The organism is Spongiibacter thalassae, assembly GCF_012272835.1.
GTDB lineage: Bacteria > Pseudomonadota > Gammaproteobacteria > Pseudomonadales > Spongiibacteraceae > Spongiibacter > Spongiibacter thalassae.
Genome location: NZ_JAAWWK010000004.1, coordinates 284,593 through 399,935, shown reverse-complemented (window position 1 = coordinate 399,935; position 115,343 = coordinate 284,593). Strand labels below are relative to the sequence as shown.

General features: G+C 55.6%; 102 protein-coding genes and 1 riboswitch (2 of these 103 only partly in view). Of the genes, 63 read left to right on the top strand and 39 right to left on the bottom strand.

The annotated features are described in order from the left end of the window. Window positions 1-25 carry the end of a DUF2909 domain-containing protein gene (locus tag HCU74_RS13075; RefSeq protein ID WP_168450857.1) on the top strand. 218 nt of this gene lie to the left of the window's left edge, so 25 of the gene's 243 nt are visible here — the last part of the coding sequence; the start codon falls outside the window, past its left edge; its stop codon occupies window positions 23-25. A gap of 103 nt (window positions 26-128) precedes the next feature. On the opposite strand, the gene HCU74_RS13070 is transcribed toward HCU74_RS13075, so the two are convergent. The 4 genes from HCU74_RS13070 to coxB are packed head-to-tail and all read right to left on the bottom strand — an operon-like array spanning window position 129 to window position 4,460. Next, complete coding sequence (locus HCU74_RS13070) at window positions 129-1,109, bottom strand: cytochrome c oxidase subunit 3 (RefSeq protein WP_168450856.1); 981 nt, start codon at window positions 1,107-1,109, stop codon at window positions 129-131. Window positions 1,110-1,149: 40 nt separating this feature from the next. After that, window positions 1,150-1,713 carry a cytochrome c oxidase assembly protein gene (locus HCU74_RS13065; protein ID WP_168450855.1) on the bottom strand — a complete coding sequence of 188 codons (564 nt, stop codon included), beginning with the start codon at window positions 1,711-1,713 and terminating at the stop codon, window positions 1,150-1,152. Between the two features lie 15 nt (window positions 1,714-1,728). Then, window positions 1,729-3,285 carry a cytochrome c oxidase subunit I gene (gene ctaD, locus HCU74_RS13060; RefSeq protein WP_168450854.1) on the bottom strand — a complete coding sequence of 519 codons (1,557 nt, stop codon included), beginning with the start codon at window positions 3,283-3,285 and terminating at the stop codon, window positions 1,729-1,731. An 11-nt stretch (window positions 3,286-3,296) separates the two neighbouring features. After that, complete coding sequence (gene coxB, locus HCU74_RS13055) at window positions 3,297-4,460, bottom strand: cytochrome c oxidase subunit II (RefSeq protein WP_168450853.1); 1,164 nt, start codon at window positions 4,458-4,460, stop codon at window positions 3,297-3,299. 457 nt (window positions 4,461-4,917) lie between these two features. Here coxB and HCU74_RS13050 point away from each other — a divergent pair, with 457 nt between their 5' ends. After that, the gene (locus HCU74_RS13050; protein ID WP_246864620.1) at window positions 4,918-6,249 is read left to right on the top strand and encodes an MATE family efflux transporter; all 1,332 of its coding nucleotides are present in this window, start codon (window positions 4,918-4,920) and stop codon (window positions 6,247-6,249) included. A gap of 235 nt (window positions 6,250-6,484) precedes the next feature. Then, window positions 6,485-6,805, top strand: coding sequence for a hypothetical protein (locus HCU74_RS13045; protein ID WP_168450852.1), 321 nt, complete (start codon window positions 6,485-6,487; stop codon window positions 6,803-6,805). A 75-nt stretch (window positions 6,806-6,880) separates the two neighbouring features. Here HCU74_RS13045 and HCU74_RS13040 read toward each other — a convergent pair whose 3' ends face one another. Then, window positions 6,881-7,792, bottom strand: a complete 912-nt coding sequence (locus HCU74_RS13040; RefSeq protein ID WP_168450851.1) for a LysR family transcriptional regulator — start codon at window positions 7,790-7,792, stop codon at window positions 6,881-6,883. 133 nt (window positions 7,793-7,925) lie between these two features. On the opposite strand from HCU74_RS13040, the gene HCU74_RS13035 reads away from it, so the two are divergent. From HCU74_RS13035 to HCU74_RS13010, 6 genes are all read left to right on the top strand, one after another. Next, window positions 7,926-8,513 carry an FMN-dependent NADH-azoreductase gene (locus tag HCU74_RS13035; protein WP_168450850.1) on the top strand — a complete coding sequence of 196 codons (588 nt, stop codon included), beginning with the start codon at window positions 7,926-7,928 and terminating at the stop codon, window positions 8,511-8,513. A 23-nt stretch (window positions 8,514-8,536) separates the two neighbouring features. Next, window positions 8,537-9,424 (top strand): pirin family protein, encoded by an 888-nt coding sequence (locus tag HCU74_RS13030; protein ID WP_168450849.1) that lies wholly within the window; start codon window positions 8,537-8,539, stop codon window positions 9,422-9,424. Window positions 9,425-9,515: 91 nt separating this feature from the next. Beyond that, window positions 9,516-9,941, top strand: coding sequence for a CBS domain-containing protein (locus HCU74_RS13025; protein ID WP_168450848.1), 426 nt, complete (start codon window positions 9,516-9,518; stop codon window positions 9,939-9,941). Between the two features lie 28 nt (window positions 9,942-9,969). After that, window positions 9,970-10,134 (top strand): hypothetical protein, encoded by a 165-nt coding sequence (locus tag HCU74_RS13020; protein ID WP_168450847.1) that lies wholly within the window; start codon window positions 9,970-9,972, stop codon window positions 10,132-10,134. A gap of 36 nt (window positions 10,135-10,170) precedes the next feature. Continuing rightward, entirely contained in the window at window positions 10,171-11,394 is a 1,224-nt protein-coding gene (locus HCU74_RS13015) for a saccharopine dehydrogenase NADP-binding domain-containing protein (RefSeq protein ID WP_168450846.1), read from the top strand. Window positions 11,395-11,397: 3 nt separating this feature from the next. After that, window positions 11,398-11,835: a CBS domain-containing protein gene (locus tag HCU74_RS13010; protein ID WP_168450845.1), complete on the top strand. Its 438-nt coding sequence runs from the start codon at window positions 11,398-11,400 to the stop codon at window positions 11,833-11,835. Here HCU74_RS13010 and HCU74_RS13005 read toward each other — a convergent pair. From HCU74_RS13005 to HCU74_RS12990, 4 genes are all read right to left on the bottom strand, one after another. Next, a complete protein-coding gene (locus tag HCU74_RS13005) occupies window positions 11,816-12,613 on the bottom strand; it encodes a TIGR01458 family HAD-type hydrolase (RefSeq protein WP_168450844.1) in 798 nt (265 codons plus the stop codon). The genes HCU74_RS13010 and HCU74_RS13005 overlap by 20 nt on opposite strands. Before the next feature lie 43 nt (window positions 12,614-12,656). Next, a complete protein-coding gene (locus tag HCU74_RS13000) occupies window positions 12,657-13,040 on the bottom strand; it encodes a SpoIIAA family protein (RefSeq protein WP_168450843.1) in 384 nt (127 codons plus the stop codon). A gap of 79 nt (window positions 13,041-13,119) precedes the next feature. Then, complete coding sequence (locus tag HCU74_RS12995) at window positions 13,120-13,407, bottom strand: YheV family putative zinc ribbon protein (protein ID WP_168450842.1); 288 nt, start codon at window positions 13,405-13,407, stop codon at window positions 13,120-13,122. 1 nt (window position 13,408) lies between these two features. Continuing rightward, window positions 13,409-15,436 (bottom strand): M3 family metallopeptidase, encoded by a 2,028-nt coding sequence (locus HCU74_RS12990; RefSeq protein ID WP_168450841.1) that lies wholly within the window; start codon window positions 15,434-15,436, stop codon window positions 13,409-13,411. 129 nt (window positions 15,437-15,565) lie between these two features. Between HCU74_RS12990 and HCU74_RS12985 the strand changes: the two genes are divergently transcribed. Further along, on the top strand, window positions 15,566-16,126 hold the full coding sequence (locus HCU74_RS12985) for a gamma carbonic anhydrase family protein (protein ID WP_168450840.1): 561 nt from the start codon (window positions 15,566-15,568) through the stop codon (window positions 16,124-16,126). Window positions 16,127-16,163: 37 nt separating this feature from the next. Here HCU74_RS12985 and HCU74_RS12980 read toward each other — a convergent pair whose 3' ends face one another. The 6 genes from HCU74_RS12980 to HCU74_RS12955 all read right to left on the bottom strand — a co-directional run bounded on the left by HCU74_RS12980 (window position 16,164) and on the right by HCU74_RS12955 (window position 21,779). Beyond that, a complete protein-coding gene (locus tag HCU74_RS12980) occupies window positions 16,164-17,132 on the bottom strand; it encodes a calcium/sodium antiporter (protein WP_168450839.1) in 969 nt (322 codons plus the stop codon). A gap of 37 nt (window positions 17,133-17,169) precedes the next feature. Further along, window positions 17,170-18,003 (bottom strand): shikimate dehydrogenase, encoded by an 834-nt coding sequence (aroE, locus tag HCU74_RS12975; protein WP_168450838.1) that lies wholly within the window; start codon window positions 18,001-18,003, stop codon window positions 17,170-17,172. 4 nt (window positions 18,004-18,007) lie between these two features. Further along, on the bottom strand, window positions 18,008-18,904 hold the full coding sequence (gene hemF / locus HCU74_RS12970; RefSeq protein WP_168450837.1) for an oxygen-dependent coproporphyrinogen oxidase: 897 nt from the start codon (window positions 18,902-18,904) through the stop codon (window positions 18,008-18,010). A 4-nt stretch (window positions 18,905-18,908) separates the two neighbouring features. Then, window positions 18,909-19,472 carry an L-threonylcarbamoyladenylate synthase type 1 TsaC gene (gene tsaC / locus HCU74_RS12965; protein WP_168450836.1) on the bottom strand — a complete coding sequence of 188 codons (564 nt, stop codon included), beginning with the start codon at window positions 19,470-19,472 and terminating at the stop codon, window positions 18,909-18,911. Window positions 19,473-19,605: 133 nt separating this feature from the next. After that, entirely contained in the window at window positions 19,606-20,691 is a 1,086-nt protein-coding gene (dprA, locus tag HCU74_RS12960) for a DNA-processing protein DprA (protein ID WP_168450835.1), read from the bottom strand. A 62-nt stretch (window positions 20,692-20,753) separates the two neighbouring features. Further along, window positions 20,754-21,779: a LysM peptidoglycan-binding domain-containing protein gene (locus HCU74_RS12955; RefSeq protein WP_168450834.1), complete on the bottom strand. Its 1,026-nt coding sequence runs from the start codon at window positions 21,777-21,779 to the stop codon at window positions 20,754-20,756. 237 nt (window positions 21,780-22,016) lie between these two features. Between HCU74_RS12955 and def the strand changes: the two genes are divergently transcribed. The 7 genes from def (at window position 22,017) to HCU74_RS12920 (ending at window position 30,274) form a co-directional block, all read left to right on the top strand. Beyond that, complete coding sequence (gene def, locus HCU74_RS12950; RefSeq protein WP_168450833.1) at window positions 22,017-22,523, top strand: peptide deformylase; 507 nt, start codon at window positions 22,017-22,019, stop codon at window positions 22,521-22,523. Between the two features lie 9 nt (window positions 22,524-22,532). Continuing rightward, complete coding sequence (fmt, locus tag HCU74_RS12945; protein WP_168450832.1) at window positions 22,533-23,495, top strand: methionyl-tRNA formyltransferase; 963 nt, start codon at window positions 22,533-22,535, stop codon at window positions 23,493-23,495. Further along, on the top strand, window positions 23,492-24,787 hold the full coding sequence (gene rsmB / locus HCU74_RS12940) for a 16S rRNA (cytosine(967)-C(5))-methyltransferase RsmB (protein ID WP_168450831.1): 1,296 nt from the start codon (window positions 23,492-23,494) through the stop codon (window positions 24,785-24,787). The genes fmt and rsmB overlap by 4 nt, the downstream gene beginning before the upstream one ends. Before the next feature lie 82 nt (window positions 24,788-24,869). Then, window positions 24,870-26,243 (top strand): Trk system potassium transporter TrkA, encoded by a 1,374-nt coding sequence (gene trkA / locus HCU74_RS12935; protein WP_168450830.1) that lies wholly within the window; start codon window positions 24,870-24,872, stop codon window positions 26,241-26,243. A gap of 12 nt (window positions 26,244-26,255) precedes the next feature. After that, window positions 26,256-27,704 carry a TrkH family potassium uptake protein gene (locus HCU74_RS12930; protein ID WP_168450829.1) on the top strand — a complete coding sequence of 483 codons (1,449 nt, stop codon included), beginning with the start codon at window positions 26,256-26,258 and terminating at the stop codon, window positions 27,702-27,704. Beyond that, complete coding sequence (locus HCU74_RS12925; RefSeq protein WP_168450828.1) at window positions 27,705-28,304, top strand: methyltransferase domain-containing protein; 600 nt, start codon at window positions 27,705-27,707, stop codon at window positions 28,302-28,304. Window positions 28,305-28,396: 92 nt separating this feature from the next. Continuing rightward, window positions 28,397-30,274, top strand: coding sequence for a sensor domain-containing protein (locus HCU74_RS12920; protein WP_168450827.1), 1,878 nt, complete (start codon window positions 28,397-28,399; stop codon window positions 30,272-30,274). 20 nt (window positions 30,275-30,294) lie between these two features. Here HCU74_RS12920 and HCU74_RS12915 read toward each other — a convergent pair whose 3' ends face one another. Both HCU74_RS12915 and djlA read right to left on the bottom strand, forming a co-directional pair. Next, window positions 30,295-33,066, bottom strand: a complete 2,772-nt coding sequence (locus tag HCU74_RS12915; RefSeq protein WP_168450826.1) for a PKD domain-containing protein — start codon at window positions 33,064-33,066, stop codon at window positions 30,295-30,297. Between the two features lie 85 nt (window positions 33,067-33,151). Continuing rightward, window positions 33,152-33,955, bottom strand: coding sequence for a co-chaperone DjlA (gene djlA, locus HCU74_RS12910; protein ID WP_168450825.1), 804 nt, complete (start codon window positions 33,953-33,955; stop codon window positions 33,152-33,154). Window positions 33,956-34,166: 211 nt separating this feature from the next. Between djlA and glyQ the strand changes: the two genes are divergently transcribed. The 4 genes from glyQ (at window position 34,167) to HCU74_RS12890 (ending at window position 38,785) form a co-directional block, all read left to right on the top strand. Then, window positions 34,167-35,117, top strand: coding sequence for a glycine--tRNA ligase subunit alpha (glyQ, locus tag HCU74_RS12905; RefSeq protein WP_428480344.1), 951 nt, complete (start codon window positions 34,167-34,169; stop codon window positions 35,115-35,117). Beyond that, complete coding sequence (glyS, locus tag HCU74_RS12900) at window positions 35,117-37,204, top strand: glycine--tRNA ligase subunit beta (RefSeq protein ID WP_168450823.1); 2,088 nt, start codon at window positions 35,117-35,119, stop codon at window positions 37,202-37,204. Before glyQ ends, glyS begins: the two co-directional genes overlap by 1 nt. Window positions 37,205-37,230: 26 nt before the next feature. Beyond that, window positions 37,231-37,968, top strand: coding sequence for a lysophospholipid acyltransferase family protein (locus tag HCU74_RS12895; protein WP_168450822.1), 738 nt, complete (start codon window positions 37,231-37,233; stop codon window positions 37,966-37,968). A 67-nt stretch (window positions 37,969-38,035) separates the two neighbouring features. Continuing rightward, window positions 38,036-38,785: a CAP domain-containing protein gene (locus HCU74_RS12890; protein WP_168450821.1), complete on the top strand. Its 750-nt coding sequence runs from the start codon at window positions 38,036-38,038 to the stop codon at window positions 38,783-38,785. A gap of 45 nt (window positions 38,786-38,830) precedes the next feature. On the opposite strand, the gene gyrB is transcribed toward HCU74_RS12890, so the two are convergent. The 4 genes from gyrB to dnaA all read right to left on the bottom strand — a co-directional run bounded on the left by gyrB (window position 38,831) and on the right by dnaA (window position 45,308). Further along, window positions 38,831-41,251 carry a DNA topoisomerase (ATP-hydrolyzing) subunit B gene (gene gyrB / locus HCU74_RS12885; protein ID WP_168450820.1) on the bottom strand — a complete coding sequence of 807 codons (2,421 nt, stop codon included), beginning with the start codon at window positions 41,249-41,251 and terminating at the stop codon, window positions 38,831-38,833. 82 nt (window positions 41,252-41,333) lie between these two features. Next, complete coding sequence (gene recF, locus HCU74_RS12880; protein ID WP_168450819.1) at window positions 41,334-42,596, bottom strand: DNA replication/repair protein RecF; 1,263 nt, start codon at window positions 42,594-42,596, stop codon at window positions 41,334-41,336. Continuing rightward, a complete protein-coding gene (gene dnaN / locus HCU74_RS12875) occupies window positions 42,563-43,672 on the bottom strand; it encodes a DNA polymerase III subunit beta (RefSeq protein WP_168450818.1) in 1,110 nt (369 codons plus the stop codon). Before dnaN ends, recF begins: the two co-directional genes overlap by 34 nt. Before the next feature lie 112 nt (window positions 43,673-43,784). Continuing rightward, window positions 43,785-45,308 carry a chromosomal replication initiator protein DnaA gene (gene dnaA, locus HCU74_RS12870; protein WP_168450817.1) on the bottom strand — a complete coding sequence of 508 codons (1,524 nt, stop codon included), beginning with the start codon at window positions 45,306-45,308 and terminating at the stop codon, window positions 43,785-43,787. 528 nt (window positions 45,309-45,836) lie between these two features. On the opposite strand from dnaA, the gene rpmH reads away from it, so the two are divergent. The 21 genes from rpmH to HCU74_RS12765 all read left to right on the top strand — a co-directional run bounded on the left by rpmH (window position 45,837) and on the right by HCU74_RS12765 (window position 66,742). Next, entirely contained in the window at window positions 45,837-45,971 is a 135-nt protein-coding gene (rpmH, locus tag HCU74_RS12865) for a 50S ribosomal protein L34 (protein WP_168450816.1), read from the top strand. Window positions 45,972-45,999: 28 nt separating this feature from the next. After that, complete coding sequence (gene rnpA, locus HCU74_RS12860; protein ID WP_168450815.1) at window positions 46,000-46,377, top strand: ribonuclease P protein component; 378 nt, start codon at window positions 46,000-46,002, stop codon at window positions 46,375-46,377. 3 nt (window positions 46,378-46,380) lie between these two features. Then, window positions 46,381-46,641, top strand: a complete 261-nt coding sequence (gene yidD / locus HCU74_RS12855; RefSeq protein WP_168450814.1) for a membrane protein insertion efficiency factor YidD — start codon at window positions 46,381-46,383, stop codon at window positions 46,639-46,641. Further along, window positions 46,638-48,308 carry a membrane protein insertase YidC gene (gene yidC, locus HCU74_RS12850; protein WP_210425266.1) on the top strand — a complete coding sequence of 557 codons (1,671 nt, stop codon included), beginning with the start codon at window positions 46,638-46,640 and terminating at the stop codon, window positions 48,306-48,308. Before yidD ends, yidC begins: the two co-directional genes overlap by 4 nt. Before the next feature lie 9 nt (window positions 48,309-48,317). Next, complete coding sequence (gene mnmE / locus HCU74_RS12845) at window positions 48,318-49,679, top strand: tRNA uridine-5-carboxymethylaminomethyl(34) synthesis GTPase MnmE (RefSeq protein ID WP_168450813.1); 1,362 nt, start codon at window positions 48,318-48,320, stop codon at window positions 49,677-49,679. A gap of 115 nt (window positions 49,680-49,794) precedes the next feature. Beyond that, a complete protein-coding gene (locus HCU74_RS12840) occupies window positions 49,795-51,789 on the top strand; it encodes a TonB-dependent receptor plug domain-containing protein (RefSeq protein WP_168450812.1) in 1,995 nt (664 codons plus the stop codon). Window positions 51,790-52,043: 254 nt separating this feature from the next. Next, window positions 52,044-52,712: a type 1 periplasmic-binding domain-containing protein gene (locus HCU74_RS12835; RefSeq protein WP_168450811.1), complete on the top strand. Its 669-nt coding sequence runs from the start codon at window positions 52,044-52,046 to the stop codon at window positions 52,710-52,712. Window positions 52,713-52,767: 55 nt separating this feature from the next. Next, window positions 52,768-54,588, top strand: coding sequence for a response regulator (locus HCU74_RS12830; protein ID WP_168450810.1), 1,821 nt, complete (start codon window positions 52,768-52,770; stop codon window positions 54,586-54,588). Window positions 54,589-55,033: 445 nt separating this feature from the next. Next, on the top strand, window positions 55,034-56,923 hold the full coding sequence (mnmG, locus tag HCU74_RS12825; protein WP_168450809.1) for a tRNA uridine-5-carboxymethylaminomethyl(34) synthesis enzyme MnmG: 1,890 nt from the start codon (window positions 55,034-55,036) through the stop codon (window positions 56,921-56,923). After that, the gene (rsmG, locus tag HCU74_RS12820; protein ID WP_168450808.1) at window positions 56,924-57,580 is read left to right on the top strand and encodes a 16S rRNA (guanine(527)-N(7))-methyltransferase RsmG; all 657 of its coding nucleotides are present in this window, start codon (window positions 56,924-56,926) and stop codon (window positions 57,578-57,580) included. 10 nt (window positions 57,581-57,590) lie between these two features. Further along, complete coding sequence (locus HCU74_RS12815) at window positions 57,591-58,415, top strand: AAA family ATPase (RefSeq protein WP_168450807.1); 825 nt, start codon at window positions 57,591-57,593, stop codon at window positions 58,413-58,415. Then, window positions 58,408-59,328, top strand: coding sequence for a ParB/RepB/Spo0J family partition protein (locus HCU74_RS12810; RefSeq protein WP_168450806.1), 921 nt, complete (start codon window positions 58,408-58,410; stop codon window positions 59,326-59,328). Before HCU74_RS12815 ends, HCU74_RS12810 begins: the two co-directional genes overlap by 8 nt. Window positions 59,329-59,558: 230 nt before the next feature. After that, a complete protein-coding gene (locus HCU74_RS12805; RefSeq protein WP_210425265.1) occupies window positions 59,559-59,981 on the top strand; it encodes an ATP synthase subunit I in 423 nt (140 codons plus the stop codon). Window positions 59,982-60,012: 31 nt separating this feature from the next. Beyond that, window positions 60,013-60,951, top strand: coding sequence for a F0F1 ATP synthase subunit A (gene atpB / locus HCU74_RS12800; protein WP_168450805.1), 939 nt, complete (start codon window positions 60,013-60,015; stop codon window positions 60,949-60,951). A 58-nt stretch (window positions 60,952-61,009) separates the two neighbouring features. Next, entirely contained in the window at window positions 61,010-61,249 is a 240-nt protein-coding gene (gene atpE, locus HCU74_RS12795) for a F0F1 ATP synthase subunit C (RefSeq protein ID WP_022958922.1), read from the top strand. Between the two features lie 56 nt (window positions 61,250-61,305). After that, window positions 61,306-61,776 carry a F0F1 ATP synthase subunit B gene (locus HCU74_RS12790; protein WP_168450804.1) on the top strand — a complete coding sequence of 157 codons (471 nt, stop codon included), beginning with the start codon at window positions 61,306-61,308 and terminating at the stop codon, window positions 61,774-61,776. 11 nt (window positions 61,777-61,787) lie between these two features. Further along, complete coding sequence (locus tag HCU74_RS12785; protein WP_168450803.1) at window positions 61,788-62,324, top strand: F0F1 ATP synthase subunit delta; 537 nt, start codon at window positions 61,788-61,790, stop codon at window positions 62,322-62,324. A gap of 31 nt (window positions 62,325-62,355) precedes the next feature. Continuing rightward, window positions 62,356-63,900 (top strand): F0F1 ATP synthase subunit alpha, encoded by a 1,545-nt coding sequence (gene atpA / locus HCU74_RS12780; protein WP_168450802.1) that lies wholly within the window; start codon window positions 62,356-62,358, stop codon window positions 63,898-63,900. 60 nt (window positions 63,901-63,960) lie between these two features. Beyond that, window positions 63,961-64,827 (top strand): F0F1 ATP synthase subunit gamma, encoded by an 867-nt coding sequence (gene atpG, locus HCU74_RS12775; protein ID WP_168450801.1) that lies wholly within the window; start codon window positions 63,961-63,963, stop codon window positions 64,825-64,827. Between the two features lie 51 nt (window positions 64,828-64,878). Then, complete coding sequence (atpD, locus tag HCU74_RS12770) at window positions 64,879-66,276, top strand: F0F1 ATP synthase subunit beta (protein WP_168450800.1); 1,398 nt, start codon at window positions 64,879-64,881, stop codon at window positions 66,274-66,276. Window positions 66,277-66,316: 40 nt separating this feature from the next. Beyond that, window positions 66,317-66,742, top strand: coding sequence for a F0F1 ATP synthase subunit epsilon (locus HCU74_RS12765; protein WP_168450799.1), 426 nt, complete (start codon window positions 66,317-66,319; stop codon window positions 66,740-66,742). An 83-nt stretch (window positions 66,743-66,825) separates the two neighbouring features. Here the strand turns inward: HCU74_RS12765 and HCU74_RS12760 are convergent, their stop codons facing one another. The 4 genes from HCU74_RS12760 to HCU74_RS12745 form a co-directional block, all read right to left on the bottom strand. Further along, on the bottom strand, window positions 66,826-67,587 hold the full coding sequence (locus HCU74_RS12760; protein ID WP_168450798.1) for an SDR family oxidoreductase: 762 nt from the start codon (window positions 67,585-67,587) through the stop codon (window positions 66,826-66,828). 16 nt (window positions 67,588-67,603) lie between these two features. Then, the gene (locus HCU74_RS12755; RefSeq protein ID WP_168450797.1) at window positions 67,604-68,626 is read right to left on the bottom strand and encodes an alpha/beta fold hydrolase; all 1,023 of its coding nucleotides are present in this window, start codon (window positions 68,624-68,626) and stop codon (window positions 67,604-67,606) included. 9 nt (window positions 68,627-68,635) lie between these two features. Continuing rightward, window positions 68,636-69,514 (bottom strand): alpha/beta fold hydrolase, encoded by an 879-nt coding sequence (locus tag HCU74_RS12750; protein ID WP_168450796.1) that lies wholly within the window; start codon window positions 69,512-69,514, stop codon window positions 68,636-68,638. Between the two features lie 106 nt (window positions 69,515-69,620). Beyond that, complete coding sequence (locus HCU74_RS12745; RefSeq protein WP_168450795.1) at window positions 69,621-70,301, bottom strand: TetR/AcrR family transcriptional regulator; 681 nt, start codon at window positions 70,299-70,301, stop codon at window positions 69,621-69,623. A 192-nt stretch (window positions 70,302-70,493) separates the two neighbouring features. Here HCU74_RS12745 and HCU74_RS12740 point away from each other — a divergent pair, with 192 nt between their 5' ends. The 7 genes from HCU74_RS12740 to HCU74_RS12710 all read left to right on the top strand — a co-directional run bounded on the left by HCU74_RS12740 (window position 70,494) and on the right by HCU74_RS12710 (window position 82,208). After that, window positions 70,494-72,881, top strand: a complete 2,388-nt coding sequence (locus tag HCU74_RS12740; RefSeq protein WP_168450794.1) for a TonB-dependent receptor — start codon at window positions 70,494-70,496, stop codon at window positions 72,879-72,881. Between the two features lie 2 nt (window positions 72,882-72,883). After that, window positions 72,884-74,485 (top strand): class I adenylate-forming enzyme family protein, encoded by a 1,602-nt coding sequence (locus HCU74_RS12735; RefSeq protein ID WP_168450793.1) that lies wholly within the window; start codon window positions 72,884-72,886, stop codon window positions 74,483-74,485. Between the two features lie 246 nt (window positions 74,486-74,731). Continuing rightward, entirely contained in the window at window positions 74,732-76,099 is a 1,368-nt protein-coding gene (glmU, locus tag HCU74_RS12730) for a bifunctional UDP-N-acetylglucosamine diphosphorylase/glucosamine-1-phosphate N-acetyltransferase GlmU (RefSeq protein ID WP_210425264.1), read from the top strand. A gap of 38 nt (window positions 76,100-76,137) precedes the next feature. Continuing rightward, the gene (gene glmS / locus HCU74_RS12725) at window positions 76,138-77,967 is read left to right on the top strand and encodes a glutamine--fructose-6-phosphate transaminase (isomerizing) (protein ID WP_168450792.1); all 1,830 of its coding nucleotides are present in this window, start codon (window positions 76,138-76,140) and stop codon (window positions 77,965-77,967) included. 145 nt (window positions 77,968-78,112) lie between these two features. Then, a complete protein-coding gene (locus HCU74_RS12720) occupies window positions 78,113-79,600 on the top strand; it encodes a WS/DGAT/MGAT family O-acyltransferase (RefSeq protein WP_168450791.1) in 1,488 nt (495 codons plus the stop codon). A gap of 79 nt (window positions 79,601-79,679) precedes the next feature. Then, entirely contained in the window at window positions 79,680-80,762 is a 1,083-nt protein-coding gene (locus HCU74_RS12715) for an HDOD domain-containing protein (RefSeq protein ID WP_168450790.1), read from the top strand. A gap of 147 nt (window positions 80,763-80,909) precedes the next feature. Then, window positions 80,910-82,208, top strand: a complete 1,299-nt coding sequence (locus tag HCU74_RS12710) for a mechanosensitive ion channel family protein (RefSeq protein WP_210425263.1) — start codon at window positions 80,910-80,912, stop codon at window positions 82,206-82,208. Window positions 82,209-82,250: 42 nt separating this feature from the next. On the opposite strand, the gene HCU74_RS12705 is transcribed toward HCU74_RS12710, so the two are convergent. Further along, window positions 82,251-83,051, bottom strand: a complete 801-nt coding sequence (locus tag HCU74_RS12705) for a cyclic nucleotide-binding domain-containing protein (RefSeq protein WP_168450788.1) — start codon at window positions 83,049-83,051, stop codon at window positions 82,251-82,253. A gap of 121 nt (window positions 83,052-83,172) precedes the next feature. Between HCU74_RS12705 and HCU74_RS12700 the strand changes: the two genes are divergently transcribed. The 5 genes from HCU74_RS12700 to HCU74_RS12680 all read left to right on the top strand — a co-directional run bounded on the left by HCU74_RS12700 (window position 83,173) and on the right by HCU74_RS12680 (window position 90,720). Then, window positions 83,173-84,618, top strand: coding sequence for a serine hydrolase domain-containing protein (locus HCU74_RS12700; protein ID WP_168450787.1), 1,446 nt, complete (start codon window positions 83,173-83,175; stop codon window positions 84,616-84,618). 43 nt (window positions 84,619-84,661) lie between these two features. Beyond that, on the top strand, window positions 84,662-85,945 hold the full coding sequence (locus HCU74_RS12695; RefSeq protein WP_168450786.1) for a spinster family MFS transporter: 1,284 nt from the start codon (window positions 84,662-84,664) through the stop codon (window positions 85,943-85,945). 26 nt (window positions 85,946-85,971) lie between these two features. After that, complete coding sequence (locus HCU74_RS12690) at window positions 85,972-87,561, top strand: carboxylesterase/lipase family protein (protein ID WP_168450785.1); 1,590 nt, start codon at window positions 85,972-85,974, stop codon at window positions 87,559-87,561. A gap of 126 nt (window positions 87,562-87,687) precedes the next feature. Then, window positions 87,688-89,940 (top strand): TonB-dependent receptor, encoded by a 2,253-nt coding sequence (locus HCU74_RS12685; RefSeq protein ID WP_168450784.1) that lies wholly within the window; start codon window positions 87,688-87,690, stop codon window positions 89,938-89,940. An 84-nt stretch (window positions 89,941-90,024) separates the two neighbouring features. Next, the gene (locus tag HCU74_RS12680) at window positions 90,025-90,720 is read left to right on the top strand and encodes a pseudouridine synthase (protein ID WP_168450783.1); all 696 of its coding nucleotides are present in this window, start codon (window positions 90,025-90,027) and stop codon (window positions 90,718-90,720) included. 41 nt (window positions 90,721-90,761) lie between these two features. Here HCU74_RS12680 and HCU74_RS12675 read toward each other — a convergent pair whose 3' ends face one another. After that, window positions 90,762-91,052 carry a hypothetical protein gene (locus HCU74_RS12675; RefSeq protein ID WP_168450782.1) on the bottom strand — a complete coding sequence of 97 codons (291 nt, stop codon included), beginning with the start codon at window positions 91,050-91,052 and terminating at the stop codon, window positions 90,762-90,764. Between the two features lie 116 nt (window positions 91,053-91,168). On the opposite strand from HCU74_RS12675, the gene HCU74_RS12670 reads away from it, so the two are divergent. Beyond that, window positions 91,169-92,053: a LysR family transcriptional regulator gene (locus HCU74_RS12670; protein WP_168450781.1), complete on the top strand. Its 885-nt coding sequence runs from the start codon at window positions 91,169-91,171 to the stop codon at window positions 92,051-92,053. Between the two features lie 11 nt (window positions 92,054-92,064). Here the strand turns inward: HCU74_RS12670 and HCU74_RS12665 are convergent, their stop codons facing one another. Beyond that, entirely contained in the window at window positions 92,065-93,774 is a 1,710-nt protein-coding gene (locus HCU74_RS12665) for an EAL domain-containing protein (protein WP_168450780.1), read from the bottom strand. A 268-nt stretch (window positions 93,775-94,042) separates the two neighbouring features. Here HCU74_RS12665 and HCU74_RS12660 point away from each other — a divergent pair, with 268 nt between their 5' ends. After that, on the top strand, window positions 94,043-94,645 hold the full coding sequence (locus HCU74_RS12660) for an outer membrane beta-barrel protein (protein ID WP_168450779.1): 603 nt from the start codon (window positions 94,043-94,045) through the stop codon (window positions 94,643-94,645). A 6-nt stretch (window positions 94,646-94,651) separates the two neighbouring features. Here the strand turns inward: HCU74_RS12660 and HCU74_RS12655 are convergent, their stop codons facing one another. Both HCU74_RS12655 and HCU74_RS12650 read right to left on the bottom strand, forming a co-directional pair. Continuing rightward, window positions 94,652-96,814, bottom strand: a complete 2,163-nt coding sequence (locus HCU74_RS12655; RefSeq protein WP_168450778.1) for an acetyl-CoA hydrolase/transferase C-terminal domain-containing protein — start codon at window positions 96,812-96,814, stop codon at window positions 94,652-94,654. Between the two features lie 102 nt (window positions 96,815-96,916). Further along, the gene (locus tag HCU74_RS12650) at window positions 96,917-97,723 is read right to left on the bottom strand and encodes an ATP-grasp domain-containing protein (protein ID WP_168450777.1); all 807 of its coding nucleotides are present in this window, start codon (window positions 97,721-97,723) and stop codon (window positions 96,917-96,919) included. 178 nt (window positions 97,724-97,901) lie between these two features. On the opposite strand from HCU74_RS12650, the gene HCU74_RS12645 reads away from it, so the two are divergent. The 5 genes from HCU74_RS12645 to HCU74_RS12625 all read left to right on the top strand — a co-directional run bounded on the left by HCU74_RS12645 (window position 97,902) and on the right by HCU74_RS12625 (window position 102,206). After that, window positions 97,902-98,534, top strand: coding sequence for a DUF2959 domain-containing protein (locus tag HCU74_RS12645; RefSeq protein ID WP_168450776.1), 633 nt, complete (start codon window positions 97,902-97,904; stop codon window positions 98,532-98,534). Window positions 98,535-98,569: 35 nt separating this feature from the next. Beyond that, window positions 98,570-100,009, top strand: coding sequence for an SLC13 family permease (locus HCU74_RS12640; RefSeq protein WP_168450775.1), 1,440 nt, complete (start codon window positions 98,570-98,572; stop codon window positions 100,007-100,009). Between the two features lie 25 nt (window positions 100,010-100,034). After that, window positions 100,035-100,427 (top strand): MAPEG family protein, encoded by a 393-nt coding sequence (locus HCU74_RS12635; protein WP_168450774.1) that lies wholly within the window; start codon window positions 100,035-100,037, stop codon window positions 100,425-100,427. A gap of 165 nt (window positions 100,428-100,592) precedes the next feature. Then, entirely contained in the window at window positions 100,593-101,438 is an 846-nt protein-coding gene (locus HCU74_RS12630; RefSeq protein ID WP_168450773.1) for a hypothetical protein, read from the top strand. 66 nt (window positions 101,439-101,504) lie between these two features. After that, on the top strand, window positions 101,505-102,206 hold the full coding sequence (locus HCU74_RS12625; protein WP_168450772.1) for a hypothetical protein: 702 nt from the start codon (window positions 101,505-101,507) through the stop codon (window positions 102,204-102,206). Window positions 102,207-102,224: 18 nt separating this feature from the next. On the opposite strand, the gene HCU74_RS12620 is transcribed toward HCU74_RS12625, so the two are convergent. From HCU74_RS12620 to HCU74_RS12585, 8 genes are all read right to left on the bottom strand, one after another. Further along, a complete protein-coding gene (locus tag HCU74_RS12620) occupies window positions 102,225-103,976 on the bottom strand; it encodes a SulP family inorganic anion transporter (protein WP_168450771.1) in 1,752 nt (583 codons plus the stop codon). A gap of 4 nt (window positions 103,977-103,980) precedes the next feature. Then, complete coding sequence (locus tag HCU74_RS12615; protein WP_168450770.1) at window positions 103,981-104,403, bottom strand: protein tyrosine phosphatase family protein; 423 nt, start codon at window positions 104,401-104,403, stop codon at window positions 103,981-103,983. 77 nt (window positions 104,404-104,480) lie between these two features. Further along, window positions 104,481-105,377, bottom strand: a complete 897-nt coding sequence (locus tag HCU74_RS12610) for an MBL fold metallo-hydrolase (RefSeq protein WP_168450769.1) — start codon at window positions 105,375-105,377, stop codon at window positions 104,481-104,483. A gap of 42 nt (window positions 105,378-105,419) precedes the next feature. Further along, window positions 105,420-106,412, bottom strand: coding sequence for a cytochrome d ubiquinol oxidase subunit II (locus tag HCU74_RS12605; RefSeq protein ID WP_168450768.1), 993 nt, complete (start codon window positions 106,410-106,412; stop codon window positions 105,420-105,422). Window positions 106,413-106,415: 3 nt separating this feature from the next. Then, entirely contained in the window at window positions 106,416-107,780 is a 1,365-nt protein-coding gene (locus HCU74_RS12600; protein WP_168450767.1) for a cytochrome ubiquinol oxidase subunit I, read from the bottom strand. Between the two features lie 254 nt (window positions 107,781-108,034). After that, window positions 108,035-109,090, bottom strand: a complete 1,056-nt coding sequence (locus HCU74_RS12595) for a CNNM domain-containing protein (RefSeq protein ID WP_168450766.1) — start codon at window positions 109,088-109,090, stop codon at window positions 108,035-108,037. A 129-nt stretch (window positions 109,091-109,219) separates the two neighbouring features. After that, a complete protein-coding gene (locus HCU74_RS12590; protein ID WP_168450765.1) occupies window positions 109,220-111,235 on the bottom strand; it encodes a TonB-dependent receptor in 2,016 nt (671 codons plus the stop codon). A 169-nt stretch (window positions 111,236-111,404) separates the two neighbouring features. After that, window positions 111,405-111,645, bottom strand: a riboswitch (cobalamin riboswitch). 88 nt (window positions 111,646-111,733) lie between these two features. Then, window positions 111,734-112,147 (bottom strand): GFA family protein, encoded by a 414-nt coding sequence (locus HCU74_RS12585; RefSeq protein WP_168450764.1) that lies wholly within the window; start codon window positions 112,145-112,147, stop codon window positions 111,734-111,736. 215 nt (window positions 112,148-112,362) lie between these two features. Between HCU74_RS12585 and HCU74_RS12580 the strand changes: the two genes are divergently transcribed. Next, window positions 112,363-112,848: an NlpC/P60 family protein gene (locus HCU74_RS12580; RefSeq protein WP_168450763.1), complete on the top strand. Its 486-nt coding sequence runs from the start codon at window positions 112,363-112,365 to the stop codon at window positions 112,846-112,848. Window positions 112,849-112,880: 32 nt separating this feature from the next. Here the strand turns inward: HCU74_RS12580 and HCU74_RS12575 are convergent, their stop codons facing one another. After that, window positions 112,881-113,432, bottom strand: coding sequence for an LOG family protein (locus HCU74_RS12575; RefSeq protein ID WP_168450762.1), 552 nt, complete (start codon window positions 113,430-113,432; stop codon window positions 112,881-112,883). Window positions 113,433-113,916: 484 nt separating this feature from the next. On the opposite strand from HCU74_RS12575, the gene HCU74_RS12570 reads away from it, so the two are divergent. Further along, a protein-coding gene (locus HCU74_RS12570) for a phytase (protein ID WP_168450761.1) crosses the window boundary here: on the top strand, window positions 113,917-115,343 show its 5' portion. Its footprint extends 154 nt past the window's final position; 1,427 of the gene's 1,581 nt are visible here — the first part of the coding sequence; its start codon is at window positions 113,917-113,919; its stop codon lies off the right edge, out of view.

Sequence of the window (115,343 nt, the reverse complement as noted above, 5' to 3'; positions counted from 1 at the left end):
TGAGGCCCTGCAAAACGATCAATAACGTTTTGTTGAACCCTCAAACAGACAGATACAAAATCGGCCGGAACCGCTAATTTGCAAGCAAATCAACGGGCCGGCCGTTTTCGGCACACTCTAAGCCGGGCTTAGAGGATGTAGACAAACAGGAACAGGAATACCCATACCACGTCAACAAAGTGCCAGTACCATGAAGACGCTTCAAAGCCGAACTGGTCGCTGGCGCTGAAGTGTCCCTTCGCTTTGGAGCGTACCAGCTGCACCAACAGCATAAAGGTACCCATTGCCACGTGGAAACCGTGGAAGCCGGTCAGCATGAAGAAGGTGGTACCGTAGACACCACTGTTCAGCTTGATGCCGTACTCAAACAGAGCTTCGTGGTATTCCATGTACTGCAGGTACAGGAAGATCACACCCAGAGCAACGGTGATCGCCAACCACAGGTTAAACTTCTTGCGGTTGTTTTCCTTGATGCCAATGTGAGCAATGTGACAGGTGAAGCTCGAGGTCAGCAGGATGATTGTGTTGTACAAGGGCAACCAGTGGCTCATATTGGCAAAGCCAGGGAAGGACAGGTGTTTGCCCGGGCCGGTAAATTCACCGTTGTTGGCTAAATGACCCGCTGCTGCCTGCGCCTGCACACCACCAATGGCGTCCTGGGGCGTATCCATCAGCGGCCAGCTGTATTCAAAGCCAGGCCACAACAGGCTGTTCATCGCACCAGCGCCTTCACCAGCAAGCCAAGGGCCTGACAGGTTGCGGATATAGAACAACGCGCCAAAGAAGGCGGCAAAGAACATCACCTCAGAGAAAATGAACCACTGCATGCCAATCACATAGGAGTGCTTGAGCTGAGCGCTGTTCATGCCCTGACGGTTTTCGCGGATCGCGGTTCCGAACCACACCCACAGGGTCGCAGCCATGTAAGCCAGACCAGCAAAAAGGATAAAACTTGAGTTGGTTTCCTCGCCGGGGCGGTAGGTGGCATCATTGATGACACTGGACGCACCGTAAACTATGGTAATCAAACCAATAGTTGCATTGATAGCAAGGCTACTCTTCTCTGGCACGTAGTAGGTTTCGTGCCCGGCACTGCTTTGACCTGCCATGTTTAAGTCTCCGTTTTCTCGCTTGAGAAAAATCTCTTTCCTAGTTCGATGCGGCCAGCGATTCCTGCTTGGCCGCCATCTCAGTTACATCAAAAATAGTATAGGACAGGGTGATGACGTGGATGTCCTTGGGCAAATCCCGGTCGACAATGAAGCGCAGCGGCATATCGGCCTCGGCGCCAGCCTCCAATGGCTGGTTGTTAAAGCAGAAACACTCCGTTTTGTGGAAGTATTCCGCCGCCCGGCTTGGCACGAGGCTCGGTATCGACTGCGACACCATAAACCGGCTCTGGGTGTTTTTTGCGTAAAACGTCACCTGAGCTGGCTCACCGGGGTGCACTTCTACCTGACTGGTATTGGGTGCAAATTCCCAGGGCATCATTTCATTGTTTTGCGCCACAAACTGGACCTTGACCGTGCGAGTGGTATCCACCGCACTTTCAACCACTTCGTAGCGCCCGCTGGTCTTACCGTTAATCCCCAGCACCTCGCACAACGCGTTGTACAGGGGCGGCATCACCCACATGGCAAAGGCGAACATCGCCACAGAAAGCACCAGAAGCTTGCCAGTGGTTTTTGCTACGTTTTTATTCGCCGTTGCCATTGCCTGCTACTCCTCTTACTTCACTTCCGGCGGAGTGCTGAAAGTGTGATAAGGGGCAGGGCTGGGTACTGTCCACTCAAGAGTGGTTGCACCGTCCCAAACCTTGTCGCTGTTAACCGGCTTGCCGTGGGTGATAGTCCGCACGATGTTGAACAGGAACAGCAGTTGGCTGGTACCGTAGATAAACGCACCGATGGACGACATCATGTTGAAGTCAGCGAACATCAGGTTGTAATCCGGGATACGACGCGGCATACCCGCCAGACCCACAAAGTGCTGCGGGAAGAAGGTCAGGTTGAAGCCGAGGAACGAAATCCAGAAATGCGCTTTACCCATAGTCTCGTTGTACATCTTGCCAGTCCACTTGGGCAGCCAGTAGTACACGGCTGAGGACAGGGCGAAGATCGCACCGGCAACCATGGTGTAATGGAAGTGGGCAACAACGAAGTAACTGTCGTGGTACTGGAAGTCAGCGGGCGCAATCGCCAGCATCAGACCAGAGAAACCACCTACGGTGAACAGGAATACCTTCGCGATGGCAAACAGCATCGGCGTTTCAAGGGTAATGGAGCCCTTGAACATGGTCGTGATCCAGTTAAACACCTTGGCAGCTGTCGGCACGGCAATCAGCATGGTGGCGTACATAAAGAACAGCTCACCGGCAATCGGCAGACCTACCGTGTACATATGGTGAGCCCATACGATGAACGACAGGAAGGCGATAGAAGCCGTTGCGTAAACCATTGAGTCGTAACCGAACAGCGGCTTGCGCGAGAAGGTCGGAATAACCTCAGACACCACACCAAAGGCGGGCAGAATGATGATGTATACCTCGGGGTGACCGAAGAACCAGAACACGTGCTGGAACAGAACGGGATCACCGCCACCGGCTGCATTAAAGAAGCTGGTGCCGAAGTGAATATCCATCAACATCATGGTGACCGCACCGGCCAGTACTGGCATTACCGCAACCAGCAGGAAGGCAGTAATCAACCAGGTCCAGACGAACATCGGCATCTTCATGTAAGTCATGCCGGGAGCGCGCATGTTTACAATGGTAGCGATGATGTTGATCGAACCCATGATGGACGAGATACCCATGGCGTGAACCGCAAATATAAAGAAGGTCACACTTGGCGGGGCATAGGTCGTCGACAGCGGCGCGTAGAACGTCCAACCGAAGTTAGGACCACCACCTTCCATGAACAGGGTAGACGCCAGCAACAGGAAAGTCGGCGGCAGAATCCAGAACGACCAGTTGTTCATCCGGGGCAGAGCCATATCCGGAGCACCGATCATCAGTGGAATCATCCAGTTCGCCAAGCCAACAAAGGCCGGCATGATGGCACCGAAAACCATGACCAGACCGTGCATGGTGGTCATCTGATTGAAAAACTCGGGCTGCACAATTTGCAGGCCGGGCTGGAACAGCTCCGCACGAATAATCATCGCGAAAGAACCGCCAAGCAAGAACATGGCGAAGCTGAACCACAAGTACATCGAACCGATGTCTTTGTGGTTGGTGGTCGTTAGCCACCGGGTCAAACCTTTAGCAGGTCCGTGAGCACCCATGGTGAATCCTCCTACTGACCTTTCTTGAATTTGTAAATATCGATTGGCTGCAGCATGTCACCCATGTTGTTGCCAAACCCATTGCGCTGGTAGGTAACAACGGCCGCAAGATCGACTTCGTTCAACTGACCACCAAAGGCCTGCATCGCACTGCCGGGAACACCGTTGACGACCACATCAAGATGGCCTTTTGTCGGGCCGGTGGCAATGGCGCTACCTGCAATGGCTGGGCCAACGCCGCCTTCACCCGCGGGGCCGTGACACGCCGCACAGGAACGGTTGTAGACCGTCTTGCCGCGAGCAACCAGCTCATCCATGGTGAATTCTTTTGACATCAGCGCTTTCAGCTCAGCGGCTTCCGCTTGCTTGCCAGCCATCCATTCCTGGTATTCGGCTTCTTCAACCACGTTAACCACGATGGGCATAAAGCCGTGGTCGCGACCACACAGTTCCGCACATTGACCGCGGTATACACCGGTTTCAGTGGCTTTGGTCCACGCTTCGTTGATAAATCCGGGAACCGCGTCGCGCTTGACCGCCAGGGCGGGAACCCACCAGGCGTGCAGTACGTCGTTAGCGGTAACCAGGAAACGAACCTTTTTATCGACGGGCAGTACCAGTGGCTCATCTACCTCGATCAGGTAGTTGGAGCCCTTGGCTTCGCTGTTAGCGATTTCCGCTTTATCGGTCAGCAGGTTGGAGAAAAAGCTGACGTTGTCGCCATTCGGGTTGATGTATTCGTATTTCCACTTCCACTGATAACCGGTCACCAACACATCGAGATCGGCATCATCGGTGTCGTAGATTTCGATCAAGGTTTTGGTAGCAGGTACTGCCATAACCAGCAGCAGCAGGAAAGGCACGATAGTCCACGCGATTTCAACGCGAGTATTTTCGTGGAAGGTGGCAGGCTCCTGATGACGCTCTTTGCGGTAGGCGAATACCGAGTAGAACATCACACCAAAGACGAGAATCCCGACAACAACACACACCCAGAATACAAACATGTGCAGGTCGTAGATTTTGGCACCGACTTCGGTAACGCCAGGCGTCATATTTAATTGCCAACGCTGTGGGGCTCCCTCGGTCGCCCAAGCGCCAGTACTAAGCAGGCTAAGCAGCATCAGCACAGGACAAAGCGCCAGCTTGGAAAGCCGTTTCGCTTGTTGATACATCTCCCGTGTCTCCGTATAAGTTTAAAGAACCCCTCGGCTTATCAGCGGCGAGGCAAAACACAATAGTTTCCCGTCGGAAAACGCGTTAGCGAAGTGGACTTTGAAACTGGACAGGAGGACTGCCGGGGGCCTCAAACCGAAGCTCACCGAACGCCTCTCCATTTATATTGTGCAGTGCCCGCACGCGTAGAATGAGCTTTGGGTGCGACAAAACGCCGCAATTATAAACCTTATAATTGGAGCAAGGCTACTACGCATTCAGTCCACAAACACATGCAGTGTGGGCATCAGGCGGGTTTATTCACATAAACTACACAAGCTAAGGGGTTTGAAGCTCACAACAACCACTAGATATAGAAAGGTGCTTGTGAAAATGAACTAAAAAAAAGTACTGTAGTCGGCACCAATTGCGTGCAACCAGCTCGAATTTGCCCCGCCCAACCACAGGGACAGTCCGTTGACCGGAAATCTGAATCCACCCCCACCGCTGCCCCAACGCTTTTGGGGACTGGCCTGGCCGATGATCCTCGCCAATCTCTCAATCCCGATGCTCGGACTGGTGGACACCGCGATTCTCGGCCACTTGCCCGACAGTCGCTATCTCAGCGCTGTCGCCCTGGGCAGCAGCCTGCTGGCCTTTACCTACTGGGCCTTTGGCTTCCTGCGCATGGGAACGACCGGGGCCAGCGCGCAAAGCGAGGGCGAGGAGGCCAGCGCCCTGCTGGTGAAGGCGCTTTGCCTGGGCCTTGTCATTGGAGTGATGGTAGCAGGCAGTGCGCCCGCGCTGCGCAGCTGGGGCCTGACCTTAATGAACGCCCCCGCCAACCTGCACGGGCTGGCCGCGGAGTACCTGTCTGTTCGTTTGCTCTCGGCCCCGGCGGTAATGGCAACCTACGCCGCTGTCGGCTGGCTGACCGGCCAACAGAATACCCGCGCCGCGCTGTATATCGCCGTGACCACCAATAGCCTGAATATTGTTCTGGACCTGGTGTTTATCGTCGCCCTGAACATGAACAGCCGGGGCGCCGCCATCGCCAGTGCCGTCAGTGAAGTCGGCGGCCTACTACTCGCCGGCTACTTTCTTCGCCATTCACTTCGCGTCGGTCTGGCGCTGGGGCTCCGTCGCTGCCTGACCCTCGGCATATCACTGCACCGGTTTCTTGGCAGCAATTTTCATCTGTTCATACGCACCACGGCACTGCTGTTCAGCTTTTCATTCTTTACCGCCCAGGGTGCCGCCCTTGGCGAAACCATACTCGCCGCCAACGCCCTGCTATTGCAACTGGTACTCGCCTCAGCCTACGGCATGGACGGCTTCGCCCATGCCGCAGAGGCTTTGGTCGGGCGCGCCCACGCCAACCGCGATCTCAGGGAATTCAAACAAGCCAGTCAGCTGTGCTGGCGCTGGTCGCTGTACTGCGCGGTCGGCGCAAGCGCCTTACTGTTGTTCGCCAAACCGCTAATCCTTTCCGCCATGACCAGCCTGCCCGAGGTCTACGGCCTGGCGAGCCTCTATTATCCCTGGCTGGTGGTTTTGCCCGTTCTCAGCGCCAGCTGCTATACCCTGGACGGCATCTTTATTGGAGCCATGCGCACTCGCGCCATGCAAGTGAGCATGCTGCTCTGCGTTTTTGGCGTTTACCTGCCCCTGTGGGCACTTACCCAAAACTGGGGCAACCACGGCCTATGGTTCGCGTTCGCCTGCTTCAATACCTGCCGCGGACTCACCCTCGCCTGGGCATTTCGTCGACTGTTACGGGAAGCCCGATGGGAAGCCGCTTGCAAGTAACACCCAAACACACCTAAGTAACACTCTGACGACACCGTGCAAAGTATAAAACCCAAATCACCAAAATTTTACTAACTCTTTGTTTTATATACTAATACCAATATAAAACACCAACCAAACCCGCGCGAGAACACAAAATTTATTGCATCACAACAAAAAACTTCTAGCATTAGGTGTGTATTTTGGTATCATCCTCAACACAAAGCGCAAAACTGTCAGTTATGGAGTATGACAAATGCCACACGCCGCCAAATTACTGCTCGCCGCAGCAAGCCTTTTGCTTTCATTCAATGTCAGCGCCGCATGCTCTATGGCCGCCATTATGAACGCGCCGAAAATGCCCGCCGCCAGTGAAGCCAGCTTCGAAGAGGTCGCCGAGCTGCATACCCAGGTAGACCGTTATCTCGAAAAGGCCAGCAGCCGCCTGGAAAGATGTGCAGACATCTCCGACCCGTTTCTGTACAACGTCGCCGTGGATTACCTGAACCGCGTTGCCGCCAACTACAACTCCCTGGCACAGGCTCACAACACGCAGATCACACTGTCAGCACGATAGATTTTTTAAACAAACCACCCAGGTTTTTTGGGCGCAGCGACGAAAGTCCTGCGCCCTTTTTTATGTCTGAGTTTTTTATGCCCCCACTCCACTGGCGCTGAGCGAAGCCGCCGCGGCGATAAGCAACTCTTCGGCCCGCAGCGCCGCCGGGCCGGCGCAATCCCGATCCGGCAGAATCAAAAACAATTCGGCATACCGCTCTCCTCCAACCTTCAGCGGCAAGGGCAGCAATTCACCTTTCAGCAATTCCTCCCGCACAAATACCTCGGGCAGCCAGGCAAAGCCCAGGCCCCGGGCGACAGCTCGGACCGACATATCCATGCGGCTGACCGTCAATCGTTGCGCCGCCTCCAGCCAACCCGAGTCCCGCCGCTTACGCTGACCGGAGTCGCGCACGACCACCTGGCGAAAGGGGCGCAAATCCTGAAACTCCAACTCTCGACCGAGCCGGTGCAAGGCGTGCTGGCAATGAGCAACAGCAATAAATTTCACCCTCAACAAGGGGCGCCCCAAAAACCCCGGTGGAACAACTCCGGTGATGGCGATATCACAGCGCTGCTCCAGCAGGGCCTCTTCGGCGCCACTTAACACGGTTTCCACACACTCGATGCGGGTGTCCGGGCAATCCCGGCTCAACACCTCCAGGCAGTCCAGCATGGCATGGGCCGGAAACAGGGCGTCGCTGACAATCCTCAATTGAGGCTCCCAACCCGCCGCGATCGACTGGGCAGAACTCTCCAGGCGCATTGCCTCATCGAGCAATGTACGCCCCCGCCGATACATTACCTGTCCCGCCTCAGTCAGCTCTGCCTTGCGCCCGCGAATCTCAAAAATTGACACCCCGAGCTGCTCCTCCAGCTTCTGGATCGCATAGGTCACCGCCGACTGGCTTTTGTGCAAAGCCTCAGCCGCCCTGGCATAACTTCCTTCATCTACGACAGCGAGAAAACAATGCCATTGATCGAGACTGGTGCGAGGTCCACGCATACCCCAACTCCCTATACATCTAATTTTTAGATATTTTAAAGCGACAAATTGCGCTTTTTAAACAACTTAATCAATAGTTAACTAACTCCACGGCAACAGGGGCCCAAATCCGCCCACTACCAAGGAGCACAAGATGACTAAATTACTGTTAATCACCAGCAGCCTTAACGGCGAGTCCAGCCATTCCAGCCAGATGGCCAACGAGTATCTGGCAACCCGGCGCGCTCGCGGCGACCAACTGGAAGTCACTCACCGGGACCTTCACGCCAACCCCATTCCCCACCTGAGCGGCGAACGGTTCACCGCCTTTACCACCGAGCCCGAGCAACGCAGCCGCGCCCAACAGCAGGTGGTTGACGAATCCGATGCGCTTATTAATGAATTGCGCAGCGCTGATGAGGTCGTGATCGGCCTGCCGATGTACAACCTCGGCGTACCCTCAACCTTTAAAGCCTGGATCGACCACGTTGCGCGGGCTGGCGAAACCTTTCGCTATACTGAAAAAGGACCTGTGGGGTTACTTGAGGATCGCCCGGTGACCGTATTGGCCGCCCGTGGAGGACAGTACCAGGGTACCGAAATGGATACCCAAACCCCCTATGTCCGCCATATTTTTGGACTGTTTGGCATAAGCAATCTCCACTTTATCTATGCCGAAGGACTGAATATGGGCGAGGCAGAAAATGCCAGACAGTCGGCCCGCCTGGCCATGGCCAGCTGAAACCGGAGCCAGGGAGACACCCGATGACACACCGAGCGATCCAACAGATTATTGCGGCCATCCCGGTGTCAGACGGCGCCGGGGTTCGCCTTAAACGCAGCCTGGGGCAGTCGAGCGCCACCCGGCTGGACCCTTTTTTGATGCTGGATGAATTTGTCAGCGATCAAGCTGACGATTATATCGCGGGCTTTCCCGCTCACCCCCATCGGGGCTTTGAAACAGTGACTTATATGCTCGCCGGGCACATGCTGCACGAAGACCACATGGGCAACAAAGGTCACCTGCGCGACGGCGATGTACAGTGGATGACCGCAGGGCGGGGGATTATTCATTCAGAAACCCCGCAGCAGGAAGCGGGATTGATGCATGGCTTCCAGCTGTGGATCAATTTACCCGCCGCCGAGAAAGGGCGCGACGCGGCATACCGCGATATCGCTGCTGCGCAGATTCCGCGCCACACGCTCGACGACGGTATCGAACTGCGGCACATTGCCGGGACAGTCACCCTGGTAGAGGAGGGCACACCCCTAAGCGGATTTATCAATGGCCAGGACGGCCAGCAGTTGACCACCGATCCGGTCTACCTCGACCTGCGCTTTTCCCGCGCCGCGTCGCTGCAACTGGCGCTTCCTCCCGAACATAATGCCTTTGTCTATGTCTATGGAGGAGATGTGCACGTGGGCGACAGACAAATCACAGCGGGGCAGCTGGGGGTTCTCAGCACGGGGGACTTGCTCAACCTCGAGGCCAAAGAGCGCGCCAGCCTCCTGGTACTGGCAGGCAAGCCCATCGGCGAACCGGTTGTGCAATACGGGCCCTTTGTAATGAACACGTCGGCTGAAATCGAACAGGCCTTGCGGGACTACCGCGACGGACGCCTTTGTGAGGGCTGCGCACCACCTTCGCCATAGATAGCGTCTATTATGATTATAGTCTGTAGCCACTCACAGTTTCACAATGGGCCGAGTATAGTAAAAGCGGAACGAACAAGGAGTAGCAGCTATGAGTACCAGTATTCGCGTTCGAGACATCATGACCAGCCCAGCACCCTTTGTGCTGGCATCCACGCCATTGGGCGAAGCGGTGGAAACCCTGCTCAAGCATCAACTGATGGGCCTGCCGGTCGTCGATGACAATCGCACAGTCATCGGATTTGTGTCGGAACAGGACTGTATTCATGCAATGCTGGTGAGTAGCTATCACTGTGAGGGCGCACCGAATGTCCACGACGTGATGCGCCATGAAATTTTAGCGGTTGACCCCGAGCGCAATATCGTCGATCTGGCCCAGGAAATGGGGCATAACAAACCCAAGTCCTACCCCGTACTCGACGACGGCAAGCTGGTGGGCTTGATTACCCGCAGCGCGATTCTCGCCGCCCTGTGGGAAAATCGCGCAACCTGCGACGCCCCGGCCCGCCAGGCCTGAGCACACGACACTAACGGGACACGCTGCCATGAAAACTCTGCTTTCAGTGGTCTTTCTGTGCGTCACACTGAGCGCCTGCAGTAGCGGCGCCTACGACGACGAACGCGAATGGCGCCTGAGTCAGTGCGAGAATATTCTCGACGACGATGACCGCGCCAAATGCATCCGCAACACCCCCTACTACACACAATAATTTCGCGCCCTGAAGGGCCTTTTACCGGGAGTCACTGTGAAGCCATCTCAGTATGAAATCGTCATCTACGGCGCAACCAGCTTTGTCGGGCAAATTATCTGCCAGTACCTCAGCGAATACCGGGAAGAACCCGCCATCCGCTGGGCGATAGCCGGGCGCTCTGAGTCCAAACTCAAGGCACTGCGCGACACCTTGCCCGGCACCCAGCCGGATATTCTGGTCGCCGATGCCGAAGACGAAGCTGCTCTGCGCAAGCTCTGCGAATCGACCTCGGTCATCGCCAGCACCGTGGGGCCCTACGCACTATATGGCGAAACCCTGCTGCGGGTGTGTGCCGAAAGCGGCTGCGATTACTGCGACCTTACCGGCGAAGTGCAATGGATACGCCGCATGGTCGATCGCTATCAGGCCACCGCCGAGGCCAGCGGCGCCCGCATTGTCAACTGCTGTGGCTTTGACTCTATTCCTTCGGATATTGGCGTGTTGTACACACAGCGAGAGCACCGCGCCCGGTTTCAGCAACCCAGCACCGACATTCGCATGCGTGTAAAAGCTGCCAAAGGCGGGCTGTCAGGGGGAACCTTTGCCAGCCTGATGAATGTGATGAAAGAGGCCGCCAACGACCCCAAACTGCGCAAGGAGATGGCCGACCCCTATTCTCTGTGCCCGGGCATCGCCAGTAAAACCCGCCAACACAACCCCGGCCTGGCGGAGTTTGACAAGGTCAGTGGAAGCTGGACCTCACCGTTTATCATGGCTGCAATCAATACCCGTGTTGTCCAGCGCAGCAATTTCCTGCTGGGTGGTATTTATGGCGAAGGCTTTCGCTATCAGGAGTCGATGATTATGGGGCGCGGCTTCTCAGGTCGGCTTAAGGCCAGCGCTTTTGGAGGGGGCTTGGCCGCGTTTATGATGGGGGCTGCCATCAAACCCGGCCGCTGGGTACTGGAGAAACTGCTGCCTGCGCCGGGCGAAGGCCCCAGCCCCGAAGAGCAACAGAGCGGCTTCTACGATTTGCGCTTTTTCGCCTGCGCCGACGATGCGGTAACCCTGCGCACCAAGGTCACCGGCGACCGCGACCCCGGCTATGGCTCCACGGCGAAAATGATCTCCCAAGCGGCAATTTGTCTGGCACGGGACATCGCCCCCGAGCACTGTGCCGGCGGCTTGTGGACTCCAGCCAGCGCCATGGGCGAAAAATTGCTGGCGCGACTGGAAAGCCACGCGGGCTTGACCTTCAGTACACTGGAGGAGGGCTGAGCCATGCGCATCGGTGAGCTGATGAGTCATCCCCCGGTGACCATTGGCCCCGATGACCGCCTGTTAGTCGTCAGGGAAATATTTCATCACACCGGTTTCCACCACCTGCTGGTGGTGGAAGAAAAGCAGTTGGTCGGGGTGGTATCAGACCGCGACTTGCTGCGCGCCATCAGCCCCACTTTGGGCACCCCTATTGAACATGCCCGCGACCTCGCCACGCTGAATAAATATGTGCATCAGATTATGAGTCGCAAACTGGTGGTTCTCGGGCCCGACGACGATATGCAACAGGCAGTCGCCATTTTCAACCAGCAGCCAATTTCCTGTATTCCGGTGGTCGATAGCAACCATCACCCCTTGGGCATTCTCAGTTGGCGGGATATTATGCGCTGGCTGGGCAGCCTGAAGGAGGCGCCCACAGCTATCCCGCCAAGCCGCTGACAAGTGCCGGCAAGTCGGCAATGCCATTAATACAAAAGGCTGAGGGTGCCATGTCTTCATCGCCCCGACGGTATTTACCACTGCGCACCAGACAAGCGCGCAAGCCGGCATTTTGTGCCCCCAGCACATCGCTGAGCACATCGTCGCCCACCATCAATACGCCGTCGTCATCCACTCCCAGCGACGCGGCCACATCCTGAAAAAAACGCGCTGCAGGTTTACCGATAATCGTGGGCTCAACATCCGCCGCATATGCCAGTGCACGAATAAACGGACCAGCGTCCAAGTGGCGCCGACCTCCGCTGCTGTAATAGCGATTATCACCCACCGCGATCAACGGGGCGCCTGACTGCAACAGCTGAAATGCGTCGTCCAGTACCCTGTAGTGAAAGTGTTCGGCGGCGTCAAAGACCACCACAGCATTGGGCTTGTCTTGTGGAATATCACTGAATTCCGCCTGCAGGGCAGGGGTACAGATCAGGAAAGGGCGCAGCTGCTCAGTAAGGAGATAGTGCCGTACCGCCGTGGGCGCCGTAATCAGTTGCTCCGACCTGAGGGCAAACCCCAGGCTGAGCATTTCAGCCAGCACCTCGCTCCGTGTGCGCTTCGAGGTATTGGTAAGCAGTCGCACCGGCAGCGACATCGTCGCCAGCTCGGCCAATGCCGACACGGCGCCGGGCAGCGCCTGGCCGTCTTCGGTAAGTACCCCGCCGATATCCAGCAGCAACGCAGATATCGGCGAATCCCCATACTCTTCAACTTCGATATTACTCGACATCGCCACCCTCCCTGCATCCCGGGCTGGGGTTTGTTAACGATTGTTAGCCGGAAAATGCCCCTACATCCCGCTCGCTTACCCAGATCAAGGCCTCATCGTGCTGAATGGGGGTAAAGTGTTCAATTTCTATATTGGGGGTCCAGTGGGTGATGATCTGCGCGGCTCGCCGATACCATTGGGTATCACTGACCAGAGCAGTGCGGGTAAAGTGCCCGAGAAAGCAACTCAGCAGGCGCATTTCCTTGAGTAAACCCCGCAAGGTGAAGCCCTTGAAGTGATCGAGTTCGATGTAAACACCAAGGCTTTCATGGTCTTTGAGCTTGCGTTTGACTTCGACCAGCACCCGCTCCATGTCCTGATGATTGACCTTTCCGCTCACTTTTACGCCGACCACATTCCCGATAGGAATCGGCAGTAGCTCCAGCATCGTACTTCCTCCACGTATCATTAGTGATAAGTATAGATAAGCAGCGACGACTTGCGTTCTTCAAAGTGTAACTATTGCCCTAATGGTCGCGCCGGGAAGCACCATCGCGCGGGTCGATAATAGACACCACCCTCACTTCGTCCTCGTGGGGCAGCGCTTCTTCACCCACACGGGGCTGGTTTACCCGGGTCGCCGGCTCGGCGGTCGCAGGCGCTTCATCGTGAATCGTCTCGGTATGTCCGCAGCGAACGCATTCCCGTTTCTGCTCAGTATCAGACACTCGATACATCACCGTTTTGTCCATCTCCGCGCATTTGGGGCACACCGCCCCCGCAATAAAGCGCCGTGGTCGAAATTCCGTTGCCATACTAACCTCCCGTCGCCTGCTTGGGCACAATACCGCTGTGGCGCAGCAGCGCCTCGTTCGCCGGTGCCCGCCCGCGGAACTGTTCAAACAACTCGGCAGCATCACGACTGCCCCCTTGTTCGAGAATCTGCTGACGGAAGCGCAGCCCGGCGTCAGGGTTCATCACTCCTTGTTCTTCAAATAGTGAGAACGCGTCTGCCGACAGAACTTCCGCCCACTTGTAGCTGTAGTACCCCGCCGCGTAGCCACCGGCAAAAATGTGCGAGAAGCTGTTCTGGAAGCGATTGAACGCCGGCGGCACCAGCACTGACACCTGGTTGCGCACACCGTCCATCACTGCATCCACGTCAGCCTCGGAGCGGATATCGGTCTGCATGTGCAAGCGGAAATCAAACAGGGCGAACTCAATCTGCCGCAGCATCTGCATACCCGACTGGAAGTTCTTCGCCGCCAGCAGCTTGTCCAGCATGTCTTCGGGCAAGGCCTCACCGGTTTGATAGTGAGCGGAAATCTGCGGAATTACCGATTTTTCCCAGCACCAGTTTTCCAGAAACTGGCTGGGCAGCTCTACGGCATCCCAGGCCACCCCGTTAATGCCTGACACCGCCAGGCAATCGACCTGGGTGAGCATATGGTGGAGACCATGACCGAATTCGTGGAACAGGGTGGTCACTTCATTGTGGGTGAGCAGAGAAGGGCGGTCAGCCCCCGGTGGGGTGAAATTGCACACTAAAAAGGCGACCGGCCGCTGCACACTGCCATCGTCGAGCAGCCGGCGGCCACGACAATCAGCCATCCACGCGCCGCCACGTTTGTTCGCACGTGCGTAGAGGTCCAGATAGAATTGGGCAAGCACTTCACCGTGACGGCGAATCTCGTAGCAGCGAGCATCCTCATGCCAGAGCGGTGCCTCGGTTTCGCTGATCTCAATATCAAATAGCTGGGACGTCACCTTGAACAGCCCCGACAATACCGTTTCAGCGGGGAAATACGGGCGCAGCTCTTCCTGGGAAATAGCATAGCGGGCCTCGCGCAACTGCTCGCTGTAGTAGGGAATATCCCAAGCCTCCAGCTGGCGCTGACCACGCTCGGCAGCAAACTGACGCAGCTCAGCCAACTCCTCCTCGGCAACGGGCCGGCTGGCCGCGGCCAACTCTTCAAGAAAACCGACCACCACCTCACAGGACGGCGCCATTTTGCTGGCAAGTGAATCCTCGGCGTAATTGGCAAAGCCCAGCAGACCCGCAAGTTCCTGACGCAACTGCAAAATTTCGACCATAATCGGGCCGTTGTCCCACTGGCTCCCCGACGACGCCCGGCTTACATAAGCCTCATAGAGCTCGGCACGGATTTCCCGGCTTTCGCAGTACTGCATCACCGGCAGATAACTGGGAATGTCCAGACTCAGGCGATAGCCCTCAAGACCTTTCTTTTTCGCCGCCGCGGCGAGGTTATCCAGAATAGACTCGGGAATCCCCGCCAAAGACTCACGCTGCTCGACAATCTTTTCCCAGGCATCCGTCGCGTCCAGTACATTGTTGGAGAACGTCGTGGAAAGTTCGCTGAGACGCTGCTGAATATCGCTGAATCGCTTGGCGTCATCGCCCTCCAGAGCCACCCCCGACAAACGAAAATTTCTCAGCATGTTGTTCACCGCCTGACGGCGCGGCTGATCCAGCTGCTGGAACTCCTCACTTTCGGCATAACGACTAAGCCGTTCATACAGTTGGCGATTCTGCCCAAACTCACTGTTATAGGCGGTGAGCTTGGGCAAACAAGCACTGTAGGCCCCCCGCCAGTCGTCGCCGGACAACACCGAATGCAGGTGGCTGAGCGGTGCCCAGAATTGACTGATTTGGTCGTCGATGTCCTCCAGGGGGGACAACAGATTGTCCCAGTTCGGGGGGGCATCCATGCTGCACAGCGCTTGAATACGTTCACGGCTGCGGTTCAACAGCACATCACATTGCTCGGCGAAGTCGTCGGCGCGCAATGCGGAGAAGTCGGGCAGTGGTTGGTCTCGATACATAAATGCTGTGGTCTCTGCGGGAGTAGGCTCAGCACCGAGTTTATCAGAATAGCCCTGCGCCTGTAGGTTTTCAGCACTGTTTAGATTGCACTACAATGCGCCATGGCCCGTCGAAAACCGAGAAATCCCATGACTTATCAGCCCGGCAGTTTCACCCGCACTTTCAACAATCACACACCGCAACTCGGCGAGCGGGTATTTATCGACCCCAGTGCTGTGGTCATCGGCGATGTAGTAGTCGGTGACGATTCTTCCATCTGGCCGCAGACCGCCGTCCGCGGGGATATGCACCGTATCCGCATCGGCGCGCGCACCAGTGTGCAGGACAATAGCGTATTACACATCACCCACGCTGGGCCTTATAACCCCGACGGCTACCCGCTGACCATTGGCGACGATGTTACCGTTGCCCACAGTGTGACGCTCCACGGTTGCACGATCGGCAGCCGGGTATTGATCGGCATGGGCAGTATTGTGATGGACGGTGCGGTGATTGAAGACGACGTGGTGGTTGGCGCCAATAGCCTTGTCCCGCCGGGTAAAACCCTTTCCAGCGGTTTTCTTTATGTGGGCAGTCCGGCCAAGGCGGTGCGCGCCCTGAGCGAAAAGGAGTACAGCTACTTCTGCTACAGCTCGGCGAACTATGCCAAACTCAAGGATCAGCACATCGCCGAACTGGCCAGCGACTGACCGCGCTGGCCAGTTACCCCGGCAGGGCAGCCCGCAATCAGATCGCGCCGCTGTCTACCAGTAGATAACCCAGATAGGCGAAGTAGATCACCACCAACATGCCCCCTTCGGCACGGCGTATGCGCCGTTCTTTGCGGGGGCCGAAGGCGACCAGGTAGAACAGGGCGGTGAGCCCCAGCATCAGCGGGTAGTCCCGGCTAATGACCGCTGCATCCACCGGCCCGGGAGCGATGACCCCGGGCAGTGCCATTACCCCAAGCAGGTTGAACAGGTTAGAGCCAACCACATTGCCAATGGCGATATCGTGCTCGTTTTTACGTGCCGCAGCGACTGATGCCGCCAACTCCGGCAGGCTGGTACCAATAGCGACAACGGTCAAGCCAATCACGAGGTCGCTCACGCCGAAGGCGGTGGCCAATTCCACCGCCGACCACACCAGAATGCGCGCCGAGCCCATTAGCAATATCAGCCCCAGCAGCAACCAACCCAGGGCAACCGGCAGTGTCATATCCCGGGGGATTTCCGCCTCGAACTCGGCTTCTATCGCATCGCCCCGACTGTGTTTGGCCTCCCACAGCTGGCGCAATATGACCAATCCAAAGCCGGTCAGCAGCACCGCGCCGTCGATAAAGTCCAACACGCCGTCGCGCAACAGCACGTAGCCGATAATCATCACCAGCATCAACAGCGGTATTTCCCGGGTCACCAGCTTGCTTTGTACCCGCAACGGAATATACAGCGCTGTGATTCCCAAAATCAGCGCGATATTGGTGATATTCGAGCCCAGTGCATTACCCACCGCCAGGCCTGGCTGCCCATCGAAGGCGGCAATACCCGACACCAGCATTTCCGGCGCCGAGGTGCCAATGCCCACCACCAGAATACCCACGACCAGGGGCGAAACCCCCAGTATTGCGGCGGTCGCCGAGGCGCCGATCACAAACCGATCCGCGCTCCAGACCAATAAAATCAGGCCCAGAATCAGGGCCGCGACGGTTAACAACATAGATATGTCCAACAAACTGTGTGGGGTGAGGTCGGCATCAGGCCGCCAGAGACTGGCGAATAGCTTCGATTACCGGTTTGGTGTCGGGCCGAATACCCCGCCATATGCAAAATGATTCCGCCGCCTGCTCAACCAGCATGCCGAGGCCGTCGGACACCGCCCAAGCGGTTTCCGCCGCAGCCCAGCGCATAAACGGTGTCGGCTCTGCACCGTACATCATATCGTAGGCACACCCTTCACTGCTGAGGATCTGCGAGGGCAAAGGCGGCAGATCGCCACTCATGCTGGCGCTGGTACCGTTGATAATCAAGTCGTACTGGCCGCCGTCAAGGGCTTCATAGCAAGTACCCCGAACATCGCCCAGTTCATTAAAAATCTCTGCTAATTTCTCTGCCTTCGCCACCGTGCGGTTGGCAATAACGATATGCTCAGGCCGTTGCTTTAACAGCGGGCCCAGTATTCCCCGAACCGCACCCCCGGCACCCAGAATCAACACGCGCCGGCCACTGATCTCCCAACCGAGGTTGTCGTGAATATCCCTGACCATGCCGACGCCGTCGGTGTTGTCGCCGTAAATACGGTCGTCCTCACCCTTGGCCAGCGTATTCACCGCGCCGGCACGGCGGGCGCGGCCACTCAGCTCGTCGGCAAATTCATACGCATCCAGCTTGAAAGGCACGGTGATATTCAAGCCTTTGCCATCGTTGTGAAAAAACTGTCCCGCGGCATCGGCAAACCGCCCCAGCTCCACTTTATGCGCGCGATAGTGCAACTGCTGACCGCTCTGGGCGGCGAAAGCTGCGTGAATTTGCGGCGATTTACTGTGCTTGACCGGATTACCAAAAACGGCGTACTGATCTATTTTTTCCATAAAATTACGCTAACCAGTCCTGGTGGGGAAGGAAGTCGCGATAAAGAGACTCTTCCGGGCTTCCGACGTCGGGCTGCCAATTATACTCCCATCGTACCAATGGTGGCATCGACATCAGTATTGACTCAGTGCGCCCGCCGCTTTGCAAGCCAAACAACGTGCCGCGATCAAACACGAGGTTGAACTCAACATAGCGGCCACGGCGGTATAACTGGAACTGGCGTTCCCGCTCCCCCCAGGGGGTGTCGCGGCGGCGGCGAACAATCGGCAGGTAGGCCTGGGTAAACGAATCGCCAACGGAACGCATAAACGCGAAGCTGTGATCGAAACCCTGCTCGTTAAAGTCGTCAAAGAACAGGCCGCCCACTCCCCGTGCTTCGTCCCGATGCTTGAGATAGAAATACTCGTCGCACCATTGTTTCAGTCGCGGATACAGCTCGTCACCAAAGGGCGCACAGGCGTTAGCGGCGGTCTGGTGCCAGTGGCGACAGTCGTCGCGGTTGCCATAGTAGGGAGTCAGGTCATAGCCGCCACCAAACCACCAAACAGGTGCCTCGCCGTCTTTTTCGGCCACAAAGAAGCGCACATTGGCATGACTGGTGGGCACATAGGGGTTCAAGGGGTGGACCACCAGGGAAACCCCCATGGCCTGATAGCGCCGCCCCGCCAGCTCTGGCCGGTGAGCCGTAGCACTTACGGGCATCGCATCTCCCTGTACATGGGAGAAATTTACGCCGCCTTTTTCAATCACGGCACCGTCGGTGATAATCCGGCTGCGCCCGCGGCCCCAATCATCTTCGACAAAGCTCGCCTTGCCGTCCTCCTGCTCCAGTGCCGCGCAAATACGGTCCTGCAGATCAAGAAGGTATGATTTAACCGCGGCTATATCCACATCGCTCATTGCACTATCCCTCTCGAAGCACCGCGCCGGTCAGCGCATCGTAGATGGCGCTGGGTTTGTCGCGACCGCCACAGCGACCGGGCATATAGTAATGTACTGCTGCGGCGAAATAACGCTGGGCCTGCTGTTGGTCACGTGCAGGATTCATTCCCGCCGGGTTTGCCGATGTCGATACCAGGCAGCTATCTGCCGCCGCACACAGCGCTTTTGTAAGCGGGTGCTCACTTACTCTAACTGCCACGCTATCAAAGTGACCCCGCACCCAAGGTGGTGCAAATTCTGTGTCGGGAAGAACCCAGGTTACCGGCCCAGGCCAACTGTTCAGCACCCGGTCCCGCTGGGCAGTCGTCAGCGACTCCAGCAGGGGCCGCACCCGGTCGATGGAATCCGCCACCAACAGCAGGCCCTTTGCGGGATCGCGCTGCTTCATGTCACAGATTCGCGCCACCGCGGCTGGGTTATGTGGCAGACACGCCAGGCCCCAGACCGCTTCAGTAGGGTGGCAGACAACACCTCCGGCCCGCAGTAAATCAACCGCGCGCAGAAGACGATAGCGGGATACATTCATGGCATGGTTTACCTGTTCAATGCGTGACCATCGCAGCGTAGGCGGCGGTGGCCGTTCCGCGTTAGTCACCAGACGCGGCAAAAGTACCCAATGCCGTCGGGCATTGCAAATCAATGGGGGCGATTAGTGCCACTCATTCGCGACGGCGCAGCCAGCCCGCAGGCTGTTGTTCGACCCAGCCGCCCAGCTCGAGTTCGCCCAGCTCCGCCAATAGTACAGGTATCGGCAGTGCCGAACGGGCTGCCAGGACGTCCAGCGCCTGCGGGGCAAAGTCGAGCAGCGGCAGCAGGGCGGAGTCGGGGGCCAACACATCCGGCGGGGTTTCCTCTGCCAGAACAGGGCTACCCGCCGACCAGCCGCTGAGTTCCTCGACGATATCGGCGGTGGTTTCAACCAGTTTGGCACCTTGTTTTATCAAGGCGTTACACCCTCGACTGGAGGGACTGTGAATTGAGCCCGGCAAGGCAAAGACATCGCGATTCTGCTCCAGCGCCTGGCGCGCAGTAATCAGCGAGCCACTCTGCACCGCTGCCTCGACCACCAGCACGCCCAGGCTCAGCCCGCTGATAATGCGATTGCGTTGGGGAAACTGGTGCCGCAGTGGCGGCGTGCCGAGGTTGTACTCACTCAGAATCAGACCCTGCTCGGCGATCTCCTGGTACAGCTTTTGACTGCTGCGCGGATAGCATACGTCGACCCCGCAGCCCAGTACGGCCAGTGTCGTGCCGGCGACATCCAGCGCTCCGCGGTGGGCGCTGGCATCGATCCCCCGCGCCATACCACTGACGACGCCAAAACCAAGACTGGCCAGTGCGGCGGCGAATTGGCGGGCGTCATCAAGCCCTCTGTGACTGGAACGACGACTGCCGACAATCGCCAGCATGGGCACCGACAGGAGCTCGCGGCGGCCGCGTAAAAACAGTAGTGGCGGAGGATCGTGAATTTCCGCCAGCAGCCCCGGATAGTCCGCATCGGCCAGGCAGATGATCTCGCAAGCGGCCGCGTCCAGGCGCTGTTGCAGCAGGTTCCGCGCGTCCGCCTGCCGCAATACAGCGGGCACACGACGAATCACCGCACGCAGCGGTGCCTGTGTGTCGTCGGTTAGTCGATTAACCAGTAAGCGGGGGTCGGGCGCCAGCGCCATTAATTGACGCAGCACTCCGGAGGGCAACTGCAACTGTTCGCGCAGCTGCAGCCAGAGCAGGGCATGGGATTCCATCGTCTGCATCCTTGCATGACAATTGCGCCACTCGAGTCGGTGGCGCGGTATTCAGTGTCGAATCAAGGGTTGCGCACCTTGTCGCCAACGGTCAGCGCTTCCTCAGCCTTCAGGACCAGGGCATAGCTGACCTTCTCAAAGGTGCGGAACACCATCAAAATGCCCGCGCGCACGTCGGGAGCGCGAAGGCGCTCGCCTGTCACGGGGTCGCGCACCATCACTCCACGGGTGTAAATCGCCATCACGTCGCCGGGCATCACCTCGTTGCGGGTGCCTAGATCCAGGGTAACCACATCCATGCTGCCGATCTGGGTCAGGCCGCCTTCCACCGCAATAATATGGCCGTCGACATCCGTTGCCGGTGCAGCGGGTTCAAAGCGGGCGGTCAGCTGCCGTCGTTCAAGGGGTAAAAAGCGGTCGGCGCGACGAATTTCCTGAGTGCTGCGGTTCAGCGCCAACGTCGCCACATCGCCCTCTTTACTCAGCAGGTGGGCAGTGCCGATATCAATGGCCTCAACACCAAGCTTTTCGCGAGTATCAGGGTCGACATAGACCTTGCCGCGACGGTAGATGCCGTAGTTTTCATCGCCGGAAAAATCACCCCGGCCGAGGATTTCGTCGCCGGCACCCGCCACAATGTTGCCGCGCTTGCCCGCCAGCACATAGGGCGCGCTCTCCAGTTCCTCGTCGGTAACGATGCGGCTGCGGGTCAGGAAGGGGGCGATAACATCCAGCGGGATCGCGGGAATGGCATCGCTGATATCGGAAATTCGCATCTGTGGCGTCAGCTTAACAATGCCATCACTCGGTGCCGGATTGCGCACCAGCACCGGGCGTCCGTCCACCCACATCAGCTTCAGCAAATCACCGGGGTAGATTAGATGGGGGTTGGCCACCTGGGGATTGTAATGCCACAGCTCGGGCCACAACCAGGGGTCGTCCAGAAACATGGCAGAGATCGCCCAGAGGGTGTCGCCCTTTTTAACGACGTAGGTCTGCGGATGTCCGGCTTTAAGGGACAACACATCGCCCGCATGGACAAGACCCATCATCAGGCACATCACCAGACCCAATACGGTTTTTCTCATAACACTTTCCTTAACGCCGCCTCTGGTCACGATGCCCTGGTTGGTATGCCATGGCCTGCGCGGGAATCAGGCATTTCCGTGGCGCTCGCGGTATAATAGCTGCTATCAATGGAACAGAGACGGCTTTTCTTTTTCAGAAGCGGTTTCCACTCCGGTATTCATCGCCCTGCTTTTGCGAATACTCTTTATATTAGCAATAGTTAGGCAACATACACGACAACTTGGTCACATTCACTTATGGCAGTGCTTGAGATTCTTGAATTTCCCGACCCGCGCCTGCGCACCGTTGCTAAACCGGTAGCAGAGGTTGACGATCGCATACGCAATATTATCGACGACATGTTCGACACCATGTACGAGGCGCCTGGCATTGGCCTGGCCGCCAGCCAGGTGGATATCCACGAGCAAATTGTGGTGATCGACATCAGCGAGGATCGCAGCGAGCCGCTGGTGTTCATCAACCCGGAAATCACCGTGTTGGATGAAGAACACTTTCAGTATGACGAAGGCTGCCTGTCAGTACCGGGCTTTTACGAAACCGTAGAACGGCCCCGTCACATTCGCGTCAAGGCGCTGGATCGCAACGGCGAGGCCTTTGAGATGGAGCCGGAGGGCTTGCTGGCGGTGTGCATTCAACACGAAAAAGACCACCTTCTGGGCAAGCTGTTCGTCGACTATATCTCGCCCCTCAAGCGCAATCGCATTCGCGGCAAGCTCGAAAAACGCCACAAGCGTCAGGCATAGGAGGCGTCAGTGGCCACAACCCGACTCAAACTGGTGTTCGCCGGGACGCCGGAATTCGCCGCCCAGCACCTGCGGTTTCTGCTCGACAGCGGCCAGCACGACATCGTCGCCGTTTATACCCAACCCGACCGGCCCGCCGGGCGGGGCAAAAAGCCACGCCCCAGCCCCGTGAAAAACATCGCGCTGGAACAGGGCCTACCTGTCTACCAACCGCTGAATTTCAAGGCTGAGGAAGACCGCCGAGCGCTGGCAGCGCTGGGTGCCGACCTGATGGTCGTCGTAGCCTACGGCCTGATTCTGCCGCAAAGTGTGCTCGACATTCCTCGACTCGGCTGTGTAAACGTCCACGCCTCGCTGCTGCCGCGCTGGCGCGGTGCCGCGCCCATTCAGCGCGCCATCGAGGCCGGCGACAGCGAAAGCGGTGTCACCATCATGCAAATGGCAGCGGGGCTCGATACCGGCGATATGTTGCGCAAGGTAAGCTGTGCTATCACCTCCAACGACACCGCCGCCAGCCTCCACGACCGGCTGGCGGACATGGGCGGACCGGCACTGCTGGAGACCCTTAATAGCCTTGCCGACGGCACCGCCGTTGCCGAGGCCCAGGACGACACGCTGAGTAATTACGCGGCAAAGATCGACAAGCAGGAAGCCATACTGGATTGGCGCAAACCCGCAACGCAGCTCGACCGGGAAATCCGCGCATTTATTCCCTTTCCGATTTGCTATACCACCCTCGGCGAGGACCGCCTGCGGGTGTGGCAGGCCCTGCCCCAGGACAACAGCCCCGGCGCAGCCACCCCCGGCACGATTATCCACACTGACAAACAGGGGATTACCGTGGCCTGTGGTGAAGGCACCCTGTTACTGCAGGCACTGCAGCTACCTGGCGCCCGGCAACTCAGTGTCGCCGAAATACTCAATGGCCACGCTGCACGCTTTAGCCCCGGCACTGTACTGGGTAGCCAATGAGCTGCCCACGCATTGCCGCCGCCCAATGCCTGGCGGCCATTGTCGGCGACGGACAGTCACTGAGTCGCCAACTCACCATTAATGAAACCAAGCTGCCTGAGAATCAGCGCAGTCTTTATCGCGAACTGTGCTACGGCACCCTGCGGCAGTACTGGCGTCTGGATGCGGCCCTCAAGCCCTGCTTTAGCCGCCCCCTGAAAAAGCGCGACCTGGATATCAAAATGCTGGTCTACGTCGGCGCCTACCAGCTGTTCCACACCCGAGTTCCCCACCACGCAGCAATCAACAGCTGTGTTGAAGGAGCGCGCAAACTCAACAAAAAATGGGCAGCGGGAATGATTAACGCCATTCTGCGCCGCTGCCAGCGCGAGGGCGACGAGTTGTTCGAGGGTCTGTCCCCGGCGGCGGCCAGCAGTCACCCCCAATGGCTGCACCAGGCGATTAGCCGGGCCTGGCCCGAGGCCGCCGATCAAATATTCACCGCGAACAACAGCCATCCGCCGTTTTGTCTGCGGGTGAATGCGCAACACAGTGACCGTGACGCCTACCTCGATGCCCTGAGGGCCGAGGGTATTGGCGCCAGCCACTGCGCATTCAGTGCGCGGGGACTGCGTCTGGACCAGGCCGTGCCGGTGTCTTCACTGCCCGGTTTTGCCGAGGGTTCGGTGTCGGTTCAGGACGAAGCCGCGCAGCTGTGTACTGACCTCCTCGATCTGGCCCCCGGCCAACGGGTACTCGACGCCTGTGCCGCCCCCGGCGGCAAAACCTGTGCGATCCTGGAAGCGGAGCCGGCACTGGATGAAGTGGTCGCCCTCGACGTAGATGGCCAACGCCTGGAGAGGGTGGAGGACAATCTCGAACGCCTCGGCCTGCGCGCCAGCTGCGCCGTGGCTGACGCCTCGACCACCGACTGGTGGGACGGCCGGCATTTCGACCGCATATTGCTCGATGCACCCTGCTCAGCCACCGGGGTGCTGCGTCGCAACCCGGACATTCGCCTGCATCGCCGCGCCGAGGATATTGCCGAACTGGCGGCATTACAGGGAAAAATGCTCGATGCCCTGTGGCAATGCCTCGCCCCCGGCGGCCGACTGGTTTATGCCACCTGCTCCGTGTTGCCCGCCGAGAACACCTCCTCGGTAGGCGCCTTCTTAGCTCGGCACAGCGACGCCAGACACATTGAGATCAAGGCACCCTGGGGACTGAACGTCGAGTTCGGCAGACAAATACTGCCGCAGACGGACGGTGCAGACGGCTTTTTCTATGCTGTACTATCAAAAGATGCGGCGTAACATGGCAAGCCCTTTCAGGCATCCTGCAAGACCTTAAGAGTGAGCGCGGTGCAGTGTTCCAGATAAACCAAAAACGGCAACTATGAAAATTATCATTCTCGGAGCAGGCCAGGTTGGCGGCACACTGGCAGCAAATCTGGCCAGTGAGCACAACGATATTACGGTGGTCGATCGGGATGTCGACCGCCTGCGCGAGCTGCAGGATCGTTTGGACATTGGTACGGTGTGCGGTGCCGCCTCCCATCCCGATGTGCTGGCCCAGGCCGGCGCCGAAGACGCCGACCTGCTGATCGCCGTGACCAGCAGCGACGAGGTCAACATGGTGGCCTGCCAGGTGGCCTATTGCCTGTTTCGCACCCCAACCAAAATTTCCCGCATTCGCTCCAGCGCCTATACCAGCCAGGAAAAGCTGTTTGGTAATGAGGCCATTCCCATCGATGTGTTTATCAGCCCCGAAGAGCTGGTGTGCCGCTATATCAAGCGCTTGCTTCAATACCCCGGCTCACTGCAGGTACTGGACTTCGCCGACGGCAAGGTCCAGCTGGTCGCCGTGAAGGCCTATTACGGCGGCCCGCTGGTGGGCAATGAGCTGGCCACCATCCGCGATCACATGCCCACCGTCGATACTCGAGTAGCGGCCATTTTCCGCCGAGGCAACGCCATTGTGCCCACCGGCAACACCGTTGTAGAGGCCGGCGACGAGGTGTTCTTTATCGCCGCGCGCAAGAATGTAATGCCGGTGATGGGAGAGCTGCGCCGCCTGGACACCCGCTATAAACGCATCATTATTGCCGGCGGCGGTAATATCGGTGAACGCCTGGCCAAGGCGGTTGAAAGCCGCTACAACGTCAAGATTATTGAACGGGACTACCAGCGCTGTCGGACGCTATCGGAACAATTGCGCCACGCCATTGTGCTCCATGGCAGCGCCTCCGACCATGAACTGCTGGCCCAGGAGAATATCGACGATATTGATGTCTTCCTCGCCCTGACCAACGACGACGAAGCCAATATCATGTCGTCGCTATTGGCCAAGCGCATGGGCGCCAAAAAGGTCATCACCCTGATTACCAATCCCGCCTATGTTGAACTGGTGCAGGGCGGCGAAATCGACATTGCCATTTCCCCCCAGCAAATTACTATCGGCAGCCTGCTTACCCATGTGCGTCGCGGCGATATCTACAATGTTCACTCCCTGCGTCGGGGCGCCGCCGAAGCACTGGAAATTATCGCCCACGGCGACGAACGCTCCTCCAAGGTGGTCGGCAAGCGCCTCGACGAGATTGATCTGCCTGACGGGGTAACCATCGGCGCGCTGGTAAGGGGCGACGAGGTACTGATTGCCCACAGCCACTTGACCGTCGCCAGTGAGGATCACCTGATTCTTTTCCTGGTGGACAAAAGCAAAATCAAATCTGTGGAGAAGCTGTTCTCCGTCGGCTTCACCTTCTTCTGAGGCTTACGGAACATGCACCTGACCACCATTTGCCGCATTATTGGCATGTTACTGATGATCTTCAGTCTGACCATGGCGCTGCCCGCGGCGCTTGCGGCAATCTATCAGGACGGCGCACTGGGTGCGTTCTCCTATGCCTTCGGATTAACCTTTCTCAGCGGCTTGTCACTTTGGGCGCTCAGCCGCGGCAAGCAACCCGACCTGGGCATCCGTGATGGCTTCCTGGTCGTGGCCTTGTTCTGGACGGTACTGGGCTTGTTTGGGGCACTGCCGTTTTACCTCGCTGATAACCCCGGCCTGTCGGTCAGTGCCGCGGTATTTGAGTCGGTATCCGGGCTGACCACCACTGGCGCAACGGTCATTACCGGCATCGACGATCTGCCCATTTCCATTCTGTTCTACCGTCAGTTCCTGCAATGGCTGGGGGGGATCGGTATCATTGTTATCGCCGTGGCAATACTGCCCATACTCGGCATCGGCGGCATGCAGCTCTATCGGGCGGAAACCCCGGGGCCGGTCAAGGACAACAAACTGACACCACGTATTACCGGCACGGCGAAGGCACTGTTCTTCATGTACGTCGCCATGACGCTGGCCTGCACCCTGGCCTATTGGGCGGCGGGCATGAGCTTTTTTGACGCGATATGCCACAGCTTTTCCACCGTTGCTATTGGCGGCTTTTCGACCCACGACGCCAGTATGGGCTACTTCGACAGCCCGTTAATTCTGCTGATTTGCACGGTGTTTATGCTGATCGCCGGAATGAGCTTTGCCATTCACTACCATGTCTGGCGCAGTGGCCGGGTACGCCTGTATATGCAGGACTCTGAAACCAAGTTCTATTTGGGCGTCATCGCCACCGCCACACTATCGGTGTGCGGTTACCTGATTTTCAGCGGCGAACAAACCCCGCTGGACGGCATCATCAACGGCCTGTTCCACACAGTTTCCATTGCCACCACCGCAGGTTTTGGCGCCGACGATTTCGCCGCCTGGCCGAGCTTTTTACCTGTTGGCCTGCTGCTGCTGTCGTTTATTGGCGGCTGCGCCGGCTCCACCGGTGGCGGCATGAAAGCTGTGCGGGTAATGCTGGTCGCCAAGCAGGGTATTCGTGAGCTGAAGCAACTGATCCACCCCAGCGCGGTTATTCCACTGAAGATTGGCTCGCACCGGGTTGAGGCCAAGGTGGTCAGTGCCGTGTGGAGCTTCTTCGGTGTCTACCTGATTTCCTTCCTGGCCATTACCCTGGCAATGATGGCCTGCGGCCTGGACTTTCTCTCGGCGTTTTCCGCTACCGCGGCATCGATCAACAATATGGGCCCGGGGCTGGGGGAGGTTGCCGCCAACTACAGCACCGTGAGTCACACCGGAAAATGGATTCTGTGCTACGCCATGCTGCTGGGACGACTGGAAATTTTCACCCTGCTGGTGATACTGCTCCCGGCATTCTGGAGACGCTGAGTGAGTAGCGATATACAGACCAAATGGGATCTGCGCTATCGAGATGCCGAGCTGCCGCGCCCGCCCTGTAAACTGCTGGCCGAACACCGCTCGCTACTGCCCGCAAGCGGCAATGCTCTGGATCTGGCCTGTGGACTGGGGGGCAACGCGGTATTTCTCGCTGAATCGGGATTAGCCGTAGACGCGGTGGATGTCTCCCCGGTGGCGATAGACCACCTCAATCACTACGCAAGCCTTCACCAACTGCCCATTCGCGGGCGCTGCCGAGACGTCGAAAAAACGGGGCAGGGCGACGACCTGCGCTACGACGTGATTGTGGTCAGCTATTTTCTTTACCGCCCGCTGCTACCGGTTTTGGCCGGCGTACTACAACCCGAAGGGCTGTTGTTTTACCAGACCTTCAACAGCATCAAACACAGTACTCACGGCCCGAGCACGAAGGACTTTTTACTGAACGACGGAGAATTGCCGCTGGCAATGCCCGATCTCGACATTGTGTTCCACCAGCAGGACATCCAGGGCGAAAACACCGATGGACCGTGGCAAACCGGCTATATAGGTCGCGCGCGGACTATTCATCGTTCGCCGCGCCTGCGATGATACAGCCATTGAAACCCCGGTATCGCGGTCGATTCCGCGGAATAATAACTGTCCTTTACCACTAATAATGTCACCAAGGCGTTTGGCAGGGAATGGCGTATCTGTATCTTGTAGTAATTGTTGGTTTGTCTGCGGCAGTAGCCATTATTAGCGGCCTTTACTTCCCTTTCAGCGACTTTCCGCCGCATCTTCCGGCGATATTGGGCTTTGCCGCAACGGCAATCTGTTGTCTGCTGCTATTGTGTTACCGACTTAACAAAAAGCTTAACGCCAACCTCAGCGCACTCGAACAGCACAACCATTATCAGCTTATGCTCGACAGTAGTCCGGTAGCCAGTGTTCTGCTAAACAGTGACTATACCCCTTTGGCCTACAACAAGACCTTCGCCGACATCACCGGCCTTGGACCGGTCGACTCCTGTACAAGCGGCGATATTTCCAAACTTGTACGCTATCTCTCGCGGGATTGCAGTGAGCGCATTGTCTACTCCATTAGCAACAAGCAGGACTGGCAGGGTGAGCTAAAGGTAAAGGGGAGGGATCAATATCTGGCCGCCGAGCTGCACTGTATGCCGGCGGGAAAGGACGGCAAAGACCTCTTCGTCTTCAGTTTCGAGAATATTTCCGAGCACAAGGCCATTGCCGATCAGTTGTTCGTCCGAGAGCATTACAGCTTGCTAACAGGGCTGCCCAATCGGGAACTGGCGTTGAAAACCCTTGAAAACAGCATCGCCCTCAACCAACACGACGACGATGGTTTTGTGCTGCTTCACCTCGACCTCGACAGGGTGCGCTACCTGAACGACTCCCTGGGCACCGCGGTGGTAGATCGACTTATCGCCGAAACTGCCGAAAGACTGCAACGCTGCCTGCGCGAAGACCAACTGGTGGCACACCTGGGAGCCGATGAATTTATTGTGGTGCTCGGCGCCGGCAGCTGTATCGACGAGGCGCAAATTCTCGCCGAGAGCCTGCTTACTCGGCTCAGCGATCGCTTTGTGATTGGCAACCACAACCTGACTATCAGCGGCAGCATCGGTATCTGTCGCTACCCGGAGGACGGCACTGACCCGCCAACCCTGATGCGCCGCGCCGAAGCGGCGATGTACGAGGCGAAAAACAAGGGCGGCAACTCTTTCGTCATCTATCAGGCGGGCATTAGTAGCACCGCTGAACACCGTGTTGAAACGGAAAGTCATTTACACCACGCACTGGAAAAAGAGCAGTTTGAACTGTTTTTTCAACCAGTCATCGACTTGACCAGCCATAAGCTGATCGGCTCCGAAGTATTACTGCGCTGGCACAACCGGGATCTCAACAACCCAGGCCCAGCGGAGTTTATCTATATCGCTGAGGAATGTGGTCTGATTAATCCCATAGGCGAATGGATATTAATCAAGGCCTGTAAGCAGGTTGTACAGTGGCAGCAGGCTGGGCTACCGAAAATAAATGTGGCAGTAAATATTTCGGCGAGGCAGTTTGAAGACGACGCCATTGTCGATAGCGTGGTACGCGCACTGAATCAGTCAGGGCTACCTCCACAGCAACTGGAACTGGAGGTTACCGAAGGCCTGCTACTCCACGACACGCCAAATATTCGCGCCTGCTTCAACAAACTGAAGCACATGGGGGTGCGCATTTCCCTGGACGACTTCGGTGTCGGCTACGCATCGTTGAGCTATTTGAAAAGTTACCCCTTCGATATTCTTAAGGTTGATCGCAGCTTTGTGCAGGACATCGATACCGACGAGGGTAGCGTTACGCTGATTGACGCCATTATTAATATGGCCCAGACCTTTGGTATGAAGGTTATCGCAGAGGGCGTTGAAAACCTGCAGCAACGCCGGATTCTGAGGGAAAAGAATTGCGATATGGTGCAGGGCTATTTGTATAGCCCACCGCTGAATGCCGACCAGTTTTACGAGTGGGCCAAGCGCTACTGCGATGTGCAGCAAACCCAGCATAGCTAGCCCTGGCAAGTGAACAGGCCCTAGGGCAACGACGGGTAAAGCGCACTTTCGCCGCGCCAGACCTCCGGTGGCAAGCAGGTGGGTAGCGGCGCCGAGCCGGGCAGTAGCCACACTGGCGCACTGAACATGACCGGACGGCGATTCGCCGCCGTATCCAGCACCCGCAAAAACAAATAGGTTTTGTCATTGGGCACAATCATCTCCGTCTGCGCCCAGCCCCCACTGAATTCGGCCACGACGGTATTCCCCGGGCCCACCAACTGAATCAGCGCACTGTGCATTGGCCTGCCGTCGCGGGTAACTTCCATGGAGACGGGCACTACGCTGCCTACCGGCGCTCGCAAACGCGAGCCCATGGGCATGCCTCCCACATTGAAGACCCCGCGCACATCAACGTAGTTCTGCGCCACCGCATAGGCACGGCGGGCCAACATCGCTTCGCGCAAATCGTCCAGGCTGCGAGAACGGGAAATCAGCACCGTTTTCGGCAGGTCCGGGTCACCCCATGCCAGACCGTGGTGGTCCTCTGAGCTGATCGGAGCCAGATGCCAGCCCTTGTCGAGGGCATAGGATAGCCAGCTACCCCCTGGGCCATCGCTGTCGTACTCGCTTCCCTTGCCAAAGACCTCGATGCCCACCGTGCGATAGTCGGCGGCCGGAACAAAGCGGAAATCGTTAAAGGTGTAGGCGGGGTCACCACCCAGGTTCTCCAGCACTCCTTCCACAGCATCCTCTCGCCCCGGATGATTAAAGCTCAACAAACCGTCGCTGCCGCCGCCGAACGCCGCGGGATAGGAAAACCATTGCCAAAAGTTCGCCATACTCACCGCGTAGCCCGGCCCGGTTTTCGCATTGATAAAGTTTCGCGAAAAATAAACATTGATATGGCCGAAGCGGTCTGAGGTCCACTCAAAGCCACGAATAGCGGTAAAGCTTGCAGAGCTGGCAGCCACACTTTGATCCAGAGTGGCCGCCCATTTCACCAATGCGTCCTGGGGCCGCGCATCGTCGACGAGAAATACGCAGTAAAGGAACTGTTCGGGAGGGCATTCCGCGCGACCCAGCCCCACGGACAGGGGTATTTGCAAGGTGTCTGAATGATCGGAGCTCGCAGCAAAATCATAGCCTTTGGCCGCAATTTCCCGATAGGCATCCGCCGGGCGGGTAAGGGGGACCCCGTCGGAATAGCCGGTGTGTTCATGCAGGGCGCCGATGTAGTGTTCGAAGCTCTGCTCGTCGTAAGCGGGGTTGCAGGCGTCGGCAGGAGCGTCGCTGCCTAACTGCTCCAGCACGTAGCTGGGGTCATGCAATTGCTTAAGGCCGTCGCGGCAGTGATCCGGTTCATTGTCGGTCAAGCATTGGCGCAACGCCGGCCCCATCAGGTCGGCAAAAATGCAGGCTTCGTCCAGGGGATCTGCGCAGGCGCTGAAGGATGCGGGATCAAGCAGTCCGGCAACCGGATAGAGTGGGCAGTTCGGCTGCAAGGGCGACTGCACACAGGACAAAAAATCCGGCTCAGCCTGCTGGCGGGGCAAAATCTGCACCTGGCGGGCGCGGTGCACTGTCTCACGGCCATCGCTGACCCTTAGCACAACGTCGATCGTATACGGCTTGTCCAGGGGAGGTACGATGAAACCGGCCTCGGACTTGTCTGCAGGTTGTACTGAAATTTCCGGCGCGCCATCGTCGCTGGTGACCTGCCAGTGCAACTGCAGGGCATCGCCGTCGGCGTCACGTGTCTGTGCGCTCACAAAGGCGGTTTCGCCGCTGTACACCACCCCGGGTTCGACGTTTACATGAACAATTTCCGGGGGCCAATTACTCCCCGGATGCACGGTAAGGGCAATCTCATCTTCCGCCACACCGCCATCATTGTCAGTGACCCGCAGCCGAATCCTCAGCACCTCACTGCTGGCGACATTCGGAGCGATAAAGCTCGGCTCCAGGGTGTCGGCATCCGCGATGGCGAGATGCTCAAAGGGGGGAAGGGCAATCCACTGTACCGCAACGATTTCGCCATCGTCATCGCTGGCCAGCCCGCTAAGGATAATATGTTCCCGACCGAAAGCGGCACGATCGGCGCCGGCATTGGCACTGGGAAGCCGATTGGGCAGGGTATCCAGCAGGTGAATCTGCACTTCGTCCTCACCGGTGAAGCCGCCGCTGTCAGTCGCCTGCAAGCGAAAGGCCAGTGTCTCCGGCTGGTTCACCTGGGGTAGCGACAGGCGCAACAGGTCCTGGTCGCTGCCGCCAATAATGTCCGCCGTCGGACCACGGCTTTGCTGCCATTGCATTCGGCGAACACTGCGGCCACCACGGGCCTCCGCACGACCTGACAAAGTCAATAATGTACCTTCATCAGCCTCGCTATCATCCCCGGCAAACACCTGTGGGCGCTGGGTATCGTCGTCCGAAGGATAGAGCTGAATGGTCTTGTTCGCCAATAGCTCACCATCGCCGTCGTCAACTTGCACCGCCACGACGATTTCGCGCACGGTCTCAACATCGGTAGCGACAAAACTGAAGGTATCGCCCTCGGAGATCGAAGATGTCAGTAGTGATTCACCCGCCGCCACCTGCCAGCGCCAGGGGCCTTGGGGAGCAGGCTCCGTATTCGTCACCGCATACAAGCGGTGCTCCACGCCGGGCGCGACCTGATTCTCGCCAACGATACTAAGCTGTGCTGACGCCGTCGTTTCCTGTGTGGGCGGAGGCGACGAGGTACCGCCGCAGGCCGACAGCAGCAGAAACAGCGCTATATATTGAAGTTTTGTGGATTGTCTCGCCCGCATAACACACCCCGCCTGAAATTCAGACCGGGGAGTTTACGCTGGCAACATGACATGGAAATGACGATTAAGGAACGCAGGCGGGAGATTATGCCAAACCGCGGTGCTTGCCGATTAATTCATAGGCCGCCGAAATTTCCTGGGATTTTTCCGTGGCGATACGCACCATATCCTCCGGCATACCCTGGGCGATCAGTTTATCCGGGTGGTGCTCACTCATCAGTTTCCGATAGGCCTTTTTCAAATCTTTATTGTTGACGTCTTCACTTACCCCAAGCGCCTGGTAGGCCGCGTCAAGGGCGCTTTGTTCGTCGCGCCCGTGGCCTTGCTGATAACCGCTGTTTGTACGCCCGTCAAAGCGGCGTTGCGCCTGGGCCATTTGCAACAAGCGTTCAAACTGGGCACCACTCATTCCCAGTAGCTGAGCAACCGTGGACAACACATCCTGTTCAGCGGAATCCAGGTCATCATCCGCCAGCGCCATAGCAATAAGCGCTTCGAGGATCATTTGGCGCATCAGCGGCTGATCGCCGCAGGTCGCCAGGAAGCGCTCTATGGCATTCTCAAGCTGAAAACTTTCGCTGCCGCCCTCCTTAAACCGCTCGATAGCAAAGCGGCGGCGCTCCGGCGTTAAACCCAGCTGGGCAAATATCGCGTCGGCCTGGGCAATTTCAAATTTGCAGATACGGCCATCCGCCTTGGCGATATGCCCCATCACGCGGAAGGTTGTCTCGAAGAAGGACTGCTGCATCAGCTCGCGCTTTTCAGCAGAATTAAACCCCATTGCCTGTTTCAGGCTGCGGTCAAACAGATGGCCCACCGCTATACCGATCAGAGCATAGAAGAAACCACCCGAAAACAATCCGAGCAGGCCGCCAATCAATTTTCCCATAGGATTACGCTCCTCTAATTTTGACTTCGATCATACCAAGTGATCGAACACAAACTCCATGTTCTTCACCAACCCTCGCCAGAATACCCAAAAAACCGACTTATTCACCCTCGATCACCAGCACAGGGGCGCTCTGCATCGCCCCACGGGCGGCAACTCTGTATAATCCCGTTCTTTCCGGGTAAATGACAAGCGTGTTATGGGGAACGTTGTGAAACAGGCAGATGTGAGCAGCTTTCAGGGGCTTATCCTGAGTCTGCAAGAATACTGGGCCAGCAAGGGCTGTGTAATCTTGCAACCGCTGGATATGGAAGTCGGCGCCGGCACCTTCCATCCCGCCACCTTTCTTCGCGCGGTCGGCCCCGAGAGCTGGAACGCCGCCTATGTACAGCCCTGCCGTCGACCCACCGATGGCCGCTACGGCGAGAACCCCAACCGGCTGCAGCACTACTATCAATTTCAGGTAGTCATGAAGCCCTCACCCCACAACATCCAGGAGCTCTACCTCGACTCCCTGCGGATGCTGGGCATCGACCCCACCGAGCACGACGTTCGCTTTGTTGAAGACAACTGGGAGTCCCCCACTCTGGGTGCCTGGGGCCTCGGCTGGGAAGTGTGGCTCAACGGTATGGAAGTTACCCAGTTCACTTACTTCCAGCAGGTGGGTGGCATTGAGTGTTTCCCGGTCACCGGTGAGATCACCTACGGACTTGAGCGCATCGCCATGTACCTGCAAGGCGTAGACAGCATTTACGACCTGGTCTGGACCGAAGGCCCTGAGGGCAAAGTCACCTACGGCGACGTGTTCCATCAAAACGAAGTGGAAATGTCGCGCTTTAACTTTGAAGAGGCCGACGTTGAGCAGCTCTTTAGTCTGTTCGATCACTGCGAAGCGGAAAGCCAGCGCCTCGTTGCCAAAGGCTTGCCCCTGCCCGCCTATGAAATGGTGATGAAGGCCTCCCATGCCTTCAACCTGCTCGACGCCCGGCACGCTATCTCGGTGACCGAAAGACAGCGTTTTATCCTCCGGGTAAGGGGCTTGGCCCGCGCGGTAGCCAGCGCCTATGACGAAGCCCGCAGCGCCCTCGATTACCCACTGGCAAGCGAAGAACGCAAATTGATTTGGCGGGAACAATTCCGCGCAGAAAAAGGGACTGCCTGATGAGCAAGCATGATCTGCTGATTGAAGTTGGCACCGAAGAACTGCCCCCAAAGGCATTGTTGGGATTATCCCAGTCTTTTACCAAGGCGATAGCCGCCGGTTTGGCGCAGCGCAATGTCAGCGTTGGCAAAGTATCTTCCTTCGCTGCACCGCGGCGACTGGCAGTACTGATAAACGCCGTCGATGAAACCACTCCCGATGAAAATTTGGAACAGTGGGGGCCACCGCTCAAAGTCGCCTTTGACGCTGACGGCAACCCGAGTAAAGCGGGTCAGGCATTTGCGGCCAAAAATCGTATCGATATTGATCGCCTAAAGGAATGCGTTAAAAACGACGGCAAGCAAGACAAGCTTTATTATTCGCAAACGATTTCCGGCAGCCCGATCGTCGATCACATTCCCGGCATTATCGACGACAGTTTAAATGCCTTGCCTATTCCCAAGCGTATGCGCTGGGGCGCGTCACTCGAGCAATTTGTTCGCCCGCTGCACTGGATCACAGCGGTTTTCGGTAGCAATACGGTTGCGGGGTCCGTTAAAGGGCTGACTATCGGCAATACCACTCGCGGTCATCGCTTTCATTGCAGCGAGGAGCTGGTTATCGAACAGGCATCCAACTATGAATCACTTCTGCGTGAACGCGGAAAAGTTATCGCCTGCTTTGACACCCGCAGATCAATCATCAGCGAGCAGGTTTCTGCAGAGGGTGAAAAACTCGGTGGAGTAGCGGTTATCGGTGCCGACCTGCTGGACGAAGTCACAGCACTGGTAGAATGGCCGGTGGCCTTGTCTGGAAATTTTGAGAATCGCTTTTTAAAAGTGCCATCAGAAGCTTTGATTTCTTCCATGAAAGAACATCAAAAGTACTTTCATGTGGTTAATTCTAACAAAGAGCTTATGCCGCATTTTATCACGGTGGCAAATATTGAAAGCAGCGCGCCGCAAAAAATTATCGACGGTAACGAAAGGGTTATTCGTCCTCGCCTCAGCGATGCGGCCTTCTTTTTTGAAACTGACTGCAAAACCAGTCTGTCAGCCCGCCGCGATCGCCTGACTAAAATTGTGTTTCAGGAAAAGCTCGGCACGGTGTTTGATAAAACCGAGCGTATCGCCCAGCTAGCCGACGTTATCGCCAAGGCCATTAACTGCAATGCCGACGAGGCACGCCGCGCCGCGCAATTGTGCAAAAGCGATCTGGTCTCGGAAATGGTACTGGAATTCGACGACATGCAGGGTATCGCCGGCTACTACTACGCACTTAACGACGGTGAATCTGAAAGTATCGCACTGGCAATGAACGAGCAGTATATGCCGCGCTTTGCCGGAGACCAGTTGCCCACCAACGAAGTCGGTGTGGTTCTCGCTCTCGCCGATCGTCTGGACACTATTAGCGGTATTTTCGGTATTGGTCAGGCCCCCACGGGCTCCAAGGATCCCTTCGCCCTTCGGCGCGCCTCTCTGGCGGTTATGCGGCTGATAATAGAAAAGAACCTGGATCTCAACCTGCGCTCGCTGCTCACCGTTGCACTGCAGCAACATCACGCGGTGACCTTCAGCGAAGAGCTGCTCGATACCATCCAGGGCTATATGTTTGAACGCCTGCGCGCCTGGTATGAAGACCGCGGCATTGCTACCGAGGTCTTTCTTGCCGTAAGCGCTAAAAATCTGCCGCGACCACTGGATTTTGACAAACGGGTACGCGCAGTACAGGCCTTTACCGAACTTGACGAAGCTGCCGCGCTGGCTGCCGCCAATAAGCGGGTGTCCAATATATTGAGCAAATCGGAGACCGCCGTCACCGGAACAGTGGACACAGCGCTGTTACAGGAAGCCGCAGAGAAGAAGCTCGCCGAAACATTGGCGACACTGTCAGAGGATGTAAACGCCCTCTACGCCGTTGGCGAATACGAGCAAGGGCTGAAATCCCTGGCCGTATTGCGAGAGCCTGTGGATGCCTTTTTCGACGGGGTTATGGTGAATGCCGATGACGTCGCGCTGAAAAACAATCGACTGAAGCTGTTGCTGGCCCTGCAGCAGCTGTTTCTGGAAGTCGCCGATGTTTCTATGCTTGTGCCGGCAAAAAAATAAGAGAAGTCACTGGAAGCTAGCCGAAGATGGACGACACACTTTCACCTTTATACAAGAGTTGGTTGGCGCTGCGCTCCGGAATTTTCTTCGCCGGCTATGCTGGTATCACCGTATTCTTTAGCCTCACCGGTATGTTGTTTTTGTGGTACTTGCCGTTTCGAGTGCGCGGACGCTATTTCGTGATGGGCAACCAACTTATCGTTTGGCTGCTACGCGTCGTCTGCGGAGTTCGCACCAAGGTAATAGGCTCGCTACCTGAACAGGGACCCTATGTGGCGCTGTCCAAGCACCAGAGTCAATGGGAAACCTTCTATCTGCAATGGTATTTGTTTCCGGTAACCACTGTGCTGAAAAAGGAACTGCTATCTATTCCGTTTTTTGGCTGGGCTTTGCGGCTGATGAACGCCATTGGTATCGACAGAAGCAATCCCAGAGCCGCACTGCGCCAGACAATGGAGCAGGGCTGCGACCGTCTGAGCCGAGGTTATAGTGTGTTGATTTTCCCCGAGGGCACCCGGGTCAAGCACGGCGAAGTCGGCAAATATGCCCGCAGCGGGGCCGGTATGGCGATCAAGGCCGAAGTCCCGATCGTCGCGCTTGCGCACAATGCCGGCAAGTGTTGGCCAGCTAAAAGCCTGCTTATACGCCCCGGCACCGTTACGCTTTCGATCAGCCCACCCTTCGATTCACGGGGCCGGGATGTGAAAGAACTGAACAACGACGTCGCTCAATGGATAGAACACCAGTGCCAGCAAATAGGCTAAGCTATTCCTGACAGAAGCAGACGGCGCTGCCATAGCCCCGCGTGCGAATAGGGAAGGGGAGCAGAGCATGCCAACGATAATCAAAAATACCACCCTGATCGCGCTTGTTGTTTTGCTGGTCGCCTGTAGCGCTGCCACAGATCAACGGCACTCGGTCGCCCTGAACGACGCAACCTCCGGAGAGGGACATTGGCCGGTGAAGGGTTGGGACACCGCCACTCTGGCGACCGCCAGCAAGGCGGATTACCTGAACCCGCGGGAACGGGAACTGGTGCTGCACCTGAACATGGTACGCAGCGACCCCGCACGCTATGCGAAGGAATTTATCGCACCGCGCTTGAACTACTACTCCGGCAATATCTATCGCCCGCCGTGGACACCCAGCCAGTTTGGCGGAACCATGACCAACGAAGGGGTTGCCGCACTTAAAGAAGCAATAGCCGAACTTAGCTCTGCATCTCCAGTCCCGCTGCTGCAGGTTTCTCGGGGAATATCCCGTGCCGCAAGGGATCACGCGCAGGATCAATCCCGCAGTGGCGATACCGGCCATATCAGCGGTGACGGCAAGGCACTTCCAGAGCGTTTGAACAAATATGGCAGGTGGCGCTATCGTATCGCGGAAAATGTCGCCTATGGACGTTCCGCTGCGGTAGACAATGTCGTCGGGCTGCTGGTGGACGATGGGGTTCCCAGTCGCAGCCACAGAAAAACCATTCTCAATCCGGACTTTAAACTGGTGGGGGTCGCTGTCGCCAGCCACCCCCAATATGGCAATCTCTGTGTAATGGATTTCGCCGGGGCGTTTATCGAGAAGTGAGTAACGCTGACTGGTCTGTCTTTCAGACCGGCCAGCGCCGAGTTATCACACGTCGAGATTAGCCACCTTCATCGCATTGTTTTCGATAAACTCGCGACGAGGCTCGACCTGATCGCCCATCAGAGTTGTGAAGATCTGATCCGCCGCAATGGCGTCTTCGATAGTCACTCGTAACATACGCCGCGCATCGGGATCCATCGTTGTTTCCCACAGCTGTTCCGGGTTCATTTCTCCCAGCCCTTTATAGCGCTGTACGCTGTAGCCACGCTCAGCTTGGGCCATCAGCCATGTAATCACCTGATCAAAGTCACTCACTTCCTGGGTTCGTTCGCCGCGCTTGATGTAAGCGCCTTCTTCCAGAAGCCCCTCAAGGGATTCGCCCAGAGTCGCAATGGTTTGGTAATCCGCAGACTTGAAGAAGTCGCGGCCAAAACGATAGTGCGTGCTCACTCCATGAGAGGTGATTTCGACCTGCGGTACAAAAATATGTAGTTCGGGGTCTTCAATTACCTGCACGTCGTAGCGATGCTGGGGATCCTTGGCTTCCATTTCAACGGTGACTTCCGCCAAGGCCGTGGCCCATTTATCCATCGCTTCACGCTGACCAATTTGCTCTTCGGTGATCGTTGGCAGGTGGACAACTTCTCGCAGGAGACGGGCAGGGTAGATTCTGGACAACTTGTCGGTAATCTCTTCCACGCGACGGTACTGCTTAACGATTCCCTCAAGACCCGGGCCGGATATTGGCGCAGCATCGGGGTTTACATATAGCGCAGCACCTTCCAGCGCGCTCTGAGTAAGGTAATCAGAGAGAGACTGCTCGTCCTTGAGATACTGGTGTTGCTTTCCCCGACCTATTTTATACAGCGGTGGCTGCGCGATATAAATATAGCCATTTTCGATAAGCTCCGGCATTTGGCGGAAGAAGAAGGTCAGTAGCAGAGTGCGGATATGCGAACCATCGACGTCCGCATCGGTCATGATGATAATTTGGTGGTAGCGAAGTTTATCGAGGTTAAATTCGTCCTTGCCAATACCACAGCCCAAAGCAGTCACAATTGTCCCGACCTCAACTGAGGACAGCATCTTGTCGAAGCGGGCTTTTTCAACGTTAAGAATTTTACCTTTCAAAGGCAAAATGGCCTGACAGCGACGGTCGCGACCCTGTTTAGCGGAGCCGCCCGCCGAGTCACCCTCCACTAGATACAATTCAGACAGGGCAGGGTCTTTTTCCTGACAGTCGGCTAATTTGCCTGGCAGCCCGGCGATATCCAGAGCGCCTTTACGGCGAGTCATTTCCCGAGCTTTCCGCGCAGCTTCCCGAGCGCGGGCGGCATCCAGCATTTTCTGGACGATCTGCTTAGCCTCGGTGGGGCTTTCCAGCAGGAAATCGCCAAAGTTGGCCGTCATAGCCTGTTCCACAACGGTTTTTACTTCACTCGAAACCAGCTTGTCTTTGGTTTGGGAGGAGAACTTTGGATCGGGAACTTTTACCGAGATCACCGCGGTTAAACCTTCACGAGCATCGTCGCCGGTGGTCGATATTTTGGCCTTTTTGGCCAGACCTTCGGCTTCAATATAGTTGTTCAGGTTACGGGTCAAACCGGCGCGAAAGCCCGCCAAATGGGTACCGCCATCCCGCTGAGGGATATTATTGGTGTAGCAGAAAATATTTTCCTGGAAGCCATCATTCCATTGCAGCGCAACCTCTACGCCTATGCCGTCGGCTTCGGTGTCGAAATGAAATACCTTATTGACGGTGGTTTTGTTGTTGTTGAGGTATTCCACAAATGCCCGCAAGCCGCCCTCGTAGCAGAAAACTTCCTTCTCTCCACTGCGCTCATCAATAATTTCTATATTGACGCCGGAGTTCAGGAACGCGAGTTCACGGATGCGTTTTGCAAGATAGTCAAAATGGAATTCGATGTTGCTGAAGGTTTCTGCGCTTGGTTTGAAACGAATTTCGGTGCCGCTGCGCTCAGTGTCACCAATTACCGCGAGAGGGGCCTGAGGCACACCGTGCTTGTAGATTTGTTCATGTACCTTTCCGCCCCGGCGAATGGTCAGTCGCAGCTCTTCTGACAGGGCATTAACAACCGACACACCAACACCGTGAAGGCCACCGGACACCTTGTAAGTGTTGTCGTCGAACTTACCGCCCGCATGAAGAACCGTCATGATGACTTCGGCGGCCGACACCCCTTCATCGTGCATTTCTGTGGGAATACCACGACCATCATCGGAAACGCTGACTGATTCATCGGGGTGTATGATGATTTGAATTTTGCTGCAGTGGCCCGCCAGAGCTTCATCTATAGAGTTATCGACTACTTCGAACACCATATGGTGCAAGCCAGAACCGTCGTCTGTGTCACCAATGTACATTCCTGGACGCTTTCTTACCGCATCCAGACCTTTCAGTACTTTAATACTAGAAGAGTCGTAATTGCGCTTTTCGTCTACCATTTATCGAACCTCTAAACACTGCAACTCGCCAAATAGCGAGACACCAAAATTTGTATTTATTAATCGCGTCTATGGAACTCGATTAGTGTTCCACGTGAAACCTTTTAGGCGAGGCACCATTCCTCAACCACTCATCCGACAAGTCTGCCTCATGTATTGAAGTTGCGAATAGCTGGCAACCCAACGCATCTACCTCTTTGAAAATTGCCGCACATCTATAGCGATCCAGCTCTGCGGGCAGATCGTCGATCAACAACAACGGATTGAGACCGTAATTCTGCAACACCTTTACCTGGGCTAGCTTCAATGCACAAACAAAGGTTTTTACTTGTCCGCGGGAAAGCACATCCGCCGCTAACAATTTATTGCAACGAATTTTTATATCCGCGCGGTGAGGCCCCACTCGAGTGAACCCCTGTCGAAAATCCTGCTGACGACTTTCTATCAGCGACTGTAAAAAACCTTCTTCAGAGTCGCTGTTTCCATCCGGCAGTCCACTGATAAAGGTCTGCTCCAGCTCTAGCGTATCGCCGCTTTCGTTGGGCACCGCCCCGCAAAGTCGTTGATATATACCACTGAACTCCGCACAAATCTCGCCGAACTGCTTGCGCCTGAACGCACTTATGCGGGCGCCTGTGGACGCCAACTCCAACTCCCAAGGCATGAAGAGGGAGTCGTCTAGTTTACCACGTCTGAGCAAACTATTACGCTGTTGCAGGGCCCTACGGTAACGTGACCAATCTTCATAAAAACCAAAATGTTTCACGTGGAACACTGACCAATCGAGAAACTGGCGGCGCACTGAGGGAGCACCCTCCAGCAGCTGAAAGCTATCCGGGTTAATCAGCTGCACTGGCAGCAACCCAGCCATATCAACATAGCTGCGCAAGCGTTCCCCACCATACTTTACCAGCAAGGTTTTATCCCGACCTCGACGGATGCCCAGACTGCTTTTACATCCATCGCCTGATGGAGGCCGAAGGGCCGCCCGCAAAAGCACATGATCAGCTTTAAAATTAATTACATTCGCTATTTTCCTGGAGCGAAATGAGCGAGTCAGCGACAGCATATGTATCGCCTCCAGTACTGACGTCTTGCCACTGCCATTTATTCCGTGGAAAAAATTGAGCAAGCCGAAATCCCGAAAATCCTGTGATTCGAAATTACGCAAACCTTGAATGTGCAAGGAATCTAGGTGCATAAGTGAGAGGAGGAGGGTAGAGGGATAAAGCGATATAAGAGTAAAAACGGCCGCTCTGGATAGGCGGCCGTTTTGAATAAACTTATTTCTGGAAAGCGCGCCAAAGCGACTTATAGCCTCATTGGCATAACAACGTACTGGCAATCGCTGGACTCAGCCTCTTCAACCAAGGCCGAGCTATTGGAGTCCGACAAACTGAACTTGACTGTTTCCCCACTCAAGGCCGACAAAACGTCCAACAGATAACTGACGTTAAAACCGATTTCCAGGCGGTCACCTTCATAATCAACCCCTACGGTTTCTTCAGCTTCTTCCTGCTCCGGGTTGTTAGCCACGATCTGCAGGCTACCACTGGAGAGCACCAACCGAATACCACGGTATTTCTCATTGGACAGAATTGCTGTCCGCGCAAAGGCTTGCTTCAAATCCGCCCTTGCGCCAAGTACTGTCTTATTGCTGCCACGGGGCAAGACCCGCTGGTAGTCGGGAAATTTCCCATCAATGAGTTTCGACGTAAAAGTAAACTCACTGGTGACTACACGAATATGGTTATTACCAATATACAATTCCACTGACTCATTTTCGCTAATCAACAGTCGTGAAAGCTCGATAACCCCTTTGCGCGGTAAAATCACCTGTGCAGCTGAACTCTCGGAAAAGTCTCCCACCAAACTCGCCAAAGCCAGCCGGTGACCATCGGTTGCCACGACCCTTAGCGTCTCTGCGTCGACCTCAAACAGCATACCGTTGAGATAGTAGCGAACATCCTGCTGGGCCATCGCAAAGCTGGTCTTGTCGATAAGGCGTTTTAAATCACCCTGTTTGACTGTCAGACGCTGTCCGCCGTGCCCCTGCTCAATACTGGGGAAATCATTGGCCGGCAGTGTGGCCAACTGAAAGCGGCTGCGACCGGATTTAAGGATAAGTTTCTGGTCGTTTTGACTGATTTCCACTAACGCTGATTCCGGAAGCGCCTTGCAGATATCGACCAGTTTCTTGGCCGGCACGGTGATTTCACCCGCTTCCAACTTGCCATCAGGATCTACCGCCACGCGGCCAATCAACTCTACTTCCAAATCAGTGCCTGTCAGCGACAACTGAGAGCCTTCCAAAACCAGTTGTACATTAGCAAGAATGGGCAGCGTTTGTCGGCGCTCGACAACTCCAGCCACCAGGTTCAGGGGCTTGATTAACGCTTCCCGCGAAATAGAAAATTTCATTGATTTGGTTCCCGTAGTCTAGGTCGCTAAGGCAGTAAATACCGATCAACTATTCCACTTTTATCGGCATTCGAACAACTACCACTTTAGTATAAAAACCGCCCTAAAAACATTATGTTGTCAGCAGTCGTATCAAATTCTTGTAGTCTTCTCTGATATCCGCATCGGAGTCTCGCAACTCCTTTATTTTACGGCAGGCATGCAATACGGTTGTGTGATCCCGCCCTCCGAATCCCTCACCTATTTCTGGAAGACTGTGATTGGTTAATTCCTTGGACAGGGCCATTGCCAGCTGGCGCGGCCTGGCAACGGAGCGACTTCGCCGCTTGGACATTAAATCTGAAATCTTGATTTTGTAATATTCGGCGACAGTCCGCTGAATATTATCCAGACTGACCTGCTTATCCTGAAGGGCCAATAGATCCTTTAGCGACTCCTTTACCAAAGGAATGTCGATAGGACGGGCCATAAATCTGGAACTGGCAATAACGCGCTTTAGCACACCTTCCAATTCGCGCACATTTGAGCGCACCCGTTGCGCGATAAAAAATGCGGCATCTGAGGGAAGGGGTATTTTTTCCTGCTCCGCCTTCTTAAGCAGTATAGCAACCCGTGTTTCCAACTCAGGTGGCTCAACCGCCACGGTCAAACCCCAGCCAAAGCGGGACTTCAGGCGCTCTTCCAGACCCTTTATTTCCTTAGGGTAGCGGTCGCAGGTCAAAATCATCTGCTGACCACCTTCCAACAGGGCATTGAAGGTGTGGAAAAACTCTTCCTGAGATCGCTCCTTACCGGAGAAAAACTGAATATCATCAATTAACAGGGCATCTACCGAGCGGTAGTAGCGCTTGAACTCGTTAATGGCATTTAACTGCAGCGCCTTCACCATATCCGCCACGAAACGCTCGGAGTGGAGATAAACCACCCTAGCATTCGGGTTCTGCTGCACCAGTGAATTACCTACGGCATGCATCAAGTGGGTTTTCCCCAAGCCCACACCGCCGTACAAAAACAATGGGTTGTACGCTCGACCGGGGTTTTCTGCGACCTGACTCGCCGCTGCTCTGGCCAATTGGTTCGACTTACCTTCCACAAAGGTTTCGAAGGTATAGTTATCCATCAAAGAACTTTGGTGACGAATACCGCCTTCGACTTCAACTTGCCGATTGCCCTGCTGCGGCGAGGACGACACGATCTGACCATTGGCCGACACAATCTGACCTGGGGCCGAAGGGGGGGAGACCGGCTCACTACCGGTGTCCAATGGGAGTTGCTGGCTCAGCTCAACGTCCCTGGACGCCTCGGCGGAAACATGAACAGACTCCCGCGCCATCACCGCTGCCGGCGCACTGGCGTTGGCTCTTGTTGATTGTGCCTGAGCGCGCTGCTGCCGCTCTGCGATCAGTAACTGTACTTCCGTACCACCAACCTCTGCAGACAACTCACCAACCAGCTCTTTTATCCGTGCAAAATAGCGGTCCTGAACCCAGTCTCGAACGAAACGATTCGGTGCCAGCAGATTTATCCAACCCTCACCGGCGTCGATTTTCAGCGGCCGTATCCAGGTAATAAAATGCTGAGACGGAAGCTCCTCCTGAAGGTGTGCCACACATTTCTGCCACGTCGCTTCAGACAAAATACCTCCCCCTTTATTTCACAGATTAATTAGAAATGCCGCAATACGACTGAGCCACGCCTGAATATCTGCGGAATAGCGCGACGAATATATTGTTAAGCCGGCAATAATACTCCCCGGCGCATTAGTTATCCACATAAATATCTGTCAGCACTTCCTAAAAAAACATAATTCTTTCAAAGACATATTAACTTTAAACCTTGTTTTTATACCAGCAACCCAAAAACCTGTTGATAACTGCACAACCAAGCTGTGAATAAGTTATGGACAAGCTGTTACGATAGCCTATGCCTTACCAAAAACAGCAGGCGATAGCTTACGACACATGTTCCAGTACACCCCTAAATCTTCGCGGCGTATCGCCAATTGAGAAAAAGTATTGGCCCGATGGCTTTGACCAGATAATCGTTGCTATTAGATAGGCCTTACACTAAAATTCGCGATCCGATTTTCAGTGCTTTGCCAGCAGACACTGCGGCAAAGTCGGCGCTATCGCCAATTTATCCGACAACGTGAACGGACGAGATCATGAAAAGAACATTCCAACCCAGCAACCTGAAACGCGCGCGCACCCACGGTTTCCGTGCTCGTATGGCCACCAAAAACGGTCGTAAGATCATCAACCGTCGTCGTGCAAAAGGCCGCGCCGAACTGTCTGCCTAATTCTTGCTGACCAGTGCCCGGTATTGCGGTGGATTACAGTTTTGATAAATCACTGCGACTACTTAATGCCGGGGACTATCAGGCGGTGTTCGACCAGTCTCGCCTGAAAGTCTCAACACCCGAGTTATTGTTTCTCGCTCACAGCAATGGCATTGACCGCCCGAGACTCGGCTTGGTCATCGCCAAGAAGAATGTACGCCTGGCTGTTCAACGCAACCGTATCAAGCGTATTGTTCGGGAAACATTCCGAATGCAACAGGGGCATTTAAAAGGCATCGATGTCATTGTGCTGGCCAGGCGCGGTGTAGATCAGCTGGATAACCAAGCCCTGCACAGCACTTGCAAGCAGCTCTGGCACCAACTTGAAAAACGCGCCGAGAAACGTTTTAAGAAGCAAGAGGGCTGATCCTTGCAGCGCCTACTTATTGCCTGCATAAAATTCTACCGTTTGTGCATCAGTCCCCTGATGGCACCGAGCTGCCGTTTCTACCCCAGTTGTTCCCACTACGCTATCGACGCACTATCCCAGCACGGCGCCATCCGTGGTGGCCTGCTCAGCCTGCATCGAATCTGTCGTTGCCATCCATTCAATGCCGGTGGCTATGACCCTGTTCCGCCCTGCAAACACAGCCAGTATCCGCCCAATTCTATCAAGGCCGCAAAGCAATGATTGATATTCAGCGTTATCTCCTTATCGCCGCTATCGCAGCACTGTCCTTTATGCTGCTGATCGAGTGGCGAAATTTTGATATTGAATCCTCCGCGCCACTGGCTACTGCCGTAAAAGTAGACGAAGACCGCTCTGCGCCACTCGACTCGGGTGATGATCTACCCCGCGCAGAAGGTGGCGTCGATAACACCGCCTTTGACGCACCGACCTCCACTACCAGCGGCCGCTTCATTCACCTGCGCAACGATGTTCTCGATCTTAAGATCGATCTGGAAGGTGGCGACATTGTCAGGGCCGAAATGTCCAAATATCTCGCTGAACTGGATTCCAAAAAGCCCTTCGTTCTTTTGGAAAACAATGACCAGCGTCGCTTTGTGGCACAGAGCGGATTAATCGGCAAAAACGCCACTGATACCGCCGATGGTCGCCCTTTATTCAGCGCGAACAACGAGCGTTACCTTCTGCAGGAAGGGAGCGATGAAGTCGTCGCCGACCTCCACTACCGCTACAACGACCAGATCGACATTATCAAGCGCTATACCCTGAAACGCGGGGAGTACCTGACGCGTATTGAATATTTGATTAATAACCGCAGCGACAAGGTGTTCAGCGCCAGTTTGTTCGGCCAACTTAAACGGGACAACAGCAAGGACCCCGGCGTCACCGACGACGGTATGTTCGCGATGAAACCCTTTATTGGTGTCGCCTATTCCAGCCCGGAAGACCGCTACAACAAACTGGCCTTTGAAAAAATGAAGGACAAGCCCCTGAAGCAAAAAATGGAAGGTGGTTGGATTGCGGTTATCCAGCACTACTTCCTTTCTGCCTGGGTACCGGAGCAAGACGCTACAAATAGCTACAGCACCGTGGTTACCCGTCAGGGAATGAACATTGCGCGCTTCACCTCTTCGGAAAAGCAGATTCCCGCCGGCGAGACCGGAAAAATTGCTACCGCCGTTTATATTGGCCCCAAAGACCAATACAAACTGGAAGAAATCTCCCCCGGCCTGGAGCTGACCGTGGACTACGGCTGGCTGTGGTGGATCGCCCAGCCACTGTTCTGGTTGCTAACCAAGCTTCACAGCGTCATTGGCAACTGGGGCTGGTCGATTATTGGTGTAACCATTCTGGTCAAGGCTGCGTTTTTCCAGCTCAACGCCAAGGCCTTCACCTCTATGGCCAATATGCGCAAGGTCCAACCCAAGCTGGTTGAGCTCAAGGAACGCTACGCCGACGATCGCCAGAAACAATCCCAAGCGATGATGGAGCTGTACAAAAAAGAGAAGATCAACCCGGTTGGCGGCTGTTTGCCAATGCTGGTGCAAATGCCGGTGTTCATCGCCTTGTACTGGGTATTGATGGAAAGCGTTGAACTGCGTCATGCGCCCTTTATGCTGTGGATAGAAGATCTATCGGCTATGGATCCCTACTTCGTGCTGCCCCTGATTATGGGCGTATCGATGTTTATCCAACAAAAGCTGAACCCGCCGCCACCTGACCCAATGCAGGCCAAGGTAATGCAGTGGATGCCTGTGATCTTCACCTTCTTCTTCCTGTTCTTCCCCGCAGGTCTGGTGCTGTACTGGGTGGTCAACAATAGTTTGTCCATTGTTCAGCAGTACATCATCACCAAGCGGATCGAAAAAACTGGCCTGCCTACACGCTAGGCAGCGACGATGAGCCATCAGGATACGATCACCGCTATTGCGACACCGCCAGGGAAGGGCGGTGTCGGTATTCTTCGTATCTCCGGCAGCAAAAGCCTGCAAATAGCCGAATCTCTGCTCGACAGCAGCCCGACACCACGACGGGCACTATTCAGCTACTTTGCTGAGGGTGAGGGCAGTCAACGGGACCTCATCGATCAGGGTATCGCCCTGTATTTTCCCGGCCCAAACTCCTTTACCGGCGAAGATGTCGTTGAACTGCAAGGCCACGGCGGCCCAGTGATAATGGATCGCCTGCTGAAAGCCGTTATTCGCGCTGGCGCCCGCATGGCCCGTCCCGGCGAGTTTTCCGAACGCGCCTTTTTGAATAATAAAATCGACCTTGCCCAAGCCGAGGCGATTGCCGACCTCATCGACAGCGCATCTGAGCAAGCGGCCCGACAAGCCATGCGCTCTTTGGATGGTGCCTTCAGTCGCGAGATCGACGCACTGGTTGAAGCAGTCACCACCCTGCGCATTTATGTTGAAGCCGCTATCGACTTTCCTGAAGAAGAAATCGACTTTATCAGTGACAGCCACGTCGCCAACCAACTTAAGGAAATCCAGCAACAATTGCAGCGCGTAAGCCAGTCTGCCAAACAGGGTAGCCTGCTCCGAGAGGGTATGACCGTGGTAATCGCCGGCAAGCCCAATGCAGGAAAATCCAGTCTGCTGAATGCGCTGGCAGGGCGGGAGTCGGCCATTGTTACCGATATCGCTGGCACAACAAGGGATGTGCTGAGAGAAAATATCCTGATCGACGGCATGCCCCTTCACGTCATTGATACCGCCGGACTTCGCGACAGCGATGACCCCGTAGAACAGGAAGGTATACGTCGCGCCTGGCAGGAAATTGATAAGGCAGACAGAGTGCTACTTATCGTCGACAGCAGCCTCGACAACGGCGAAGCCTCGCAGCCTATCCCTGAGGAATTCAGCCACTTTGCCAAGCAGGGCAAGCTCAGTCTGATCCTGAATAAATGTGATATCAGCCAAAGGCCCGTCGCCTATAACAACAGCGACATTCCCACGCTAACCCTTAGCGCGAAGCAGGAGCAGGGCATCGATCTGCTGCGAACGCACCTGAAAGAGTGCGTCGGCTTTGACGAGAGCGACAGCCCATTTATCGCTCGGCGGCGCCACATCGAAGCCCTTCACCAGGCTCAACACCATCTCGACCAGGGTGAATACCAGCTCCGCGCCAATATGGCTGGCGAATTATTGGCAGAAGAACTTCGTCTCGCCCAACAGAGCCTTGCCGAAATCACCGGCAGTTTTACCTCCGACGACCTGCTGGGACGTATTTTCTCAAGCTTTTGTATCGGTAAATAACGATCCCCCGAGCAATCGTCCCGCGCTACACTTCCCTATCTCCCTCCGTCCGACAAAAACACGGAAATTCCCTGGCACCGCTATAAAAAAAGCGCAGCAGGGACTATAACTACAGATGCTTACACTGAAAGGCAGAAAAATGCGCAAAACCAAACCTATCGTCAGCTCTAGTACATTAGTTATAAGCCTTGCCCTTTGTGCCCCGACACAGGCTGAGTTATGGCAGGACGACGCACTTCCTGTTGTTCTCACCCCCGCTCGCCTCAAGCAAAGTCGTCACAATGTGCCCGCCAGTGTCAGTATTATCGACCGGCATATGATCGCCGCCTCAGGAATACGGCGCATCCCGGAATTGTTCAGGCTGATTCCCGGCACCTTTGTCGGCGCCAGAGACGGTTGGAACCACGTAGTCAGCTATCACGGCACCAACTACCGGGACTCGCGGCGTATGCAGGTTCTTATTGACGGCCGCAGCGTGTACCAGGCTGGTCTGGCCACCGTAGACTGGAACGATATTCCCCTGGCGATTGAAGACATTCAACGAATTGAAATAGTTCGCGGCCCATCAACAGCCAGCTATGGCGCCAACGCTTTTCTGGGCGTGATAAACATTATTACCCGACATCCCGACGACAGCGATCGACTCTATGTAAAGGCTCAACAAGGCAGCGGCAGCACCGAGGATTATTTACTCAGTCACGCCGGCGACTTTGAAGGTGGCAAATACCGAATTACCGCCGTCAGCCGTCGGGATGAGGGTTTCGATCACGACAGGAACGGCGCAGACCGCCGCGACAGCGACAACAGCGAGTTATTCAATCTCCGTTACGAGCGCTTCCTCACCGACGACGTCGGCCTGAATATCAGCGCGGGTTACAAACAGGGAGAAACCACCGATGATTTCGCTGATATCGACGTAACCGCCCCGGACGACTATGTAAAAGACTATTTTTTTACCACCAAACTCGCCTGGGAATACAGCTCCGAACACAGCCAGCAGTTACGCGTCGACTATTCCCGTCAGGTACAACGGCGCCGGTGGACAGCCCAGCTCCCACCAGCCTTTGTCAATCAGCCGGAGCACAGTTCTCCGCTGGTCCTGGTTGACGCCAACGAAGACATTACCCAGTTCAGCTACGATGTCGAGTTCCAGGACACACTGGTATGGAACCACGCCTTATCCACAGTGAGTGGGTTTCATATCAGAAACAACAGAGTGCACTCCGAAACCTACTATAACGGTACAGTCAGCAGCGAAAGTTATCAGCTATTCGCCAATGCGGAATACGCCGCCTCAGACCGCATCACCGCCAATATTGGTGCGTCCTGGGAGCGTGACGACAACGAACAAAACCATCTGTCCCCCCGCGCCTCACTGCATTTTCATATCACCCCTCGGCACAGCCTCAGGGCAGTATATTCAGAAGCGGTGCGCAGCCCTGATCTCTTTGAAACCTCTGCCGACTGGACCTATACCGCGAGAAATATTCGCCCGCGAGAAGAGGGCAAAGAGACCGGAAAATTTATTCTTCACGCCAGTGGAAACCCGAACCTGAAAGCCGAGAACATCCAATCCCGAGAAGCCGGCTATTACGGAAATTTTATTGAACTAGGACTGCAATGGGACGTCAAAATCTTTAATGACAAATTCACCCGACTGATTTCCGATCCTGTTTCACTAGAGCGATTTAACCCGAAAAATGGCGACTGGCTAAAGCAGCGCGGTGTCGAAACCGAAATCGACTTCAGGCCCTCTCCACAATGGCTGGTGCACGCAAGTTACTCATATATCAACTCTGATACCAGCTCGCCGCATACAGAAGCCAGTTTCACCTCAAAAAATGCCGCCAGTGCGTTAATCAGTTACGAATTCGGCAACAACATACAAATTTCCTACTCTCGCTATTACACCGAAAATACGGAAACCAGAAACAGGAATACGTTTTCACGCTCAGATACCAGAATCGCCAAACAGTTTACTTTCGCCAAAACAGACATCGAGCTGGCCTACGTATGGTATTACCGGCACGACAATAATAGTGAACTGCTTTCAGACAACTTCTACAACGATGCGTCGAGACATCTGGTCTCACTGAGCCTACGTTACTGAACAGCGGCAACCCATTATGAGCGGCAAGGACTAGCCTCTTGAAATACATTACATACGGAATAATGCTGATAATGCTATTAAGCACTTTCAGCAACGCCACCGCCGATGACAGCAAAGTCACGGTCGATATTGTATTGCCCACAAAAAATTCGGCGTTAACAACACTGGTAAAAAAAATCAGCAATAAGGCCGAATTTAACGTCAGGGAATACGAAAATTCCCTGCCTGAACCTTCCCAGCGCGGCGACATACTCGTGGTCGTTTCCGACCACTTACTTCCGTTGCTGGATAATAACAACTACCGCGCCAGCATCGCGCTCTACGCCGACGTGATCGCCTACCGCAAACACCACAATGCAAAAAGCAGCGCGATTTTCTCAGGACAACCTCTACGCCGACAGCTCGAACTTATCAACGCCTTGGTAAAGGGAAGTGCCGCACGAATTGGCGTAGTGTTTATGGATAATTATTATCAGGAAGAGCTGGAGAAATCGAAATCAAATTTTCAAAATTTCGATTTTATTACTGCCAAAGTTGACCTTCATAACGCACAGCGTCAAATAAACAAGGCGATACAGGACAGTCATTTTTTACTGGCGACACCCGAGCGCGAACTGTACAACGCACAAAGTATTCGTGGCATTTTACTGGCAAGTCTTCGGCATCGTTCACCGTTGATTGGCCCTAGCGAGAGTTTCGTCACGGCCGGCGCTGTCGCTTCTGTCGTCTCCCAGACTGAGCACTATGCGACAGCGCTACGGGATATGATTCACACTTATATCGGCACAGACACACTTTCCGCGCCGCACTACCCACAGGAGTTTGACGTAAAAGTGAATTACAACGTTGCGGAATCCCTTGGCCTAAACCTGCCTGGCGAAGAGGCTCTGAAGAAATTTATGCTGCGTGAAAAAAATGATTAAAAGGAAATTTTCAAACAGTCTTTTCCAGCAAATATTGTTGGTAAGCCTGGCGCCTATGATCATTTTATTCCTCGCGCTTTTTGGTTATTCCATTGCGAGCCGTTTACACGATGCCAAGGAAAACCAGCTCGATATTGCCTATAAAATCGCCCAGAATATTGCTTCGCTGAGTGAGCTCGCGCTGATTTCCAACAATAAGGAACAGCTGCACGAAATCATCAAAAGCGCACTTAACAAAGACATCGTCAGTATAAAAATCACCACCCGCGATAATCAAACGGTGTCAGTGGCTTACACTGATCACAACTATGATTCGACGACTTTGGTACAGCAGGAAATCACCCAGAGCAGTATTCCACTGCGTGACACCATCACCGGTGAAATTCTGCAATCACACCCGCCGAGGGCCCTGGGAAAACTTGAACTGGAAATTTCCAATAACCGCCTCCATACGCTCCAATCACAAATTTTCGTTGTGTCCAGTTTTATCGGCGGCGTTGCCTTTTTACTGGGTATTGCTCTGGCCTGGTACATCAGTAAAAATCTGTCAAAGCCTCTGCAAGAGGTACAGCAGGTGACTCGGCAACTCGCCCGCGGGCATCTCAGCAGTCGTATACAAACCCGTCACTCCGGCGAACTCGGTGAGCTGCAAAAGCACATCAATAAAATGGCGGAGTCGATAGAAGAACAAAGCAACGCGCTGAATCGCCATTTGAGCGAACTTCAAATCGCCAAGGCAGATGCAGAACAGGCGAGTCAGGCGAAAAGCCTCTTCCTGGCAACAATGACCCACGAATTACGCACGCCCATGAACGGCGCCATAGGCATGTTACAACTGCTTGCAGGCACCGACCTCAACAGTGAACAGAAGGACTATCTCGACATCGCCCGCAGTTCCAGCGAACACCTGTTGGAGATCGTCAACGATATCCTCGATTATTCCAAAATTGAAAAGGGCAACCTCGAACTGGAACAGCGCTATTTCAGCATAGACGGGCTTATTCGTCAGATTATCCCCACCCAGGAGCTGGAAGCAAAACGCAAGAATATTGAACTCACTTATACCTGCGCGTCCTTTCTTCGCAGCGTTGACGTTCTCGGTGATGAAACCCGACTTCGGCAGATACTGATTAACCTGTGCTCAAATGCCATTAAATTTACCCACGAAGGCAAAGTCTCGATCATTCTCGACGGCCACGCCGTGGATCAGCAGAACTGCGAACTATCCCTCTCGGTGACTGATACCGGCATTGGAATATCCGAGGCGCAAAAAAGCTATATTTTTGACAGCTTTCGACAGGCCGACAGCTCCACTGTTCGCCGCTATGGCGGCTCCGGACTGGGGCTAGCCATTGTCAAACGCCTCAGCGAACTGATGTCAGCAGATTTGGTGTTGAACAGTGTCCTGGGTGAAGGCTCTACTTTCACCTTAAGCTGGCGCTGTCCCTATCAGCAAAAGGACACTGGCCTGGACGACACGCCGCCTCCCCAATACGCCCTTGATGGACTCAGTGCGCTGGTCGTAGAGGACAACCCCATCAACCAGATGCTGGTGATCCGCAGCCTCAAGAAGTGGGGAATGTTCGCCATCAGCGCGAACAACGGGGAAGAGGCTCTGCATGCACTCCAAGAGCACCCTGTCGACGTCATTCTTATGGACGTGCAAATGCCTATTATGGACGGCCTTGAGGCCAGCAAGCAGATACGCGACCAGCTCGGCCTCACCACCCCTATCATTGGACTCTCCGCCAATACCCATCAGGAAGACCAGCTGCGCTGCACCCAAGCCGGTATGGACGCCTTTTTGAGCAAGCCGGTCTCCTTACAGGGCCTCCACGGGAAAATAGGCCAATTACTGGCTCTTGACCCCAAATAAACCGCTCTGCTTTCCCAAAATATTCGCTTTTCCCCCAAAAATGTGGCCTTAACAACTACGGTATGAATTCTCCCCAGCCTGTGTAAAACCCGTCATTAACTTGGGCCTTACCCACAGCCGAAAAAAACAGGCCAACTTATCCACATTTCATCCAAGGGCTACCCACACGGTCCGAACAGGAATCCTGTGGATAAACAACGTGGTTATACATTCAATTTATACTTTAAAATCAATACATTAAATAAGTTATCAACAAAAATGGACTCCAGTAGTAACAGCATTAAGAATAAAAAAACATAGATTTATCAACATATAAAATATCTATACTTCTTAAAGACTTAATTCTTAACAAAAAAAGAATTGATTAAAAATTCACCAATTCATTGCAGCGAATTTTCAAGCCCGTATAATTTCGCCCCCAGCTCATTTACTCGTCAGGTGCACCGTGGATTACCCGGAACGTTTTGATGTCATTGTTATCGGTGGCGGTCACGCCGGAACCGAAGCCGCTTTGGCAGCCGCTCGAATGGGCTCTGCCACGCTTTTGTTGACCCATAACATCGAAACCCTTGGTCAGATGTCATGTAACCCCGCCATTGGCGGCATTGGTAAAAGCCATTTGGTGAAAGAGGTCGATGCACTCGGCGGCGCAATGGCGCTGGCAACAGACAAAGGCGGCATCCAGTTTCGAGTACTCAATGCCCGTAAAGGCCCTGCCGTGAGAGCAACGCGAGCGCAGGCTGATCGGGTGCTGTACAAAGCGGCCATCCGTGAAACCTTGGAAAACCAGCCGAATCTGGCCATATTTCAGCAAGCTGTAGACGATTTGATTGTCGAAGGTGACACCGTCAAAGGGGTAGTGACCAATATCGGCCTGAAATTCCGCAGCCGAACGGTAGTACTTACCGCTGGAACATTCCTTGGCGGCAAGATACATATTGGTCTGGACAACCACAGTGGTGGCCGTGCCGGGGATCAACCGTCCATCGCGCTGGCACATCGGTTGCGGGAACTGCCGTTCCGGGTAGACCGCCTGAAAACCGGTACACCTCCACGGATCGATGCCAAAACCGTCGATTTTTCCGGCCTTGAGCAACAGTGGGGCGACAGCCCGGCCCCGGTGATGTCCTATTTGGGCAATCGGGACATGCACCCTGAACAGGTCTGCTGCTGGATTACCCACACCAATGAGCGCAGCCACGAGATTATCCGTGGAGGGCTGGACCGATCACCAATGTATACCGGCGTTATCGAAGGTATTGGCCCCCGCTACTGTCCGTCCATTGAGGACAAGGTGCACCGCTTCGCGGACAAGATATCCCATCAGGTCTTTATCGAGCCCGAGGGATTGAATACCCACGAGCTCTACCCCAATGGTATTTCCACCAGCCTGCCCTTCGATGTGCAGCTGGAGCTGGTTCGCTCGATCAAAGGCTTTGAAAACGCCCATATGACAAGGCCGGGATACGCAATCGAATACGATTTTTTCGAGCCTCGTGATCTGAAAAGCTCCCTGGAAACCAAGTTTATCCACGGCCTGTTCTTCGCGGGTCAGATCAATGGCACTACCGGTTACGAAGAAGCCGCGGCCCAGGGACTACTGGCCGGTGCCAATGCCGCACTGCTGGCACAAGAGCGGGAGGCTTGGTGCCCTCGCCGCGACGAGGCCTACATCGGTGTGCTGGTCGATGACCTGATAACCATGGGCACCAAAGAGCCCTATCGCATGTTTACCTCTCGTGCGGAGTACCGCCTGCTGCTGCGCGAAGACAATGCCGATCAGCGCCTGACCGAAAAAGGGCGCGAATTGGGTTTGGTCGATGATCAGCGTTGGCAAGTGTTCTGCGAAAAGCAGGAAGCCATCACCCGTGAGCGGCAGCGTCTGGCCAGTACCTGGGTGCAGGCCGGGTCTGCGGCCGCAGAGACCTTATCGGCAAAAATCGACAAGCCTTTGAGCCATGAATACAACCTGCTGGAGCTGATGAAGCGCCCGGAACTGGGCTATGCCGATGTGGCAGCGGTGATTGAAAACGGCGAAACCATCGACCCGGCCGTTGCTGAACAACTGGAAATCAGCGTGAAGTATGCCGGGTACATCGAGCGGCAGAAGGACGAGATCGAGCGCCTGCGTCGCCACGAAAACACGGCGTTGCCGGTGGATTTCGACTACTCGGTGATCGAGGGCCTGTCCAATGAAATCAAGCAGAAGCTGAGTGACACACGGCCTCAGACTCTGGCTCAGGCGTCGCGTATTCCCGGTGTGACCCCGGCGGCGGTGTCACTGTTGCTGATAACGCTGAAAAAACGCGGCCTGCTGGAAAGGAAGTCTGCCTGAGTGACCAATCTTGAACAGGCGCTGACGAGTGGCGCTAGGCAACTGGGCGTTGAATTAAGCACCGAGCAGAGCGCCTCGCTGCTGCGCTATCTGGAATTGCTGCACAAGTGGAACCGGGCCTACAACCTCACCGCCGTTCGCGACCCCCAGGACATGCTCAGCCGCCACCTGCTGGACAGCCTGAGTGTCGCTAATTTGCTCACGGGTCAGCGGGTGCTGGATGTTGGCACCGGTCCCGGTTTGCCCGGTATACCCTTAGCAATACTCTACCCCGAACGCCATTTCGAGCTGCTGGACAGCAATGGCAAAAAAACCCGGTTTCTGATTGAAGCGCGTCAGCAGTTAGGCTTGAAAAATCTTGAGGTGCACTGCTGTCGGGTTGAAAAACTGCAGGATCCACGGGGCTTTGACGCCATTACCTCGAGGGCCTTTGCCTCCCTGGCCGATATGGCCAATGGCTGCGAGCATTTGCTTGCTGAAGGGGGCAAACTGTTCGCGATGAAGGGCCAATACCCCACTGAGGAGTTGAGTCAACTGCCAAAACACTTTATCGTCGACGAGTGTTTCTCTCTTTCAGTTCCCGGTGTGAACGAAGCTCGGCATCTGCTGCTGATTTCGCGACGCTCCGCCAGTGAACCTTCTGCGCGCGATAACTAGGAACCCGGCTGTGGCCACCATATACGCAATCACCAATCAAAAAGGCGGTGTCGGCAAAACCACCACCAGCGTGAATCTCGCCGCATCCCTGGCGGCGACCAAGCGTCGAGTGTTGTTGGTTGACCTCGACCCCCAGGGCAATGCCACCATGGGTTGCGGAGTAAACAAAAATGCTGTGGAACACAGCATCTACGACGTGCTGGTGAACAGCCGTGCGGTCAGCGATACGGTTGTTGAAGCCCCGGAAAGCGGATTTATGGTACTTCCGGCAAACCAGGACCTCACCGCTGCCGAAGTCGAGCTGCTTAACGAGATAGGCCGCGAATTTCGCCTGCGCGAGGCGCTGGCCCAGGTAATTGACGACTACGAATATATTCTGATCGACTGCCCGCCGTCATTGAACATGCTTACCGTCAACGCTCTGGCAGCGGCCCACGGTGTGGTAATTCCGATGCAGTGTGAATACTACGCTCTGGAGGGTTTGAGCGCGCTGTTGAACACCATCAATCGAGTTAAACAACTGATTAACCCCGAATTAAAAATCGAGGGCATCCTGCGCACCATGTTCGACGGTCGCAACAGTTTGACCAATCAGGTTACCGATGATTTGCGCCGCCATTTCGGCGACGACCTCTACAGCACGGTGATTCCACGCAATGTCCGCCTTGCCGAGGCGCCAAGCCACGGCCTGCCGGTGCTGTACTACGACAAGCAATCCAAGGGGGCGCTGGCCTACCTCGCGCTTGCCGGCGAGATTCTCCGCCGCGCCGGCAAGAAGGGCCAGGTGGGCATAGACCCCAAGAACAATAAACAGGCTGAGCCACTACATGGTTAAGAAACGAGGATTAGGCCGCGGTCTTGACGCCCTGTTGGGTGCGAGTGCTGAACCCGTCGCTATTGCTGAACCCCGAAGCCCCGTTGATGTTGGCGACAAATCAGCGGCGCAAACCGCAGCCGATGCGCCATCGTTGGATGGCCAGCTGCGCAATCTGCCGATTGAATTCCTGCAGCGGGGCAAATATCAGCCGCGTCGGGAAATGCCGGCGGAAGGTCTCGAAGAACTGGCGGAATCCATTCGTTCACAGGGCATTATGCAGCCCATTGTGGTGCGGGCGGTGGCCGAAAATCGCTACGAGATTATTGCCGGTGAGCGCCGCTGGCGGGCCAGCCAGCTGGCCGGGCTGGAGGCGGTGCCGGCGTTGATCCGCGAGGTGCCGGACGAAGCCGCGGCGGCGATGGCACTGATCGAAAACCTCCAGCGCGAAGACCTCAATCCCATGGAGGAGGCGATGGCGCTGGTGCGCTTACAGAAGGAATTCGAGCTTACCCACGCTGAAATCGCCGGACTGGTGGGTAAATCCAGAACCACGATTACCAACCTGTTGCGCTTGACCGGGCTGCGTGAAGAGGTGCAAAAGCTACTGGAAAATGGCGATATCGAGATGGGCCACGGTCGCGCACTGCTGGGACTGCCTGCCGAAGAGCAATCAGCGGCCGCCGACACGGTTGTCAGTCGCGGGCTGTCGGTACGCCAGACTGAAGCCCTGGTGCGCAAGATGCTCGACGACAGCAAAAGCGAGCACCCGGTTCGACGCCAGGACCCCGACATCAAGCGGCTGCAGGAGACGCTGTCGGAAAAAGTTGGCTCGCCGGTAAATATTCAGCATGGGGCCAAGGGCCGTGGTAAGGTGACGATCTCCTACTCGAGTCTCGACGAGCTGGAAGGAATTTTAAGCCACATAAAATAGCTTATCTGGTGGGTACAAATACCGGCGACTACTCTATCTGGTATGGAAGCTGAAGAAATCGCAGTTTTACCGGGCTAAATTCCTGAAAACATTAACGAATTGCAAACTGTTCAAAATACCGACTTTGGTATCAGTTAGATGAAATCGGTTGATCCTTAGCCAGTGACAACCTATAATTCGCCCCGCTTTTTAGACAAGCACACAATGCATCGCAGCGGCAGGCGTCAAGGGTGAAAAAAGCGATCAGGAGCAAGCCGAAATCGGCGCTCGACTCAATTCGTCCACCCCTGATGACAATATACGGCCTGCAGTTAGGCGTGCTGGTGGTGGCAAGCGGCATAACATTTCCAATCGACAGGGTTGCCGCGTATTCCCTGCTGATGGGCGGGTTGATTTCCGTCGTACCCAATGCGTATTTTGCGCGCCAGGTGTTCAGATTCTCTGGTGCGGCTTACGCGCGCGAAGTGGCTCGGTCATTTTACGTAGGGGAGTCGGGGAAGTTTATTGCGACGCTGGGGCTGTTTGGATTCAGCTTCGCACTGGTCAAGCCGCTGAACGTGTTTGTCTTATTTTCGGCATATCTGATGGTTATGCTGATGAACGCTGTAATGCTCGCTTATTTTTCGCGGCGACAGCGGAAAGCCTCTAACTAGGTCAATGCGTAAACACATACGAGAGTGACACATGGCAGCTGAATCGCAGTCTACCGTTGGATATATCCAGCACCATCTTACCAACCTGACTTACGGCAAACTTCCTGCCGGATACGAACGCCTCGATAGCGATGGTAAAGTCGTGGAAGTGTTGGATCAGGCCACCTGGACCCTGGCTCACTCAGGTCAGGAAGCGTCGGACATGGGCTTTATGGCCATCCACGTAGATTCCATGCTGTGGTCAATTGGCCTCGGTTTTCTGTTTGTTCTGGTTTTCGCACGCATTGCCAAGCGCGCCCATAGCGGTGTACCCCGCGGTGCGCAAAACGCGATTGAAATGATTATTGCCTTTATCGACCAGTCGGTGAAGGACGGTTTCCACCACAAAAATGCAATGATTGCCCCCATGGCACTGACCATCTTCATGTGGATCGTGCTGATGAATACGATGGACCTGGTTCCCGTAGACTGGATTCCGGCATTTATGGCCTGGGCCACTGGCGATCCGCACTTCTTCTTTAAAGTGGTACCCACCACCGATCCCAACGTAACACTGGGTATGGGTTTCACGGTTTTCGGTTTAATGGTCTATTTCACCATTGCCAAAAAAGGCTTTATGGGCTTTGTTAAAGAATTGACGCTGCACCCGTTCCACAGCCCCAAGTGGTATGTGAACCTGTTGCTGATTCCGATCAACTTCGCACTTGAGGCGATCTCCTGGATCTCCAAGCCAATTTCACTTGGCCTGCGACTGTTCGGCAACATGTACGCCGGTGAGATGATCTTTATTCTTATTGCTACCATGTTTGGAGCGGGATTGATTTTGGGACTGTTTGCGGGTGTGTTGCAGTGGGCGTGGGCAGTATTCCACATCCTCGTAATCTGCTTGCAAGCTTTCGTCTTCATGGTGTTGACCATCGTTTATATGGCGTCGGCTCACCAGATTGAAGAAGAAGACCAGTTCCACTAATAGAGTTCACACAACTACTTTTTTTAACTTAACTTAAATTAGATCTAGGAGAACTACCATGGGTTTGGCTCTGATTGCTGTTTCATTGATGATCGGTTTTGGCGCACTGGGTACTGCGATTGGTTTCGCACTGCTGGGCGGTAAACTGCTTGAAGGTTCTGCTCGTCAGCCTGAGCTGGCGCCAATGCTGCAAGGCAAAATGTTCCTCATCGCCGGTCTGCTTGACGCCGTTCCAATGATCGGTGTTGGTATCGCTATGTACGTACTGTTCGTTGTTGTTCCTGGTCTGCCTGCTTAATTGCAAACACCAACGGAAACGACACGTTCAGCAAATGACATAGCAGAGGTATCGGCGTGAATATAAATCTCACACTGATTGGACAATCGATCGCCTTCTTGTTCTTCGTATGGTTCTGCCACGCCTTTGTGTGGAGCGCCATTCGCGGCATGATGGAAGAGCGTGAAAAGCAGATTGCTGACGGTCTTGACGCCGCAGACCGCGCTGGTCGCGATCTTGAGCTTGCTCAGGAAAAAGCTGCAAAGCAGCTTCGCGAAGCCAAAGCGGAAGCGGCAGCCATCATCGATGCTGCTAACAAACGCTCCAATCAAATTATTGATGAAGCGAAAGAATCTGCACGAGCTGAGGGCGAGCGCCTGAAAGCTGCGGCTGAAGCGGAAGTAGAGCAGGAAGTGAACCGCGCGAAAGAAGTGCTGCGTTCACAGGTTGCAATGCTGGCGCTGGCTGGAGCTGAAAAAGTGCTTGAAGCATCCATCGATGAGTCTGTTCATAAAGACATGGTCGACAAGCTGGCCGCGAGCCTGTAAGCGAGGTTGACATGGCTGAATTGAGCACGATGGCTAGACCCTATGCCAAGGCGGCGTTCGAATACGCCCTGGCATCGTCGGCACTCGCTGAATGGTCAAAAATGTTGGCGACTGCGGCTGCAGTTGCCAACAGCGAAAACGTCGGCAAATTGCTGGCGTCGCCGTCTTTGACCACCGAGCAGCAGGCCCAGGCATTTATTGATGTCTGTGGTGATGAATTGAACGCCGGCGTTCAAAATTTCATCAGGATTCTCGCAGAAAACAAGCGCTTGGCTTTGTTGCCAGTGGTCAGCGAATTGTTTGAAGCGCAAAAAGCCATCCAGGAAAAAACGGTGGATGTCGAACTGATTACAGCCTTCCCGCTGGACTCAGAATCCGAGCAACGTCTTGCAGACGCATTAACAAAGAAACTGGAACGCCAAGTTAAAGTACACAGCCGTGAAGACCGCAGCCTGATTGGTGGCATTGTGGTTCGCACGGGAGACTTGGTAATCGACAGCTCGGTGCGCGGTCGCTTAGCGAAACTCGCTGAAGCATTACATTCCTGAGCGTTTAGAGAATAGGATTGAGGAACAGAGCATGCAGCAACTGAATCCCTCCGAGATTAGCGATATTATCAAGCAGCGCATCGAAAAACTGGATGTCACTGCCCAAGCCCAGAATGAGGGCACTATCGTCTCGGTATCAGACGGTATCGTACGTATCAACGGCCTGACCGATGTTATGTACGGTGAAATGATCGAATTCGAGGGTGGCCACTTCGGTATGGCCCTTAACCTTGAGCGCGATTCTGTCGGTGCGGTAGTCCTGGGTGACTACTTTGACATCGCCGAAGGCCAGACCTGTAAATGTACAGGCCGTATCCTTGAAGTTCCTGTTGGTCCGGAACTGCAAGGTCGCGTTATCGACGCACTGGGTAACCCCATCGACGGTAAAGGTCCTATCGACGCCAAAGAAACCGACGCAATTGAAAAAGTTGCTCCTGGCGTAATCTGGCGTAAGTCGGTTGACCAGCCAGTACAGCTTGGTTTGAAAGCGGTAGATGCCATGGTACCCATCGGTCGTGGCCAGCGTGAGCTGCTGATCGGTGACCGTCAGATCGGTAAAACAGCGATCGCTGTTGACGCCATCATCAACCAGAAAGACTCAGGCATTAAGTGTGTCTACGTCGCGGTTGGTCAGAAAGCTTCTTCTATCGCTGCCGTTGTGCGCAAACTGGAAGAGCACGGCGCAATGGAGCACACCATTGTTGTTGCCGCGACAGCTTCTGATCCTGCGTCCATGCAGTTTATTGCTCCCTTCACCGGCTGTACTATCGGTGAATACTACCGCGACCGCGGTGAAGACGCGCTGATCATCTATGATGACCTGACCAAGCAGGCCTGGGCCTACCGTCAGATCTCTCTGCTGCTGCGTCGTCCACCGGGCCGTGAAGCCTATCCTGGTGACGTATTCTACCTCCACTCTCGTCTGTTGGAGCGTGCTGCACGGGTATCTGAAGCCTACGTTGAGAAATTCACCAACGGTGCAGTTAAAGGCAAAACCGGTTCATTGACCGCTCTGCCTGTTATCGAAACCCAGGCAGGTGACGTATCGGCCTTCGTACCGACCAACGTTATCTCGATCACCGATGGTCAGATCTTCCTTGAGACTGACATGTTCAACGCCGGTATTCGTCCTGCGATGAACGCCGGTATCTCGGTATCTCGTGTTGGTGGTGCAGCCCAGACTAAAGTTATCAAGAAACTGTCCGGTGGTATTCGTACCGCTCTGGCCCAGTATCGCGAATTGGCAGCGTTCTCGCAGTTTGCCTCTGACCTGGATGAGGCGACTAAAGCCCAGCTGGAGCAGGGTGAGCGCGTTACCGAGCTGATGAAACAGAAACAGTACAGCCCAATGAGCATTGCCGAAATGGCACTGTCACTGTACTGCGCGAACGAAGGCCACCTGAAAGACATCGAAGTCGCCAAGGTGCTGGACTTTGAATCTGCGATTATTTCCTTCGCGCACGCTGAGTACAGCGACGTGATGAAGCAGATCAACGACACCGGCAACTGGAATGACGAGCTGGAAGGCAAGTTCAAGGAACTGGTCGAAAAGTTCAAGTCAACTCAGACTTGGTAAGACGGATAAGGCGCTCTCCCCCAGGGGATCAAGAGCGCTTTACTGCTTGAGGATATATCTATGGCAGGTGCAAAAGAAATACGCACCCAAATATCCAGCATCAAGAGCACGCAGAAAATTACCAGCGCCATGGAAATGGTGGCTGCAAGTAAAATGCGTAAAGCTCAAGAGCGCATGGAAGTGGGTAAGCCCTACGCGCAGCGCATGCGCGCAGTGGTTGGGCATATCGCCAATGCCAATCCGGAATACCGCCACCATTATATGGAAGAGCGGGAAGTCAAGCGCGTCGGTTTTGTTATTGTTTCCACAGATCGCGGCCTGTGTGGCGGCTTGAACACTAACCTGTTCAAGAAAGCCATCAAAGCCATGAAAGAGTGGTCTGACAAAGGTGTTGACGTTGATCTGTGTTTGATCGGCGGCAAGGCAGCGGGTTTCTTCAATAGCTTCGGCGGCAATATTGTTGCTTCCGTTCGCGATATGGGCGAAGCGCCCAGTGTTGCCGATTTGATCGGCAGCGTGAAGACCATGCTGGACGCCTACAGCCAAGGCAATATTGATCGTCTGTATCTGGTGGGTAACGAGTTTATCAACACCATGACCCAGACGCCCTTTGTTCGCCAAATGTTGCCGCTGGAAGCAGAACAGGACGACAGCCTGAAACATCACTGGGACTATATTTACGAGCCCAGCCCTGAAGAGCTGTTGGAAGGACTGCTGACCCGCTATGTCGAGTCACAGGTTTACCAGACAGTTGTTGAAAACGGGGCCTGTGAACAGGCAGCGCGGATGATCGCGATGAAGAGCGCCACCGATAATGCTGGCGATATCATCGACGGACTGCAACTGGTTTACAACAAAGCGCGTCAGGCAGCGATTACCCAAGAGCTGTCGGAAATTGTTGGCGGCGCGGCGGCGGTGTCGTCATAAGACGGCCCGAAAGGAATTTTGAATTTTTAAGGTTTTTAAGAGGAACCTAACATGAGTAGCGGACGTATCGTACAAGTCATCGGCGCCGTTATCGACGTGGAGTTTCCGCGCGATGCCGTGCCACAGGTTTATGATGCACTGACAGTTACTGACAGCGGTCTGACCCTGGAAGTACAACAGCAATTGGGTGATGGCGTAGTTCGCGCAATCGCGCTGGGTTCTTCTGAAGGCCTGCGTCGTGGACTGGACGTTAGTAACACCAAAGAAAAAATCAAAGTGCCCGTGGGTATCGAAACCCTGGGTCGGATCATGGACGTACTGGGTAACCCCATCGACGAATGTGGTCCTATCGGCGAAAAAGAGCGCATGGAAATTCACCGCGCTGCACCCAAGTATGAAGAACTGGCAGCGTCTTCCGACCTGCTGGAAACAGGCATCAAGGTTATCGACCTTGTTTGTCCGTTCGCCAAGGGTGGTAAAGTTGGTCTGTTCGGTGGTGCCGGTGTTGGTAAAACCGTAAACATGATGGAACTGATCAACAACATCGCAACCGAGCACAGTGGTTTGTCTGTATTCGCCGGGGTAGGTGAGCGTACTCGTGAGGGTAACGACTTCTACCACGAAATGCAGGAAGCCGGCGTTGTAAACGTCGAAGACTTCAGCAAATCCAAAGTAGCAATGGTTTACGGCCAGATGAACGAGCCACCGGGTAACCGTCTGCGCGTTGCACTGACTGGTCTGACCATGGCTGAGAAATTCCGTGACGAAGGTCGTGACGTACTGCTGTTCGTTGATAACATCTACCGTTACACCCTGGCCGGTACTGAAGTATCTGCACTGCTGGGTCGTATGCCTTCTGCGGTAGGTTACCAGCCAACACTGGCGGAAGAGATGGGTGTTCTGCAGGAACGTATCACCTCAACCAAGACCGGTTCTATCACTTCTATCCAGGCGGTATACGTACCGGCGGATGACTTGACTGACCCCTCGCCAGCAACCACCTTTGCTCACCTCGACTCGACTGTTGTACTGAGCCGTGACATTGCAGCAAAAGGTATTTACCCAGCGGTAGACCCACTGGACTCAACCTCACGTCAGCTGGATCCGCTGATCGTTGGTGCTGAGCACTATGAAGTGGCCCGTGGCGTTCAGACTGTACTTCAGCGTTACAAAGAGCTGAAAGACATCATCGCCATCCTGGGTATGGACGAGCTGTCCGAAGAGGACAAAATGACGGTAGAGCGCGCGCGTAAAATCGAACGCTTCCTGTCACAGCCTTTCCACGTTGCAGAGATCTTTACCGGTAGCCCTGGTAAATACGTGTCACTGAAAGACACCATCACTGGCTTTAAAGGCATTCTGAATGGTGACTACGACCACCTGCCAGAGCAGGCGTTCTACATGGTCGGCACTATCGACGAAGCGATTGAGAAAGCGTCCAAACTGTAAGCTCTCGCAAGAGAGCTTCATCAGCCTGAGAGGCTAGATTATGGCTATGACAATACATTGCGACATCGTTAGCGCTGAAGCCGAGATCTTTTCCGGTCGTGCCAAGCTGGTCGTTGCCAATGGAGTCCAGGGTGACCTGGGTGTGACCTACGGTCACGCGCCATTGCTGACATCCCTTGAGCCGGGCCCGGTTCGAGTCGTTCTCGACAGCGGTGAAGAGCAGGTGTACTACGTGTCTGGTGGCTTTCTGGAAGTCCAGCCCAATGTGATCAGCATTCTTGCTGATACCGCATTGCGTGCAGGCGACCTCGATGAAGCCGCAGCTCTGGAAGCACAAAAGCAGGCTCAGCAAGCCATGATGAACCAAAGTGCCGATGTAGATTACTCGCGCGCGGCGGCTCAGTTGGCAGCTGCTTCAGCTCAACTGCGTACCTTGCAGCAAATCCGCAAGGCGATGAGCAAATAAGTTTTCGCAGTAATGTGAAATGCAAAAAGGCAGCCTAGGCTGCCTTTTTGCATTTCAGGAGAGAGGATTACTGTTTACCGGATTTAAATACGCAATCCGCCATCCAGTTCCAGTGTCCGCCCGTTGTAGTAATCGTTTTCAAATAAATACACAGCGGTGTGAGCGATTTCCTCGACCTTTCCCAGGCGCTTGAGGGGAATGCCGCTGGCCATTTTTTCAAGCGCCTCTGGCTTCATACTGGCCACCATATCAGTGCTGATAAATCCCGGTGCGATGCCCGCACAGCGAATGCCATAGCGTGCCAGCTCACCGGCCCAGGTCACCGTAAGCGCGGCGACACCCGCTTTGGCGGCGGAGTAATTACTCTGCCCTCGGTTGCCTGCTTTGGAAATACTGGAAATATTTAGAATCAAACCTTCTGACTGACTGCGCAGCATTTGCTCTGCCGCGGCCCGTCCGCAGAGAAAGACGCCGGTCAAATTAACATCGATTACCGCCTGCCATTGGGCGAGACTCATTCGGTCGATAATTTCGCCGTCTTTTACTTTCAACAACAGACCATCACGCAAAATACCTGCATTATTCACCAGTCCGTGTAAGCAGCCATGATCCGCGAGGATGTTAGCAAACAGCTCATCCACCTGCTTTTCGTCGGCAACATTCGCGGGATAGATGCCCGCAGCGATATCCATTGCCGCCAGTTCGGAGCGTGCGTGCTCCAGGTCATCGAGGCTTAAATCAATTAATAGAGGATAGGCGCCCTTCGCGCCGAGTCCTTTAGCAATGGCGAGACCGAGCCCCCGCGCGGCGCCGGTTATCGCTATGCGTTTGTCTTTAAGATTCATACAGGTCCTTTTGTTATCACATTGCACATTGTGGGGTGTTGGGGCCGCCCACAGCAGCCCCGGCTTGTTCGATAAAAAGTTGATATTCGGCGACAATATCCTCCGCAATGCGCAGGCCATTGTGATCGACACCAGGAAACTCCCGATTGTCGGCACCCGACAGCTGCGGAGAGGGGCCGTAGTCACCGGCAAAGGCAACATCGCCAACGCCGCTGCCATCGTAAATGGTAAGCCAAGCGGTATTGCCATAGGTTTCCAAAGTGCCGTCTTCTCCATTAAGTTCTTCGAGCCAGGCAGTACCTCGGGCGATTTCGTCACAGCTTATCACCGAAGTTTCCGAGCCTGGGGGACAAAGACTGGTGCCGTGATTTGCACCGGCTATCCCAACAAAAGCGACAACATGGGGTTTTAGTTCCGGGTAGCTATGAAGTGCCTTGCGGGCAAGAGTGACTCCGAGGGAGTGGCCAACCAGAGAAAAGCAGGCGGAACCGGTATAGTCCTGTACGGCTTGGATAAATCGCACCAGGTCGACTACATTCAGATCGTTGTTGGTGGATCGGGATTGCCCGTCGCCACCGGAGCTTTCCCGCTCGGCACTGGCTTCGGGCTGGCTGCGCAGAGGACTGCTACCGCTGTTACTGCCCACACCGTTGTATGACAAGGCCCAAAGCTCTTGGTCGGACCAGCCACCCCGTCGAAAATCATCGCGTACCACATACCAGTCGCCGTGATCGGTGGTATTGCCGTGAACAAAAATCACTGGCATTCGCTGGAGCTGGGCGCGTCGTTGTACGCCACCAAAGCCACCTAATTCAAAGCCCCACTCCCAATCGAAAAGTGTGGGGAAATCCTCGGGAAAATTGCGTTGTGCAGGGCCAGGGGGCTCTCTATGCAAGGCATTGGGCCCGTCCCGCTTGGGGTTTTCTATGCGCTGTTCGTCGCTGGTTGTGTTGCCGCTTGTCGGAGCCGGGGAGTCATTGCCGCAAGCTAAAAGCGAAGCAAAAAGGAGTATCGTTGATAGTGAGTGCCAACTTCTCACTGCCTTGCCTCAGTCCAACAACTGCCGGACGCGCTCGGCTATGGCCTTGGCTCCACGCGCTGACAAAAGAATGGTGTAGTGATTAACACCTTCGACATCGACGATATCCATTTGAGGTAGGCGGGTTTGCATCTCGGCCATACGCTCGCGGCTGTACAAGGGCTCCTGATTCAATAATCCCTTTGGTGCATACAGAAACTCCAGCGGTATACGCAAGTCACGAATGGCGTTGGGAATATCATCGGTCATCAGCTGGGATTCGGTATCGCCGAGTATCGCTTCTTTGCGAACACAGGAACGAATAGCGGGGGCTTGTCCCCGTAGTTCATAGCGCAGATAGTTTTCCAGCTCCGGGCACCAGTCGTTGGCAAGGGCGGGGTGAGCACGCCAAAAATCCAGAAAGGCCTCCTCACTGGCAAATTCCTTATCCAGTCGCTCCATGGCCGGCCCGACGATTGCGGTGATCAAGGCTTCCGGCGAGATCCCGCTGGGCAGCTCATCAGCAAGGGGCAGGCCGCCGTCGATAAACAGCAATTGCTCAATACGAGAGGGGTGGCGGTGATGGGTAACTGCAGAAATAAAGGCGCCCATCGAATGACCGACCATAATCGGAACCGTCGGCAATTCGAAATAATCCAGGCAACGAGCCACATCGTCGGCATGGGCCGACATTCCCCAAGGGCCGACAATAGTGTCGCTGAAACCACGGCCACGGTGATCCGGCGCAACGATACGATAGTCGTCGCCCAGTTCCCGTGCCAACCACTGATAGGAGAGATGATTGGCGCTGAGTCCATGGGAGCACAGTACAACCGGGCCACTCTGGCCCCATATACCGACACGCAAAGTGCCGCCGTCTACAGGAACATCGTGTTGTGCATAGTGCATCGCGACCTCGCTATTTTATTTATTCAACGATGAATGAATAAAATTTATAGAGATGAGCTATAACTGTCAAGTTATAAACAGAAGCTGTGACAGTTCTAATCGCTGGTTAACAGGTCTTGGAGCAGGTCGCGATAAAACCCGCGGCGGAGAAGTCCACCAGTTCATCAAAGGCGGTGCTCATGTCGGAAGACAGGCAGCGCTGATCAGATAGTCGGTCCAGTCGCCCGCTTTGGGACATAATCAGGGTGAGTCCCCCGGACAGGCAGTGATAGGCCCAGAAGAGTTTTTCATCGCGAGCCTCGGGCAATACCCGACGAATTACTGCCAGCAGGCGGTGCACTACCGGGTCGAAGTTCTCCGACATGATTTCGCCGCCGATTTCAGGGGTGTTATTAATCATGGCGACAATCGCAAAAAAAGACCGCCATCCCGAATCCCCGGAATCGGCCTTGTCCTTTAGTGGTTGGATAAACGCTGCGATAGCGCCGTGAACTGTTGGTGATGTCGTGGAGCTTTCATAGGCGTCCAGCGCGGCCATACGGTCTGCATTGAGCTCGGCGCTGCGCCGCTGGAAGACGGTGTCGAACAAGCCCCGCTTGTGTTTGAAGTAGTAGTGGAGCAGCGCGGTGTCCACCTTCGCAGCCGCGGCCACCTGGCGCAGGGTTACCGCGTGAAAGCCGTTTTCGGCAAACAGCTTTTCTGCCATATCAAGAATACGTTTTTGTCGGGCTTCCGATTGCTGGCCCTTCGGGCGACCTGGTCTACTGGCTTTTTTGATGTCGCTCATGTTTTGGCTCGTTGTGCGTAATACCGGTGGTGAAGTAGGGTCGCCCACCAAGAGGTTAATTATTGTAGCACTTGACAGCGACGGCAGTGGCGACAGATACTTGCATTTAATTCACCGTTGAATGAATTAATTTATAACAATAATGCGAACCCCTGGTGCCTCTCAGCCCAGTCGGCGTTCAGGAGAAGCACTATGCCGGGACTACCCGTACACCCGAAGATATGTTCGCGCTTGTTGATAGCAGCGGCGGTAACCGCGCCTCTTGCTCATGCGGACTCGCCGAAAAACCCTCAGCAGAAGCGGGTTATCGAAGAGGTTATCGTCAGCGCCCAAAAGCGCGACGAGGCGATTCAGGATGTGCCTATTTCAATGTCGGTGATGGACGCTAAATTCATGACTGAACAGGGAGTAACGGATCTTCGTGAAGCGCTGCTCTATGTACCAAATGTTCAGGTAGAGCAGGCAGGCTTCTTTGCCGCTCCCCGGGCGCGCGGGTTTACCTTTAATAACAACAACAAGGCATTTGAGCCGCCGCTGGGTTTTGCCGTGGACGGTGTGCCCTATACGCGTATTCCTTATTTCCTGGCGGCAACCTTCGATTTGAAACGAATCGAGGTGCTGCGTGGCCCTCAGGGAACAACCTTCGGTAAAAACACCACTGCGGGCCTGATTCATATTATGACCCAGGATCCTGGCGAAGAATTTGAAGCCGCGCTGTCGGTGCAGGGTGGGGAGTTTGAACGGGAACGTTATGAGGCATCGATAAGTATGGCGCTGCCAAACGATGCACTGCGTTTTCGTCTGGCGGGCTTTGACGACAAGCGTGACGGATTTGTCGAAAATACCAGTGACGAAACCATTGCCAAGGCACAAACCAACTTTCGTGGCCATGATCGCGATGGCTACCGCTTTAAAATAATGGCCCCCGATTTGTTTGGCACCCAACTGAAAATCAGTTGGGAAGAAGTGAACCTCACCGATATTGGTACGGGCTTTGAAATCATCCGCGCCAATGAAGAAGTTAAGGGCTTTTTGCGCACCTATGACCCCAATGTCGACTTTGAAAAAGGAAACTATATTGCCTCGTTAGATGATAGGGACGGACGCAGTGTGCATATTGAAACCCTTACTGCGGAACTGTCAGGCAATATGGGTGAATGGGGATGGGTGCTCGTCGGCGGGCATTCATTACTTGAACAGGAATTGGCACTGGATACCGACTTTACGCCGGCACCGGCCATCTTTGGTTTGGGGGGCGACAGTTCACCCACAACGACAGCGGAATTTCGCATTATTTCTCCGGACCTCGACGGCTTCTTTGGTTTAAACCAGCTCTTTGGCAGCGACCTTGGGCGCACAGATTTTGTGGCGGGTGTGTTCTGGCAGAAGCGGGAAATCAACGACAGCTACTTTCGATTTATCTTCGATATGCCGGCTTTCCTGGGGCTGACCTCGGCCGCTGGCGGTAGCGATTCGGCCGAAGCGGGGCTCTTGTTGTCGATGCTGCCAAACACCGGAGAGGGAGATTACGTCGAAGACGTGACTCAGAACTTCAATCAATCTGCGGAATCCATTGCCGCCTTCGCCGAATTCAAATGGCATTTTGCCCAGGACTGGACCTTCCAGCTGGGCATGCGCCAAGGGGTGGAAACCAAGGAGGCTGACTGGAAACAATTTTACAATCAGCCCCAGCCCGCCGTCATTTTACCCCAGGCTGGCCTGGATGAATTCGAGGCAGAACGCAGCCAGCGCGACGAACAGTTTCAACACAAGGTGTCACTGAATTGGCAGCCTGCCGACAACCTCAGTTTCTTTATCCACCGGGCAGAGGGGGTGAAGGGCGGCGGTTTTAACGCCTTTGCATTCCGCAATGTTGAAGACGAGCTGACCTTCAAACCCGAGTACACCACAGAATGGAGTTTGAATGCGAAGACAACGTGGCTGGACAATACCCTGAAGGCCAATGTGTCACTGTTCCGCATGGATGTTGAAGATTTTCAGGTGTTAAGTCGCGACCCCGAACGTACCAATATCGGTATTGGGGTAACCCTGGTGAAGAATGCCGCCGACGCCCGCTCCCAAGGGGTAGAGGGCGACTTTACTTGGTTGCCCAATAGTTGGTTGACCTTGATAGGCACCCTCGGTTTTAACGAAACCGAGTACATAGAATTTGTCGACAACGAATGTCCGCCGGATCGCAGCAGCGAGCCAAACTGTGGCGACGCCTCGGGTAAATCCTTCCCCTTTGCGCCGGAGTGGAACAACACCCTTACCGCGATCGTTTCGCTACCGGTTTTCAGCAGCGACGTGCTATTCAATATGAGCGCAACAGTGGAGCAAATCAGCGAACAGTTTCTCGACCTCGACCTGGATGAGCGCAAGGTGCAGGAGGGTTTTGAACGCTATAAGGCCAGCGTCGGGTTTTCCAACCCGGTCCAGGGTTGGAGCTTCAAAATTATCGGCGAAAATCTGACCAACGAGCAGACCGGTATTCGCCAGGGCGACCTGTTCTCAGGAGTGTTTGTTGAAATTACTGAACAACCGCGATTGATCTACGGACAGTTTAACTGGGAGTTTTAACAATGAAGTCGGTTAACACTGTGGGCATAAATGCGACGAAGCATTTTTCTCCGGCATTTATTTCTATTGTCGAAACCATTGCGATCAACGCGCGCCACCGACCCGCTGATATTGCGTGGATCGAAGGAGAGCGTCAGATCAGTTGGGCAGAATTCGACAGCGATATTAATTGCCTGGCCAATGCGTTGTCAGCAAACGGACTGAACCCCGGCGACGCGGTGGCGCTCATCGGCGGCAGTTCTTATTGGTCGTATCGCGTCGGGTTTGCGGTAATGCGTTGCGGGGGGGTGATATGTCCGATTTCCGCGCTGCTTACCGGGGAAATGCTGGCGCGTCTCAGTGAAAATTGCGCCGCCCGGCGGCTGTTTGTCGATAGTGACTACACTGATCTGGGTGAGGCAGTGCAGCAGCATTTGCCCGCCCTGCCCACGGTATACGCGCGCTGCCCCGAGGGGAGTCATAGTGGTATTGCCTTTGATGACCTGATAGCCGATGCGTCCTTTGAGGAGCACTATCATTTGATCAGGTCGGAAGACCCGGCGAATGTAATATATTCGTCGGGCACAACCGGGCTACCCAAGGGGATTGTTCACAGCCACGGGGCGCGTGTTGGTTTTATGCACCAGTTGGGGCACGGGCTGAGATTCACCCGACGGTCCCGAACCCTTGTCGCGACGCCGATCAATAGCAATGCAACCTGGATGATGATATTTCCCGCTATATGGCTGGGGGGAACGGTGATTACCATGGGCGCATTCAATGTTGATAAATTCCTCGATGAATGCGCGCGTCTGCAACCGACGCACAGCTTTATCGTGCCAACTCAGGCGCGATTGATCTGCGAATCGCCACGATCGGCGGGCCAGGACTTCAGCCATCTTCAATGTATTGTTACTGCTGGCGCGCCAATGCCGGTTCAGCTGAAAGATGCAATGCGTGAGCGTATTGGCGAAACCTTGTACGAGCTATGGGGTTTTTCTGAAAGTGTTGGCACCATTATCGACCCGGAAGAAATGCGCGCCAGGCCGGAGTCGGTGGGACGCCTGTGGACGGGCAGCGACCTGCGTATTATCGACGAACAAGACGTGGATATTACCGGAAACGGCGTGGGCGAGATCGTGGGTCGCACCAACAGTATTATGTCGGGCTACCATTGTCGGGACGAGGCCAACGCTGAAATACAATGGCACGACAAGCACGGCAGGTTGTATCTGCGCACCGGTGACATAGGTGAACTGGACGGCGATGGTTATTTGTATCTGCGCGGACGCAAAAAAGACATTATTCTTTCCGGTGGTTTGAATGTGTTTCCTATCGACATCGAATCCACCATGCTTGAGCATAAAGCGGTGGTCGATGTGGCGGTATTCCCGATAGAGGATGAAAAATGGGGCGAAACCCCGGTGGCAGCGGTTATTCTTGCCCAGGGAAAAGCCGTTGCTGCGGATGAACTGAAATCCTGGTTGAATCAGCGCCTGGCAAAATTTCAGCGGGTCAGTGACGTCTATATTGTCGACACCGACTTTCCCCGCAACACCATGGGCAAGGTATTAAAAGCGGAATTGATCGAGCGATACTTGCAAGCCGTATCGAGCAGTTCCTGACTAATAGGAGTGACGAACGCGAGGCGGTGTATATTCCCGTCTCCCGTCCCCAAACTGACGCCAGACGGCGACAGATTTTCCTGTTTCTATAGCGGGTAAAACCGCATATAGACAGCGTTTCGACGAAAATGCTGCCGTCATCGGCAATATTCCCCGCATTGGGCTTGCGGCGCGTCAGTCGCTGGTAGCCCGTTGCGGCTTTGGTTACCATTCCCGCACATTCCGCTGAATACTCAAGGAAGTATTATGTCTCTGGAAGTGATAATTCTCGCTGCCGGTCAGGGTAGCCGCATGCGTTCCAAACTGCCCAAGGTATTACACCCCATTGCGGGCAAGGCCATGCTCAAACACGCTGTAGACGCCGCTGCCGCTACAGGTGCTGATGCTATTCATGTTGTGATCGGCCATGGCGCGGACCAGGTAAAGTCGGCGATGGCTGACAGCGGCCATGAGCTGCGCTGGGCGATGCAGAGTGAACAGAAAGGCACGGGTCACGCCGTTGCTCAGGCCTTGCCGGCAGTCGCCGACGACTCGATGGTATTGATTACCTATGGGGACGTACCCCTGATCGCTCCGGAAACTCTGGCTTCGATGTTATCCGGGAGTGAGCGCCCGCTGGTACTGTTAACCGCCACCCCGGTAGACCCCTCAGGCTATGGTCGCATTGTGCGCAACGAACAGGGCGACGTGCAGGCCATTGTCGAGCAGAAAGATGCCAGCCCGGAACAGCTGTCTATCTGTGAAGTGAATACCGGTATTATGGCGGTGTCCGCCAAGCGGCTAAAACAGTGGTTGCCGCGTTTGTCTGCCGACAACGCGCAGGGTGAGTACTATCTGACCGATATCGTTGCTATGGCGGTGGCAGACGGCGTGGAAATCGCCGTAGAGCAGCCGGCCAATCTCTGGGAAGTGGACGGCGTGAACAACCGCCAGCAACTCAATGCCCTGGAGCGGCGCTACCAGCGCAACTGCGCCGAGCAACTGATGGTTGAAGGCGCCAGCCTTGCGGATGCGGACCGTATCGACGTGCGCGGCACACTGCGGGTCGGCCAGGATGTTGTTATCGACGTCAACTGCGTGTTTGAAGGCGACGTGGTGTTGGCTGATGGCGTACAGATAGGCCCCAACTGCCATATTATCAACAGCGATATTGGCGAAAATACCGTTATTCGCAGTCACTCAGTGTTAGAAGACGCCAAACTAGCCGATAATTGCACTGTTGGCCCCTTCGCTCGCCTGCGCCCCGGCACAGACCTGGGTAGCAAAGCCAGAGTGGGTAATTTTGTTGAAACCAAAAACGCCCGAGTCGGGGTGGGCAGCAAAATCAATCATCTCAGCTATATTGGAGACGCAGAGCTCGGCGATAACGTTAATATCGGCGCGGGCACAATCACCTGCAATTACGACGGGGTCAACAAATTCCGTACGGAAATCGGCAACGGTGCCTTTATCGGTTCAAACACGTCGCTGGTGGCGCCGGTGTCAGTGGGAGAAAATGCCACTGTCGGTGCCGGGTCGACCATCACCAGTGCCGTTGCCGACAACGAACTGGGCGTGGCCCGCGGCCGGCAACGCAATATATCGGGTTGGCAGCGGCCGACAAAAAATAGCTGAAAAACCAGCAGACAACAGCGGAAAACAGGGCAAAGTCTATGTGTGGAATTGTAGGTGCGGTAGCGCAGCGTGAAGTCTCTGCCATTCTCTTGGAGGGGCTGCATCGCCTGGAATACCGTGGCTACGACTCTGCGGGTATGGCGGTCATCTCTGAATCCGGTGCTAACGACTGCCGCAAGCGGGTGGGCAAGGTGGCGGAGCTGCAACGGGCGCTGGAGTCGCAGCCTCTGCCCGGCCACACCGGTGTCGCGCACACCCGCTGGGCCACCCACGGCGAACCTTCAGAGCGCAATGCCCACCCCCATCTCTCCGGCAAATTGTCGCTGGTGCACAATGGCATTATCGAAAACCACGAAACGCTGCGGAAAAAGCTCACTGCACTGGGTTATCAGTTTGTTTCAGCCACCGATACTGAAACGATTGTTCATTTGATTCACCACCACTACAAACAACAGCGCAATTTGCTGGGTGCCGTCAAACTCGCCGTACAGGAGCTTGAAGGGGCCTACGGCATGGCGGTGATACACGCCGATGAGCCGGATAAGTTGGTGTGCGCCCGCGAGGGCAGCCCACTGGTGATTGGTGTGGGAATTGGTGAAAACTTTATCGCCTCTGACCAACTCGCGCTGCGCCAGGTTACCGACCGTTTTGTTTATCTTGAAGAAGGCGATATCGCAGAAATTTGCACGGGCCATTATCGTATCTGGGACATCAACGACGTCCCGACACAGCGAGAAATCCAGCGCATCGACACCGTGGCAGAAAGTGCCGACAAGGGTAGCTATCGCCACTACATGCTCAAGGAAATCTACGAGCAGCCCCATGTGGTAAAACGCACGCTGAGTGGCAGATTAAGTGGCGGAAAAATACTTGCTGAAATCATGGGTAGCAAGGCCAACGATATTTTCAAAAGTGTCTCCTCGGTGCAGATCGTCGCCTGCGGCACCAGCTACCATGCAGGTATGGTAGCCAAGTACTGGATCGAAGGGATTGCCGGTGTGCCCTGTCGGGTCGAGGTCGCTAGTGAATTCCGTTACCGAAAATTCAAGGTACAGGACAACACCCTGTTTGTGACGATCAGCCAGTCCGGTGAAACCGCCGATACTCTGGCCGCCCTGCGTTTAGCGAAAACCCTCGGCTATAGCGCCAGCCTTGCGGTGTGTAATGTTGCTCAAAGCTCCCTGGTCAGGGAGTCTGATCTCTATTTGATGACCGAAGCCGGGCCGGAAATCGGTGTCGCCTCGACCAAGGCCTTTACCACCCAACTGGTGGCATTGCTCCTGCTTACCGTCGCGCTGGGGCGTTATCACGACCTTGATGAACAGCAGGAGGCCAATATTGTTCAGGGTCTTCACGGCCTGCCGGAATTAATGCACGAAACCCTGGCCCTCGACCCCGCTATTAAATTGATGTCAGAGGCCTTTGCCGACAAACATCACGCTCTCTTTCTAGGGCGCGGTGCCCAGTGGCCGGTGGCAATGGAGGGGGCGCTTAAGCTCAAGGAAATCTCCTACATTCACGCAGAAAGCTATCCCGCCGGTGAACTCAAGCATGGCCCCCTGGCATTGGTAGATAGCAATATGCCGGTGGTGGCGATTGCCCCCAACGATGAACTGCTGGAAAAGCTCAAATCCAACCTTCAGGAAGTCCAGGCCCGGGGAGGCCAGCTCTTCGTCTTCTGCGACAAATCCGCTGGCTTCAGCGCGGCACCGGGGCTGGATCTTATCGCGTTGCCCCACGTCAGCGATATTATCGCGCCGATACTTTATACCCTCCCGCTACAACTATTGTCCTACCATGTGGCTATACTCAAGGGTACGGATGTAGATCAGCCGAGAAATCTCGCCAAATCTGTTACCGTGGAATAGAGCAGAGCCAGCTTGGATATAGCCAGAAAATCGGATGTTCCCCAATCTGCGTGGTGGTTGTGTACGTAAAAGAGACCCATTTCTTGGTATTTAATAGTTTTACTCAATAATTCATAGTGCACAGCACAGGGGCGGTCGAGGGCGTATGAAAAAGCTGAATATGGTTGATAAGGGCTTCCTGTTGGCAGAGAGCCGGGAGATGCCAATGCACATTGGTGGGGTGAATCTCTTTACTCTGCCGGATGGAGCCGACGAGCATGAATTTCTCCACAACCTGGCCCATACGATCCGCGATACCGACGAACTGATTACGCCCTTTGGCGATTGCCTGAAAGTGGGTCGCGCCGGAGTTGTTGGCAATGCCCAGTGGGAACCTGATCCCGCGCTCGATATGGAATACCACGTGCGTCATTCGGCATTGCCGAAACCGGGCCGTTACCGGGAGTTATTCACACTGGTGTCGCGGCTGCACGGCACTTTGCTGGAGCGCAGCCGGCCGCTGTGGGAAATGCACCTTATAGAAGGTCTGCAAGACCGCCAGTTCGCGGTTTACTCCAAAACCCATCACGCAGCGGTAGATGGCGCGCGCTCAATTCATATCAGTCGCAGCATGCTGTCTCGCGATCCGCAGCATGTGATGGACGTGTCACCGCTATCGCAAGAGTCCTGGCGGCGATATAAGCTTGCGCTGCAAAGCGGAAGACAGGATATGCCCACCGAGGAGGAGCTGCGCAATGTTGCTGATATGCTCAAGTCTACCTATGACAGCAGCGCAAACCTGTTCCGTGCGGTCAAACGATTGACCGGGGCGCTGGCAGGGGGGAGCAGCCTGAACTTGCCGCATATGCGGGTGCCGTCGAGTGTGCTCAATAGCTCGGTTGAGGGAGCACGGCGCTTTGTTGCTCAGTCCTGGCCCTTCGCCCGGATTCACCGGGTGGCCAAGGCCTATGATGGTACCTTCAACGATGCCGTGCTGGCGATGTGTTCCGGCGCCCTTCGGCAGTATTTGATTAACCACGCTGAATTACCCACCCAACAGGGCTTGAAGGCGATGGTGCCGGTGTCCTTGCGCCAGGAAGGTGACTTCGACTCCGGCAATGCAATTGCGGCTATCAGCGCGGATCTGTCCACCCATATTGCCGATCCCACCAAGCGTATACGGGCGATTATCCAGTCTGTGCAGGCGAGCAAGGCGTTTTACCGAGGCATGTCGCCCAAGGAAGTAGAGCTGGTTAGCCTACTGATGCAGTCACCCTCGATTTTGTTGACGCCGCTGGGATTGATACCAAAACTACCGCCCTACAATGTCGTGATATCAAACGTTCCCGGAATTCGTGAAACCATGTACTGGAATGGTGCGCGAATGGAGGGCTCCTATCCTATGTCGATCGTCACAGACGGCATGGCAATGAATATTACCCTTGTGACCTATGGTGATAATGTCGACTTTGGCATCGTCGCCTGTCGCCGATCACTGCCCCAGGTGCAGCGATTGATCGACTATATGGAAGACTCGCTGTGTGAACTGGAGGATGCCGCCGGATTCAATGCACGTGCCAAAAAGCCGCGACGCACTGCGTCATCCCCAGCGAAGAAGAAAGTAACCAAGGCCAGAGCGCCGTCCAAGGTATAACAGCCCGACCCAAAACGCTTTGATCTTCTTCGACTATAGTTAGGGGATAGACACCTTTCCAGCCAAGGAGGCGACAGCAGTGTTTGATTACCACGTCGAGGTGCTGTTGATTGCGGCGGGCGCAGGGCTGTTTGCTTCCGGTGTTGTCTATTTGTGGCTTGAGCGCCGCCAGGTTGAGCCTGCGGTATTCTCCGAGAGCAGCGCCGCAGGTGGTGAGGTGGTTAGCGCAAGCCCTCGGCAGAAGGGCATCAATGTTCGAGTTTTCGCGCAGATGGATGAGGCGGTGTATCGACGGGCGTTCGGCGAAGACTGCAGCGGGCAGCAGGCTCTCGATGAACCGCACGCGCAGATTTATCGGGAGGTCTGTGCCGAAATCCCCGGCGTCATCCACCAACCTGAGTATTTTCCCCGCAAGCCGTTGATCCTGCCCCAACTGCTCGCGGCCATTCGCCACGAAGAAAATTCCTTGAAGGCGCTCGTGGATATCATTATTCAGGACCCGGTACTGACAGTGGGTGTGCTGAAACAGGCCAACTCGGCTTATTATCGCGTCTCGGAGAAGCCCATTGAGTCACTGGGCAAGTCAGTGACTCTTCTCGGCGCCGATGGCCTGCGCTCGCTGGTGGCCAGCTCGCTGTTGCAACCGGTGTTTATGGTAGATAAGGGGTGCTTTGATAATTTCTCTGCCACTTACTGGTTGATGGCCCAGAACACCGCCCTCGTGGCGCAGACTTACGCCCGTGCTTCCCGTACCAGCGACAGTTTTACCGCCCATCTTCTTGGCCTGACCTACTACCTGAGCTACATCGTGATTTTCCGCCTGAGTATCGCCCGGTACAAGGCTGCGGAGCTAACGCCCCACAGCGAGACACTGATCGCGCTTATCAATAGTCATGCAGCTCCGCTGAGCGAATCCATTGCCGATGCCTGGGCGCTGCCGGTGGAAATCCGCCGAGCGCTGGGCGGCGCCAGTCCTGCCGGTGCGGACGCATCGCCACTGGGCGTCGCACTCTATGTGGGGCGGGTGTGCGCAATGGCAGTGTTGACGGATCAGGACCGTAAATCACAGGAGCAGCTGGTCGCTCAATTATTAAAAAGCAGGGGCATTCCCAATGCGGTGATAAAAACCGTTTGGCGCAAGGTACACACCCTTTATGAGTAGTGGATGACGTGGACCAAGCTATCGTTGTAGGGAGACGGAGCCGGTATCAGCGACGTGTATCGATACCGGACAATTACAGGCATTGACATCCAGACGCTATAGCTTTCCACTACGCCGATGACTCTTTGGCGGTATGGCGACCCGGAAATGGAAAAAGCGAGTTTTCTCAGTACCCTCGAACAACAGTTTTATGTCTTTTTGGACAAGTTGGTACAGGGGCAGTTGTACAGTGAAATCGGGGCGATTGTATCGGTGTACATTGTCGCGTGGCTGCTGGCGGGCCGCGTCCACAAAATGGTACCCCTGTTTCGCTCACCGCCGGAGCCCGCTGACCAACACCCGTTGAAAAGCTTTTTCTATCGCTGTGGCAAGCTGTTGTTCCCCGTATTTGCCATTATGATGCTGCGCATGTTGGTGGAACTCAGTGCGTGGTTTACCGACGACGGCTGGGTGATGCAGGCCGCTCTGGTTATCGCTATCGTCTTGGTGTTCCACTCCTTTGTAAATGTGGCGATCACAAACCGCTTGGTGGCGAACTGGTTTCGCTGGATAGCGACGCCTCTGTTGATACTGCATCTGGCCGGGCTATTGGACGATGTTGTTGCGGTCCTCGACTCTATTGCCATCGAAGTGGGCAATATCCGTGTATCCAGTTACGGCGTGCTGCGCCTGATTGTGTTTGGCTCGTTGTTATTCTGGCTTGGCCGAGTGTCCACCAATACCGGGCAAACCATTATTCGCCGCCAGGAATCCCTGGATATTCGCACCCGGGAAGTCCTCGCTAAACTATTCGAAATCGGTTCGACCATCGTCATAATCCTGCTGCTGTTACAGGTGATGGGCATCAACCTGACGGCACTGGCAGTATTTGGTGGCGCGGTCGGTGTTGGCCTCGGTTTTGGTTTGCAAGCAATCGCCTCCAACTTTATCTCCGGTATTATCATATTGCTCGACCGCTCGGTGACCGTCGGCGACTATGTCGAACTTGAGGACGGTCGCACCGGTATAGTGACCCAGCTGAATATGCGCTCGACCACCCTGGAGACCTTCGACGGCAAAGATATTGTTGTTCCCAACGAAAAATTTATCACGGCGAGCTTCACCAACTGGACTCACAAGAACAACAAGCAGCGCTATCGAGTGGACTTTTCCGTGGCCTATGCCACGGATGTGCGGGCGATGGTGGAGCTGGTGAAGGAGGCGGTCGCCGCGCACCCCCAGGTTCTCAGTGGTGACCGCGTGCCTATCGAAGAGCGCCCGGACTGTGAAATCGACAGCTTCGGTGATTCCGGCATCAATATGTTTGTTGAATTCTGGATGGAAGGTATCGACGACGGTCGCAACCGCGTTGGCGGCGACCTCCTGCTCATTATTCTGGAAACCCTGCAACAGAACGGCATTGAAATACCCTTTCCCCAGCGCGAAGTGCGCATTCTCGACCAATAGGCATGGTAGGCATGGGTCTGTCTCCGAGGACAGACCCCAATGTCAGGAAATAAAGCCTGAGCCTTTGAAGAAGGGGCTTTTCCAGCCGCCTTGCCAGGCTTCAAGGTAGGCATCGGCGTCAAAGCCGCTTTCTTTTGCTGCGGCCAGGAGCACATGCGGGTTGTGAATGGTCAAGCCATTTTTGGCGATGACGATGGTTCCGGTGCGTTCCCATTCTTTTAATATGGCATTGACCCGCTGACGCGCGCCCCCCACTCGATTGGCAATTTCTTCCTGACTGTCTGATGACTCGACAAAATACCCCTTGTCAGCACCGTTACTACCGCGCACCACCACTAGTCGTAACAAGTACACCGCCAGTCGTACTTTAAGGCTGTGCTGGGTCAATAATTCCATGCGCCCGATGGTGGCCGCGCCGCGGGCGGCAAACTCGGCATACAGCCCCTTATAGAGTCTGGGCCAGCGTTCGCCGAAGGCCATAAAATCGTCAATGCCAATACGTACCAGCGTCGATACTCTGGTCGCCGTGCAGTTGCCGTAATAGCTGGGTTTGTCGGTGAGCATAAAATGGGGAAACCAGGAGCCAACTGCCAGCTCTTCCAGCGTCATCTCCTGCCCGGAGGCCGAGGCGGTGTAAATCCGCAGCGATCCACTGAGTAGCCCGTAAATATGAGTGACAGGGTCGTTGTGCAAATACAGCGATTGCCCCTTCTCGACAGTGTGGAGCAGGCAGTGCTCGGCAAACCAACGCTTGCCTTCTTCCGGCACAAAGGCGAACCAATCCCAGCGGTTGACCAACTCCATAGCCTGTGACGTAACGGTACTGCTACCGGGCTTTTCCACGTGAACTGTCTCCAACAGGACAGCACGCCAAACCCGTGAACGCTACAGTGGCCCAGCACTGGGCACAGGCGCGGGTTTGCTTGGCTGATCTGATCTAATAACAAAAGGCTGGTTTGATTATATGTGTATTTCCAGATACGTGCAGGGAATCTCCCTGTTGTTGCTGGCCACCGTGTTGGTGATAAAGCCGCAACCGGGTCTCACAGAGGCGATAGCCAGGGTGTCACCGGAGAGCGAGGGCCTGTCTACAGAGCGCCTTGGGCGCATTGCAAAGCATATGAACAAGGCGGTGGAAAGCGGTGAGATGGTGGGTGGATTGGGTCTGCTTGCCCGAAATGGTTCCATTGTTTATTTGCAGGGCTACGGCGATGCCGATCGTCAACCGTTACGACCCATCAGCGAGGACACCTTGTTCCGCATCTACTCAATGAGTAAGCCGATCACCAGTGTCGCGGTGCTGATGCTCTATGAAGAAGGCCATTTTGCATTGAATGACCCTATTGCTCGCTATCTGCCGGAATTGGCTGGGTTGCGGGTAGCTGTGTCTACTGGCGACGGCGCTGCACCGGGCCCTGACGAACATGGTGTGTCTGACGGAACCGACATCCGCGAGCGTCATACCACGACCTCGGCGGCGATGGGGAAAACCCGCGCCGCCAGCCGCCAACCGACGATTCACGACCTGCTTGGGCACACCTCTGGTTTGACCTACGGTCTGCTGGGCGACTCTGAGGTAGACCGTCTCTACCGCAGCGCAGGCATTGGTTTGATGAGCACACTTTCACTGGAAGAATTGGTGCGGCGTCTGGGCCGGTTGCCACTGCAATATGACCCTGGTACACGCTGGCACTACAGTGTGGCGACCGATGTACTGGGGCGACTGGTAGAGGTTGTAGCCGGGCAAGCCTTTGACGAGTTTCTACAGCAACGCTTGTTTGCGCCACTGAAGATGGTTGATACCGGCTTCACGCTGAACGAGACGCGACGCCAGCGACTGGCTCAGCTCTATTCGCCACCTGGTGTTGATCTCAACGACCCCGCGTCTATTTTAAAGGGCATGCAATCTCCGGAATTGGTCGAAGCTGATCCCGAATTTGACACCAACTACCGACCCGGTGCGGCGTTGAAAAGTGGTGGCGGCGGTTTGCTCAGCACAATTGGCGACTATCTGCGTTTCTGCCAAATGCTGCTGAATGGCGGCGAGCTGGACGGGGTCCGCATTCTGTCACCCAAAACTGTGCAGTTGATGACGCGTAATCATTTACCCGCGACTGGCGAAGTTATGGCTCGCAGTGGTACGGGCTTTGGTCTCGGTGTGGCAATTGCTATCGATCAGGGAGCCATCGGCGAGCTGGGTAGTAACGGTGAGTACAACTGGGGCGGCGCGGCGGGTACAAAGTTCTGGATCGATCCTCGGGAAAAACTGATTGGAATATTCATGACCCAAAGCCTTCCCCACGCGAGCCAGATAGGTGTTGATTTCAAATACTTGAGCTATCAAGCCATTATCGATAGTTATGAAGATATTACGTCCAATGTAAAAGAACATCGTTGGTGGCGGCGTTGAGCGATGCGCTTAACAAAAATAACAATACAACAGAGGCGCGATTATGAATGCCAATAACGGTGGTAAATCGGAGAAGAGTTCGGCTTACTACGCTCTGGGGGTACTCACCCTTGTATACAGTTTTAATTTTATTGATCGTCAATTGCTGGCCATTCTTCAGGAGTCAATAAAGGCGGACCTGAGCTTGAAGGATGCGCACTTGGGCTTGCTCACGGGCTTTGCCTTCGCCGCCTTTTACGTCACCGCCGGCATTCCCATCGCACGTTTGGCGGATCGTTCCAATCGTCGGAATATCGTTGCCCTGGCAGTGTTCACCTGGAGCTTTATGACCAGTATCAGCGGTATGGCACAGAATTTTGTGCAATTGCTGTTGGCTCGAATCGGTGTTGGTGTTGGTGAAGCAGGGGGCAGTCCTCCTTCCCATTCAATGATTTCAGACCTGTTTCCTCCCCAGAAGCGGGCCACCGCTATGGGGGTATATTCAACAGGGGTGAATATCGGCATTCTTTTCGGCTTTTTACTGGGGGGATGGCTGAATGAATTTTTCGGCTGGCGGATCGCCTTTGTGGTAGTGGGTGTGCCGGGCATTCTTCTGGCATTGCTGGTGCGCTTCACCCTCGCTGAGCCACGGCGGGAAATTTCCATGAGGACCGCTCAAGCGGCGGAACCAAGCAGCTTGAAAAAGGTGTTGGCGCTGTTGTGGTCGCGCAGTTCATTTAGGTATCTCGGATTAGCATCTGCGCTCAACGCCTTCGCTGCCTACGGCATTGCCAACTGGACCGCGTCATTTATGATTCGCAGCCACGGCATGGAAACCGGCGAATTAGGCACCTGGCTGGCGTTTATCCTCGGGGTGGCGGGTGCAGTGGGGGTAGTGAGCGGCGGTGTGTTGTCAGACAAGTTAGGCCGCAATGACAAACGCTGGTACGTATGGCTTCCGATGTTGTTTCTGCTGGTGGCGGCGCCCTTTACTGCGGTGGCCTTCAGTGTCGATTCTCGCTACTACGCGCTGCTATTGCTGTTTATTCCCGGCGCGGTACTCAATGCCTACCTGGGTAATGTGATTGCGGTAACCCACGGCTTGGTACCCTCTGATATGCGGGCCACCGCTTCTGCTGTGCTGTTTTTTATCATCAATATATTGGGGATGGGGTTGGGGCCGTGGACGGTAGGTATTGTCAGTGATCTGCTTACTCCGACATGGGGCGATGCCGCCCTCGGCGTTGCGCTCGGCTCGGTTGTTCCTCCGGCAATGTTGCTTGGCGCGATATGTTTTTATGCTGCCTCTCGTCGATTACGCGACGACCTGGCTGCGGTGCACAAGTAACTCAACTTTTTTTCGGTAGAGCAATTATGGATGGCTTGTCTTATTTTTTACGTAGTTTATTTTCGGCTTTGGTCTTGCTGGCGGTCGCTGATGCTATCGCGACGGAGGATTCAGGATCGGCAACTGCGTCAACATCAAGGGATTACACCTCGGTCATACATACCGCAGCAGGGCAGCTTCGGGGCTTTAGTGCCTCAGGCGTTGAAGGCTTTCTGGGTATTCCCTATGCGGCACCGCCAGTGGCCGATTTGCGCTGGCAGGCCCCTCGGGATGCCTCGCCGTGGCAAGGAGTGCTGGACGCCACTCGCTTTGGATCTGCCTGCGCGCAGTTCGGCAACTTCTACACCAGCAACGAGCCGGAAACCTTTGAGCAGCCCTACGGCAGTGAAGACTGTCTCTACCTGAATGTGTGGAAGCCGGCGTCCGCCGAAAAGCGTCCGGTGCTGGTGTTTATTCACGGCGGCAGCGCAGTGCACGGTGCCGCATCGCTGCCGCTCTACGACGGCCAGCGGCTGGCGAAGGAACTGGACGTTGTATTTGTCAGTATAAATTACCGACTCGGCTTTCTCGGCAACCTGCACTTGGCCGCTCTGCATAACGATGATCCGTCAACGAACTCGGGTCACTTCGCCTTGCTGGATCAGATCAAGGCGCTGGAGTGGGTGCAGGGGAGTATAGGACGTTTTGGTGGTGATACTGATAACGTCACAGTGATGGGGCATTCAGCGGGGTGTGCCAGTATCTGGTCACTGATGAGTTCGCCCCTGGCCAGCGGTACCTTTCACAAAGCCATTTGCCTTTCCGGTATTCCCCTGGAAAACACGGCCAGTCAGCAGCGCGATACCTCCCATCGCTTGCTGGCTAATCTGCTGCTTAAGGATAAGCTGATCAATTCTGCCGAGGCGCTGCCGGACTATCTGAACGTGCAAAAGGCAGGCGAACTGAGAGAGTATCTTTATCTCAAAACCACCGAGGAGATTACTGCCGCCGGTCAGGGCATAACAATGACAAGCAATGCAGTTGATGGGCATGTGGTGACCACTGAGGCAAGCGAAGCGGTAGTTAACCCAGTGCCGACCCTGATGGGACAGACCCTTGATGAGGCGCCGTTGTTATTGCTGCACGGCATGGCTAACCGGCGCTATAGCGGTCTGTGGGAATTGATCCATTGCGACTGTGAGTTTGAACCACGAACGCTGTTTGACAGCCGTTATCAGTACGCCAGGTTCAAGCTGAGCGCATGGGTGGTGAATCGAATATTGCTGGGCAAGGTGGATGATGGCGCCGATATGCTCAGTCGCTACAGCGGTGCACCGGTCTACCGGTACAGCTTTGAATGGAAAAACATGCCGGAGCCCTGGCGGTCTTTAGTTGGGGCCTACCACGGCGTCGATATCCCCTTTGTGTTCGGTAACTTCGGTATCGGCAGTCGAAATTTTACCCACTTTACCTGGCCGCTTAGCTCCGGTGAAGAGCGGGAAGCCCTGCACCGACAGTTAATGTTGGGGTTCAAGGGCTTTGTTGAATCCGGCGATCCGAGTCATTATCCGGCGGGGCTGCGCTGGCCGAGTTGGGCAGAATACCGGGAGATGGCGGTGATTAGCGGTGATAGATAGAACCAGGCGGCATCGCTCAGTGCCGCCGCCCGGTTTTTTTGCAATGCTGTCTCAAAGGTGACTGAATCGAAATACCCAGCAGCGGATACTATCGCCACGCTGCTGCAACCAACTGCGAGAAATAAGATGAATAATCCGCACAACAGGCTATTTTCCACGCGACTGTCTATAGTGGCCGGGTTAGTGCTGGCCTACTCCGACCTCGGTTATGCTGAGCCGCGCAAGGCGCCGCAAATAGAGGAAGTCCTGGTTACCGCCACTAAAAGAACGGAAAACCTTCGGGATATTCCCGCGTCGATTGCGCATTTTTCCGGCGCTGCACTGGAGGAGCAAGGCAAAATGAATCTTGCAGAATTTCTGCAGGAAACGCCGGGGGTGGTTATCAACAGCGCCACGCCCGGGTTTATGCGAATTTCCGTGCGGGGTATTGGTATCGATAACAGCCCAACTGCCACGATCCCTTCGCCAGTGGGTATTCTGGTTGGTGATACCTCATTTACTGACCCCTATATCGGCAGTATTACCCCTGATCTCAGTGCCTTTGATCTGGCCAGCGTAGAGGTATTGAAAGGGCCACAGGGTACGGTATTTGGCGGCGCGGCTCTCTCCGGTGCGGTGCGCTATGTGTTGCAGGATCCCCATTTCGAGGGAGTGGAAGCGAGGGCGTTTGCGCAGCGTACCGACGTCGATCACGGCGGTGTGGCGACGACCTCCGGGGTAGCGGTTAATATTCCGCTGTATAAGGACACTCTGGCCGCACGTGTAGGGTACGTGAAACGCGCCTATCCCGGTCTCTACGACAACCGTCGCAGCGGGGAAGACGATGTGAACGACGGTGGTGGTGAGCAGCGCCGTGCGCTGGTGAAATGGTTACCGACAGACAGGATGTCATTGAAACTGACCTATCTGGATCAGGACTACGAGGTTGATGATGCGGTGTTTATCGCCGATAACCGTGAGGATCGCAGCCTTGACGATGTGTTGTTGGACCAACCCGGCAATCACGATTTTTCCCTGGCCAGCCTGGAGCTGGGCTACGAGTTTGATACGTTCAGTGTGATGGCCTTGAGTTCGAAGGTCAGCAAGAACGTGTACAGCTTCAGCGACATCTCCGCTACCTTTGCGTCGCCACCGGAAGGGCCAGGTGAGAATCAGGCTATTTTCCTGGCGTTTAATCACAATGGTGAGGCGACCTCCCATGAGCTGCGCTTTCAGTCCAGCGGTGATTGGTGGATGGACTGGATCGTGGGTGTGTACAGCTACGATTACGAAATGTTCTTTGATATTTACGTGAATACGCTGCGTCAGCAAGATGTCAACGATGTGCTGATTCCGGTGCTCGGCACGACAGGTGGTGATGTCGCTCAGGAAACCTCTGTGCTCTATGCCTTTAACAACGCGATTGCAACAGAGGAGGCGATATTCTTTGATTTCTCCAAGACCTTTTGGGAACGCCTGAAGGTTTCGGCGGGTGCGCGCTTTTATGAAACCGTTGTCGAGGGCGGGTATACCGGCTACGGTGCGCTGGCGCGAGCGGCTAATAATGGGCAGGAAGTGGACATCTATGAGGAAATTCTGGAAGACGGCGTTAGCCCCCGCTACTCGGTTAAATACGCGCTGACGGACGAGGTGTCGGTCTATGCCCAGGCGGCCAAGGGCTTTCGTTTTGGCGGCATTCAGACGATTCCGCCCAGTGAGTCCGAGGGCGTACCATCCACCTACAAATCTGACAAGCTCTGGAATTACGAGTTGGGTTTCAGGTCTACCTGGTTTGATAACTCATTGTTGCTTGATGCAGTGGTATTCGAAATTGACTACAAAGATCCCCAGATCCAGCAGCAAACGGAAACGACCCGTCTCGGTTTTAAAAACAACGTGGGTGGTGCCGAGAGTAATGGCTTTGAGGTCAGCCTGAAATGGGTGACTCCGATTGTCGGTCTCGTTCTGGCCCTAGATGGTGGTAAAGTCGATGCCTATACCACCGAGCCATTCGAGGACGCCAGCGGGAATATGATCGCCGCTGGCACGCAAATGCCCGGCGCAGCAGACTCTCAGTATTCGGCTTCGGCGTCCTACTTCAGCCAGGCGTGGGGTGTCGATTACAACACCTATATCAACTACAACTATATCGGAAAAAGTTTCGGGGATCTGGCACAGACGGAGGCGGTCAATGATTTCGCCACACTTAATGCCGGTATCTCCCTGAGCATGGAACAGTGGCGCTTTAAACCTCAACTGGCGGTTAATGTTACCAATATTCAAGATGTTACCGAGCCGATAGGCGGCTCATCACGAACCCTCTCTACCGGAGAGGAGCAGGCGCTGTTTACCCTGAATGCGCCGCGAACGCTGAATGCGCGGCTGTCCTTTGAGTTCTGACCTGCCGCGTTAGGGTTGAAACTTCGTTGGGGCAGCGCACGACCCGTCCTGTCCCTCTCAGCCTGTTCGCGATTACAATATGGTATGACATTCGCCACCACCAGACTCGACCGCTTTATCGCCCGGAACACCGCCTTTAACAAGTCGACGGTGAGGTTATTACTGGCCCAGCGGCGGGTGGTGGTTAACGGTCAATTCGCTAACTCTATTCAACAGCAGGTTACTCCCTTCACCCACGTGGAAGTGGATGGCCTGTGTCTTAATAACCATACCCCCCTCTATATTATGCTGAACAAGCCCAAAGGTGTGGTGTGCGCGACGCGTGACGATCGGCATACTACGGTGGTGGATTTGCTCGATCACCCTCGACGGGACGAACTGCATATCGTCGGTCGCCTGGACTTCAATACCACTGGCCTGGTGTTGTTGACCAATGACGGCAACTGGTCGAGACGCATCAGTTTGCCGCAAACCAAACTGCCAAAAACCTACGAAGTGGTGCTGTCCAAGCCGGTAACAGCGGACTATATTTCGGTGTTCCAGCAAGGGATATATTTCGCCTATGAGGGGATTCATACCCAGCCCGCTCGGCTTGAAATTACCGGAGAATTCTCCGCCAGACTGACTCTGACCGAGGGCAAGTACCATCAAGTGAAGCGAATGTTTGGCTATTTCCAGAACGAGGTGCTTTCACTTCACCGAGTGTCTGTGGGCGACTTTACTCTGGATGACCTCGCAGCGGGGGAGAGTCGGGAATTGCTGATAGCGCCAGCGGGCTAACGGGCGGCCTTCGCCACCCGTCAAGGCCCTGAGTGGCGGGCTTAGCTGGTCCGCTCAATTTGCAGAATTTCCCGAGTTTGCGGGTTGATATGGCAGGTAGCGTTAAAGGGTGATTTGCCTTTCTCAAAAACCTGCAATTTAACCTGCTTGTGCTGGTTCGAGCCCTGAATTCCCTTGAAACGGGCCCGCGCCGGAGAGTCTTCCGCGCTGAATTCACTGACCGCGTTCGTCTTGCACTCCTTGATGAGCACTTTGGTCGAGGCACCACCGGCATTCGCCGCGGAAGTGAAGGCCAGTGAGAGGCTGATAAGCAGTGTATTGATCGTTTTCATGGCACATACCTGTGTTGAGTGAGGGGGCAGGTCGTTATTTGCTACGACCTTGGAGCTAGTGTAAGTTGTGCGATATTGTTTATAAATATCCATAAATACACATAGTAGGTGCAAAAATGCACGGCCTGAATTGGAATGATGTCCACTACTGTCTGGCGGTGATTCGCGAAGGCTCGGTGACCGGGGCGGCAAAGCACTTGGGGGTTAACCACACAACGGTGTCGCGACGAATCTCTGCCCTGGAAAAGCGTCTCAATGCGCCGCTGTTCGACCGCTCGACCTCTGGTTGGTTGGTCACTCCCCTCGGTGAATCCATATTGCCCAACCTTGAGCAAATGGCCGAGGCCGCGCAGGCTATCGAGCGCGGGGTGTATGCTGATCGGCAGGAGCTCAGCGGAACCCTGCGAATTACTGCGGTAGACGTCTGTATACAGCGAATTTTGCTACCTGGCTTAAAGGACTTTGCCGAGCAATACCCGAATATCGATGTTGAATTGCTGGCGTCAGGGGAGTCTCTGGATCTGTCGGTACATGCTGCGGATATCGCCTTTCGCAATACCAATAATCCGCCCCCGGATGTGGTGGGCACGAAATTCGCAGATTTGCACTATGGGGTATACGCTCGCCGTGATGTGTGGGCGGCCTATCAGCAGGGTGATGACAATGTTGGCGCGGTGTCGTGGATGCTGGATGGCAATGCCCGGCCAGGATGGTTGCAACAAAGCTACCCATCGATGCCGGTGCGCTATCGCTCGAATTCACTGAATGTGGTTTACGACCTGGTGCAGCAGGGCCACGGTATTGCCGAATTGCCCTGTTCCATGGGCAACTCCCACCCCGAACTGGTCGCGGTGCCAGCGAAGGGAGTTTCCGAGCCGACAGGTTTCTGGCTGCTCTCCCACATCGACCTGCGCACGACGGCGAGAATCCGTATCTTTCGCGATTTTATGCTGGAGTATATTCAGCCCTTTGTGGCGCGACTGGAAAATCGCAGTCCATAGTGTTGATTTGGCTATCCAACCAGATTTTCGATCGCCTGGGGTACGCCCACATGATAGCCCTGAATGTAGTCGACGCCCATTGATCGCAGTAGCGATACGGTTTCCTCACTTTCGACATATTCTGCAATGGTTTTTTTACCCAGGGTGTGGGCGAGGTGGTTGATTGCCGAGGTGATGGCTTCGTTGACTTTATCGTGTTGTAGATTCTGAATAAAAACGCCGTCTATTTTTAAATAATCGAAAGAAAAATGTTTTAGATAGGCGAAGGAAGAATGTCCTGTGCCGAAGTCGTCGATCGCAATTTTGAAGCCCTTTTGGTGCAATAATTTAACAAAACCTATGGCACTTTCCAGATTGATTACCGCAGCAGTTTCGGTAATTTCAAAACAAAAATTCTCGGGGTTCAAGCCTGCCGACGCAAAGGCCATATTAATATAATCTGCCATCTTCACGTTGCGCAAGGAATTGGCAGAAAGGTTAATAGAGCAAAGATTCAGCTTTTCAGTAATGTGCGGGTTCTGGCTAAAAAACGCCACCGCTGCGTCGATTACCCAGCGGTCAATTTTTTCACTTAGAATATATTTTTCAGCGGCATTAAGCATATGAACCGGCGAATGATGTTGGTTATTTTCGTCGATTACACGCAGTAATAATTCAAAGTGCAGTCCCGTCTTGTCGTCGTTGATTGAGCGGATGGTTTGATAATAAAGTCGCAGGCGTTGTTGGGAAATCAGTGTGTTGATATGACTGAAGTAGCCCATTTCCTCGAGTCTTTTTTGTAACTCAGGATCGTCTATCGACGAGATATAAACACTGTCGCGTCCTTGCTCCTTGGCGATTTTTGTCGCGATTTCGATCAGCCGCATAAGCATATTGGCGTCGGCGGCGGGCGAATGCAGGGGAATCGCACCGATGCTCGCGGTAACGTCAAAGCGGTTGCCCTGCCAGGAGAAATCGAGGTGGGCAATATCCCGACGAATAGCGTCGATCAGAAAGTTGACTTTCTGGCTGTCGCAGTTCAGCAGATACATCACAAACACATCATTCGAGGTGCGTGAAACAATGTCGTTGTCGCGACTGTAAACCTGTAAAATATTGGCTATTCGTCTGAGCAGCGCATCGCCGGCGACGAAACTGTGCAGCTCGTTCAAGAGATGAAAATGATTGATGTCCAGGCACAAAATGACATCGCGGCGTTTATTCGCATCGGTCAGGGCGTCGGCCAATTTTTCCTTGAAAAAAGCGCGGTTGGCGAGCCCGGTGATGGTGTCAGTATTCTTGTGGAGGTCGATTTCCACTTCGAGCGACAGGCGTTTTTTTTCCGCTTCAAGGCGTGTACGGAACAGTGTGCTCCCTTCGTCAATGGCGCGGCGCAGTTCGGTGGCAGGGCAGGGTTTACGCAAAAAGCGGAATACATGGCCGGTATTGATCGCGTGTTGAGCCGCGTCCTGGTCCAGCTCTTCGGTGAGCATGATCAATACAACCTGGGGGCACTCGACCTGTACACGTCGCAGTAGCTCTATGCCATTGAGATCAGGCATACTCATGCTCGTGACGAGCACGGCGATATCCTGACGCCGGGCGAGAATGGCAAGTGCTTCAGCCCCGCTTTGGGCTGTGACAATATTGCAGCCCCTGAGATCACGCTGATAAAGGGCCAGCCCCTGCGGGTCATCATCGACCAGCAGACATGCGAGGTGATCCTTGGGGCTTGCGCTCATGGCAGTGTCCTATGGCAGTGTAACGCCTCGCGGAAGTTTGCTGGCAGCTCCATAACGCCTTCGCGTAGTCCAGCCGTCAGTATTTTATTTATAGCAGAGCTTTACGCGATCGGCCAAGCTCGGTGAGCCTTGGTTGTTAATGTGTTGTAACCCTATTGTACTTGCAGAATGTCAATAGGGGCTAGTCCCTATAATGAGGCAGGTCGGGCGCTTGCTATTGTTGGCGGGTTTTGAGCAGATCAAACTGCATCTATACATGGAGCGTAAAATGAACAGGATTTTCCACGCCGCACTGACGGTGCCGCTGTTGTGTCTACCCGGGGCCGTTTATGCCCAATATGAATCAGCCTATATTATATTCAGTGGGGGCTTCAGCGAGGCTGATATCGACTATGACGCGATGTCAGCCACCTTGAACCAGTCTGGTGCGGGGATTACGGCGGTAGACGCTGATAACGAAGACCAGGTTCTGCGTATCACCGGAGGGCTGTCGTTTAACCCCTATCTGGCGCTGGAGGCGTCCTATATCAACCTGGGACGCTACGACGCCGATTACACTTCGACAAATGGCAACTTTTCCTCGGAGTTCGATCTGCATGGCTTGTTGGTTGGTTTTCGCCTTTCCACTTCATTCAGGGCGCCGATAGCGGCGTATCTCAAGGGCGGTATCAACCGTTGGACCAACGACAGCACGATAAGAAACGCTGCGGGGGAAACCCATGGCACCGAGAAGGACTACGATCCCTATGCGGGGGTGGGCTTGTCCTTTGTGTGGCAGCCGCAAAGCAGGATCAACCTCGGTGTAGAGCGCTATCAAATTGACGAGGTGGATATTGATGTGGCGGCACTGGAGTTATTTGCCTATTTTTAGCGCCGGCTAAGCTGCGCCCGGCGAGTTCTCACTGCCCCTGAGCAAGGCTCGCAACAGGCGCAGCTTCAGGGGTAGCTCGCCCTGTAAATTCAGTACATCGACGGCCTCTGATTCACGCGCAGTGGCACTCGAGGACCGGCCAAAACCCCGCATCAACGCCCTTATTCTTGCCGAAGGGGCCAAGGCATTAATCTGCTTCAGCCGCCTCGCGGTGCGCAGCTCCCGATCGGTGAAGTCGCAGCCAAAGGGGTAAGCGGGAAGATCCTCACCGGCCCGCGCTACCAGCTCGGTGACCCTGTTAGGCAGGTTGTGCCTGTAGCGGGGGTCGAGTTGATAGTCGGCGCTTAACAGGCCCTGCTGCTTAGCCTGGGCGATCAGGTGTTTTTGAAAGCGTGAATCGGCGATTTCAATCAACGACGAACAGACTTCACCATCGGTCCTGGCGCGCAGGTCGGCGACGCCGTATTCGGTAATTACAATGTCCCGCAGGTGCCGCGGAATCGTACAGGCACCGTAGGCGGGTACAATATTGGACACCGGTTTGCCGTCCTGGGTGCGGCTGGCGCGGATCATCAAAATAGAGCGACCGCCGCCACTGCTTCCCGATTCGTCGAGTTGCGGCTGTAGCTGGTGGGCCATCGCCACGAAGTTGTATTGTCCCCCGACCCCGGACACTACCTGCCCGTTTTCCAGGGTGTCCGAGGCCACTGCGCCGTTCAATGATACATTCAGGCCGGTATTAATAAATCGTGCATCCCGTCGCTGGGCGCGGTACAACCGCGGGTTTAAATCAAGCTGGTTGATTTTATCCACCCCGCACATCGACAGCAGGCGGCGTCGGTCGGCTGGCATTTCCCGCAGGCTGCGATAGAACCAGTCACTGCCGAGAAAAAACCCGCCGTGGAGCACACAGCCATTGCGTAATGCCGTGCCAAGGCAGTGCTCCGCCATAAAGGCGCGGCTGTCGGGGTTGGCGACATTGGCAAAGCAGGATGCGCCGCTGTCGTTGTAAATCTGTCCCTCGGCATAGCGACAGTTGTCGTGAAAAAACCCGTGGTGCTGGAGCACGGTAAAATCCTTGCCTCGCAATTCTCTTACCCCCAGCTCTGCCAGCTGTTCAAGGTTTTTCGGGTCCAGTGCCCGGGGCTTGCACAGACCCTCGTTGATCAGTATCTGCAAGGCCCAGAAATCGTAGACCTGGCGGCGCAGAATCCCGCCGTTGAACAGGTGGAGAAAGCCCTCGACAAACATTTCTGTTGCGGCGTACAGGCCCTCGGTAAAAGGAGCGGTGCCGCCAATGCTGTCTATAAGCGGCCCGCCTATATCGGCGTTGCGCAAAAGCTGTTGATAGGCGGTGTTATCGCGGTGTCGCAACAGCAATGACTGCACGATGGCATCGCCCATTGAGCCAATACCGAGCTGGAGTGTGCCGCCGTCTTTGACCAGGGCGCTGGCGCGCAGGCCGATCAGATAGTCAGGGGCGGGAATGGGCAGCAATCGGGGCACCGGAAACAGGGCCTCGCCGGGCCCCTGCTGAGCAATAATATGATCGAAATCCTTTCGGTTGAGCTCGGCATCGCCAAACATATAGGGCATGTCCGGGTGCACCACTGCTACTCGGCTAAAGGGGCGGCCCGCACTGCGCAAATGCCGCACCAATTCGTCGGAGGTGTCGGGGTTGCAGCCGGTGCTAAGGCGTTGTGGGTGTTCCGGGTTTTGCGCTACGAGCTGGATCACCAGATTGCAGCCCCGCGCCGCGACATCCCGCGCCGCATGAGTGTAATTCGAGGAAATATAGCTGCGCTGGGCGGTGGCATTACCCAGCTGACTGCCTGCTCGAAAGTAAAATTCGTGTACTTGAATATTCGCTGGCAACGCTTGTGCGCGCAGGGCAGAAAGGTAGAGCGGCTCGCGGTAGTCGCCATAAAAGCGGGCAAACACCGGCTCCAGCAGGCGGGACTTTATCGGATCGTGCTCGCTGGGGCGCTCCAGACTCAGGGCAGTGAGAATCGTCAGCGAAAGGGAAGGATCGGCGCTGGCGCGCCGATACAGGGCATCGATCAGGCCGATGGGCTTGCCCAGCCCCAGGGGCAGTGCTACCCGTATGTCGGCACCCAGCTCATGAAAAAGTGTTTCCGCGCAGGTGTCGTAGTTGCTGCCTCTGGTCATATACCGCTCTCCGTCCCGGTGCCGACATCACATCGGCACACACAATACCGTCCATCCTAGCGCAAAGGCGGGGGGTATGTGCCAGTGGCAGAGCGCGGGTATTCAAGCGGCCCGTCGCCGGGGGCGCGAGGGAAAGTCGCTGGGTTGTGACGCGCTCAGCAGATAGCGCTGTATCGCTTCCCGCGGCGCGCGCTCGCCGCCGGGAATGGCCTGATTACCAAACAAGCGATTGAATTCCAGTACATAGGGGTGGTTGCCGACCATGGCGATATCGAAGCCGGCATGATTGATATCCAGCGACCTGGCCAGGTGCAAGGCCAGGTCAATGGCGACCTGTGGTACCGGGCTGTAGTCAGCGGCGCCGCCCTTGGCAATATTGTTGTAAAAGCCCTGATCGGACTGCAAGCGCCAATAGGCCGACACCACCTCGTCACCCACCACCACAATACGAATATCCCGGTCGATGGGCAGGTATTCCTGCACGTAGATCACTTCGGTGCGGGCCAGGTAGGCGCGCCAGTCGTCGCGCTGCTGAATAAGCCAGACCCCGCAACCCTGTGCGGCCTTGGGTAGCTTGGCAACAAAGGGCAGCAGCATGTCCTCCCACACGGCGTCGGCATTTTCGGCGGTGTTGGCGCGGATTACAGTGTGAGGTGTCTGCGCCGGGGCGACCATCTCAAAGGCTCGGGTCATTTCGATTTTGTTGTGACCCAGACGGTAGCTGGCTTCGCTGGGGAATATTCGCGCCTTGAGGCCATAGGTGAGGGCGTTGACCTGCCAATACTCCGGGAACAGTACCCAGTCGGCAGCACTGATCTCGTCCCGGTGGCGAAATACCTCGCCGGGTTTAAGTTGAAGGGTGTCGGGAAAGCCGAGGGTGCGAAAAATATCGAAGGAAATCCATGCCATGATGTGACACTGCAAATTTGAGGTGGCGCTTTTTATCGCCAAACCTTGCGGCGGTCAAGGGGACTTTTTCGCAATTCTCCACGGCGACGCCCAAAGGCCCCGGCGGGCAGGCGACATTGCTGATCCGTTGGTCAGCGGCTACCATTGCACTACTATTCTGCTAATAACCGGAATCATTATGCGCGCTCTTTGGTCAATGCTGGCACTGGTCACCCTGCTGGGCTGCGAGTCCACTTATTACAACGCGATGGAAAAGGTCGGTGTGCACAAGCGCGACATTCTGGTGGACCGGGTCGATGAGGCCAAGGGTGCCCAGCTGGAAACCCAGCAGCAGTTCAAAGATGCACTGAGCGAGTTTCGCGCCGTGGTGAGTATTGAAGGTGGCGATCTTGAGGCGCGCTACAAGCGCCTGAAAAATGAATACGACGACAGCGAGACGGCGGCCCGAAACCTCAGTGAACGCATTGAAAAGGTAGAATCGGTGGCCGAAGCCCTGTTTGACGAATGGGAAGACGAGCTTAAGTTGTACAGCAACTCGCGGTTGCGCGCGGACAGCGAATCCAAACTGAAGGCCACCCAGCGCCAGTATCGAGGATTGCTCAGTGCCATGCAGCGCTCCGAGAAAAGTGTCGAGCCGGTGCTGGCGGCGCTGCGGGATAATGTGCTGTACCTGAAACACAATCTCAATGCCTCGGCCATCGGTGCCCTCAAGGGGGAGCTGAATACCATCGACCGCGATGTACAGAAGCTTATCAGTGCGATGGAAAGTTCGATCAAGGAGTCGGACGAATTTATCCGCCAGCTCAAGTAGCGTGCAGAGCTGTGCGGTGTAGTGCGGGAGGTTAGATGACGTCGTCGAGCCTACTATACCTGAGCCGCCGTTACACACCCCTGGTCCTTGGCCCGGCACTGTTGTTGATGACCTTGGTGGTGGCGCCGCCCGCAGGTTTTTCCATTGCGGCGTGGCACTGCGCTGGCCTCGCACTGTGGATGGCCCTGTGGTGGGCCACAGAAGCCATTCCCCTGCCGGCGACGGCGCTGTTACCGCTGCTGGTCGCCCCCTTGGTTGGGCTGTCACCTTTAACGCCGGTGGCGCAATCCTACGCACACCCCATCGTGTTACTGTTTATGGGGGGATTCATTCTTGGTCTTGCCATGCAGCGTTGGGAGCTGCATCGCCGGTTGGCACTGTTGATTCTGTCGCGGGTGGGTGGCAAGCCGGAGGCCCAGATCGGCGGCTTTATGCTCGCTACTGCCTTTCTCAGTATGTGGGTCAGCAACACGGCCACCGCGGTGATGATGTTGCCGATTGCCCTGTCAGTGCTGGCGGTCTTGCCCGACGACCAGTCCCCAGCGCGCCGTCGTTTCGGCCACGTGTTGCTGCTGGCGATTGCCTACAGTGCCAACATCGGAGGAATTGCCACACTGATCGGCACTCCGCCCAATGCCATGTTGGCGGCCTATCTCGCGGCGAATCACCAGATTGAGCTCGGCTTTTTACAATGGATGACACTGGGGCTACCTCTGACAGTGGTGCTGCTTGCCATCTGTTGGAAGCAACTTTGCGCCGGCGGCTTTGCCGGCCTGGGCGAGGGCGTTGGCGGGGCTGAATTTGGTCGTATGCTGTCGGCACTGGGGCCAGCCAGTCGAGCGCAGCGGCGGGTGTTATGGGTATTTATCAGCACGGCATTGGCTTGGGTGCTGCGTCCGGTCTATAGCGATCTGTTACCCGGTATTAGCGATACCGGCATTGCCCTTGCCGCCGCGTTGGCGCTGTTCGTTATACCAGCGGGTGAGAGCAAGCGACCCCTGTTGACCTGGCCCGAGGCCGAGGGTTTGCCCTGGGGTGTGCTGCTGTTGTTTGGCGGCGGTTTGGCGTTGGCGGGGCTGATTAGTGAATCCGGCCTGTCCGATTGGATTGCAATACAATTCGGTGCGCTGGCCGGCTGGCCTGAGCTGTTGCTGGTGTTGTGTCTGGTGCTGCTGATGGTGTTCCTCACCGAATTGACCAGCAATACCGCCACCACGGCGGCGTTTCTTCCCCTGCTCGGGGCACTCGCGGTGGCCACCGATGTGTCGCCGCTGTTGCTGTGCACGGCGGCGGCAATAGCGGCGTCCTGTGCGTTTATGATGCCCGTGGCGACGCCGCCAAATGCGGTGGTGTTCGGCAGTGGTGAATTGCCGATTCGGGTAATGATGAAACACGGGCTATATCTGAACCTGAGCGTTACACTGGTGCTGAGCCTGACGGTCTGGGTTGTGGCCGGACTGTGGTGGCAACCGTAACCACGGACAGAGGAAACGCCGACAGATGAATATCCCCCTTTTGTGTATCGCGCTGTTGGGCAGCCTGTGCATCGGCACTGGCTTTGCCGTAAGCCTCGCCCGGGCAAAAACCAATCGTGCCGCCGGGCACTCCACCGAACCTGACGACTACCTCCACAAGCGGGTGCGCGCCCACGGTAATACGGTGGAATACACCCCGGTTCTGATGGTGATTATCTACATTGTCAGCCAGTCGCAAATGACGTCGTGGATGCTGTGGTTTATGGTGATCGCCACCATTTGTCGCTTCCTGTTGGTGGCGGGGCTGATTCTCCCGCCCACCATGGCAAAACCGAACTCCATGCGCTTCATCGGCGCGTTGGGCACCTATATCTGCGGTTTTGCTCTCTGTGCGGCGCTGTTTATGCAGGCGATGTAGCGCCAGCGTCGACGGTATTGCTTCACAATCTGTTTAATCCCCGCTGGAATTCAGCGTCTATCCTTTGCCCTCGCCGGGCAGGGGGGTATATTGGCCAAGAAACGCTGCTAAAGCCGAATAACATTGGCAGTGGTTAGCCGGTTGCTCACCAATAAGGATATTGAGATGACAACATTACTTCCGATTGCGCCCATTCTGCGGATAGGAGTTGGTAGCCTCCTGGCACTATTGCTGACAACCTCCTGTATGGAGCACGACGCGTCCTCCATAGATACATCTCAAGAGCACCACTCGACCGATGCTGGCTACGATGAGTCGGTTCACGAACCTGACGCTATCGTCGAAGAAGCGCCGCCAGAGATGGCGCCGATGCCAGCGCCGGTGGAAGCTGATGCGACGCCAGCGCCGGTAACGGGTGGCGGCCGCGATCCTGCCTCGGTGGAGGGAGGAGAGGAATACAAGGTAGTGTTGGGCGCGGAAGAGCAGCTGCAGTTACCCGGCTTGCCTGGTGAATTGCGGGTGTGGATCGGACCGATAGATCGTGACCCCACACTGCCGAACCATTTCGTTGCTGATGAAACACGGGTGCCAGCGGAGGGAAAGTCGGCGGAAGTAGAGCCCTTTGCGCCGGGCTTTGAGGTCTCGCCCGCGGCAACACAGTGTATTAAGCTTCATCCCAGTGGTTCGGAAGTACGCTTTCAATTACGGCCAAAGTCTGCGGGCGACTTCAAAGTAGGTGCGGATATCCGGCTATACGACAGTGTGGATTGCAGTGGTTCGCCGGTGCCGAAAACGGCGGCGACTTTAACGGTTACTGTCGAGGTTAGCGCCCCGGACTGGTTAATGGCTAAAGGCAATGAGCTGTGGCAAATTTTCTGGGATCAATTTATTGAATTTTGGGCGGCCTTTTTGGGGTTGTTTTTCGCCCTGCTATTATTCCTGTTCAAAAAATCCCTGAAACGGCGATTTGGCTTTGGTGAGGGGGATGATAACGGTGGTCCGCCAGCGTAAATCCGCCACCGGCAATTACTCGGTGGCGCAATCATGGAGTGTTGATAAGGTTCACAAGGAGGCGATATGAACAGACAACAATGGCCCTTCACTATTCCTTTGTTTATTGCCGGTCTGGTGTTTAGCACCGCGGGTTTTGGTCAGGGTGACGATGGGCAGCAGATGCCCGCCGGTATGCCGAATATGGCGGAAATGATGAAGCAGATGCCGCCGGAACAGGCGGAGCTGCTGCGCAAGATGATGAGCGGCCAATACGATAATGATCCCGATGGAATGATGCAGGAAATGAGCGCCGCCGATGCCACCGCCCAGCGCCGCCGCGACCAGCAATTTGCCGAGGAAAAAGCCCGTCGCGACGCTGAGCGCAATGCCGCCGCCGCGCGTCCACCGGCGCCGGCCAATGGTTGGGTGAACGACTTTGTCGGCCGCTATATGGTCGCGCTGAAAGCAAGTCGCTCGCTGGCGGAAACACAGCACTTTCGCGCACCGCAAGGCCAATCGCACCGGGATACCGAGAGCGTATTGAACAATGCGCCGGCGGTGGCCCGCCAGCAGCTGGATATCATCCACCGAGCCCTGTCCCGTTGCAGCAACGTGCAGACCCACCTTAATGGCGACGATCCTACGGCGCGGGAAAACGGTGAACACGCCTATCAGGTGTTGAACAACGGGGTTGAGGGGAATTACTGTTTTACCATGACTCTGGCACCCAATAGAGCAGGTTCCGGAGAGCCATGGCTCATCGGTTTTGAGCAGTGGGGAGGCTAGCGGGCATCGACGACTGACTCAGATTGACCAGTCCGGTGCGCTACCGGTGTCCGGCTTCTTACCAGCGGCGATTATAGTGCTCACGGCCAGGTGCTGCGACAGGTGGACCTGGCCGCTCAGTTGCCCCAGAAAATCGGTTTTCTTCAGTACATCCATCACCGGGCCTTTCAATTCAGAAAGATGCAAGCGGATATCCCGCTCCTTCAGACGCTGGTTGATGGACTCCAGGGCATCCAGTGCACTGAGATCGATTTCATTGACGGCGGTGCACATCAGAATCACGTGGCGGGTGTGGGGATAGTCCTCCAGCAAGGCGTAGATTCGGTCCTCGATAAACCCGGCGTTGGCAAAATAAAGGCTTTCATCAATACGCAGGGACAGAATTTCATCGTGGGTAATCACCCGGTGGCGGTTGATATTGCGGTAGTGCTCGGTGCCGGGCACTTCCCCCACCACTGCCATATGGGGTTGGGAGGTTTTGTACAAATGCAGGGTCAGCGACGCAAATACTCCGCAGGCGACGCCGGCTTCGACCCCAACCAGCAGGGTCAGGGTAATCGTGGTGACCACAGCAATAAAATCCGAGCGATCGTAGTTCCAGGCTTTTTTGACAATGGACAGGTCGATCAGCGCCAGCACGGCAACAATAATGGTCGCGGCGAGAGTGGCCTTGGGCAAATAGGCCAGCAGCGGGGTGAGAAAAATGGCGGCTAAGGCGATGCCGATGGCAGTGAATATACCCGCCGCCGGAGTTTCGGCACCCGCGTCAAAGTTCACTACCGAGCGGGCGAAGCCACCGGTCACCGGAAAGCCCCCTGATACCGAAGACGCGATATTGGCGGCTCCCAGCCCAAGCAGTTCCTGATTGGGGGAGATTTTCTGGCGTTTTTTAGCCGCCAGGGTATGTCCCACCGATACCGATTCAACAAAGCCAATAATGGAAATAAAGATTGCCGACAGCCACAGCTCCTGCCACAGGCTCTGGCTCAGCTCCGGCATTGCCAGTGCGGGCAGGCCCTGGGGCACAAAGCCGACCAGCGCAACCTGCCGCTCGTCGAGCTGGAAGACCGCTGCGGCCACGCTGCTGATAATCACGCCGAAAATGGGCCCGGTCTTGCTCAGCAGGGTGGCGCTATAGTCTGACAGACCAAAGGTGAGCAAGAGCCGTTTCAAACCATTGCGGGCCCAGAACAGAAAGCTGAGCACCGGCAGTCCAATAGCCAGGGTGTAGGGATTGGTATTGCCCAGCTCTGCCAGCAAGCTGGAGAGTAATGAGGGCAGGGTTTCGCCGTGGGCGTCGATGCCCAGAATATGGCGCAACTGGCTACAGGCGATCAAAATGCCCGAGGCGGTGATAAACCCGGCGATAACCGGGTGGGACAAAAAATTGGCCAGAAAGCCCAGCCGAAATACCCCCATCAACAGCAGAAAAGCACCGGAAAGCAGCGCCAGCAAGGTGGCCGCAGCCAGATACTCGTCGCCGCTCAGGGGGCCCAGAGCGCCGATGGCCGAAGCGGTCATCAGCGACACTACCGCCACCGGCCCAACCGACAGTGACCGGCTGCTGCCCAGCAGGCCGTAGGCGATCAGCGGTAACATGCTGGCGTAAAGGCCAACCTCGGCGGGCAAGCCTGCCAGCAGCGCATAGGCCAGCGACTGGGGTATGAGCATAATGGTGACGATAATCGCCGCCAGCAGGTCACTGATCAGCGTGCCGCGGTTGTATTCCCGCGACCAGCTCAGTATCGGCAGAGCCTTCTCCAGGCGCATGGGTTTACTGGCTTGCGCGCAGGCTCAGAGTGTCGCGCAGCGCGCTGATGTCATAGCCGGCAGCGGCGGCGGTGTTGATGATGTCGTCGATTTTATTCGCCGAAGCCTGGCTCAGCGCCCACAGATGAGTACAGCGGGTGCCGGTGCGGCAGTAAGCGTGGGTGACTTCGCCGCTGCTCAGCAGGGCGCCGAATTGGCTGATATCTTCTGCGGTGATCTGCCCGGGGACAACAGGCAGGAAGTGGCACTGAATACCGGCGGCTTTGGCGCGGTCGGCGATGACGGCATATTGGGGCTGGTCAGCGGCCTCGCCGTCGGGGCGGTTACAGATCAGGTGTTTGACACCGCGGCTGGCCAGGGCGTCGATGTCGCTGGGTGTCAGTTGTCCGGACACCGTGAGGGTTTCGCTCAGTGTTTTGATATCCATGTGTTGGTGCTCCTTTCTGTGAGGTAAACGGGCTGGTCGGAGATATGCCCTATGCTTATAGACTTGCCAAATAAAAATTACAAAACATTCAACGGAATTTTCAGAAATACCGTGCCATTGGATTCCGCAGGGGGAAAGTGTCCGGCGCGCATATTCACCTGCAAGGAAGGCAGAATAAGGCGCGGCATGCCGAGGGTGGCGTCGCGCTCTTCCCGCATACGAACGAAGTCGCTCTCGGCGATGCCGGTTTTTACATGGATATTCTGCGTGCGCTGATCCTTGATAGTGCTCTGCCAGGCCAGCTCGCGATCATTGGGTCGGTAGTCGTGGCAGACAAACAGGCGCAGCTCGTCGGGCAGTGACAATAGCCGCTGAATGGACTGGTACAACTGGCGGGCGTCGCCGCCGGGGAAGTCGGCGCGGGCGGTGCCGCCATCGGGCATAAACAGGGTGTCGCCGACAAAACAGGCATCGCCGATAACATGGCTCATGCAGGCGGGGGTGTGTCCGGGGGTGTGCAGGGCCAGGGCCGGCAAAGTGCCGATAGAATAGCGCTCGCCGTCGGTGAACAGATGGTCAAATTGGGAGCCATCGCGAGCGAACTCTGTGCCGGCATTGAATATTTTACCGAAGGTATTCTGCACCGTGATGATGTCTGCACCGATGCCAATAAGGCCGCCAAGGTGCTCCTGAATGTACGGCGCGGCGGAAAGGTGGTCGGCGTGTACATGGGTCTCAATGATCCACTCGAGCTGCCACTGTTGCTGGCGAATATAGGCAATAATCCGGTCGGCGCCGCGATGGGCGATATGCCCTGAGGGCATATCGATCTCCAGCACCGAGTCGATCACCGCACAGGCGTCGCTGTCCGGGTCGCGAACCACGTACGAGAAGGAGCTCGTCGCCTCGTCGAAAAATGGCACAACGACCGGCGTTGCGCGGGTCTCATTGGGAAGCACCGGAGTCTCGGTCATACATCCTCCTTGCTGAGCGGGCTGGTTGTCGTACGTAGCGACTTATTCATAGCTGAGTTCTGTCGCCTTGCCGTGGAAAATTCGGTACACCACGATGGTGTAGGCGATAATCATCGGTATTGTTAGCGCCACCCCAACCAGGGTGAATTGCAGGGATTTCACCGATGCTGCCGCCTCCCAAATGGTCATTTGGCCAATAATGATTTCCGGGAACAGGCTGTAGGCCAGACCGAGGCTGGCCATCAGGCAGATCACCACGGTCATGCCGTAGAGCAGCCAGCTGTGGCGCTGGTAGAGGTCATTGCCACGACGGATAAACAGCAAAATACCACCGTAGCAGGCGAGGCACACCAGTGGAATTGGCGCGAGAAGAATAGCGTTGGGCAGGGTGAACCAGCGCTCGGCAATCTGCGGGCTGATCATCGGAGTTGCCACCGAAACCAGCAATAAACCCAAGCCCATAGGCCAGATCGCCAGCCGCGCCCAGGCTACACTTTTGCGCTGCAGGCTGTTCTCGGTTTTTATCAGCAACCAGCCGCAGCCCAGAATCAGGTACAGGGCGGGCAGCGACAGGGCGATCAACCCAGAGAACAACAGTCCGGTGCTGTCTTCGCGCAGGCCAGTGACATAAGACCCCAGCATCCAGCCCTGGGCCAGAGAGGCGGTCAGCGAACCGAGGGCAAAAGCGCGATTCCACAACGCGCGGCGGTGATCCCCCGCTTTTACCCGCAGATCAAAGGCCACGCCCCGAAGAATCAGCCCCATCAGCATAATCGTGACCGGCAAATACATGTGGGTGAGAATAATGCCGTGGGCGAGGGGAAAGGCGATCAATAAAATGCCGACACCGAGGACAATCCAGGTTTCATTGGCATCCCAGAAGGGGCCAATCGACGCGATCATCAGGTCTTTCTCCGCCTCGTCGGCGAAGGGGAGCAGCATGCCGATGCCGAGGTCGTAGCCGTCGAGAATAACGTAAATCAGCAGCGCGGCGCCCATGGCTGCCATATAGAAAATCGGTAATCCGTATTCCATGACTCAGCCCTCCTCGTTATCTACGGTTGTGCGGGATTTGCGGAAATGCGCGGGTCCCAGCGCCAGCGATGCCGCGGGTTTGTTCGCCATATTGCGAATGGCGCCGATATAGCTGACCAGCAAAAAGGCATAGAGCAGAATATAGCCGATCAGAGTGCCGCCGACGGTGGCACTGCTGTGGTCAGCCACTACATCCTCTACCTTGACCAGCCCCTGCACGATCCACGGCTGGCGGCCAATCTCCGTGACATACCACCCGGCGAGCACCGCGACCCAGCCGGAAAAGGCCATGGCCGATAGCGCCAGCAGTAGCGGGCGGCTGCCTTTGCGGCCGCCGCGCAATTGCCAGCTACCCCACCAGGCCACCAGTAACATCAGCCCACCCATTGCGAGCATCACGCGGAAGGAATAGAACACCATGCCGACGGGCGGGTGCTCTCCGGGAAAATCGTTCAATCCCTGAATCTCGCCATCCAGTTCATGGGTGAGAATAAAGCTGGCTGCATAGGGGATTTCAATAGCGTAGCGATTGCTGCGGGAATCCTCGTCGGGCAGTGCGAACAGGGTAAAGGGCACTGCGGTGTCGGTGTCCCAGACCGCCTCCATCGCGGCGATTTTTGCCGGTTGATGTTCGCGGGTATTCAGCCCGTGCAGATCACCGATGATGATTTGCAGGGGGGCCATGATGGCGGCGAGAAATACGCCGGTGCGCATAACCTTCCAGGTGGCAGGGCCATCGACCTTTGAAAGCGCCCGCCAGGCGCTGACTCCGGCAATCAAAAATGCCGCAGTAAGAAACGACGCCGTCAGCATATGAAAAAAGCGATAGGGGAAGGAGGGGTTAAAGATCACTTCCACCCAGCTGTCGACCATGACCACGCCATTCTCGATGTAGTAGCCGGCGGGAGTCTGCATCCAGCTGTTCAGCGACAGAATCCAGAAGGCCGAAAGGGTGGTGCCAAAGGCGACCAGAAAGGTGCTGAGCAGGTGCAGGCGATTGGACACCCGGTCTTTGCCAAACAGCATAATGCCGAGAAAAGAGGCTTCGAGGAAAAACGCGCTGAGCACCTCGTAGCCCAGCAGAGGGCCGGCGACGTTGCCGACCTTTTCCATGTATCCGGGCCAGTTGGTGCCAAACTGGAAGCTCATGGTAATGCCGCTGACCACGCCCATGGCAAAGGTCAAGGCAAAGATTTTCACCCAGAATAAATAGGCGTATTCCCACGCGCGGTCGCCGGTCTGGGTATAACGCAGCCGGAAAAAGAGCAGAATCCACGCCAGGCCGATGGAGATCGCCGGGAAGAGAATGTGAAAGCTGATATTGGTGGCGAACTGTATGCGCGCCAGAACGAAGGGGTCGATATCCATCGTAACCTCGCTTATAACCAATGAGAATTAATATATTCACTTTTGATCTAAAAGGCCAGAGCGCAATGTTTGTGCCAGGGCCCGCTGATCGGGGGCTACTGTAGCGTGAACAGTGGGGGACTACCCTGTGACATAATGTCCCACCCGCGGCGATTCTAGGCTATCCCGCCGCCAACCACAGTGCCCCGGAGGGGCGCTGCGGGCGGCATTTCAGCCAACCCCGTGTGTCTTTGGCCAGAACTGTCGGTGCGTGTTCAGTTATCGTCCGGTGGCTGGTAGCCGATTTTGTGGGCGCGCTGCTGCCAGCGCTTTCTGGCCACCTGTTGCATGTCGGTGGCGCGGTCTTTTTCGTCAACGATCTCAACACCCAGCATGGTTTCCAGTACATCTTCCAGGCTGATGATGCCCTCGACCCCGCCATATTCATCCACTACCAGCATCAGGTGAACGTGAAGCTCCAGCATCTCGTTGAGGGCGTGGCTGAGGGCCATGCTGGGTAATAGCGCGGGGAGTTCGCGGCGGTAGTTCTCCAGTACCGCTTTGCCATTGCCTCGCGCCTGGGCCAGAAACAGATCGCTGCGAAACACGAAGCCGGTAATGTCCTCCTGGTTCTTGTCGAACACGGGAATACGTGAAAACGGCACTTGATCGTGTTTGTGGAAAAACTCCTCGACGGTCAATTGCTGTGACAGGGAAAAAATCACCACCCGCGGCGTCATCGCATCGCGCACTGGCGTGCTGCGCAGTTTCATCAGGTTTTTCAGAAAGCTGGATTCCTGCTGGGCGAGTAGCCCGTCCTCAGAGCTGATGTCTGCCATGGCGGCAAACTCGCTGCGGCTAAAGCCATTGAGGGTGTGCTCTACCGGAATATTGGCGGTAATGCGGTTGGATAGTTTGACCAGGGGATAAAGCAGAATAATCAGGTATTTCAACGAGTAAGCGGTAATTGGCGCGAGCTGCCGCCAGTAGGTGGCACCGAGGGTCTTGGGAATAATCTCGGAAAAAATCAGAATCAGCAGAGTCAGAATTACGGAGGCGATGCCGACATAGGCGCTGCCAAAAACCGCCGCCGCCTGGGCACCCACCCCCGCTGCACCAATGGTGTGGGCGATGGTATTCAGCGACAGAATGGCCGCCAGCGGGGTGCTGATGTCGTCTTTCAGCCGCTTGAGCAGGGCTCCGGCCCGTTGCCCCTTGTTACTCATGAGTGCGATATGGGCGCTATTCACGCTGAGCAGCACCGCCTCGAAAATCGAACAGGCGAAGGAAAATACAATCGCAATCAGCAGATAAGTAACGAGGAGAACCATGGGTTCGGCGTGCCTTTTCAGTGCATATCAGACTCTATTTCTACCATCCGCAACCCTACTGTTTCCACTAAATTTCCCCAGTTTCCCCAGGGACAGACCCCGGGGTCTGTCCCTGGGGTCTGTCCCCTATCAGAAGTGGTAGGTGAGGGTGGCGCGGAGGGTGCGCGGTATCATTGGGTGGGAGTGGTAGTCTTCCTGCAGGTCGGCGGTGGGCGTCGGGCGCGATTCATACCAATAGGTGATGTCGTTATCGTCGCTGTCGAAGAGGTTGAGCACTTCCACTGAAAGTGCCAGCCCCACTGCGAATTGCATTCCCAGATTGGCGTTGACCACGGTGGTGGCGTCGGATTTTCGGTCGCCGGACTCGGTCAGGTTGCGGGGTCCGAAATAGCGAATACGCAAGCCGCCATAGTAGCCTCTGCCACTTTCCAGGCTCAGCCCTGCGGAGAATACGTCTTCAACGCTGTCGGGAACGTTTTGCCCAGTGAACTCGCCACTGGAAAAAGTCGCCTCGGATTGGGTGTAGTCGGCGTCGACGATCAGCCAGTCGGTGGGGCGGTAGTAGGCACTGAGTTCGATACCGGTGCGACGGCTGGCGTCCTTCGCTTCGGTGGTGCCGTCGTCACCGACAAACACCAGTTCGGAATCCAGCGCCAACCTGAACGCCACGACGCTGAGCTGCAGTCCCGCAACGGTGCTATTGGTCACCCCGATTTCGTAGCCCTCTGACTCTGACATCAGCGGAACGTCACCGCCCACCACGCCTCGGGCGTCGTTGGAGTGGTAGCCCTGGCCGTAGTTCAGGAACAGCGCGGTGTGCTCGGAGAGATCTGCGCGCAGGCTGAGCTTTGGGCTTAGCAGCTGCTCGTCGCGACGGCCGCTGTCGGCGTTGTTCAGCCTGTCGGTAACATCAACTTCCATGTGGTCGTAGCGCAGGCCGACGGTGCTGGCCAGTGCCGGTGTCCACTGGGAGAGAATACTGCTGTGGGCGCTGAAGGAGGTTTCCTCGACACTGGCCCGGCTGTCCATTGCGTAGATGCGGCGGTCGATGCTTTTGCCAACGCCGACATCCTTGATATTGTCGTGCCGCAAATCACTGCCCAGTTGCAGCTTGTGGGTGGGGCTGAGCTCCCACTCATAGGACACGCCACCGCCGTAGAGCAATCGGTCGTCAAACTGGGTGACCTGATCGCCGTTTACCGGGTCGTTGGCGTAGTAGGTGAAATTGCCGGTTAGCTGCAGGGCGTAATCAACAATGTAGGCGTTGGTTTGCAGCCGCTTGTCGTCGGCGAGGGTAAGCCATTGATTAATTGCCAGCTGATAGCGGTGGGTGTCGCCACCGGTGCCGGTGTCCAGGCTGTCGAAGCGGTTGAGCTGGCCACTGTCTACATAGCGCTGAGGAATCTGATCGGTGCCGTTCCAGCGCGAGTCAAAGTACAGGGCTGACAGGGAGAGGCCGCCTTCGGCATGACCCCAGGTGTGTTTCAGGAAAACATTGTCCCGCTTCAGGGCGTCGGGGTGGCTCCACGGGCCGTCATTTTCCATCTTCGACAGCCCGTAAACCCAGTTTCCGCTGCTCGTGTCGCCGCCGCCGAGTAGCAGCGCTCGCCGATAGCCGTCTTCGCCGATGCTCAGTTTCAGTGTGTGTCCCTGTTTCGCGCTGGCGTAGCTGATGTGGGATGAACCCGCTGAGGCAAAATCGCCGCTGTCAGCGTAGTAGGGCCCTTTGCGGTAGACCATGCTGTCGATCAGCTCGGGGATTAAAAAATTCAGATCGCTGTAACCCTGACCGTGGCCGTGGGTCACCATATTCACCGGAGCACCCTCGATAAAGGTGGCGAAATCGGTGCTGTGGTCGAGGTTGAAACCGCGCAGAAAGTACTGATTGGCTTTGCCGCCGCCGCTGTGTTGGGTAATCACCATGCCGGGGATGGTTTCGAGAATCTCCGCCGGCCTGAGAATCGGACGGTGCTCAAGCTGATGGGCCAGCACAGTACCAGCGGACGCAGCTTCGGCCCGGCCCTGTAATGGTGGAGCACTCGCTCTGCCCGTCACCAGCAATTCTTCGATATCGCCGTGAACGCCCGCGGCAAAAGACGGCAGTGCCACCGAGGCCATCAGGCCGGTTAATAAGTGTTTTTTCATGTGTTCCTCTGAATGCAGCACAGACGCGCAGTACTCTGGCCAATACCCGAAGGAATAGAAGAGATTGCTGACGACGCCCGCATGCTCACCCGCATGTTGCTCGTATTGCGTCGTTGCGGCTGGAACAGGGAGAAAGGGCAAGTGGCCCGGCGAATGCCTGTATGCCGCGACGACGCGCGTATTTCAGGCCGGTCTCCGGGCTGGCGAATTGACGATCATCCCGCCTTCCCATCGACGCTGAAAAATCGCCGACAGTGGCTGCCGAGGTCGGGGAGACCCGGCGAGGGTTGATCTACTCGCTTACCGTTGCGGGGGCAGCACAGGCCTTGTCGCGCTAAGCTCGACGCACCTGTTTCCCGTTTAATCCGCCGCCGGGAGGGCAGCAGGACACCTGAAGCGGGTCGGAGTATAGGGCGGTGGCCCGCTCTGCGCAATGTCCCTGCTATTCCGGGCTGCCTGGACTATGGCGCGATGCAGAGGACTGGGGAAAACCCCGATTCAGGGTTGTTGCGCCACGGTGGGGACCCCCTCGGGCAGGGGATACCAGGGCTGTTTCTCGCTGACCCAGATATGGACAGTAGGCTCCCACAGGCTATTGTCCTCGGCGTTTACCGGTTTCAGTTTTAGCTTGAGTGTGTCGGGAGCCGCCGGATTAACGTGGTAGATTCGGTTGCCGCATTCGGGACAAAACAGGGCGTGGTTACGATTGCCGCTGTCGGCGGCTCGACTCCACTCCTTCATTGTTCCACTAAAACTAATATCACTGGCGGCGACTACGGCGGTCACGCTGAAGGGGCCTGTGGCCAGCTTTTGGCATTCGGTGCAGTGGCAGGCAATGACGGCTTGCGGAGGCTGGCGCAATTCATAGCTGACCTGGCCGCATTGGCAAGATGCTGTGACGGGGTAGTGCATGGTGATCGCTCCTGTTCGGTAAATATACCGAGTATCACCCTAACATGGGTCTGGTTGCCCTGCCTTCGAGTTTTGCGAGCCGGGCTTATCACGTGTTTGCCAATGATGAAAAGCGAGACCTCCATCACTTGTGGATATCCGTCATAGCCAGACCGGCGGTTTCAATCCAAAGTAGGGGCGTCGGTGTCAGGCCGGCGAGGTTGACGGAGGTGAATATGAATTCAGTGATCCTTTCTCGGGCGTGCCGCGTTGTGCTGGGCTTGGGCATATTGCTGGTCGCAGCCTGTGCCGCACCGCCAAAGTCGGCGCAGGCGGTGCATCCCGTCGAGACGACCACAGTGGAATCAGCGCTGTATGACCAATATCAGGCCTGGCAAGGCACCGCCTACCGTTACGGCGGTATGAGCAAGGCGGGGGTGGACTGTTCCGGTTTTGTGTATCTGACCTATCGCGATCAACTCGGTATGCAGCTGCCGCGAACCACCCTGCACCAGTCCCGTATTGGCCAGGCGGTGTCGCCACAGCAGTTGCAGGCCGGCGACCTGGTGTTTTTCCTCACCGGTCCGAACACCCGCCACGTTGGCATTGCCCTGGATAAACACCGCTTTGTTCACGCCTCGAAGTCAAAGGGTGTTGTCGTGTCCAGCCTGGCGAATGATTACTGGCAACAAACCTTATGGCAGGCCCGTCGAGTGTATTGAGGGTGTGGGAACCGCATCGCGCTTGTGTTCGACTACCGGCTTGCAGCGTCTTGCTCCATCGTGGCCAGCAGTTGTGGCACATCGCTGGCGATCTGCAATAGCCGGGCATGTGCGGGGCTGACAAACTGTTCGGCGACGCCGTGCTGTAAAAACGCGGAAAGATGGTCGTAATAACCCGCCACATTTAACAGGGCGCAGGGTTTGCGGTGGTAGCCAAGCTGCGCCCAGGTGAGGATTTCAAACAATTCCTCCAGTGTGCCCAAGCCTCCGGGCAGAGCGATAAAGCCATCGGCCAGTTCCGCCATCACCTGCTTGCGCTGATGCATCGTTGCGACCACCCTCAGCTCACTGAGTCCCGCGTGGGCGACCTCGCGATCCGCCAGATCCTGGGGAATCACCCCGATGACTTCTCCCCCTTCCGCGATAACGGCATCGGCCAGCTCGCCCATGATGCCGATGCTGGCCCCGCCATACACCAGGCCAATATTCCGCTCAACCAGTGCGGAGGCCAGACGGCGGGCGGCCTGGCGATAGTCATCCCGGCGACCGGCGCCGGAGCCGCAATACACACAGATTCGTTGCATAAAACCTCGATAAATGGCGCAAAAAGTGGGATCGGCTGTGCAGTTTAGCATGGGTAATTTGGGCGCTTGTCGGACGTTATTGAAGGCATGCGCGGTGGCTACAGGCTCACGTGCCACAGCATGGCTGGGATCAACAGTTGAAGATCTGGTTTTTGTCGGTGTGGAACGTCGCTTTATCGGGCCGGTCGAAAGTGTGCAGTTTGGGCTTCGAGCACGATGGCTGCGTCTGGGTATTCAATGGTGGCTTGAGCGATCAATGCCGGGGAGTTTGACGGGGCGAGGTCAACCGCATCCGCTACACCGGCCATCTCGAAGTCGTATTTAAGAAGCGTTCCACCGGCCGCGATAGTGCACCGCGCCAAAGTCGAGGACACACGGCCAGGGCCTTCTGCGGCCATCGCGCGGCTATTTTCATGTGGACGGTCGCAGATATGGTCGAACCGTTGGTGGTGGCGCCTTGAGTAATACAGACAAGGGAATTTTTATGATGAGAACGATGAATGCCGCGCTGGCCTTGTCGGTGCTGGCTTTGTTGGTGGGCTGCGGCTCCGCAGAGGTACAGCCAACCAAGGACGTTGTTGGGAGTAAAGACGAGTATGTCAGCACCCGGCGCAATCAGATATTACGGCACATGGAAAACTACACTCAACGGATGTACGAGGCCGAGGGCGACATTGACGCCCTGGCGAACTACGGCGATCGGCTGATGTGGGCCGAGGACGAAAGCGTGCTGCACATTGGCAGCATCAGCGGCGAAGAGTTTAGCAGCCGTCCACTGAAAACCCTGACCCACGACATAGACGGTCTGTGTTTCGCTCCCCTTGAAGACGGCCTGTTTGAGGTATTTATCAGTGACGGCGACGGTCATATCTACCAGTACTGGCTTCTCGAAGAGATCTCGGCGCTCTCGCCGGTGAGAACCCTAAGCACTAATCCGGGGATCGAGCGCTGCGTCGTTGATGGTGAAAGTCTGGTGCTTGACGACCCCTTTTTCGGGCAGATTGTCGCGGCGCGAAACCCCGAAAATGACGCTGTGTTCAAGCCCTATACCGACGCCGATCTGGACGCGCGTTTTGCCACCCTCAGAGAGGGGCGCCACCCGCTAAAGGCTCCTGAAGAGTCGCCGTCAGCGAAATTTTCCGAGGTGTATGCCAGTCTGGAAACGGAACCGGTCGATAGCGAGGGCGCCGCCGATGCGGTGGTACTGGCGGCTGGCGACGGCACGTGGTGGATTGTCGGCGCAGACAAGCAGCAGGGTCTGCGGGTATATGACGCTCAGGGCAAGCAACAGCACTTTATGCCAGAGGGCGGTTTGAATAACGTCGATGCATTACCGCTGAAAGACGCGCAGTTTTTGCTGGTGGCGAGTCATCGCAGCGAGAGCGCCATCGATGTGTTTGTTGCGGATTTAGCAGCGAACACCGTGGCGTTGAAGGGCCGTATCGGGCTCGAACTGGATGACCCCCATGGCCTGTGTATGGGGCGCGGTCCAAAGGAGGAGTTGTGGGTCTTTGTGGGCGATTCCAGCGGCAGAGTGGAGCATTGGCAGTTGGGCGAAACCTATCGCGACGCCGAGAAACTTGCGGCCTTTTCCTTTGACTCCCAAGCCGGGGGCTGTGTGTATTACGCTGACAGTCAGCAGCTCTATGTGGGAGAGACAGGTCGCGGAATTTGGCGCATCGATCTGGAAAGCGGCGATAAAACCCTGGTAGAGGATAGGGCCGCTGGCCACCTCGTCGCCGAGGTTGCGGGACTGGATATATATCGCGACAAGGATCAGTCCTGGTTGATCGCCTCCAGCCAGGGGGACGATAGCTATGTGGTCTATCAGCTTGAACCCTGGCAGTTTGTGGCCAGGTTTCGCATCGGCCCGGACTACCACCGAGTGATAGATGGCGCCTCGGCGACCGA

Bases quoted from the DNA above. Each gene is read 5' to 3' on its own strand.
- HCU74_RS13070 (WP_168450856.1), bottom strand. From the start codon at position 1,109: ATGGCAGGTCAAAGCAGTGCCGGGCACGAAACCTACTACGTGCCAGAG.
- HCU74_RS13065 (WP_168450855.1), bottom strand. From the start codon at position 1,713: ATGGCAACGGCGAATAAAAACGTAGCAAAAACCACTGGCAAGCTTCTG.
- ctaD (WP_168450854.1), bottom strand. From the start codon at position 3,285: ATGGGTGCTCACGGACCTGCTAAAGGTTTGACCCGGTGGCTAACGACC.
- coxB (WP_168450853.1), bottom strand. From the start codon at position 4,460: ATGTATCAACAAGCGAAACGGCTTTCCAAGCTGGCGCTTTGTCCTGTG.
- HCU74_RS13045 (WP_168450852.1), top strand. From the start codon at position 6,485: ATGCCACACGCCGCCAAATTACTGCTCGCCGCAGCAAGCCTTTTGCTT.
- HCU74_RS13040 (WP_168450851.1), bottom strand. From the start codon at position 7,792: ATGCGTGGACCTCGCACCAGTCTCGATCAATGGCATTGTTTTCTCGCT.
- HCU74_RS13035 (WP_168450850.1), top strand. From the start codon at position 7,926: ATGACTAAATTACTGTTAATCACCAGCAGCCTTAACGGCGAGTCCAGC.
- HCU74_RS13030 (WP_168450849.1), top strand. From the start codon at position 8,537: ATGACACACCGAGCGATCCAACAGATTATTGCGGCCATCCCGGTGTCA.
- HCU74_RS13025 (WP_168450848.1), top strand. From the start codon at position 9,516: ATGAGTACCAGTATTCGCGTTCGAGACATCATGACCAGCCCAGCACCC.
- HCU74_RS13020 (WP_168450847.1), top strand. From the start codon at position 9,970: ATGAAAACTCTGCTTTCAGTGGTCTTTCTGTGCGTCACACTGAGCGCC.
- HCU74_RS13010 (WP_168450845.1), top strand. From the start codon at position 11,398: ATGCGCATCGGTGAGCTGATGAGTCATCCCCCGGTGACCATTGGCCCC.
- HCU74_RS13005 (WP_168450844.1), bottom strand. From the start codon at position 12,613: ATGTCGAGTAATATCGAAGTTGAAGAGTATGGGGATTCGCCGATATCT.
- HCU74_RS13000 (WP_168450843.1), bottom strand. From the start codon at position 13,040: ATGCTGGAGCTACTGCCGATTCCTATCGGGAATGTGGTCGGCGTAAAA.
- HCU74_RS12995 (WP_168450842.1), bottom strand. From the start codon at position 13,407: ATGGCAACGGAATTTCGACCACGGCGCTTTATTGCGGGGGCGGTGTGC.
- HCU74_RS12990 (WP_168450841.1), bottom strand. From the start codon at position 15,436: ATGTATCGAGACCAACCACTGCCCGACTTCTCCGCATTGCGCGCCGAC.
- HCU74_RS12985 (WP_168450840.1), top strand. From the start codon at position 15,566: ATGACTTATCAGCCCGGCAGTTTCACCCGCACTTTCAACAATCACACA.
- HCU74_RS12980 (WP_168450839.1), bottom strand. From the start codon at position 17,132: ATGTTGTTAACCGTCGCGGCCCTGATTCTGGGCCTGATTTTATTGGTC.
- aroE (WP_168450838.1), bottom strand. From the start codon at position 18,003: ATGGAAAAAATAGATCAGTACGCCGTTTTTGGTAATCCGGTCAAGCAC.
- hemF (WP_168450837.1), bottom strand. From the start codon at position 18,904: ATGAGCGATGTGGATATAGCCGCGGTTAAATCATACCTTCTTGATCTG.
- tsaC (WP_168450836.1), bottom strand. From the start codon at position 19,472: ATGAATGTATCCCGCTATCGTCTTCTGCGCGCGGTTGATTTACTGCGG.
- dprA (WP_168450835.1), bottom strand. From the start codon at position 20,691: ATGGAATCCCATGCCCTGCTCTGGCTGCAGCTGCGCGAACAGTTGCAG.
- HCU74_RS12955 (WP_168450834.1), bottom strand. From the start codon at position 21,779: ATGAGAAAAACCGTATTGGGTCTGGTGATGTGCCTGATGATGGGTCTT.
- def (WP_168450833.1), top strand. From the start codon at position 22,017: ATGGCAGTGCTTGAGATTCTTGAATTTCCCGACCCGCGCCTGCGCACC.
- rsmB (WP_168450831.1), top strand. From the start codon at position 23,492: ATGAGCTGCCCACGCATTGCCGCCGCCCAATGCCTGGCGGCCATTGTC.
- trkA (WP_168450830.1), top strand. From the start codon at position 24,870: ATGAAAATTATCATTCTCGGAGCAGGCCAGGTTGGCGGCACACTGGCA.
- HCU74_RS12930 (WP_168450829.1), top strand. From the start codon at position 26,256: ATGCACCTGACCACCATTTGCCGCATTATTGGCATGTTACTGATGATC.
- HCU74_RS12920 (WP_168450827.1), top strand. From the start codon at position 28,397: ATGGCGTATCTGTATCTTGTAGTAATTGTTGGTTTGTCTGCGGCAGTA.
- HCU74_RS12915 (WP_168450826.1), bottom strand. From the start codon at position 33,066: ATGCGGGCGAGACAATCCACAAAACTTCAATATATAGCGCTGTTTCTG.
- djlA (WP_168450825.1), bottom strand. From the start codon at position 33,955: ATGGGAAAATTGATTGGCGGCCTGCTCGGATTGTTTTCGGGTGGTTTC.
- glyS (WP_168450823.1), top strand. From the start codon at position 35,117: ATGAGCAAGCATGATCTGCTGATTGAAGTTGGCACCGAAGAACTGCCC.
- HCU74_RS12895 (WP_168450822.1), top strand. From the start codon at position 37,231: ATGGACGACACACTTTCACCTTTATACAAGAGTTGGTTGGCGCTGCGC.
- HCU74_RS12890 (WP_168450821.1), top strand. From the start codon at position 38,036: ATGCCAACGATAATCAAAAATACCACCCTGATCGCGCTTGTTGTTTTG.
- gyrB (WP_168450820.1), bottom strand. From the start codon at position 41,251: ATGGTAGACGAAAAGCGCAATTACGACTCTTCTAGTATTAAAGTACTG.
- dnaN (WP_168450818.1), bottom strand. From the start codon at position 43,672: ATGAAATTTTCTATTTCGCGGGAAGCGTTAATCAAGCCCCTGAACCTG.
- rpmH (WP_168450816.1), top strand. From the start codon at position 45,837: ATGAAAAGAACATTCCAACCCAGCAACCTGAAACGCGCGCGCACCCAC.
- yidC (WP_210425266.1), top strand. From the start codon at position 46,638: ATGATTGATATTCAGCGTTATCTCCTTATCGCCGCTATCGCAGCACTG.
- mnmE (WP_168450813.1), top strand. From the start codon at position 48,318: ATGAGCCATCAGGATACGATCACCGCTATTGCGACACCGCCAGGGAAG.
- HCU74_RS12840 (WP_168450812.1), top strand. From the start codon at position 49,795: ATGCTTACACTGAAAGGCAGAAAAATGCGCAAAACCAAACCTATCGTC.
- HCU74_RS12830 (WP_168450810.1), top strand. From the start codon at position 52,768: ATGATCATTTTATTCCTCGCGCTTTTTGGTTATTCCATTGCGAGCCGT.
- HCU74_RS12810 (WP_168450806.1), top strand. From the start codon at position 58,408: ATGGTTAAGAAACGAGGATTAGGCCGCGGTCTTGACGCCCTGTTGGGT.
- atpB (WP_168450805.1), top strand. From the start codon at position 60,013: ATGGCAGCTGAATCGCAGTCTACCGTTGGATATATCCAGCACCATCTT.
- atpE (WP_022958922.1), top strand. From the start codon at position 61,010: ATGGGTTTGGCTCTGATTGCTGTTTCATTGATGATCGGTTTTGGCGCA.
- HCU74_RS12785 (WP_168450803.1), top strand. From the start codon at position 61,788: ATGGCTGAATTGAGCACGATGGCTAGACCCTATGCCAAGGCGGCGTTC.
- atpA (WP_168450802.1), top strand. From the start codon at position 62,356: ATGCAGCAACTGAATCCCTCCGAGATTAGCGATATTATCAAGCAGCGC.
- atpG (WP_168450801.1), top strand. From the start codon at position 63,961: ATGGCAGGTGCAAAAGAAATACGCACCCAAATATCCAGCATCAAGAGC.
- atpD (WP_168450800.1), top strand. From the start codon at position 64,879: ATGAGTAGCGGACGTATCGTACAAGTCATCGGCGCCGTTATCGACGTG.
- HCU74_RS12765 (WP_168450799.1), top strand. From the start codon at position 66,317: ATGGCTATGACAATACATTGCGACATCGTTAGCGCTGAAGCCGAGATC.
- HCU74_RS12760 (WP_168450798.1), bottom strand. From the start codon at position 67,587: ATGAATCTTAAAGACAAACGCATAGCGATAACCGGCGCCGCGCGGGGG.
- HCU74_RS12750 (WP_168450796.1), bottom strand. From the start codon at position 69,514: ATGCACTATGCACAACACGATGTTCCTGTAGACGGCGGCACTTTGCGT.
- HCU74_RS12745 (WP_168450795.1), bottom strand. From the start codon at position 70,301: ATGAGCGACATCAAAAAAGCCAGTAGACCAGGTCGCCCGAAGGGCCAG.
- HCU74_RS12740 (WP_168450794.1), top strand. From the start codon at position 70,494: ATGCCGGGACTACCCGTACACCCGAAGATATGTTCGCGCTTGTTGATA.
- HCU74_RS12735 (WP_168450793.1), top strand. From the start codon at position 72,884: ATGAAGTCGGTTAACACTGTGGGCATAAATGCGACGAAGCATTTTTCT.
- glmU (WP_210425264.1), top strand. From the start codon at position 74,732: ATGTCTCTGGAAGTGATAATTCTCGCTGCCGGTCAGGGTAGCCGCATG.
- glmS (WP_168450792.1), top strand. From the start codon at position 76,138: ATGTGTGGAATTGTAGGTGCGGTAGCGCAGCGTGAAGTCTCTGCCATT.
- HCU74_RS12720 (WP_168450791.1), top strand. From the start codon at position 78,113: ATGAAAAAGCTGAATATGGTTGATAAGGGCTTCCTGTTGGCAGAGAGC.
- HCU74_RS12710 (WP_210425263.1), top strand. From the start codon at position 80,910: ATGGAAAAAGCGAGTTTTCTCAGTACCCTCGAACAACAGTTTTATGTC.
- HCU74_RS12700 (WP_168450787.1), top strand. From the start codon at position 83,173: ATGTGTATTTCCAGATACGTGCAGGGAATCTCCCTGTTGTTGCTGGCC.
- HCU74_RS12695 (WP_168450786.1), top strand. From the start codon at position 84,662: ATGAATGCCAATAACGGTGGTAAATCGGAGAAGAGTTCGGCTTACTAC.
- HCU74_RS12690 (WP_168450785.1), top strand. From the start codon at position 85,972: ATGGATGGCTTGTCTTATTTTTTACGTAGTTTATTTTCGGCTTTGGTC.
- HCU74_RS12685 (WP_168450784.1), top strand. From the start codon at position 87,688: ATGAATAATCCGCACAACAGGCTATTTTCCACGCGACTGTCTATAGTG.
- HCU74_RS12680 (WP_168450783.1), top strand. From the start codon at position 90,025: ATGACATTCGCCACCACCAGACTCGACCGCTTTATCGCCCGGAACACC.
- HCU74_RS12675 (WP_168450782.1), bottom strand. From the start codon at position 91,052: ATGAAAACGATCAATACACTGCTTATCAGCCTCTCACTGGCCTTCACT.
- HCU74_RS12670 (WP_168450781.1), top strand. From the start codon at position 91,169: ATGCACGGCCTGAATTGGAATGATGTCCACTACTGTCTGGCGGTGATT.
- HCU74_RS12665 (WP_168450780.1), bottom strand. From the start codon at position 93,774: ATGAGCGCAAGCCCCAAGGATCACCTCGCATGTCTGCTGGTCGATGAT.
- HCU74_RS12660 (WP_168450779.1), top strand. From the start codon at position 94,043: ATGAACAGGATTTTCCACGCCGCACTGACGGTGCCGCTGTTGTGTCTA.
- HCU74_RS12655 (WP_168450778.1), bottom strand. From the start codon at position 96,814: ATGACCAGAGGCAGCAACTACGACACCTGCGCGGAAACACTTTTTCAT.
- HCU74_RS12650 (WP_168450777.1), bottom strand. From the start codon at position 97,723: ATGGCATGGATTTCCTTCGATATTTTTCGCACCCTCGGCTTTCCCGAC.
- HCU74_RS12645 (WP_168450776.1), top strand. From the start codon at position 97,902: ATGCGCGCTCTTTGGTCAATGCTGGCACTGGTCACCCTGCTGGGCTGC.
- HCU74_RS12640 (WP_168450775.1), top strand. From the start codon at position 98,570: ATGACGTCGTCGAGCCTACTATACCTGAGCCGCCGTTACACACCCCTG.
- HCU74_RS12635 (WP_168450774.1), top strand. From the start codon at position 100,035: ATGAATATCCCCCTTTTGTGTATCGCGCTGTTGGGCAGCCTGTGCATC.
- HCU74_RS12630 (WP_168450773.1), top strand. From the start codon at position 100,593: ATGACAACATTACTTCCGATTGCGCCCATTCTGCGGATAGGAGTTGGT.
- HCU74_RS12625 (WP_168450772.1), top strand. From the start codon at position 101,505: ATGAACAGACAACAATGGCCCTTCACTATTCCTTTGTTTATTGCCGGT.
- HCU74_RS12620 (WP_168450771.1), bottom strand. From the start codon at position 103,976: ATGCGCCTGGAGAAGGCTCTGCCGATACTGAGCTGGTCGCGGGAATAC.
- HCU74_RS12615 (WP_168450770.1), bottom strand. From the start codon at position 104,403: ATGGATATCAAAACACTGAGCGAAACCCTCACGGTGTCCGGACAACTG.
- HCU74_RS12610 (WP_168450769.1), bottom strand. From the start codon at position 105,377: ATGACCGAGACTCCGGTGCTTCCCAATGAGACCCGCGCAACGCCGGTC.
- HCU74_RS12605 (WP_168450768.1), bottom strand. From the start codon at position 106,412: ATGGAATACGGATTACCGATTTTCTATATGGCAGCCATGGGCGCCGCG.
- HCU74_RS12600 (WP_168450767.1), bottom strand. From the start codon at position 107,780: ATGGATATCGACCCCTTCGTTCTGGCGCGCATACAGTTCGCCACCAAT.
- HCU74_RS12595 (WP_168450766.1), bottom strand. From the start codon at position 109,090: ATGGTTCTCCTCGTTACTTATCTGCTGATTGCGATTGTATTTTCCTTC.
- HCU74_RS12590 (WP_168450765.1), bottom strand. From the start codon at position 111,235: ATGAAAAAACACTTATTAACCGGCCTGATGGCCTCGGTGGCACTGCCG.
- HCU74_RS12585 (WP_168450764.1), bottom strand. From the start codon at position 112,147: ATGCACTACCCCGTCACAGCATCTTGCCAATGCGGCCAGGTCAGCTAT.
- HCU74_RS12580 (WP_168450763.1), top strand. From the start codon at position 112,363: ATGAATTCAGTGATCCTTTCTCGGGCGTGCCGCGTTGTGCTGGGCTTG.
- HCU74_RS12575 (WP_168450762.1), bottom strand. From the start codon at position 113,432: ATGCAACGAATCTGTGTGTATTGCGGCTCCGGCGCCGGTCGCCGGGAT.